The sequence below is a fragment of the Lysobacter sp. CCNWLW3 genome, from assembly GCF_036697405.1.
Classification (GTDB): Bacteria; Pseudomonadota; Gammaproteobacteria; order Xanthomonadales; family Xanthomonadaceae; genus Lysobacter.
Window position 1 is genome coordinate 450,169 of record NZ_JBAHWA010000001.1, and the last position, 108,183, is coordinate 558,351.

At 66.5% G+C, this 108,183-nt stretch carries 110 protein-coding genes and 1 pseudogene (1 of these 111 only partly in view); 37 read left to right on the plus strand and 74 right to left on the minus strand.

Features of this window, described 5'->3' with window-relative positions; genetic code table 11:
* The 5 genes from V1318_RS02005 to V1318_RS02025 all read left to right on the plus strand — a co-directional run.
* Positions 1–823, plus strand: partial view of a helix-turn-helix domain-containing protein gene (locus tag V1318_RS02005; RefSeq protein ID WP_332937265.1) — the 3' portion only. Its footprint begins 83 nt before the window's first position; 823 of the gene's 906 nt are visible here — the last part of the coding sequence; its start codon lies beyond the left edge, outside the window; its stop codon occupies positions 821–823.
* Positions 824–953: 130 nt separating this feature from the next.
* Positions 954–1,700, plus strand: coding sequence for an SDR family oxidoreductase (locus V1318_RS02010; RefSeq protein ID WP_332937268.1), 747 nt, complete (start codon positions 954–956; stop codon positions 1,698–1,700).
* A 19-nt stretch (positions 1,701–1,719) separates the two neighbouring features.
* Positions 1,720–2,058 carry a putative quinol monooxygenase gene (locus tag V1318_RS02015; protein ID WP_332937269.1) on the plus strand — a complete coding sequence of 113 codons (339 nt, stop codon included), beginning with the start codon at positions 1,720–1,722 and terminating at the stop codon, positions 2,056–2,058.
* Positions 2,059–2,244: 186 nt separating this feature from the next.
* Positions 2,245–2,805 (plus strand): flavin reductase family protein, encoded by a 561-nt coding sequence (locus tag V1318_RS02020; RefSeq protein ID WP_332938305.1) that lies wholly within the window; start codon positions 2,245–2,247, stop codon positions 2,803–2,805.
* 378 nt (positions 2,806–3,183) lie between these two features.
* Positions 3,184–3,459, plus strand: a complete 276-nt coding sequence (locus V1318_RS02025) for a hypothetical protein (protein ID WP_332937270.1) — start codon at positions 3,184–3,186, stop codon at positions 3,457–3,459.
* 25 nt (positions 3,460–3,484) lie between these two features.
* On the opposite strand, the gene V1318_RS02030 is transcribed toward V1318_RS02025, so the two are convergent.
* From V1318_RS02030 to V1318_RS02040, 3 genes are all read right to left on the minus strand, one after another.
* Positions 3,485–3,937: a VOC family protein gene (locus V1318_RS02030; RefSeq protein ID WP_332937272.1), complete on the minus strand. Its 453-nt coding sequence runs from the start codon at positions 3,935–3,937 to the stop codon at positions 3,485–3,487.
* A gap of 176 nt (positions 3,938–4,113) precedes the next feature.
* Positions 4,114–5,817: a sulfate permease gene (sulP, locus tag V1318_RS02035; protein ID WP_332937274.1), complete on the minus strand. Its 1,704-nt coding sequence runs from the start codon at positions 5,815–5,817 to the stop codon at positions 4,114–4,116.
* A 30-nt stretch (positions 5,818–5,847) separates the two neighbouring features.
* A complete protein-coding gene (locus V1318_RS02040; protein WP_332937276.1) occupies positions 5,848–6,621 on the minus strand; it encodes a hypothetical protein in 774 nt (257 codons plus the stop codon).
* Positions 6,622–6,871: 250 nt separating this feature from the next.
* On the opposite strand from V1318_RS02040, the gene V1318_RS02045 reads away from it, so the two are divergent.
* From V1318_RS02045 to V1318_RS02065, 5 genes are all read left to right on the plus strand, one after another.
* Positions 6,872–7,129: a helix-turn-helix domain-containing protein gene (locus V1318_RS02045; protein WP_332937278.1), complete on the plus strand. Its 258-nt coding sequence runs from the start codon at positions 6,872–6,874 to the stop codon at positions 7,127–7,129.
* Positions 7,130–7,200: 71 nt separating this feature from the next.
* Positions 7,201–7,389, plus strand: coding sequence for a hypothetical protein (locus V1318_RS02050; protein ID WP_332937279.1), 189 nt, complete (start codon positions 7,201–7,203; stop codon positions 7,387–7,389).
* Positions 7,390–7,481: 92 nt separating this feature from the next.
* Positions 7,482–7,835 carry a YkgJ family cysteine cluster protein gene (locus V1318_RS02055; protein ID WP_332938307.1) on the plus strand — a complete coding sequence of 118 codons (354 nt, stop codon included), beginning with the start codon at positions 7,482–7,484 and terminating at the stop codon, positions 7,833–7,835.
* 134 nt (positions 7,836–7,969) lie between these two features.
* Positions 7,970–8,173 (plus strand): hypothetical protein, encoded by a 204-nt coding sequence (locus tag V1318_RS02060; RefSeq protein WP_332937282.1) that lies wholly within the window; start codon positions 7,970–7,972, stop codon positions 8,171–8,173.
* A 455-nt stretch (positions 8,174–8,628) separates the two neighbouring features.
* Complete coding sequence (locus V1318_RS02065) at positions 8,629–9,039, plus strand: SRPBCC family protein (protein WP_332937284.1); 411 nt, start codon at positions 8,629–8,631, stop codon at positions 9,037–9,039.
* A gap of 93 nt (positions 9,040–9,132) precedes the next feature.
* Here V1318_RS02065 and lnt read toward each other — a convergent pair whose 3' ends face one another.
* From lnt to V1318_RS02080, 3 genes are read right to left on the minus strand one after another with little or no spacing between them, the layout of a single operon-like run.
* Positions 9,133–11,595 carry an apolipoprotein N-acyltransferase gene (gene lnt / locus V1318_RS02070; protein ID WP_332937286.1) on the minus strand — a complete coding sequence of 821 codons (2,463 nt, stop codon included), beginning with the start codon at positions 11,593–11,595 and terminating at the stop codon, positions 9,133–9,135.
* Between the two features lie 24 nt (positions 11,596–11,619).
* A complete protein-coding gene (locus V1318_RS02075; RefSeq protein ID WP_332937288.1) occupies positions 11,620–12,294 on the minus strand; it encodes a hypothetical protein in 675 nt (224 codons plus the stop codon).
* Positions 12,295–12,321: 27 nt separating this feature from the next.
* On the minus strand, positions 12,322–13,410 hold the full coding sequence (locus tag V1318_RS02080) for a hypothetical protein (protein ID WP_332937290.1): 1,089 nt from the start codon (positions 13,408–13,410) through the stop codon (positions 12,322–12,324).
* 379 nt (positions 13,411–13,789) lie between these two features.
* Between V1318_RS02080 and V1318_RS02085 the strand changes: the two genes are divergently transcribed.
* Complete coding sequence (locus tag V1318_RS02085) at positions 13,790–14,341, plus strand: GNAT family N-acetyltransferase (protein WP_332937292.1); 552 nt, start codon at positions 13,790–13,792, stop codon at positions 14,339–14,341.
* Positions 14,342–14,350: 9 nt separating this feature from the next.
* A complete protein-coding gene (locus V1318_RS02090) occupies positions 14,351–14,593 on the plus strand; it encodes a DUF6868 family protein (RefSeq protein WP_332937294.1) in 243 nt (80 codons plus the stop codon).
* A gap of 446 nt (positions 14,594–15,039) precedes the next feature.
* Here V1318_RS02090 and V1318_RS02095 read toward each other — a convergent pair whose 3' ends face one another.
* The 7 genes from V1318_RS02095 to V1318_RS02125 are packed head-to-tail and all read right to left on the minus strand — an operon-like array spanning position 15,040 to position 19,502.
* The gene (locus tag V1318_RS02095) at positions 15,040–15,504 is read right to left on the minus strand and encodes a universal stress protein (RefSeq protein WP_332937296.1); all 465 of its coding nucleotides are present in this window, start codon (positions 15,502–15,504) and stop codon (positions 15,040–15,042) included.
* 48 nt (positions 15,505–15,552) lie between these two features.
* Positions 15,553–15,807, minus strand: a complete 255-nt coding sequence (locus V1318_RS02100; RefSeq protein ID WP_332937297.1) for a cyd operon YbgE family protein — start codon at positions 15,805–15,807, stop codon at positions 15,553–15,555.
* Positions 15,807–15,932 carry a cytochrome bd-I oxidase subunit CydX gene (gene cydX, locus V1318_RS02105; RefSeq protein WP_332937298.1) on the minus strand — a complete coding sequence of 42 codons (126 nt, stop codon included), beginning with the start codon at positions 15,930–15,932 and terminating at the stop codon, positions 15,807–15,809. Before cydX ends, V1318_RS02100 begins: the two co-directional genes overlap by 1 nt.
* Positions 15,932–17,062, minus strand: a complete 1,131-nt coding sequence (gene cydB, locus V1318_RS02110; protein WP_332937299.1) for a cytochrome d ubiquinol oxidase subunit II — start codon at positions 17,060–17,062, stop codon at positions 15,932–15,934. The genes cydX and cydB overlap by 1 nt, the downstream gene beginning before the upstream one ends.
* Positions 17,059–18,642: a cytochrome ubiquinol oxidase subunit I gene (locus V1318_RS02115; RefSeq protein WP_332937300.1), complete on the minus strand. Its 1,584-nt coding sequence runs from the start codon at positions 18,640–18,642 to the stop codon at positions 17,059–17,061. Before V1318_RS02115 ends, cydB begins: the two co-directional genes overlap by 4 nt.
* 6 nt (positions 18,643–18,648) lie before the next feature.
* Positions 18,649–18,855 carry a cytochrome oxidase putative small subunit CydP gene (gene cydP / locus V1318_RS02120; RefSeq protein WP_332937302.1) on the minus strand — a complete coding sequence of 69 codons (207 nt, stop codon included), beginning with the start codon at positions 18,853–18,855 and terminating at the stop codon, positions 18,649–18,651.
* Complete coding sequence (locus V1318_RS02125; RefSeq protein ID WP_332937303.1) at positions 18,852–19,502, minus strand: BON domain-containing protein; 651 nt, start codon at positions 19,500–19,502, stop codon at positions 18,852–18,854. Before V1318_RS02125 ends, cydP begins: the two co-directional genes overlap by 4 nt.
* A gap of 192 nt (positions 19,503–19,694) precedes the next feature.
* Between V1318_RS02125 and V1318_RS02130 the strand changes: the two genes are divergently transcribed.
* Positions 19,695–20,528, plus strand: a complete 834-nt coding sequence (locus tag V1318_RS02130; RefSeq protein ID WP_332937304.1) for a universal stress protein — start codon at positions 19,695–19,697, stop codon at positions 20,526–20,528.
* Position 20,529: 1 nt separating this feature from the next.
* A complete protein-coding gene (locus tag V1318_RS02135; RefSeq protein WP_332937305.1) occupies positions 20,530–20,883 on the plus strand; it encodes a hypothetical protein in 354 nt (117 codons plus the stop codon).
* 128 nt (positions 20,884–21,011) lie between these two features.
* Here the strand turns inward: V1318_RS02135 and V1318_RS02140 are convergent, their stop codons facing one another.
* Positions 21,012–21,914 carry a hypothetical protein gene (locus V1318_RS02140; protein ID WP_332937307.1) on the minus strand — a complete coding sequence of 301 codons (903 nt, stop codon included), beginning with the start codon at positions 21,912–21,914 and terminating at the stop codon, positions 21,012–21,014.
* Positions 21,915–22,131: 217 nt separating this feature from the next.
* On the opposite strand from V1318_RS02140, the gene V1318_RS02145 reads away from it, so the two are divergent.
* Positions 22,132–22,854, plus strand: coding sequence for a helix-turn-helix domain-containing protein (locus tag V1318_RS02145; RefSeq protein WP_332937310.1), 723 nt, complete (start codon positions 22,132–22,134; stop codon positions 22,852–22,854).
* A gap of 4 nt (positions 22,855–22,858) precedes the next feature.
* On the opposite strand, the gene V1318_RS02150 is transcribed toward V1318_RS02145, so the two are convergent.
* Positions 22,859–24,871, minus strand: a complete 2,013-nt coding sequence (locus V1318_RS02150; protein ID WP_332937312.1) for a PAS domain S-box protein — start codon at positions 24,869–24,871, stop codon at positions 22,859–22,861.
* Entirely contained in the window at positions 24,868–25,560 is a 693-nt protein-coding gene (locus V1318_RS02155; protein ID WP_332937313.1) for a response regulator transcription factor, read from the minus strand. Before V1318_RS02155 ends, V1318_RS02150 begins: the two co-directional genes overlap by 4 nt.
* 222 nt (positions 25,561–25,782) lie before the next feature.
* On the opposite strand from V1318_RS02155, the gene V1318_RS02160 reads away from it, so the two are divergent.
* The gene (locus V1318_RS02160) at positions 25,783–26,820 is read left to right on the plus strand and encodes a zinc-dependent alcohol dehydrogenase (RefSeq protein ID WP_332937315.1); all 1,038 of its coding nucleotides are present in this window, start codon (positions 25,783–25,785) and stop codon (positions 26,818–26,820) included.
* 87 nt (positions 26,821–26,907) lie between these two features.
* Positions 26,908–27,729 (plus strand): universal stress protein, encoded by an 822-nt coding sequence (locus V1318_RS02165; protein ID WP_332937316.1) that lies wholly within the window; start codon positions 26,908–26,910, stop codon positions 27,727–27,729.
* Between the two features lie 49 nt (positions 27,730–27,778).
* Here the strand turns inward: V1318_RS02165 and V1318_RS02170 are convergent, their stop codons facing one another.
* The 3 genes from V1318_RS02170 to V1318_RS02180 form a co-directional block, all read right to left on the minus strand.
* Positions 27,779–28,684, minus strand: a complete 906-nt coding sequence (locus V1318_RS02170; protein WP_332937317.1) for a type II CAAX endopeptidase family protein — start codon at positions 28,682–28,684, stop codon at positions 27,779–27,781.
* Between the two features lie 326 nt (positions 28,685–29,010).
* Positions 29,011–29,814, minus strand: a complete 804-nt coding sequence (locus V1318_RS02175) for an arginase family protein (protein WP_332937320.1) — start codon at positions 29,812–29,814, stop codon at positions 29,011–29,013.
* Positions 29,815–29,900: 86 nt separating this feature from the next.
* The gene (locus V1318_RS02180; RefSeq protein ID WP_332937321.1) at positions 29,901–30,293 is read right to left on the minus strand and encodes a DUF4124 domain-containing protein; all 393 of its coding nucleotides are present in this window, start codon (positions 30,291–30,293) and stop codon (positions 29,901–29,903) included.
* 191 nt (positions 30,294–30,484) lie between these two features.
* Between V1318_RS02180 and V1318_RS02185 the strand changes: the two genes are divergently transcribed.
* On the plus strand, positions 30,485–30,985 hold the full coding sequence (locus V1318_RS02185) for a hypothetical protein (RefSeq protein ID WP_332937323.1): 501 nt from the start codon (positions 30,485–30,487) through the stop codon (positions 30,983–30,985).
* A gap of 39 nt (positions 30,986–31,024) precedes the next feature.
* Here the strand turns inward: V1318_RS02185 and V1318_RS02190 are convergent, their stop codons facing one another.
* A complete protein-coding gene (locus V1318_RS02190; protein WP_332937324.1) occupies positions 31,025–31,642 on the minus strand; it encodes a hypothetical protein in 618 nt (205 codons plus the stop codon).
* 257 nt (positions 31,643–31,899) lie between these two features.
* Between V1318_RS02190 and V1318_RS02195 the strand changes: the two genes are divergently transcribed.
* Positions 31,900–32,814 (plus strand): DUF2268 domain-containing putative Zn-dependent protease, encoded by a 915-nt coding sequence (locus tag V1318_RS02195; protein ID WP_332937326.1) that lies wholly within the window; start codon positions 31,900–31,902, stop codon positions 32,812–32,814.
* 219 nt (positions 32,815–33,033) lie between these two features.
* Here the strand turns inward: V1318_RS02195 and V1318_RS02200 are convergent, their stop codons facing one another.
* A complete protein-coding gene (locus V1318_RS02200; protein WP_332937327.1) occupies positions 33,034–33,429 on the minus strand; it encodes a type II toxin-antitoxin system PemK/MazF family toxin in 396 nt (131 codons plus the stop codon).
* 201 nt (positions 33,430–33,630) lie between these two features.
* On the opposite strand from V1318_RS02200, the gene V1318_RS02205 reads away from it, so the two are divergent.
* Positions 33,631–34,647: a transporter gene (locus V1318_RS02205; RefSeq protein ID WP_332937328.1), complete on the plus strand. Its 1,017-nt coding sequence runs from the start codon at positions 33,631–33,633 to the stop codon at positions 34,645–34,647.
* Between the two features lie 21 nt (positions 34,648–34,668).
* Here V1318_RS02205 and V1318_RS02210 read toward each other — a convergent pair whose 3' ends face one another.
* The 7 genes from V1318_RS02210 to V1318_RS02240 form a co-directional block, all read right to left on the minus strand.
* A complete protein-coding gene (locus tag V1318_RS02210; protein WP_332937330.1) occupies positions 34,669–35,409 on the minus strand; it encodes a M15 family metallopeptidase in 741 nt (246 codons plus the stop codon).
* A gap of 70 nt (positions 35,410–35,479) precedes the next feature.
* Entirely contained in the window at positions 35,480–36,082 is a 603-nt protein-coding gene (locus tag V1318_RS02215; protein ID WP_332937331.1) for a DUF3011 domain-containing protein, read from the minus strand.
* Positions 36,083–36,093: 11 nt separating this feature from the next.
* The gene (locus tag V1318_RS02220) at positions 36,094–36,495 is read right to left on the minus strand and encodes an EF-hand domain-containing protein (protein ID WP_332937332.1); all 402 of its coding nucleotides are present in this window, start codon (positions 36,493–36,495) and stop codon (positions 36,094–36,096) included.
* A 467-nt stretch (positions 36,496–36,962) separates the two neighbouring features.
* Positions 36,963–37,379, minus strand: a complete 417-nt coding sequence (locus tag V1318_RS02225; protein ID WP_332937333.1) for a hypothetical protein — start codon at positions 37,377–37,379, stop codon at positions 36,963–36,965.
* Between the two features lie 274 nt (positions 37,380–37,653).
* The gene (locus tag V1318_RS02230) at positions 37,654–38,118 is read right to left on the minus strand and encodes a nuclear transport factor 2 family protein (protein WP_332937334.1); all 465 of its coding nucleotides are present in this window, start codon (positions 38,116–38,118) and stop codon (positions 37,654–37,656) included.
* A 108-nt stretch (positions 38,119–38,226) separates the two neighbouring features.
* On the minus strand, positions 38,227–38,433 hold the full coding sequence (locus tag V1318_RS02235) for a twin transmembrane helix small protein (protein ID WP_332937336.1): 207 nt from the start codon (positions 38,431–38,433) through the stop codon (positions 38,227–38,229).
* 66 nt (positions 38,434–38,499) lie between these two features.
* Entirely contained in the window at positions 38,500–38,844 is a 345-nt protein-coding gene (locus tag V1318_RS02240; protein WP_332937338.1) for a hypothetical protein, read from the minus strand.
* Between the two features lie 129 nt (positions 38,845–38,973).
* Here V1318_RS02240 and V1318_RS02245 point away from each other — a divergent pair, with 129 nt between their 5' ends.
* Entirely contained in the window at positions 38,974–40,389 is a 1,416-nt protein-coding gene (locus tag V1318_RS02245; protein ID WP_332937339.1) for a PLP-dependent aminotransferase family protein, read from the plus strand.
* A gap of 153 nt (positions 40,390–40,542) precedes the next feature.
* Here V1318_RS02245 and V1318_RS02250 read toward each other — a convergent pair whose 3' ends face one another.
* The 3 genes from V1318_RS02250 to V1318_RS02260 all read right to left on the minus strand — a co-directional run bounded on the left by V1318_RS02250 (position 40,543) and on the right by V1318_RS02260 (position 43,103).
* Entirely contained in the window at positions 40,543–41,577 is a 1,035-nt protein-coding gene (locus tag V1318_RS02250; protein WP_332937341.1) for an NADP-dependent oxidoreductase, read from the minus strand.
* A gap of 146 nt (positions 41,578–41,723) precedes the next feature.
* Positions 41,724–42,329: a TetR family transcriptional regulator C-terminal domain-containing protein gene (locus V1318_RS02255; protein ID WP_332937343.1), complete on the minus strand. Its 606-nt coding sequence runs from the start codon at positions 42,327–42,329 to the stop codon at positions 41,724–41,726.
* Between the two features lie 177 nt (positions 42,330–42,506).
* Positions 42,507–43,103 (minus strand): NAD(P)H-dependent oxidoreductase, encoded by a 597-nt coding sequence (locus V1318_RS02260; protein ID WP_332937345.1) that lies wholly within the window; start codon positions 43,101–43,103, stop codon positions 42,507–42,509.
* 299 nt (positions 43,104–43,402) lie between these two features.
* On the opposite strand from V1318_RS02260, the gene V1318_RS02265 reads away from it, so the two are divergent.
* Entirely contained in the window at positions 43,403–43,648 is a 246-nt protein-coding gene (locus tag V1318_RS02265; RefSeq protein WP_332937347.1) for a hypothetical protein, read from the plus strand.
* A 78-nt stretch (positions 43,649–43,726) separates the two neighbouring features.
* Here the strand turns inward: V1318_RS02265 and V1318_RS02270 are convergent, their stop codons facing one another.
* The 10 genes from V1318_RS02270 to V1318_RS02315 all read right to left on the minus strand — a co-directional run bounded on the left by V1318_RS02270 (position 43,727) and on the right by V1318_RS02315 (position 65,935).
* Positions 43,727–44,302 carry a hypothetical protein gene (locus V1318_RS02270; protein ID WP_332937349.1) on the minus strand — a complete coding sequence of 192 codons (576 nt, stop codon included), beginning with the start codon at positions 44,300–44,302 and terminating at the stop codon, positions 43,727–43,729.
* Positions 44,303–44,809: 507 nt separating this feature from the next.
* Positions 44,810–45,622 (minus strand): sulfotransferase, encoded by an 813-nt coding sequence (locus tag V1318_RS02275; RefSeq protein ID WP_332937350.1) that lies wholly within the window; start codon positions 45,620–45,622, stop codon positions 44,810–44,812.
* A 310-nt stretch (positions 45,623–45,932) separates the two neighbouring features.
* Positions 45,933–58,670, minus strand: coding sequence for an autotransporter-associated beta strand repeat-containing protein (locus tag V1318_RS02280; protein WP_332937351.1), 12,738 nt, complete (start codon positions 58,668–58,670; stop codon positions 45,933–45,935).
* Between the two features lie 833 nt (positions 58,671–59,503).
* Positions 59,504–60,892, minus strand: a complete 1,389-nt coding sequence (locus tag V1318_RS02285; RefSeq protein ID WP_332937353.1) for an acetate kinase — start codon at positions 60,890–60,892, stop codon at positions 59,504–59,506.
* 24 nt (positions 60,893–60,916) lie between these two features.
* Positions 60,917–61,459, minus strand: coding sequence for a hypothetical protein (locus tag V1318_RS02290; protein WP_332937354.1), 543 nt, complete (start codon positions 61,457–61,459; stop codon positions 60,917–60,919).
* Between the two features lie 2 nt (positions 61,460–61,461).
* Positions 61,462–62,172 carry a C39 family peptidase gene (locus V1318_RS02295; protein WP_332937356.1) on the minus strand — a complete coding sequence of 237 codons (711 nt, stop codon included), beginning with the start codon at positions 62,170–62,172 and terminating at the stop codon, positions 61,462–61,464.
* 10 nt (positions 62,173–62,182) lie between these two features.
* Entirely contained in the window at positions 62,183–62,629 is a 447-nt protein-coding gene (locus V1318_RS02300) for a hypothetical protein (protein ID WP_332937358.1), read from the minus strand.
* 141 nt (positions 62,630–62,770) lie between these two features.
* On the minus strand, positions 62,771–63,733 hold the full coding sequence (locus tag V1318_RS02305; protein ID WP_332937359.1) for a hypothetical protein: 963 nt from the start codon (positions 63,731–63,733) through the stop codon (positions 62,771–62,773).
* A 428-nt stretch (positions 63,734–64,161) separates the two neighbouring features.
* Complete coding sequence (gene crcB / locus V1318_RS02310; protein ID WP_332937360.1) at positions 64,162–64,548, minus strand: fluoride efflux transporter CrcB; 387 nt, start codon at positions 64,546–64,548, stop codon at positions 64,162–64,164.
* Positions 64,549–64,576: 28 nt separating this feature from the next.
* On the minus strand, positions 64,577–65,935 hold the full coding sequence (locus V1318_RS02315; RefSeq protein WP_332937362.1) for a replication-associated recombination protein A: 1,359 nt from the start codon (positions 65,933–65,935) through the stop codon (positions 64,577–64,579).
* A 203-nt stretch (positions 65,936–66,138) separates the two neighbouring features.
* Between V1318_RS02315 and V1318_RS02320 the strand changes: the two genes are divergently transcribed.
* Both V1318_RS02320 and V1318_RS02325 read left to right on the plus strand, forming a co-directional pair.
* Positions 66,139–66,666, plus strand: coding sequence for a glycosyl hydrolase 108 family protein (locus tag V1318_RS02320; RefSeq protein ID WP_332937364.1), 528 nt, complete (start codon positions 66,139–66,141; stop codon positions 66,664–66,666).
* Positions 66,667–66,773: 107 nt separating this feature from the next.
* Positions 66,774–67,250 carry a GNAT family N-acetyltransferase gene (locus V1318_RS02325; protein ID WP_332937366.1) on the plus strand — a complete coding sequence of 159 codons (477 nt, stop codon included), beginning with the start codon at positions 66,774–66,776 and terminating at the stop codon, positions 67,248–67,250.
* A 120-nt stretch (positions 67,251–67,370) separates the two neighbouring features.
* On the opposite strand, the gene lolA is transcribed toward V1318_RS02325, so the two are convergent.
* The 4 genes from lolA to V1318_RS02345 form a co-directional block, all read right to left on the minus strand.
* A complete protein-coding gene (gene lolA, locus V1318_RS02330; RefSeq protein ID WP_332937368.1) occupies positions 67,371–68,036 on the minus strand; it encodes an outer membrane lipoprotein chaperone LolA in 666 nt (221 codons plus the stop codon).
* A gap of 150 nt (positions 68,037–68,186) precedes the next feature.
* On the minus strand, positions 68,187–68,999 hold the full coding sequence (locus V1318_RS02335) for a hypothetical protein (protein WP_332937369.1): 813 nt from the start codon (positions 68,997–68,999) through the stop codon (positions 68,187–68,189).
* 126 nt (positions 69,000–69,125) lie between these two features.
* Positions 69,126–71,483, minus strand: coding sequence for a DNA translocase FtsK 4TM domain-containing protein (locus tag V1318_RS02340; protein ID WP_332937370.1), 2,358 nt, complete (start codon positions 71,481–71,483; stop codon positions 69,126–69,128).
* 188 nt (positions 71,484–71,671) lie between these two features.
* Positions 71,672–72,745: an alanine dehydrogenase gene (locus V1318_RS02345; protein ID WP_332937372.1), complete on the minus strand. Its 1,074-nt coding sequence runs from the start codon at positions 72,743–72,745 to the stop codon at positions 71,672–71,674.
* Between the two features lie 245 nt (positions 72,746–72,990).
* Between V1318_RS02345 and trxB the strand changes: the two genes are divergently transcribed.
* The 7 genes from trxB (at position 72,991) to V1318_RS02380 (ending at position 78,803) form a co-directional block, all read left to right on the plus strand.
* Positions 72,991–73,944 carry a thioredoxin-disulfide reductase gene (gene trxB / locus V1318_RS02350; RefSeq protein WP_332937374.1) on the plus strand — a complete coding sequence of 318 codons (954 nt, stop codon included), beginning with the start codon at positions 72,991–72,993 and terminating at the stop codon, positions 73,942–73,944.
* Between the two features lie 2 nt (positions 73,945–73,946).
* Positions 73,947–74,756, plus strand: a complete 810-nt coding sequence (locus V1318_RS02355; protein WP_332937376.1) for a hypothetical protein — start codon at positions 73,947–73,949, stop codon at positions 74,754–74,756.
* On the plus strand, positions 74,756–75,205 hold the full coding sequence (locus V1318_RS02360; RefSeq protein ID WP_332937378.1) for a GNAT family N-acetyltransferase: 450 nt from the start codon (positions 74,756–74,758) through the stop codon (positions 75,203–75,205). The genes V1318_RS02355 and V1318_RS02360 overlap by 1 nt, the downstream gene beginning before the upstream one ends.
* The gene (locus V1318_RS02365) at positions 75,183–76,349 is read left to right on the plus strand and encodes a GNAT family N-acetyltransferase (protein WP_332937380.1); all 1,167 of its coding nucleotides are present in this window, start codon (positions 75,183–75,185) and stop codon (positions 76,347–76,349) included. The genes V1318_RS02360 and V1318_RS02365 overlap by 23 nt, the downstream gene beginning before the upstream one ends.
* Before the next feature lie 58 nt (positions 76,350–76,407).
* Positions 76,408–77,187, plus strand: coding sequence for a leucyl/phenylalanyl-tRNA--protein transferase (gene aat, locus V1318_RS02370; RefSeq protein WP_332937381.1), 780 nt, complete (start codon positions 76,408–76,410; stop codon positions 77,185–77,187).
* 87 nt (positions 77,188–77,274) lie between these two features.
* Positions 77,275–77,493: a translation initiation factor IF-1 gene (gene infA / locus V1318_RS02375; RefSeq protein WP_031372296.1), complete on the plus strand. Its 219-nt coding sequence runs from the start codon at positions 77,275–77,277 to the stop codon at positions 77,491–77,493.
* A gap of 950 nt (positions 77,494–78,443) precedes the next feature.
* Entirely contained in the window at positions 78,444–78,803 is a 360-nt protein-coding gene (locus V1318_RS02380) for a hypothetical protein (protein WP_332937390.1), read from the plus strand.
* Between the two features lie 367 nt (positions 78,804–79,170).
* Here the strand turns inward: V1318_RS02380 and clpA are convergent, their stop codons facing one another.
* On the minus strand, positions 79,171–81,453 hold the full coding sequence (clpA, locus tag V1318_RS02385) for an ATP-dependent Clp protease ATP-binding subunit ClpA (protein ID WP_332937391.1): 2,283 nt from the start codon (positions 81,451–81,453) through the stop codon (positions 79,171–79,173).
* Between the two features lie 89 nt (positions 81,454–81,542).
* Entirely contained in the window at positions 81,543–81,863 is a 321-nt protein-coding gene (clpS, locus tag V1318_RS02390) for an ATP-dependent Clp protease adapter ClpS (protein ID WP_115858042.1), read from the minus strand.
* Positions 81,864–81,970: 107 nt separating this feature from the next.
* Between clpS and V1318_RS02395 the strand changes: the two genes are divergently transcribed.
* Genes V1318_RS02395 through hflD form a run of 4 tightly spaced genes read left to right on the plus strand, consistent with a single transcriptional unit; the run spans position 81,971 to position 84,745 of the window.
* Positions 81,971–82,492 carry a YbjN domain-containing protein gene (locus V1318_RS02395; RefSeq protein WP_332937394.1) on the plus strand — a complete coding sequence of 174 codons (522 nt, stop codon included), beginning with the start codon at positions 81,971–81,973 and terminating at the stop codon, positions 82,490–82,492.
* Entirely contained in the window at positions 82,492–82,971 is a 480-nt protein-coding gene (locus V1318_RS02400) for an NUDIX hydrolase (RefSeq protein ID WP_332937395.1), read from the plus strand. Before V1318_RS02395 ends, V1318_RS02400 begins: the two co-directional genes overlap by 1 nt.
* Before the next feature lie 5 nt (positions 82,972–82,976).
* The gene (mnmA, locus tag V1318_RS02405; RefSeq protein WP_332937396.1) at positions 82,977–84,110 is read left to right on the plus strand and encodes a tRNA 2-thiouridine(34) synthase MnmA; all 1,134 of its coding nucleotides are present in this window, start codon (positions 82,977–82,979) and stop codon (positions 84,108–84,110) included.
* Positions 84,107–84,745: a high frequency lysogenization protein HflD gene (gene hflD / locus V1318_RS02410; protein ID WP_332937398.1), complete on the plus strand. Its 639-nt coding sequence runs from the start codon at positions 84,107–84,109 to the stop codon at positions 84,743–84,745. The genes mnmA and hflD overlap by 4 nt, the downstream gene beginning before the upstream one ends.
* Positions 84,746–84,836: 91 nt before the next feature.
* Here hflD and V1318_RS02415 read toward each other — a convergent pair whose 3' ends face one another.
* The 26 genes from V1318_RS02415 to V1318_RS02540 all read right to left on the minus strand — a co-directional run bounded on the left by V1318_RS02415 (position 84,837) and on the right by V1318_RS02540 (position 100,888).
* On the minus strand, positions 84,837–84,959 hold the full coding sequence (locus V1318_RS02415) for a hypothetical protein (RefSeq protein WP_332937400.1): 123 nt from the start codon (positions 84,957–84,959) through the stop codon (positions 84,837–84,839).
* Positions 84,960–85,286: 327 nt separating this feature from the next.
* Positions 85,287–85,916, minus strand: coding sequence for an HAD family hydrolase (locus tag V1318_RS02420; protein ID WP_332937402.1), 630 nt, complete (start codon positions 85,914–85,916; stop codon positions 85,287–85,289).
* Positions 85,917–85,948: 32 nt separating this feature from the next.
* Positions 85,949–86,284, minus strand: a complete 336-nt coding sequence (locus V1318_RS02425) for a hypothetical protein (protein WP_332937405.1) — start codon at positions 86,282–86,284, stop codon at positions 85,949–85,951.
* Between the two features lie 184 nt (positions 86,285–86,468).
* On the minus strand, positions 86,469–86,816 hold the full coding sequence (locus V1318_RS02430; protein ID WP_332937406.1) for a hypothetical protein: 348 nt from the start codon (positions 86,814–86,816) through the stop codon (positions 86,469–86,471).
* Between the two features lie 90 nt (positions 86,817–86,906).
* Positions 86,907–87,167, minus strand: coding sequence for a hypothetical protein (locus V1318_RS02435; protein ID WP_332937407.1), 261 nt, complete (start codon positions 87,165–87,167; stop codon positions 86,907–86,909).
* 99 nt (positions 87,168–87,266) lie between these two features.
* Complete coding sequence (locus tag V1318_RS02440; protein WP_332937408.1) at positions 87,267–87,539, minus strand: hypothetical protein; 273 nt, start codon at positions 87,537–87,539, stop codon at positions 87,267–87,269.
* 52 nt (positions 87,540–87,591) lie between these two features.
* On the minus strand, positions 87,592–88,101 hold the full coding sequence (locus tag V1318_RS02445; protein ID WP_332937409.1) for a DUF6714 family protein: 510 nt from the start codon (positions 88,099–88,101) through the stop codon (positions 87,592–87,594).
* A gap of 384 nt (positions 88,102–88,485) precedes the next feature.
* The gene (locus V1318_RS02450) at positions 88,486–88,737 is read right to left on the minus strand and encodes a hypothetical protein (RefSeq protein ID WP_332937410.1); all 252 of its coding nucleotides are present in this window, start codon (positions 88,735–88,737) and stop codon (positions 88,486–88,488) included.
* Positions 88,738–88,803: 66 nt separating this feature from the next.
* A complete protein-coding gene (locus tag V1318_RS02455) occupies positions 88,804–89,130 on the minus strand; it encodes a barstar family protein (protein WP_332937411.1) in 327 nt (108 codons plus the stop codon).
* Positions 89,131–89,436: 306 nt separating this feature from the next.
* A complete protein-coding gene (locus V1318_RS02460; protein WP_332937412.1) occupies positions 89,437–89,775 on the minus strand; it encodes a hypothetical protein in 339 nt (112 codons plus the stop codon).
* Between the two features lie 43 nt (positions 89,776–89,818).
* The gene (locus V1318_RS02465; protein WP_332937413.1) at positions 89,819–90,268 is read right to left on the minus strand and encodes a hypothetical protein; all 450 of its coding nucleotides are present in this window, start codon (positions 90,266–90,268) and stop codon (positions 89,819–89,821) included.
* A gap of 66 nt (positions 90,269–90,334) precedes the next feature.
* Complete coding sequence (locus V1318_RS02470; protein WP_332937414.1) at positions 90,335–90,676, minus strand: DUF6572 domain-containing protein; 342 nt, start codon at positions 90,674–90,676, stop codon at positions 90,335–90,337.
* Positions 90,677–90,732: 56 nt separating this feature from the next.
* Positions 90,733–91,161 (minus strand): hypothetical protein, encoded by a 429-nt coding sequence (locus tag V1318_RS02475; RefSeq protein WP_332937415.1) that lies wholly within the window; start codon positions 91,159–91,161, stop codon positions 90,733–90,735.
* A 90-nt stretch (positions 91,162–91,251) separates the two neighbouring features.
* Positions 91,252–91,557 carry a hypothetical protein gene (locus V1318_RS02480; RefSeq protein WP_332937416.1) on the minus strand — a complete coding sequence of 102 codons (306 nt, stop codon included), beginning with the start codon at positions 91,555–91,557 and terminating at the stop codon, positions 91,252–91,254.
* A 77-nt stretch (positions 91,558–91,634) separates the two neighbouring features.
* Complete coding sequence (locus V1318_RS02485) at positions 91,635–92,039, minus strand: GFA family protein (protein WP_332937417.1); 405 nt, start codon at positions 92,037–92,039, stop codon at positions 91,635–91,637.
* A gap of 80 nt (positions 92,040–92,119) precedes the next feature.
* Positions 92,120–92,680, minus strand: a complete 561-nt coding sequence (locus tag V1318_RS02490; protein WP_332937418.1) for a hypothetical protein — start codon at positions 92,678–92,680, stop codon at positions 92,120–92,122.
* A gap of 143 nt (positions 92,681–92,823) precedes the next feature.
* Positions 92,824–93,288 (minus strand): hypothetical protein, encoded by a 465-nt coding sequence (locus V1318_RS02495; RefSeq protein WP_332937419.1) that lies wholly within the window; start codon positions 93,286–93,288, stop codon positions 92,824–92,826.
* A gap of 58 nt (positions 93,289–93,346) precedes the next feature.
* Positions 93,347–93,649: a hypothetical protein gene (locus V1318_RS02500; RefSeq protein WP_332937421.1), complete on the minus strand. Its 303-nt coding sequence runs from the start codon at positions 93,647–93,649 to the stop codon at positions 93,347–93,349.
* Positions 93,650–94,203: 554 nt separating this feature from the next.
* Positions 94,204–94,425, minus strand: coding sequence for a hypothetical protein (locus V1318_RS02505; protein ID WP_332937426.1), 222 nt, complete (start codon positions 94,423–94,425; stop codon positions 94,204–94,206).
* 947 nt (positions 94,426–95,372) lie between these two features.
* On the minus strand, positions 95,373–95,837 hold the full coding sequence (locus tag V1318_RS02510) for a hypothetical protein (protein WP_332937427.1): 465 nt from the start codon (positions 95,835–95,837) through the stop codon (positions 95,373–95,375).
* A 1,889-nt stretch (positions 95,838–97,726) separates the two neighbouring features.
* Complete coding sequence (locus tag V1318_RS02515; protein ID WP_332937429.1) at positions 97,727–98,386, minus strand: hypothetical protein; 660 nt, start codon at positions 98,384–98,386, stop codon at positions 97,727–97,729.
* Between the two features lie 57 nt (positions 98,387–98,443).
* Positions 98,444–98,902 carry a DUF4262 domain-containing protein gene (locus V1318_RS02520; protein WP_332937431.1) on the minus strand — a complete coding sequence of 153 codons (459 nt, stop codon included), beginning with the start codon at positions 98,900–98,902 and terminating at the stop codon, positions 98,444–98,446.
* A gap of 55 nt (positions 98,903–98,957) precedes the next feature.
* Entirely contained in the window at positions 98,958–99,482 is a 525-nt protein-coding gene (locus V1318_RS02525; RefSeq protein WP_332937433.1) for a hypothetical protein, read from the minus strand.
* 73 nt (positions 99,483–99,555) lie between these two features.
* Positions 99,556–99,900: a hypothetical protein gene (locus tag V1318_RS02530; protein ID WP_332937435.1), complete on the minus strand. Its 345-nt coding sequence runs from the start codon at positions 99,898–99,900 to the stop codon at positions 99,556–99,558.
* A 79-nt stretch (positions 99,901–99,979) separates the two neighbouring features.
* Positions 99,980–100,261 carry a hypothetical protein gene (locus V1318_RS02535; protein WP_332937437.1) on the minus strand — a complete coding sequence of 94 codons (282 nt, stop codon included), beginning with the start codon at positions 100,259–100,261 and terminating at the stop codon, positions 99,980–99,982.
* Positions 100,262–100,339: 78 nt separating this feature from the next.
* Complete coding sequence (locus tag V1318_RS02540; protein WP_332937438.1) at positions 100,340–100,888, minus strand: hypothetical protein; 549 nt, start codon at positions 100,886–100,888, stop codon at positions 100,340–100,342.
* A gap of 175 nt (positions 100,889–101,063) precedes the next feature.
* Here V1318_RS02540 and V1318_RS02545 point away from each other — a divergent pair.
* Positions 101,064–102,072: pseudogene (locus tag V1318_RS02545) on the plus strand (integron integrase).
* A gap of 209 nt (positions 102,073–102,281) precedes the next feature.
* Here V1318_RS02545 and acnB read toward each other — a convergent pair.
* Positions 102,282–104,879, minus strand: a complete 2,598-nt coding sequence (gene acnB / locus V1318_RS02550; RefSeq protein WP_332937440.1) for a bifunctional aconitate hydratase 2/2-methylisocitrate dehydratase — start codon at positions 104,877–104,879, stop codon at positions 102,282–102,284.
* Between the two features lie 350 nt (positions 104,880–105,229).
* Here acnB and acnA point away from each other — a divergent pair, with 350 nt between their 5' ends.
* Positions 105,230–108,013: an aconitate hydratase AcnA gene (acnA, locus tag V1318_RS02555; protein WP_332937442.1), complete on the plus strand. Its 2,784-nt coding sequence runs from the start codon at positions 105,230–105,232 to the stop codon at positions 108,011–108,013.
* Positions 108,014–108,183 lie beyond the last annotated feature (170 nt).

Here is a 108,183-nt window from a genome sequence, read left to right on the forward strand (position 1 = left end):
CTGGAAAGACCTGCTGGTGCAAGTCTTCGAGCGCAGCCCGCAGCAGGACGTGCTGCTGATCCCGGCGGTACCCGAGCCCTTGGTGGTCTGGATACTGTCGGGATCGGCGAGCGTGGAGGAACGCGAGCTCGGCGGCCCCTGGCAGGCGAATCGCGTGCGCGCTGGCGACTTCTTCCTGACCAACGCACCCGACCCCTACGAGCTGCGCTGGACCGCCGACGGCGACGAGCCCTTCGAGGTCATGCATCTGCATCTGGGTTTGTCTCTGATCCAGCGCGCCACGCAGGAGATATTCGGGGAGGCGCAGGAGCTGGAACTACGCGACGTGTCGGGCGAGCGCGATGCCGTGCTGTCGGCGCTGCTGGAGCCGCTGCGCACGGAACTGATGTCGGCGCACGGCCCGAGCGCCCTGTTCGTGCAAGGACTCGCGCAAAGCCTGGCCGTGCATCTGGTTCGAGCCTACGGTGCGGCCGCCCGGAACAAGCCACGTCCGCGCGGCGGATTACCCGCCTTCAAGCTGCGACGCGTGATGGATCTGATGGAGAGCCGCTTGGACCAGGAGTTCCAGCTGGAACGCTTGGCACGCCAGGCCGGGCTCAGCGAGTTCCACTTCTGCAGGGCGTTCAAGCAAAGCACCGGCTACGCGCCATCGCGCTACTTCATCCGTCTGCGCATGGACGCGGCGCGGCGCCTGCTGCGCGAAACCTCGCGCCCCATCATCGAGATCGGCCTGGAAGTGGGCTATTCCAGCGCCAGTCACTTCTCGCAGATCTTCCGCCGCGAAACCGGCGTCAGCCCCAGCGATTACCGCGGCGACAGCTGACCGCAATATCCCGACAGGCCCGGCAAGAGCCCAAGAGAGACACCTCCCGGAGCGGCGCAACCTACGCCCCGTGCCCGAACCGACGCGATGCGCATCGGCGGCACCGACTCCCAACCCCAAGGTGAATCTCATGAACCTCAACGGAAAAATCGCCCTCGTCACGGGCGCGTCCAGCGGCATCGGCGCGGCGACCGCGCTCAAGCTCGCCGCCCAAGGCGTCAAGGTCGGCCTGGCCGCGCGCCGGGTCGATCGTCTGCAAGCGCTGGTGAGCCAGATCGAGGCCGCGGGCGGCACGGCCCTGGCCATCGAGATGGACGTGGTCGAGCCGGCCTCGGTCCAGGCCGGCGTCCGGCAATTGGTCGACGCCTACGGCCGCATCGATATCCTGTTCAACAACGCCGGCCTGATGCCGATCTCCGACATCGACTCGTTCAAGACCGACGAGTGGCACCGCATGGTCGACGTCAACATCAAGGGCCTGCTCAACAGCACGGCGGCGGTGCTGCCGCATATGCAGAAGCAGCACGCCGGTCATATCTTCAACACTTCGTCGATCGCTGGCCGCAAGGTCTTCCCGGGCCTGTCGGTGTACTGCGCCACCAAGCATGCGGTCACCGCGTTCTCCGAGGGCCTGCGCCTGGAGGTCGCCAAGAAGCACAACATCCGCGTGACCTGCATCCAACCCGGCGCGGTCGATACCGAACTGTTCGAACACGTCTCGGACCCGGGCTATCGCGAGCAGATGGAAGGCCTGCGCGAACAGATGGCGTTCCTGAAGGCGTCCGACATCGCCGACACGATCCTGTTCGCGCTGCAGGCGCCGGACTATGTGAACGTCGCCGAGTTGTTCGTGCTGCCGACCGATCAGCCCTGGTGAAGCGTCGCGGGCGCAATGGATGGCCGGCTTCGCTGCCGGCCGTCCTTTTGAGGACCTGTTCATGATTCCGATCAGCAAGCTCGCCTTCTTCGCGGCCAGGCGTGGTGAAGAGGAGGCGCTAGGCCGGCTCCTGCTGGCCCTGGTGGACCCAAGCCGGCGCGAACCCGGCAACCGCCGCTACGAAATCCTCCAGGATGCTGGTGATGAGGGCCTGTGGATCGTATTGGAGGACTGGCGTAGCGCCGCCGATTTCGACCTCCACATGGCGACGGATCACGTGCAGGCGTTCCTGCGCCGGGTTTCCTCGCTCTGCGACGGCGAGCCCGACATCCGCACGTACTCCAAGCGCTCCGCGTAGCGACCGTCGCGACGGCGCTGAAACGAGTCCTGAGCGGACGCTGCCGGGACATGTGCCCTTCGGATAGCTCCCGACGAGACGATCCAATGGCAAAGTCGCGGTCGTCGGCGATGCCGATCCGGAACCGTGTCTTCTTCCGCTCTTGAAGCGACGGCCGGTATCGCCGGCGCTCCCCTGGAGACAGAAATGCCTACCCGTAAGAAACAAGACTTCCCCCTGACCGAGATCCGTCGCTATCTGGAACCCGGCCCGATCGTCCTGGTCAGCTCTCGCTGGGAAGACCGGACCAACATCATGACGATGGGCTGGCACATGATGCTCGGGTTCTCGCCCGCCTTGTTCGCCTGCTACATCTGGGAAGGGAACTACAGTTTCGACCTGATCCGCCGAAGTCGCGAATGCGTGATCAATCTGCCGACCTCGGACATGGTCGATACCGTTACCGCAATCGGCAACTGCAGCGGCGCCGACGGCATCGACAAGTTCGAAAAATTCGGGCTAACGGCGCAAGCGGCTCAGAAGGTCCAGGCGCCGTTGATAGCGCAGTGCCATGCCAACTTCGAATGCAAGTTGGTAGACGACCGCCAGATCGACGAGTACGGCATGTTCATCTGGGAGGTCGTGAAAGCCCATCTGGCCACCACGCCCAAACGCCCGAAGACCCTTCACTACCGGGGCGAAGCCGAGTTCATGGTGTCCGGCAGTCACGTCAGTCGACGCAGCAAGTTCAAGCCTCAGAATCTCTAGTCGGAAAACGCTCCTGACGACTCGGAAAGCTGTTGAACAGCCACCGAAATTATAAGCAAGCAACTGATTTAATTGCTTTTGTAACGCCTTGCCGATCCCGCGGCGTCGCATGGGGCCCTTTGCGATGCGCCCACCGTGCTGGGTGCAGCCGCGCCCTGTCCGAACGCATGCCTCCGTCCGCGCCAGCGCATCGTCCACAACCACGCGCCGCTCCGGAGGCCATGGGAGCGCTGGCATGGCCGGCGGACGCCTGGTATCGCCGCATGGCGACTGGATCGGACCGGGCTTGCTGGACCGCTGGCTGTGGCGGCACATGCGCATGTTTGAACCCCGAATCCCGAGTAGTACGCTAGATCATCGCCGCCATGGAGACTGCAAATGCCCATCGTCTCCCTGGATTTGGTCACCCTGGATCTCGTCCGCGAATGCGGCACGATCTATGTCGAAGACAGGCTCACCTGTCAGATCCTCCGCAAGGACAAGCGCCTGTCACTCAGCGAAGCGCCCAGCGAGGAAGCCCGACTTCTGCTCGGGGACCTGCGGATACAGGTCGATGAGCTGACGCCCGAAGCCTTCGATGCGGTCCGCGCGGAACTGATCGCCCTGGGAGTCAAGGGCCCTTGGCAATCGTTCTGGTCGAGCGGCGAGGCTTAGCGCTGCGATTCGGCACCCGCTGCGATCACTGCGGCATCTGCTTACCGAGCTCTTGCGCCAGTCCGATCAGAATGCCTTCGGGGCCCCGGATGTAGCAGAGCCGGTAGCTGTCCTGGTACCGGACCAGTTTGCCGACGAGCTTGGCGCCGTGCTTTTCAAGCCGGGCCAACGTGTCGTCGATGTCCTCCACGGTGAACATGACGCGCAAGTACCCGAGGGCGTTCACCGGCGCGTCGCGGTGGTCGGCGACCACGGGTGGCGCGAGGAAGCGGGAAATCTCGAGCCGGCTGTGGCCGTCCGGCGTACGCATCATGGCTATCTCGACGCGCAGGTCGCGCAAGCCGGTCACGCCATCGGCCCACTCCCCTGCTATCGGGGCGCGCCCTTCCAGCTCCAGGCCGAGTTCGGTGAAGAACGCGATGGCGGCCTCGAGGTCTGCGACCACGATGCCTACGTTGTCCATGCGCTTGATCGTCATGATGTCTCCTGGCGTCCAATACCCGTTTGAGCATCGTAGCGAAGCGGCCGGCGCACGGACTGGGAATCTCGCGCACTCGCGGCCGGCTTCGCCGAGCCCGCTGGTCGGCTGGCGAGCCTACGGCTTAAGGCAGGTCTGCATCGCTGCCCGATCCCGCAATGTCGGCTGCCCCCCGATCAGACCGGAACATCGGGTGTATCCCCAACGAGCCTGCGCGCAAGGCCTAGCGCGGACTCGAAGTCGGGAACGAAATGAAGTTCGCCATGCTTGGGGCGAAGGTGCATGCCTTCCACGACCTTGCTCGGTTGCGACTGAAGGCCGGAAACGATCAACACGATCCCGCGACGCCGGCAACGCTCAAGCAAGGCCTTGAGCGCATGTACGCCACTGGCATCGATGATCGGTACCAGTCGCATCCTCAGGATGAACACCTTCGGCGGATCCTGGAACTGGTCGAGGAGATTGTCGAGCCGATTGGCGGCCCCAAAGAACAGCGGCCCGTTGATCATGAAGGCCTCGACGCCAGCGGGCAGATGATCGCGCTGGCTCAAATCGGCGGACGTCTCGCCGTTCTCATCAATGAGCCGGATGCCCGAGGTCACTTCCACGGCCTCGGCCATGCGGAACATGAAAACGAAGGCCGCCACAACGAGGCCGACCTCGATCGCGAGCGTCAGGTCGAACAGCACGGTCAAGAAGAAGGTAAGCAGCAAAACCAATCGATCCCCTTTCGGGGCCGACAGGGTGTGTCGAAAGTGCTCGTACTCGCAGATGTTCCAGGCCACGACCAGGAGCACGGCGGCCAGCACGGTCAAAGGCACATAGCGCATCAGCGGGGCGAGCGACACGAGGAACACGAGCAGGAAAAGCGCGTGCAGTATGCCGGCGATCGGCGTGCGTCCGCCTGCGCGGATGTTGGTGGCTGTCCGCGCTATGGCGCCGGTGGCAGGAATCCCCCCAAACAGCGCTGCGCCAACGTTCGCGATGCCCTGCGCGACGAGTTCGCCGTTGGACCTGTGACGGCCGCCAGTCATGCCATCCGCCACGACCGCCGACAACAACGACTCCACTCCGGCGAGAAACGCGATGGTGAATGAACTAGGCAGGAGCTCGCCGGTCCGCTCGAACGGGATGTGCGGAAACTCGAACCTCGGCAACGTGGTGGGAAGGCTGCCGAAACGACTGCCGATGGTCTCGACCGGGAGCATGAACGCGCTGGAAGCGAGCGTGCAGACGATCAGCGCGATAAGGAATGCCGGCCAATGCGGCCAGCCCCGGCGCAGCGTGACGATTATGGCGACAGCCACCAAGGCCAGAGATGCCGCGGCCGGGTTGGCCGTCGTCGCGTGCTCCGCGTAGGCCGCCCAGCGGGCCAGGAACTCGGCTGGAACGGCGTCCATCTTCAGACCGAGCAGGTCCTTGATCTGGCTGGAAACAATGCTCACCGCGATACCCGCGGTGAATCCGGTGATGACGGGCTGCGGCATGTACTTCATCAGCGTGCCCAGACGCATCAAACCCGCGGCGATCAACATCAGGCCCGCCAGCAGCGTGCACAGCACCAGCCCGCCGACCCCGAACTTCTGGATCACCACGAACACGACCGGGATGAACGCCGCCGTAGGCCCGCCGATCTGCACGCGCGAACCGCCGAATGCCGAGATCAGGAAGCCCGACACGATCGCCGTGTACAAGCCCATCTGCGGAGCCGCCCCGCTGGCGATGGCGAGCGCCATGGCCAGCGGCAGGGCGACGATGGCGACGGTCAGTCCGGCGATCGCGTCTCCACGCAGGTCGGAAAGAGAGTATCCCTCCCGCAATACCGTCAGAAGTTTGGGTTCGTACTGGTGCGCGTACTGCTTGAGGGTGTGGGATGCCATGGCTCCCCCGGTCAGTGGGCAACGCGTCGGTCAACGGCGCTTGTGGGCAGAGCGCCGTCGCTGAATCGGGTTGTGCGTCAACTTCGTCAGTATCGCTTCAAAGATCGAATCGTTGCCGGTGTCTTCGGCTAGCGCATGTCTGGCAGCGGCGGCGGCCACTATCTGGGCCAGCTCCAGAGGTAACGGTTCGGGCGTCTCGTTCCAGAACTGCAACTGCAGATCGCGCAGCCAGGGCGCCTCCGGCATCAGCGTCCGGCAACGGCCGAGTTCCTCCAGGCACTGTTTGTCGACCGCTTCCGTCTGGCCGCGGGACACGAGCAGGGTGCAGGGTTGCTGCAGAGGCGTCTGGAGGAACCGGTCATAGGCCGACAGGCACTGAGACAGCGCCTGCTGCGACATACCCTGGGTCGATTTCCGGTCGCGGGAGTCGAAGACCGCGATGGCGGCCCGCATCGGTGTGCGCGCCAGCAGGGTGGCAATCGAGGTTTCTTCCGCCGCTGCGGTGCCGGCGAAGGGTGCGGCCAGTTGCGGGGCACAGCTCCTCACCCACGACGGTGCCCGGTCGACGCCCGGCACATGCGGGCTGGGATTGCCTCGCCCCGCCCACAAGGCATGCAACGCGTGCGTGAGGTCGATCCAGGCCGTGGGCAGGGCGGGCCAGCACAGCGACTGCACCAGGACGGTCTCGCCGGCCTCGGTCGAAAGCTGTGCGGAGCCCAGGAACGCGATGCGCGAGACCTGCGGCTTCTCCGCCTTGGCCGTGCGGCGGGATCGGGACGCGTGCTGTACTGGCGAGTGCTTCATGTGCCTGGCGGCCTCCAATTTGGAAGGGGCTTGAAAAGCGGTGCGAGGTGATGTTTCATATGCTTCAAATGATGTTTTATACATCAAAATGAATGTTCAAACGTTAACAGGAGTGGCTTTTTCCGCGGCGCTTCAAGATGATGCGCGTCCAGACCGGCTGTGCCGGTGGCAAACGGAAGAAGGTGATGCTCCACGCATCAAAAGAAATGTTCCGCGCCTCGTTGCTGAAGGGTTTGCCCGGGTGTCGGCCATGATCACCGCAGCGCAGCTCCGGGCGGCCCGTGCCTTGGCCGGGATGGACCAGAAGACGCTGGCGGAGAAGGCGGGCGTGTCGTTGCCGACCATCCAACGCATGGAGGCCAGCACCGGCAACGTTCGCGGGGTGGTCGAGACGCTGACGAAGATCATCGCAGCACTCGACGCGGCCGGGATTGAGTTGATCGGCGAGAACGCGCCGAGTCAGGGCACGGGACGGGGGGTTCGGCTCAAGACCCCCAGCGCCCTCTGACCCCGGCGCGGATCTCGCCTTGGAAACCCAGGGCGATGTGGATGGAGGGCGGCGTGGCGACGGATACGGATATGGACGAGCTCAAGCGGATGTGCGCGGTGCTGTTCCTGGAGCTTCAGGAGATCCGCCGCAAGCTGGAAATCGAGCCGATTGGGTCGCGGGACAGTGACGAGTATCGAAATGCGGTCCCCAGCTATCTGACACAGTTCGACAACAAGATGCGGATCCTCGCCAAGGAACGCTCGAACCGCGATCAATAGCACAGGATCGCTGCCAGCGGTTCGTCTTGGCCGGCCGGTTGAAAACCGGTGGTCGCCGTGGATGGTTCCCATGCGGAGAAAATGCAATGCCGATGACCTCCAACGATCGCAAAATCGAAGAACTGCGTCGGCGCATTCCCTCATTCACGTGCATCGTGGGTTGCCATGACTGTTGCGGGCCGATCACCGCCTCCTCGGAAGAAGTGGCCAGGCTGCCGGTCAAGTCCGAGGCCGATCACGAGGCGGCCCTCGCCGAGTTCAATTGCACCTACCTGGGCGCGCACGGCTGCGAGGTCTACAGCGAGCGCCCTTTGATATGCCGTCTGTTCGGTACAACACCGCGCCTGTTGTGTCCCAATGGTCAGCGCCCCGTGTACATGGTGGATGCGAAGACCGAGAACGAAGTGTTTCGGTTCCTTGGACAGACGCGGCAAGTGCTCGTTTGATGCGCGAACCGACCCACGTGGAACCGTTGCAGGTCCGCGTGGTCGGCTTGGGCTGCCGCGTTTCCATGAACTCGAATTGAACCGCAACGTGCCTCTTTGGGGCATCGTCGAGCCGATCTACGAGGCCAAGCGCCATGCATAGACTTTCGCTCTCTCCGATTGAACGGGCCGCATTACATCTGCTGATGCAGCGGCGACCGCTGTTCAAGTGGGAGCAGAATGCGCTGACCGACGGCACGATGCGCAGCCTCGAAGCGAAGGGCTTGATTGCCCGCGATGGAGCCCAGTGGCAGGTGACAGAAAAAGTGGGGGCAAGGTCGACTGCACACGTCCGCTAGCGCAGGAAAAAAGCAGATTCAGCACCATCGAAAGCGCTGGTCGATGTCCGTTTATGGGATTGGGTTATGGCCCTGGCCGTCTGATTGAAGCGTAAGTAAGCCACGCCGTCAGCGATCCATTCGGTCTCGGCCACGCTCTGCCGCCCGATCTGCGCGAGCGTCGCGGCTGGTCGGCGCCCTGCCCCGCTGGCTTCGTCCGCGGTGGAAGCCACGACGCGGCGCGGGCCAGCAGGCGCCGGGCGATTCGGCTCGATCGGCGCAGAGTCCCTCGCGGTCCGGAGATCGTGTGCGGCCGAATCGTCGCAAGGCGATGCCGCACCGACTCGATCGGCCCGTCCCCTCGCCTGCGCCCGTCCGGGCGCCGCGCGCAAAAAAATTCGCGATCATGTCGATCCGGCGCCTCCCCGTTCGACGCCATGATTGAAGGCCCATGCCGGGCCCCACAGGAGCAGACCATGAAGATCACCATCGAGACCGTAGTGCGCGCCGACCTGGACCAGGTCTGGCAGGCATGGAACACCCCGGAAGACATCAAGCAATGGAACACCGCACAGGAGGACTGGCACACCACGCACAGCAGCGTCGATCTGCGCGAAGGCGGCAAGTTCCTGTCGCGCATGGAGGCCAAGGACGGCAGCTTCGGCTTCGACTTCGAAGGCACCTACACCCGCGTGGTTCCCAAGCAGGTAATCGAATACCGGATGGGCGACGGCCGCGAGGTCCAGTCCGAGTTCGTCGAGCGCGCCGACGGCGTGCTGGTGAAATCCACCTTCGACGCGGAATCGGAGAACCCGCCCGAGCTGCAGCGCGCAGGTTGGCAGGCCATCCTCGACAACTTCGGCCGCTACGTCGAAGCCAAGGCCTGAGGCCAAGCCGGGTACGGATGCGCCTGGGCCCATGGCCCGGGCGCATCGCCTGCGACGCCGCGCACCGCCCTGCCCTCACGACGGGCAGGTCTTTCACCCCATGGACAGCAGGCGCGAGGCCAACCAAACCGGAACGCCGACGTAGTACGCCAGGCGGCCCAGCCATTCCAGGGCGTTGCGCACGGCGGCCGCATGCGCGGATCGCAGCGCGACGGCCGCGGCGACCACGATCTCGATCGCGATCCGCAGCACGGCGGCGAACAGCATCAGGCCGATCGACCAGGACGCCCACCAGATCAGCAATCCGCTCAGGTAGGCCGCAAGCCCGTAGCTGTAGTACTCGCCGAAGCTGCCGCCGAAGGCGATCGTCTGGTGCAGACGGAACGCCACCAGCGCCGGCAGCAACGGGAACAGGACGAACTTCAACGCGGCGTGATCCAGGCGCGGCCGGCGAGCGTCCGCGCGCGTCTGCGCCAGATCGGCCAGCGCGTTCGCGAAGCCGCCTTCCCAGCCGATCGCCATGCCGGTCGCGGCGAGCATGCGCTGCAAGGCCCGCGGACGCGTCAGCGCCAGGCTGCGCGTCCAGAGGGGGCCGGCCGCCAGGCGCAGGTCGACGCCGCTGTGCGGCAGCGGAACCCGCCAGGGCCTCAGCGCGGCGATCGACGCCAGCGGAAGCTCGATCCGTTGCCGGCGTTGCTCCAGCACCAACAGCGCTCCCTCGACACTGGCCTGGGCGACGAAGGCCCGCTCGATCGCCCAGGCCGCGACGGCCGGCGCCACCACGGCGCCGGCGAACAACCGAAGCTGCGACAGGGACTGGACCTGCAGGCCCATGCGCAACAGCATGTCGACCGCCAGCCACAGCAGGCCCAGGCCCGCGCACAGCCTCAACGCGCCGGTCAACGCACGCCACAACGGCGTGAGCACGACCAGCTCGATCGGCAGCGCCTCCGGCCTGGCGCCCGCGCGGCGGCGCAATGCCTGCCATGCCGCCAGCACGGCCAAGGCGAGCAGGAATGCCGTGGCCGCGCGCCCCACCCAATCGCCCCAGCGCACCATCAGCGTGGGCGCGGGATCGCGGGCGCTGACGAAGGCCGTCAGCACGGCCTGGTCGCCCATCGAGGTGCTCGCGAGCACCTCGCCGGTGTCGTCGATGATCGCGCTGAGTCCGTTGCTGGTGACGCGCACCTGCGGCAGCCGCGTTTCGATGCTGCGAAACGCCGCGACCGCCAGATGCAGGCGCGCGCCGACCGGATAAGCGGTGAACCAGGAGTCGTTGGACATGCCGATGATGGCCTGCGCCCCCAGCCGCGCGCCGTCGATGGCGAGCTCGGTATGCACGTCGTCAAGGCAGATCAACGGCAGCACGTTGACCTCGCGCCCGTCCGCGCTGCGCAAGGGCAGCACGCGCGCGCCCTCGCCCGGCCGCCAGCCGCCGGCCCAGGGCAGCCAGCGGCGCAGCCAAGGGCCGTCCAGCCACCTCGGCACGTATTCGGTCAGCGGGAACGGGTGCGTCTTGCGGTAGGTGCCCAACAAGCCCTTGCCGGGTTCGAGGAAGGCGGCCGCGTTGTACTCGCCGTCCGCGTCGAGGTCGTAGGTGCCGAACACCAGGGGCACGCCCGCGGCGTCTACGAAGCCCTGGATCTCGCGATCCAGCGCCGCGCCGTCCTCGCTGCGTGGGTGGCCGAAGGTGGTGGGGTATACGGTTTCCGACCACAGCAGCACGTCCGCGTCGTGGTCGCGGATCGCCGACCAGGACAGGGCGTAGTGCGTGTCGAGCACGTGCCGGACCACGGCGTAGGCGCCCATTTCCTCGCGCAGCCGCTCGTAGTCGGTGATGCTGGCCTGGACCATGGCGACGCGCAGCGTCGGCGCGTCGTCGACGGGCGGCGCCTGCAGAGCGGCGCGCCGGACCAGGCCGTAGCCGGCCATGGCCGTGACGACGGCCGCGGCCAGCAGCAGCGGCCGAAACAACGCACGCGCGCCGCGCTTGCGCTGTTCGACGGCCAGGGCCAGCGCTTCGTTGACCAGCAACAGCAACAAGGTGATGCCCGCGGCGCCGCCGAGATCGGCGACCTGGCGCAGCACGGCGGACGGGAGCAGGCCGTGCCCCAGGGTGTCGCCCAGCAGTTTGGGCAGCAAGCACTCGCAGGCCAGCCAGGCCGAAGCCGCGGCCAGGGCGCGCAGCAATGGCCCATAGCGGCGCCCAGCCCATTGCCGCACCAGCGCGTAGGCGATGAACTGCGGTTGCAGCAACGGCGCCAGCACCAGCAATGCCAGCGTCGCCGTCGCCGCGCCCACGCCGGTGTAGGCGCCGATCGCCGCACCGAACCAATGGAACGCGGCCGCCATGAAGGCGATGCTCATCAGCGCGGCATTGGCCAGCACGCCGCGCGCCGTCCTGTCGGTGTTCAGCACCAGCAACCACGGCACCAGCGCGACGAAGCCCAAGCCCCAGGCGGGGCCGCCGCGGGCGTACAGGCCGAGCAAGGCGGCGGTGGCGAGGATACCGGCGAGGCTGCGCCAGCGGGACGGGGACAACCGTTCCTTGGTCAAGTCGAAAAACTCCGTGTCGCGGTCTTAGCGCGGGGGAATCCGGATCTGCCGCAAGGGCATACCGGGCGGCGCGAGCTCGGGCGGCACGACCCGATCGGCCGGCAACGCGATGGGCCGGCCCTGGGCGTCGTACAAAACGAAGTCGGGCGCGAACATCAGGATGGGCTCGATCGCGACGCCTTCGTCGGTCACCTGGTGATGACGGACATAACCCGCAGGCAGCTTGTAACCCTCCGGTACGGCCAGCCCGAGCAGCGGCGGACTGGTGCCGGGCGGATTGAATGCTCCCAATCCCGTGCGCACCCCGGCCTGCTGCAGGGCCTCGATCACCTGCGCTCCGGTCGGCTCCGGATCGCCGGGCTGGAAGTAAGCGGCCAGATCGTCGGGGTCCTTGCTGGGCATGGCCTGCGGTTCCTGCAGCGCGGCGTCTTGCAATGTGGGGCGCGCGGGCGACGACCGGCCATCCAAGGGGCCGGCCGCCGTATCGCCCTGCTTGCTTGCCTGTGCGATGCCGCTAGCCGCCGCTTGCGCCGGCTCGGGCATGCGCAGCCACCACAGACAGGCCACGGCGATCGCGACGACGGCGCAGACCGCCCACGGCAGCATCCTGCTGCGGGCGGCGCGCGTCTTCGCAATCACGCGCATACCCTCGCCGTCCGCACGGGACGACGGGATATGCCGATGGCGACGCGGGGTCACGGTGGCTTACTCCGCCAGGCTCGTCGGTCAGGGCGTGGCCGGCTGATAGACCGACAGCGCCCAGCCCATGCGCTCATGGCCGTACTGATTCCAGATCGGGCTGCGGCCGTTGCTGAAGCTCGAGTAGCGCGGCGCACCGCTGCCCGTGCTGCCGCCCCAGAGACCGGCCGACACCGTGCCGCCGGTGTAGGTCGGATGGGTGTCGTCGGACTGGATGTAGTCGAACGAACTGGAGGATGAGACGAACTTGGTGTTGGCGTCGCGCAGGGTCGCACGCAAGGTGACCGCTGTGCGGGTGATGTAGCTGGCCTCGCTTTCGCCGGATACGTAGCGCAGCGCGTCGGCATCGACCTGGCCGTCGCCGTTGCTGTCGTAGTCCGCGCCCATGTACTGGGCGAAGCTGTCCGCGCACTTGAAGCCCTTCTGGCGGGCGTATTCGCACATCCAGTAGTTCATCTTGGCGATCGCGGGCAGGAAGCGGTCGCGCAGGTTCACGGTCTGGCCGGTGCCGGCGTCCCGGCAGGAGCTCTGCACGTTGTCGGCGTTGTAGCCGGGGTAGTACAGGTTGGAAATCACCTTGAGCCTGGTGTTGGCGTGCGCGTTGACGTTGATGTAGTCCATCGCCGCCGCCACGTAGGTCTTGCAGGAGTTGACCGCCGCGTCGAGCCCGCTGTAATCGCAGGTGCCGGTCTGCGACTTGAAGCTGGACCGCGCCTGCAGGCCGTCGTTGCCGCACATCTCGAAGCTCACCACGCGAGTGGACGCGGCCTGCATGTAGGAGCGCTCGGCCACGATCTTGTTCTCGTAGACGTCGCGGGCGACGGCGCCGGACTTGGCGCGGCGCACGCTCTCGATGTCGGCGTTCCAGCGCGCCGACAGGTACTCGGCGTCCACGGTCGGCGCCGAGTAGCGCGCCGCATTGCTGATCGAGCCGTTATAGCCGGCGAAGATCGAATCGCCGTAGGCGACGACGCGGTACTTGGCGCTGGTCCCGGCCCGGTCGATGGTCCACGACACGTTCTGGTTGAGGGTGCTGGCCATGGCCGGGGCCGATAGCGCGAGCAGCGCCACGGCCGAGAGCCACCGCCCCGCTCTATTGCGGAACAGAGTCTTCATCCTTAATTCCCCTTCGAGATGGTGTGCGCCACGGACGCCGGCTGGCGCCCGATGAGAAAACGCGAAACCCGCTTCGGCCAACCTCGCCTCAGCAAGCCGATCCACGATGGGGACGCCCGGACTTCGGGGCATCCCTCCCCCTGTCATCGCCCCCGGACGCTAGCGTATGGTCGATAGGCGCGCAATGTGCGCTGCAACAGCGATGGCGGGCAGCGTCACGTTTTCGCATACGACAAGCAGGCGGCTGCGGCCGCTCCACCGGCCGCCGAGCATCCGCTCCATCGCGTCGGTCGGCCGCGTGCGCCTGGGTTGATCTGGGTCAAGGACGGCCGCTGCAAGCGTCCTAGCCTGCGGAGGAAGCCAAACGCCGGAGCATGCGATGAACCCCGAATCCCAATCTTCCCCGTCCGCAACCGCCGCTGGCGGCGCGCTCTGGTCGGAAACCTTGCGCGATGGCAGCCGGTTGACCATTCGGGCCATCTCTCCGCAGGACGCGACCGCCGAGCGCGCGTTCATCGAGGGGTTGTCGGACCAGGCCCGGCGCTTTCGCTTCCTCGGCCAGACCCGCCGCCCCAGCGAGGAGTTCGTCCGCAAACTGACGGACATCGACTACGTGCACGACTACGCGCTGGTCGCCGAAACCGTCGGCGACGATCGCCGGATCGTCGGCGTCAGCCGCTACGGCAGCGGCCAGGGCGGTTCCAGCTGCGAGTGCGCGGTGGCCGTCACCGACGAATGGCAGAACAAGGGACTGGGAACGATGTTGATGGATCATCTGATGCAGGTCGCGCGGGACCGCGGCATTCGATCGATGTATTCGATCGACTCGGCCGAGAATGGGCGGATGCGCGCCCTCGCCGGCGACCTGGGATTCCGCACCAGATCCGACCCGAACGATGCCAGCCAGGTCATACACGAACTGAATCTGTGAGCCAAGGCCATGGACGCGAGCTTTTGGTCGCCCTTCCTGCTGTGGTGCGCCGCGCTCAATTACAGGCTTCTGCTGTTGGGCTTCGCGGCATACGCGGCGTTCCGCGAACCGATACAGCGGCTGCACGGACGCTGGTTCGCGCTGTCGCCGTCGGCGTTCGACGCCACCGCCTACCTGATCTTCGGGCTGTACAAGATCGCGATCTGGATGTTCCTGATCGTCCCCTATCTCGTCCTGGCCCTTATCCGATAGCCTCGCCCGCCGATGCGGGCTCTTCGGCGGCAACGGCCCGCCCGGCCGTTCGCGCATGCGGGCGTGATCCGACGTAAAGCCCCGACAGACCGATCAATCGGGTTCTACGCGGCCGACGACCGGCGGCCGCCGGTCGCGCGGGCCTGGTGCGCAGCGGCTATTGCTTGTTACCGCACTGCGGCGGCCGCGGGGGCCTGGACTCCTGGTCCGGACACGCCTCGCTGGGGGCTGCACGAACCCGCGCGGGTACCGCATCGCCGGCGATATGGGGCGTACCGGCCGGCTGCCCGTCCAAGAGTATCTGTGACATGCAGCCGCTGAGCAGCAGGGCCGCCGTGGCGAGAACGAGCCGCTTCATGATCCATGCTCCTTGGTCGTTGACGCGGATCCGCTCGAAATACGGTCCGCCGACCGAGTTCCGCCGCAGGACGGAACCCGGGCCTTGTTCATCGCACGATCGTGAGCGGAATCTGCGCGCTGCCCAGCACCTTGCTGGTCACCGAGCCCAGGAACAGGCTCTTCAGGGCCGATCGCCCATGCGACCCCATCACGATCAGGTCGCAGCGGTTGGCCTTCACGAACTTCAAAATGGTGGGCGCCGGATCTCCCACCAGCACATGTTCCTCGAAGCCCACCTTGGCCCGCTTGAGCAGGGCCCTGGCCTTCTGCGTGGCCGCCTTTCCGTTCTCGGCGTGGTAGCGCTTCGTCCCTTCCAGGCCCAGGCTCATGGCGACGCTGCGCAGCAGCGGCTCGTCGGCATACAGCAGATGCAGCTCCGCCGGAGTCTTCAGGTCGCCGGCCAGCCGTATCGCGTGACGAACGGCACGCAGGGCCGCATCGCTGCCGTCGATCGCAATCAAGATACGCATCTTCTTCTCCTCGACGCAGGGGCGTCCTTTGGCCGACAGCATCGCCCCGGCGCCTCCGCGGGGCCTTGACCGAGATCAATCCGGACGCGCTCAGAAGCAGCGTGCCCAGGCCAGGGCCAAGCCCAGCATCGCCGGCCACAGCAGGACCGGATGCAGCGCGACGCGCAGCCACGGCCGCAGCGGCCGATAGCCCACGGCGTGAACGAAGCCGGCGCAAATGGCGAGCATCAACGGCGACAGCAAGCCATGCCCCGCCGGCGTCATCTCGCCGCCACGCATGGCCGGCAGGAACAACAGGGCCAGGCTCAGGCCCGAGGCCATCAGCAGCGAAACGACACGGGCCATCACGCGTCCTCCAGAACCTCGCGCCTGTCGTTTTCCTCATCGCTGCGCAGTTCGTACCACATGGCGTTGAGCACGCCGAAGCTGCAAGCCAGCGCCAATCCCAGGACCCAGGCGAAGTACCACATCAGTAACCTCCTTCGGAGTCTTGCGACTCCACGTGGGCGCGCGTCACCGTGCCGCGCATGACCCGGAAGGCCCAGCCCGTGTAGGCCAGGATCAGGGGCAGGAATATCGCCGTGGCGACCAGCATGATGCCGAGGGTGCGCTTGCTCGAGGAGGCGTCCCAGATCGTCAAACCATGACCAGGATGGGTGGACGACGGCATCAGGAAGGGAAACATCGCCAGGCCCGCGGTCAGCACGATGCCCGCGACGGCACCGCCGCTCGCCAGGAAGGCGAGCCCGCGCGAGCGGACGGTCGCGACGGCGATCAACAGCACGATGACGGCCACCGGCACCGCGATCATCCACGGCGTGAGGGCATAGTTGGCGAACCACCCTCCTTCGATCATCAGTACATGCTTCGTCAACGGGTCGGAGGAGCCGTCCGCATGCACGCCGGAGACGATCGCCGGAGCCGGAATGGACCTCAGCCAGACGCCCGCCGCGACGAACGCGGCGGCCGTGACGGCGGCGGCGATGCGGGCGATGCGCTTGGCGCGTTGGCCCACGGGGTCCTCCACGCGCATGGCCGCGAACGACGCCCCGTGCATCACCAGCATGGAAAGGCTGACGACGCCGGCGAGCAACGCGAAGGGCTTGAACAGCCCGATGAAGCTGCCGTCGTAAACGGGAAGAAGCTCCGGCGTGAAATGGAACGGAACGCCGAGCAGCAGGTTACCGAACGCCACGCCGAAGACCAGCGCCGGCACGGCGCCGGCGATCGTCAATGCCCAGTCCCAGGCGCCACGCCAGTTCGCGTGCGGCAGGCGGTTACGGAAGGCGAAGCCCACGGGCCTCAGGATCAGCGCCACCAACAGCAGGAACATGGCGAAATAGAACGAGGAGAACGAGGCGGAATACAGCAAGGGCCAGGCCGCGAACACGGCGCCGCCGCCGAGAATGAACCAAACCTGGTTGCCCTCCCAGTTGGGCTCGATCGACTCGATCGCCATACGCCGCTCGACGTCGTCGCGGCCGATCAGCCGCAGGATCGCGCCCAGGCCCAGGTCGTAGCCGTCGGTCAGAGCGAAGCCGATCAGGAGCACGCCCAGCAGCACCCACCAGATCATGCGCAACAGCGAATAGTCGATCATCGGTCCAGCCTCGCTTCGGATGCTTCGTATGCGGCAGAGGGGGATTTCGTCGAAGGCCAGAACCCCAGCCGGTCCGGCCCGGAGCGGATCGCGCGCAGCATCAGCGTCACGTCGATCACCGCCAGCCCGGTGTAGAGCACAACGAAGCCGATCAGGCTGGCCAGCACCTGGCCGGAACTGGTCGACGACACCCCCAGAAAGGTCGGCAGAACCCCGTCGATGGCCCAGGGCTGCCGCCCGTACTCGGCCACGATCCAGCCCAGCTCGGATGCGATCCAGGGCAGCGGCAGGCTCCACAGCGCGATGCGCAGGAACCAGGGCCGTTGCAAGCGCCCGCGCGTGGCCAGATAGAACGCCCAGCCGAACAGCACGATGAAGTAGCACCCCAGGCCCACCATGATCCGGAACGACCAGAACAGCACGGGCACATTGGGCACCGTGCTCCATGCCGCCTTGTCTATGACGGCCTCGTCGGCCAGCGAGGGGTCGCTGACATAGCGCAGCGTCAAAAGCCCGAAGCCCAGATCCTCACGCAGCGCGAGAAAGGCCGCGGCCTTGTCGGGGTCGTCGCGATCGGCGCGCAGTTCGCGCAAGGCCGCGTGCGCGGCGATGCCGCGGCGAATGCGCCCGCGGTTCTCCTCCACCAGTTCGTGGATCCCGGCCACCTCCTTGTCCAGCGACCGCGTGGCCACCAGGCCCAGCGCCCACGGGATGCGCACGGCGTGCGAGGTCTCGCGGCGCTCCATATCCGGCAGGCCGACCAGGGTGAACGAGGCCGGAGCCGGATGGGTCCGCCACTCCGCCTCGATCGCGGCCACCTTCATTTTCTGGTTCTCAGAAGCGGTGTAGCCGCTCTCGTCGCCCAGCACCGCCACCGACAGGGCCGAGGCCAGACCGAAGCTGGCCGCCACCACCAACGAGCGTCGCGCCACCTCGATGTTGCGCCCGCGCAGCAGGTACCAGGCGCTGATCGAAAGCACGAACATGGCGCCTGTCACATACCCGGCGCTCACGGTATGCACGAATTTCGACTGCGCAACGGGATTGAACACCACCGCGGCGAAGTCGGTGATCTCCATGCGCATGGTCTGGAAGTTGAATTCCGCCCCGACCGGGTTCTGCATCCATCCGTTGGCGATCAATATCCACAATGCCGACAGATTGGCGCCGATGGCCGTCAGCCACGTGACCGTCAAGTGCTGGAGCCTGCTCAATCGTTCCCAGCCGAAGAAGAACAGCCCCACGAAGGTGCTTTCCAGGAAGAACGCCATCAGCCCCTCGATGGCCAAGGGCGCGCCGAAGATGTCCCCTACGTAGTGGGAGTAGTAGGCCCAATTGGTGCCGAACTGGAACTCCATGGTGATGCCGGTGGCCACGCCCATGGCGAAGTTGATTCCGAACAGCACGCCCCAGAACCGCGTCGTCTGCTTCCAGACGACCCGCCCGGTCATGACGTACACGCTTTCCATGATCGCCATCATCACGGCCAGGCCTATCGTCAGCGGGACGAACAGGAAGTGATACAGCGCGGTCAGCGCGAACTGAAGTCTCGATAGATCCACGACGTGCAAATCGGGCATGGCGACTCACCTGGGAGGCAGTAGAAACCGATCGACCTGCGCATCGTCGATGCGCGGCCTGTGCGGCGGAGAGAAGAAGATCAGGTACAGCGCGGCGATGAGCGCGAGCTTGGCGGCGATGGCGATGACGACGCGCCGGCGCAGCGAGCGGAGAAACTCGGCCGGCGTTTCCGCGCCGGCGTCGCGGCCGCCCGGTGCGGGCCGGCGGCTCACCGTATGCGCACCCGGTTCTCGACCGCCCTCACGCCGGCGACCAGCCAGGCGGCGTCCTCCACCGCGTTGCGCGATTGCCAGTCCTCGACCTTTCCTTTCAGGGTCACCTGCCCCGACTCGTCCACGCCCACCCGGATGTTCGAGGCCTGCACATCGGCGCGACGCTGCAAAGCGTCCTTGATCGAACGTTTGACATCCTGCTTCCGGGTGATCTTCCGGATCGCGATCCGGTTGTCGATGTCGATCACCCCGGCCAGACGGCGCAGGTCGCTCTCTATCCCGCTGCGCTGGAACTGCCAGTCGACGGTACCGGTCAGGGTCAGGCAACCCCGTTCGACGCTGACCATCACGGATCCGGCCGGCAACGACGCGTTCCAGGCCAGGACTTCGGTCGCGCGCTTGGCGATAACCTCGTCCGTGACCGACGAATCGGGCGGACAACGGACCTCGATATCGATCACCGCGCCGCGCACGCCCTTGACGCGTTCCACCGCTTCGGCCGCGGCGATCTTGTCGGCGAGGCTGTGGACGTGCCCCGTCAACTTGACGATGCGCTCGTCGACGGCGACGCCGATGCCGGAAGCGTCGATACGCGGGTCGAAAGCCAGTTCTTCCAGTACGTGTTTGCGCAGACGCTCGCTGTTCATGGCCTAGTCCATCGGGAACCGCCGCCATTACCTCAGCCGTCCTCCGCCCCCGTCTTGATCCAGATCAATCGGCGCGCTTGCGGAGGACCAGGTCATCCCGACCCGACCCGTGTTTGACGCAGATCAGTGTCCGGCGGCGCTCGCGCGCCTGGAATGAAACGCATCGGCCGAGTCCGGCCCGGGAGAGAGCCCATGTACAAAGATCTGATGATTCCGATGACCGGGACCAGCGCCGATGCCGACGCCCTGGCCCTGGCGATGGCGCTTGCGAAATCGCATGGGGCGCATCTGTCGGCCCTGGAAATAGTCGACCTGCCGATGCCGATGCTGCAGCCGTGGGGAATGATGCCCGACGCGGCCACCTACGCCGCGCATGCCAGCCTGCGCGAGCACGGCGCGGCGAACTTGGCTCGCCTGCAATCCCGGCTCTCCGCCGAGCCCGTGTCGTCGGAAGCCAAGCTGATCGAAGCCCTGTATTCGGAGGCTCCGCGAGTCGCGGCGAGGCAGGCCTACGACGCGGACCTGACCGTCGTCGCCGGCGCGATCGGCGACACTGCCGAATCCGTCGTACCGCACGCCTACTTCGTGAGTCTGCTGCTCGAATCGGGACGGCCGGTGATCGTGGTCCCGCCGCGCTGGGCGCCCACTGCCTTGGCGCGTTTCACCATCGCATGGCAGCCGACGCAGGAGGCCAGCCGCGCCATACACGATGCGCTGCCTTTGCTGCGCAATGCCGAACGCGTGGACGTCCTGACGATCGGCGAGGAATCCGCGCCGGAAGTGGAAGCATCGGGGCAGCGCATCGTGCGGCACCTCGGCCGCCATGGAATCGACGCTCACCGTGTCGTGCGTCCACGGCAAGGGCTGACGGTGGCCGCGGCGATCCTGCGGTGCGCCGGCGAAGTCCGTTCGCAGGCGTTGATCGCGGGCGGCTACGGCCATTCCCGACTGCGCGAATGGGTGCTGGGCGGCGTCACCAGGGAACTGCTGATCGGTGCCGACATTCCCCTCTTCTTCGGACACTGACATGACCGGCCATGTCGTCTATCCGCAGGGCCATCCCCTGATGCGCGATCCCATGCGCGTGAGGGGTCACGCACGCTGCGCGCTCGCCCGTGCCGCCACCGGCGTCCAGTCCCTGCGCCGCCAGCCGAGTCCCGGCGAAGGGTCGGCTTCGCGATCGCAGCAAGCGCTGATGCATGAGATCGTGCGCAGCCTGGAAATGCGTTTGCGCGACCTGGAGGCGGCTTACGCTGAACTCGAGCCCGGCCGCTGCGACGACCTGGCGGGCGCTTGGCAACGGTTCTTCGGCCGTTACGACGAGTTCCTGGACGCCTTGCGGCGGTGCCGAACCGAGATCGCCGGCGCACGGACCGCCTAGGCCGCCGCATGCGGCCAGCGCCCTTGCCCGCGATCGGCGCCCGCGCGTACCGCGGCAACCACTGGGGTCGGCGATCCGAGAGCTAGAAGCGCGCTGGGAGTGCGGGCGGTTACCGGCCGGCCATCCGTTCAGGCTCCGCCCTGGACCATCGCGCAAGGCGCGTTGGAGGTTTCCAACAAGCTGTCCACCCAGGGCTGCACCGCATTGCGGATCATGCGCCTGGCCGCCTCCAAGCAAAGCGAATGCGGGCTGACCGGCGACGGGGCCGAACCGGTGGCGGGCTCCAGCGCGTCGCTCGCCCCGTTCGCCAGGCACACCAGCTCGGGTTGCCGCTCGATGCGCGTCAGGCAGGCGTGCCGATGATTGCGCAGCACCGCCTCGGCCATCGCGCCGGGCAGCGCCCGGTGCTTCCACAGGTCGGACAAACCGAACTCGGCTTGCTGCGGTCCGTTCCCGCGTTCGTCGGCCAAGTGTAGCGACCCCTGCAGGCAGCCCATGGCCAGGCTCTGCGCGATCGTCTGGGCAACGACGGGCGAACGCGGGGACCCATACGCCAAGCCGAGGCCGTTCAAGGCATCGCCCAGGCCGATCAGCCCCACCCCGAGGCGCATGGGCAAGGCGTCGTCCGGCCCGAACCTCATGACGGCGTCGTCCAGCATCCTTACCGCGACGGCGGCCGCCGCGCTGAAACGCTGATGATCGAAGCGCGCCGCGCGGGTCCACGGATCGATCACGAATACACCCGCATTCACCACCGCGACGGGGTCGTGCATCGGCGGCACGGGCATGTCGGTTCCCGCGTATCGCAGCAGGCGGGGGTCCGGAAGTACTTGCCATTGCCCGAACGAGAAGGCGTATCGGCTGCGCCAGTACAAGCGCTCCTCCCCTTCCGACGCGGTCAGTGCCGCCGCGACCCGTTGCCAGGTCTCGTCGACCGTACGATCGTGCAAGCGGCCGGGGCTCCGCCAGCGAAAGCAGGTGTCCCACAGATCGACGGATCGCGGGTCGCTGAAGCGCGTTGCACGGCTCAAGGTGGATTCCTCGCGGCAGCTGCCGCCTTGCGTCCATGCCACTGTGTCCGCTGCCGCCCCGGCCCGTGTTGACGCGGATCAAGGCCAGGTCCGCGGCCCACCCCGCCTCCCCATCCCAGCCGCTCGTTACAAACCGTTACCGGCGGTTACCGCCATAGCATCATCCGGCCGGCCGATGCCTCTAGGCTCGAACTCACCTAGTCGCTGGAACGCCGCCATGTTGCTCGACCGCCTCTCCGCCTCGGACCTGACCGCAGCCACCAGCGAATGCGTGTTCCCGCCGCCGTATGCCAGCCAGGCACGGAGCCTCGAACAGCTGTTGCAGACCTGGCCGCTGCAGCGCCGCTGCGTGCACGCCAAGCAGCACGTGTTCCGCGCCGGCCAATCGCGGCATGCCCTGTATCTGGTCCACTCCGGTTTCTTCAAGACCGCCTTGATCAGCGAGGACGGCCGGGAAAAAATCACCGGTTTCCGGATGCGCGGCGACCTGCTGGGCCTGGACTCCCTGGACGTTCCGGCCTATGCCTGCGATGCCATCGCCCTGGATACCGGCGAGGTCTGGGAACTTCCGTACGCGCAACTGCGCGACCAGTTGCCGCAGTTCCAGGAACGGATCACCGCCCAATTGGCCGGCGAAATCCGCCGCGATTGGAACTGGATGCTGGTCTTGGGCACGCTCGGCGCGGATCAGCGCGTGATCACGTTCCTGTTCGATCTGGCATCGCGCCTGGAACGGCTGGGTTTCAGCCCCAGCCGCCTGCAGTTGCGCATGACGCGTGCCGAGCTCGGGAACTTCCTCTCCCTGACCCTGGAAACGGTGACGCGAGTGCTGTCGCGCCTGCAGACGCGCGGATTGATCGCCGTGTCCGGCCGCGAGATCCGCCTTCAGGACCGCGAAGGCCTGCGCAGCGTCCTGAATGGAAGCGCTGCCTGTCATTGAAACGCTAGCCGCCGGACAAGGCGCGCTCCACCGCCGCGTCCAGTTCCTCGCGCCGATAGGGCTTGCGCAACAGCTCGAAGGCGGCCGTCGCATCGGCCGGGCCGGCGACGTCCGTCTCGTATCCCGAGGTCAGCAGCACCGGCATATCCGGCCGCATGCGCCGCACGGCCATCGCCAACTCCTTGCCGTTCATCCCCGCGCCGAGCATGACGTCGCTGAACAGCAAGGCGATGGGTTCGCCCGCCGACAATCGCAACAAGGCCGCTTCGGCCGAGCCGACCGAGATCACCCTATAGCCCGAAGCGCGCAGGAACGCGACGGCGATGTCGCACACGGCCTCATCGTCCTCTACGACGAGCACGGTCTCGCCCTTGCCCGTCGGCCGCCCTGCGTCGGCCGGCGCCGGTGCGGCGGCGGCCGCTTGCGCCGCGGGCAGGAACAGTTCGACCCGTGTGCCGTACCCCAGGGTGCTGTCGATACGCAGGTGACCGCCGCTCTGCTTGGCGAAGCCGTACACCATGCTCAGGCCCAATCCGCTGCCGCGTCCGGCTTCCTTCGTCGTGTAAAACGGCTCCATCGCCCGAGCCAGCGTCTCGGGGGCCATGCCGCGGCCGGTGTCCGTGACGCTGATGCCGACATAGCGGCCCGCGGCCAGGTCGCCGGAGCTCGACGGGGCTTCCACCCGATGCGCGCGAGCCTCGATGGTGATCTCGCCGCCGTGAGGCATCGCATCGCGGGCGTTGAGCGCCAGGTTGACCAGCGCCGCGTCCAGTTGGGTCGGATCGACATAGGCCGGCGGCAGATCTTCGTCGAACAGCACCTGCAGACGGACGCTTTCGCCGAGAGTGCGCTTGAGCATCGACTCCACGTCCCGCAGCATGGCCGGTGCGTCGACCGCACGCGGCAGCAGGCGCTGCCGGCGCGCGAACGCCAGCAGCTTGCCGGTGAGCTCGGCGCCGCGGCCCACCGAACGCAGGGCGCTGGCGATGAGCTCGCTGGCCTCCGCCCTGTCTTCGCACTCCATTTCCAGCAACTGCAGACTGCCGGACATGACGGTCAGCAGGTTGTTGAAATCGTGAGCGATACCGCCGGTCAGTTGGCCGATCGCGTCCAGGCGCTGGGAATGGGCCAGCTGCTCTTCGGTCCTGCGCCGCTGAACGAAGGCCGCGATCAGATTGGCCACGGATTGCAACAGGTGCAAGGCGTCGTGATCGAAGTGCCGCGACTTCGACGACACCACCAGCAACGCACCCATCGGCCGGCCGCGATCCGACAGCGGCAGCAGCACCCCGCTACCCGACAGCGGCGCATGGACGGGGAAGCGGCCGCCGCCGGGATCGCGCTCCAGGTCGTCCGCGACCAAGGTCTCGCCCGCCTCTATTCGCTCCAACAGCGCCGCTTCGTCGATCCGTATCGGCGATCGCGAACCCGCGGTCATGGCGTCCAGGCCGGTCGAGGCCCGGGTTTCCACGGTCTGCCGATCGCTGGACACGAACACGATCGCGACCACCGGCGCATCCAGCGCGCCCGCAAGCAGCGCGGGCACGTGATCGACCACGCCCGACTCGTCCTGGGCTTCCAGCGCGAGTTGGCCGATCCTCGCGGCCAACGCGTCGTATCGCGCGCGCACCAGGGCCTGGCGCGCGCGCTGCGATTCGGAGATGTCGCGCACCGAGGCCAGATAGCGCAGGCCCTGGTCGTCCTCGAGCGGGCTCAAGGCGATCTCGACCGGAAACTGCCGCCCGTCCAGCCGTTGGCCGATCAGGCTTTGCCCGGTCACGCCCATCGGCCGGATGTGGGGGCGGTCCATATAGTGGGCGCGATGCTCCCGATGACGCTCGCGGGCCGATTCGGGAATGAGCTGCTCGATCGCGACTTGATTCAGGCCGTGGTGCGGATAGCCGAACAGGCGCTCGGCTTGCCGATTGGCCTGGACGATCCGGCCGCTGCGGTCGACCACGACCAGCGCGTCCGGAACGGCTTCGAACAGCCCCGGGAACAGGCTTTCCTCGCTCATGCGCTGCGCACCTGCGCCGCGAACAGGTAGCCCGCGCCCCGGACCGATTTGATCAGCTTCGGTTCGGCCGGGTTGCGCTCGATCTTCCGCCGCAGCCGGCCTATGGCGACATCGATGGTGCGGTCGAACGGACCGGCTTCGCGGCCATGCACGCTGGTCATCAAGCGATCGCGGCTGAGAACCTGGTGCGGATGTTCCAGCAACGCCTTGAGCAGTTCGAACTCGCCGGTGGTCAGCGGCACTTCTTCGCCGGCGACGTCGATCAGCCGTCGCGACGGCACATCGAGCTGGAAACCCTCGAACACCCAACCCTTCGCCGCGGGCGCGGGCGCCGACGCGGGCGCCGGCGCGCGGCGCATGACGGATCTGGCCCGCGCCAACAGCTCGCGCAAATCGAAGGGTTTGGCCACGTAGTCGTCGGCGCCCAGTTCCAGGCCGACGATGCGCTCCACCGCTTCTCCACGCCCGCTGACCACGATGACCGGCCCGCGCCATTGCGCTTGCAGGTGGCGCAACAGCAACAGACCGTCCTCGTCCGGCAGCCCAAGGTCCAGCAGGACGAGGTCCGGCGCTTGCGAGGCGATCAGTTCGCGGGCTTGCGCGGCGCTGGACGCCGCGATCACCCGGTAACCGTTCGCGCCGAAATAGCGCGACAGCAGCGCGACGATTTCGGCGTCGTCGTCGATCACCAGTAATCGCGGTGCTGAACCCGTCGAGGACGTCGCGTCGATGGCTTGGGGTGGCATGGCCGTCGCTGCACTCGAATTTTGCTGGGACAAGCATGGTCCGATCACGCTCTCCCCGCAAGCGTCCGCACCCGTTCGTCGGCGGGCGCGGACGCCTTTGATCTGGGTCAAAGCGCGCGATGGAGCCTGACCTAAAGTCCCGCCATCCCCCACCGAGGACGGACCATGAAGGGCAGCATGAGAGCGGCAGTGGCACGGCGCCTGGGCGAGCCTTTGATCATCGAACGTCGGCCCATCCCCGCACCGGGCCCGGGCGAGGTACTGGTCAGGATCCACGCCAGCGGCATCTGCCACACCGACCTGCATGCGGTGGACGGGGACTGGCCGATCAAGCCCACGCTGCCTTTCATTCCCGGGCACGAGGGCGCCGGCGTGGTCGCGGAGGTCGGCCCTGGCGTCGACCGACTGCGCGTCGGAGATGCGGTCGGCATCGCTTGGCTGCACGACGCTTGCGGCCAATGCGAGTACTGCATCACCGGCTGGGAGACCTTGTGCGAGCGGCAGCGCAACAGCGGGTACAACGTCAACGGCACCTTCAGCGAGTACGCGGTCGCTGCCGCGGCCTATGCCGTGCGCCTGCCGCAGAACTGCGATTTCGTCGCCCTCGCGCCGATCCTCTGCGCCGGCGTCACCAGCTACAAGGGCATTCGGGAAACCGAAGCGCGGCCGGGCGAGTGGCTCGTCGTCTCCGGCATCGGCGGCCTGGGCCATCTCGCGATCCAGTACGCGCAGGCCATGGGCCTGCGCGTGGCCGCCATCGACGTCAGCGATCGCAAGCTGGAATTGGCGCGCGCGCTAGGCGCGGAGATCGCCGTCAACGCCGACGACCCCGGCGCCTTGGAGGATATTCGCCGGGGTACCGGCGGCGGCGCCCACGGCGTCCTGGTCACCGCCGTCTCGGTCGCCGCGTTCGGCCAGGCGCTGGCAATGGTGCGCCGCAAGGGCACGATCAGCCTGGTGGGTCTGCCTCCCGGTGATTTTCCAACCCCCATCTTCGATGTCGTCCTCAAGCGGATCACGCTGCGCGGCTCGATCGTCGGCAATCGCCAGGATTTGAACGAGGCCGTGGCGATGGCCGCCGTCGGAAAAATTCAAGCGACGACCGAGCCTCATGCCTTGAGCCAGATCAACACGGTGCTGGACCGGCTGCGCGCGGGGACGGTGGAAGGGCGCGCGGTACTCGACATGAGCCTGCTGGCCTAGGTCGTCCGTGCCGTCCTATTGATCCGGGTCAATACCGCCGATGTTCGCGATGCCAGCCTACCGACATGCCCCTTCCGAGCCGCCGCCGTGTTTAAGGACTTCCTGCTGCCCCTGCTGATGGGCGATGTCCCGTCGCCGGTCGTCGAGACCGCCTGTGCGATCGCCAAGGCCTGGGAAGGACGGGTGATCGCATTGGTGGGCGTCAGCCAGATATCGCCCGTCGCGCAAGCTTGGGACTACTATCCGGAGGGGGTTTACGAAAGCATGCGCGACTGCGCGCTGGCGACCACCCAGCGGATCGCCGAAGCCGCCGATGCGCGCTTGCGCGGCGAAGGCGTGCCCTACGACATCCGCATGTCCGAGAACTATTGGGGCACTCCCTCGGAGATCGCCAACGAACACGCCCGCTACGCCGACGTCACCGTGCTGGGCATGGACGCTTCCGAACTGGAGACGCGCCATCGCATGTTCGCCGCGGTTTCGGCCGGTTCCGGGCGCCCGGTCCTCAGCGTGCAGACGTCCACGCCCCCCACCGCCTTCGGCCATGCGGTGATCGCTTGGAAGGCGTCGAAAGAATCGGCGCGCGCTTTGCACGACGCCCTGCCGTGGCTGCGTCGCATGGCGACGGTCGATCTGCTGACCGTCGAGGAGTCCTCGTCCAAGGTGCATCCGCTCGATGCCTTCCTGGGCAACCATCTGGAACGGCACGGCGTCCGAATCAGGCCGGTGCGCCGTTCGGCCGTCCATTCCAGCCCCGGATCCGAGATCGTCCATCACGCCGCCGAGAGCCGCGCCGACCTGATCGTTGCGGGCGCCTACAGCCATTCGCGGCTGGTCGAGCAGGTATTGGGCGGCACCACGCGCGACCTGTTGCGCAAGGCCCCGTGCCCGGTGCTGTTCGCTCACTGATACCGTTTCGCATCGATGCGCCCGGCCGATCGGCCGCGGACCACGGTTCTCATTCCGACTTGAACACGATGCGCGATGCGTCCGGCCGAACATCCGCTGCAAGCGCGCATGCCGGGCGCATCGAGCCCTTCCACTTCCACAGGATCGCGATCAAGAGCGCGTCGACGACGACCGCGAAGACGCTGGCCTCCGGGCCGAAGGCGCCGCCGGTCACCCATTGCGGGCGGTCCAGCAACTGCGGCTGGAACCAACCCGCATGCGCAAAGCCGCTGACGTCGAAACCCAAGAGGTAGCCCTGCGTCCAGTTCCAGCCCAGGTGGATGCCGATCGGCAGGGCCAGGCTGCGCGTGCGCAGATAGGCCAGGCCCAACAGGATCGCACCCAGGAACAGCTCGATCGTGGCCCAGACCAGGGTGGCGCCCTGCATGTCCGGATTGCCCCAATGACTGCTGGCGAACAGCAACCCCAAGCTCAGCTGCGCGATCCACACACCGACGCCGGCGACCATGCGCTGGAACACGAAGCCGCGGAACAGCGTTTCCTCGAACAAGGCCACGAACAGGAAGACGTAAACGCCGTAGGCGAGCAGGCCCAGGCTGCGCGCCGGATCCAGTTGCAAGCGCACGCCGCCGGCCGCCCAGATCATCGCGACCGCCAGCGCGGCCGTGGCCAGGCCGAGAAAGCAGCCCAGGCCCAGCTCCCGCAGCCAACGCCCGTTCAGGACGTAGCCGATGCTGGACAGGGGCTCCTTGCGCAGGCGCACGCAGATCCAGGTCACCAGCAGCAGGAAGAGCAGGCGCAAGGGTTCCAGGGCCTCCAGCGGCGCACCCCAGGCCTGCAGGGCGCGGCTCAGCGGCGTGTAGGCGAAACGGCTGGCCAGCATCAGGGCGAGGAAGATCAGGATCCACCAGCCGTTGCGCACGCGTCCGTTCGAATCGAGGAATAGGCGTTTCATGGTGGCCTCAGGGCGGTTGGCGGCGGCACGCGCATGCGGTCGAGCGCCGTGCGATTAGGCGCTTATGCATATATCTTCATATGAAGATACTCGATGTAAACATTATCCATCTGGACGCGCAACTGGCAGCCGTCACGGGCCAAAGATCGCCGATATCCCGCGCAATCGATGCGTCAACGGCCGACGCAAGGCCAGGGCTCAAACGCAAGCAGGCCGACCGCGGATCGCCCAGGCGACCGCGGCGCAAGGAGTAATGCCGACCGGCGGCCCGCGCAGCGGCGAACCGCCGCGCTAGCGCCACGTCCCGATCCGGGCCTCGGGGCCGCTCAGCGGCCGGCGGCGGCCTCGCACAGACGCGCGATCACCGCGGCGCCCTCCTCCGCTGCCCGGTCGTCGGCCGGCGAGAACTCGGTCAGGGTCAGGCCGACCAATTCGCCGGCCTCGGCGATGCGGCGCACCAGGGCGACCGCGTCGTCGATGCGGAGATCGCCGTCGGTGTAGGCCAGGTACGGAAACTCGCTCGGCTCCAGCACGTCCAGGTCGAAATGGATGTGCACCGGCCCGCTCGGCAGCCGCCGCGGATCGAGGGTCCGCAGATCCAGTTCGCGCTGCAGGGCCCAATCGCCCTCGTCGCCGACGTGGATGCCGAAGTAGCGCAAACGCGCCGGCTCTATCGGCGCGCCCAGGAGCGCGCGCATCGGGGCGGGCGCGCGACCGAGGACGGCCGCGACCGGCATGCCGTGGAAGCTGCCGCTGGGCGAGGTCTCGGGCGTGTTGCCGTCCAGGTGGGCATCGATCCAGATCACGTCGAGCCCGGGATGGATACGATTCAAATAGTCGATCACGGCGATGTCGACCGCGCAGTCGCCACCGGCGGTCAGCACGCGTTTGGCGCCCGAACCTGCGAGCACTGCCTGGGCGGCGCGGAACTGATCGAGGATCGCGTTCCAGCGCCGGACGCCGTGGGCGTCGCCCTCGGCGTCGCTCAAGGGCACTTGCGCCAGGGGCGCGTAACGGCCGCAGACCGCGGCGGCGGCCGCGGCGCCGCGCGCGAGGTTGTGGTGCCGCCCTGAACCCTGCCATTGCGGATAGGCCAGGGCCAGGTCGAACGCTTCGGGGGTGACTTGCATCGGTTTCGCTCCTTCCGGATCCGTGGTCGCACACCGGCCGCGGCCGGATCCTCCCGCCACCGTGTCCCTTGGGTTGCCGCAGCCGCCTACTTGCAGGCGTCGTACACCATGTCGTTCAGGGCCCGGCGCGCGTCGTAGCCCACGTCGTCGTTGTTCTGGCGCAGGACCGACTCCCGCCGCGCCTTGGCCGCCGCGCAAGCGTCGATCGGCGTCGGCGATGGGCCGTAGGCGCTGCCGGCCCGGGGCCGGTCGGTGCCGGCCAAGCGCGATAGATACCGGGAATCGGCTTCGCCTTGTTTACGCCGATAGTGGCGCCGCCACAACTCGTCGGTGCCGGGCGGCGGCGCCGGCGTGGCGTCCCAGGATTTCAGCGCTTTCTGCGTCGCCGCGCAAGGCTGGCTCTGGTAGCTGACCGCCCCGCCCTTGCCCACGCACTTGTGCACGCTCTGGCCCTGGACCGCGCCGGCGAACGCCAGCAACAGGCATGCGAGTCCGATTCGCATACATCCCCCCGGTTGACGGGTAGAGGCTAGCAAACCGGCGGCTTGCGGACAGCGGCGCACGCACCAGCGGCCGGCGCCGCAACGCCGGGCGGGCGCCGGACGTGGTGCGGTGGCCGTTCGCCCGGGACGACGCGATACTGCGTCCGACGCCATACCCGGAGCTATGCATGCGCTGCCTCTTGTTATCGATCTTGCTGCTGCCTGTGTGCGCCGGCGCCGCCGAAGCCACGCCGGACCAGGTGGTCTCGACGCTATGGCGCGCCTCCTCCAACGAGGCCGGGGGCAGCGCGGACCTGGCGGCGCTGCAACGGCTGTTCCATGAGGACGCGGTGGTGTTCGGCGGCCGTTACAAGGACGGGGCCGCGAGCGTCCGGCGCTGGTCGGGAGCCGACTTCCTGAAGCACTACCAGGGCATACGCGAGCAAGGCTTCCATGAATGCGAAGTCGCGCGCGTGCTGCATGCCTACGATCGCTTCGCGGTCGCCTATAGCGTGGTCGAATCCAGGGCCGACAAGAGCGCGGTGAAGCCGGATTTCGTTGGCGTCAACAGCGTCCAACTCTACAAGACGGGTTCGCAGTGGCAGGTGCTGTCCCTGTACTACCACGTCGAGAAGCCGGGGCTGCCGATTCCGCTGGACGGCGGCCGCTCGGGAAAGTGCATCGACTGAGGCGCCAGCGCGTGGCCCCAGGCGTATCGACCTGCCGCTTCAGTCCGGCAGCAAGGACCAAGCCGACCCCAGCAGGGCGAAGCGCATCGGCTTGAAACCCTTGCCGCTGGCGGATGTGTGGAACGCTCCGTCGCATTCGACCGCGCCGCTGTCGCGGTCCAGGTCGCACGACGCCAGTTCATCCAGGACCAGGCCCGTCGCGAACTCGCGATACTCCGCGGCGCGCTTCGCATCCGCCTGCCGTTCGGCCAGACCGAGCAGGTGCTCGCGTACCAGTTCCTGGGCCTGTGCCAGGCCCGGTTGCGGCGCCGCGATGTCGGCTTGCTTGACCAGTCGCCAATGCGGGCCGTCCAGACGGAAGCGCAGGGCCTGGTAGCCGTCGCGCATCAAGCTCTCGAGCTTGACGATGCAGGTGGTCTGCTCAGGGTCCACCGGCTGACAGCCCTGCACGGCCGAGAGCGTTATCGACTCCTGCAAGGCCCCGATCAAGGGCGACGCCGATTCCCTGCCGGCGCCGGCCGTCTCCGCAGCGAGCGCGAGACGCAGGGCCGCATTGGCCTGATCCAAAGTCGGCGCCGGCTCAACAGCGAAAACCTGGGCCGAGGCCATCAGCAGAAGGCAGCAGGCGTAACGGTACGGGTAAGCGACGGACGACATCCGAGCAGCCGATGGCGGACGAAGCCCGCGGGCTGGGTAGTCTAAGGTTTGCGCCGTTCGCGGACGAAGGCCGCCGTCGCATCGCCTTGCGTTGCAAAGTTCCGGTCGGCCGCCAGCCTGTCAAGCCTCATGAGTTCACCGCCGTCCGGCCTAGCCGGTGCGGCATCGCCGTATCTTGGCGACGCTACTATGCAGGCGCAGTACGGCCCGCGGATTCCCGCGGACTCCCCAATGCCCGACCCACCATGGACTGTGCCATGCGAGCCACGCTCCTGCTCCTGACGACCGCCTCCGCGCTTCTGCTCACTGCCGCCACGCCGGCCCGGCGCGCGCCGGAGATACGCCTCGGCGACGTCGACCGCTTTTATGCGATCTACGACCAGGCCGGCGGCAAACCCAGCGCCGAGCAATTGCAGCGCTATCTGGATCAGGGCAGCCCTGGCCTGATCGAGTTCGCGCGGATGCGCCGGACCACCGGCGAGCGCATCGCCGCCGCGATCGCCGAGCGCCCCGCGCTGTACGCCAATGCCAAGCGCTGCGTGGCCGTGTTGCCGGCGGTGGAAGCCCGTCTGGACAAGGCCCTGACCAAGCTGGGCGAGTTCTATCCGCCGGAGCGCTTTCCGCCGGTGACGCTGGCGATCGGACGCGGCAAACCGGTCGGCACGGCGAATGCCAACGGCGTGATGATCGGGCTGGAATCGCTGTGCGCGGTCGACTTCCTCAATCCGAATCCCGAGGACCGCTTCGTGTACGTGATCGCGCACGAGTACGCGCACGTGTTGCAGCCGGCGGCGCAGGAGGAGCACCCCGACACCACGGTGCTCAAGGCCTCGCTGATCGAAGGCGGCGCGGAGTTCGTGGGCGAGCTGATCTCCGGCTCGGTCAGCTACGGGCATCTGCAAACCGCCACCCGCGGCCGCGAACTGGAGCTGGAAACCGCGTTTCTCGCCGACCTGGATCAAAAAGCCGAAGGTTCGGCCTGGCTGTACAACGGCATGGGCACGCCCGAGCGTCCCGGCGATCTGGGCTATTGGGTCGGCTATCGCATCGCCAAGGCCTACTACCGGCAGGCCAAGGACAAGAAGGCCGCGGTGCGCGAAATCATCGAAATCGACGATGCGAAAGGCTTCCTGGCCAAGAGCGGATGGAAGCCGGGGATGAAGCTCGATTGAAGCATCGAGGGGCGTTCGCGCGCAGCCCGTCGTCACGGCCCGGGCCGGCTGTGACAGCCGGCCTGCCGCGCTCCGGCGACAGCATAGGATTCACGCAGATCGTGTGCGCTCCCTGGCCCAAGCCCGGAGGGCGATGAGGCCTGTCGCCGGGAAGCGCGCGTCGACGCAGGCGCAGGCGCATCCGCGACCGGCGACCGGCGAACGGCGGGCGTTCTCGCCTCAGCGCCGGAAAAACGAGGCCTGCAGGAAACGCATGCCGGCCAGGATCTGGGCGACGCGCTCGCCGGACAGACTGCCGATGCGTTCGCCCAGGCGGCTCTTGTAGATCGTCGAGACTTGCGAAACCACCACCACGCTCCGCTTGCCCAGATCGCCCTCGCCCGGATCGAGCAGGACGTTGCCCGGCTCGCTTGCGCGCTTCAGGTTGGAGCTCAGGGCGCAGACGACCACGGTGCCGATGCGCGAGTGATTGAAGACGTCGTCCTGTACGACGACGTGCGGATGCGGCGAACCCGGGATCGCGCCCTTGCTGGGATCGGGCGGCAGCCAGAACAGATCGCCCTGGCTGACCACGCCCAGGTAGGGCTCGCGATTGGCGTCGGGGTCTCGATCCATGTGCTGCATTACCGGTGCGGGCTGCGTGAGGAAGCGCCGGCCGCCGATGGGGCGCGCCCGACGCCGAAGGATACAAGGGCGAGGCGGTGCCGGTGGAAGCGACCGCCGCCCCGCCCTGCCCCGCGGGCTCGCTGCGCGATGGCGAGGCATCGCGCGCCATGAACTTCCGCTAGGCTCTGCGCAAACCCAGGAAGGCGCACGATGCGGGCGATCGACAGCACTTACGGCTCCAACGAGGACGGGCTGATCTGGGGCTACCGGTTTCCGCCCGGCCAGGCCGCGCAGGCCATCGGCACCGACGCGGTGCCCGCGTTCCTCTCCGCCCAGGGCGAGACGCCGACCGGCGAGTTCCTGTGGCTGCATTTCTCGCTCTCCAACCAGGGCGCGGAACGCTACCTGCGACGCGTGCTGGACCTGCCCGAGGCTTTCTTCGAGTCGCTGGGCAGCCAGGTCGGCTCGACCCGGCTGGAGCAGGACGACGACGCCCTGATCGCGGTGATCCACGACGTCCTGTTCGAATCCAGCTTCGACGCCTCCGAGGTCGGCACCACCAGCCTGTGCATCAATCCGCGCCTGATCGTCAGCGCGCGCCTGCGCCCGCTGCGTTCGGTCGACCGGCTGCGCGCGGCGGTGCGTGCGGGCCAGCCCTTCCGGTCGCCGGTGGAATTGCTCGCCCACCTGCTGCGCGACCAGGCCAATGTGCTCAGCGATATCCTGCGCAAATCGACCTTGCGCGTGGACGGGATCGAGGACCGCCTGCTCGCCAATCGCATCGCCAGCGACCGCACCGAGCTGGGTTCTCTGAGGCGATCGCTGGTGCGTCTGCAGCGCCTGATGGCGCCGGAGCCGACGGCGCTGTTCCGGTTGTTGAACCGCCCGCCGGCCTGGGTCGGCCGCGACGATGTGCAGGACCTGCAGCAGGCGGCCGAAGAATTCTCCACCGCGATCGGCGACTCGGCCGCGCTGGTCGAACGCGTGAAGCTGATCCAGGAAGAGCTGGCGGCGCTGGTCAACGAGCAAACCGGCCGTAGCCTGTTCGTGTTGACCGTGGTCACGGTGCTGGCGCTGCCGGTGAATCTGGTCGCCGGCCTGTTCGGCATGAACGTCGGCGGCGTTCCGCTGTCGGAGCACGGCCACGGCTTCGCGATCGTGGTGACGGCCCTGGTGGTGCTGACGGCGGTGCTGGCCTATCTGGCGTTCGGCCGCAATCGGGATTGAAGCGGCGGCCTGCCGCGCCGCTCAGCGGATCGGGAAATCGTAGGCCGTGTCGGGCGCGGGTTCGGGCTTGTAGGTGTAGTGCCACCACTCCAGGGGATAGTTGACGAAACCCTCGCGCGCCATCGCGGCCAGCAGGCGTTGGCGGTTCTCGCGCTGGGCGGGGCTGGCGCCGGGCCAGTCGGTGTGGGCGGAGATGTCGAAGTAGTCGAAGGGCGTGCCCATATCCAAGGGCGCGCAGGCCGCCGGATCGCCCACGGGCGCGCAACGCATCAGGGTGATATCCAAAGTGGCGCCGCGGCTGTGGCCGGAGGTCGGCGAGATGTAGTCGCCGAGCAAGGCGCTCTTGTCGAGCCTGGGGTAGTAGGCGGCTTTGGTTGATTGGTCGCCCAGGTCGCCGGCCCAGGCGACGAAATCGCCGACCGCGCGCGCCGGCCGGTAGCAATCGAAGACCTTCAGGCGCAGGCCCTCGCGGCGCAGCGCCCGCTCGACCCGCTGCAACGCCTGCGCGACCGGACGCAACAGGTAGCAACGCGCGGCGCCGTAACCCAGCACCGGGCGGCCGACGAAGTTGTCGGAAGTGGCGTAGCGGATTTCCTGGGCCAGATCGGGCACCAGTTCGCGCATGTCGACCATGCCGGCCGCGTCCGGATCGGCCGCGGGCGAGAGCCGCGGCGCGACCGCGGATGCCGGAGGAGGAGGCGGCGGCGAAGACACGCAGGCCGACAGGGCCAGTGTCAGCAACAGGACCGGTGCGATGCGCATGGACGCCAACATAGCCGACCAGGCCCGCGACCGCAGCGGCGGCGTCGCGGGCATGGCCGGCCGGCCTGGCTCAGTACACCGCGAAGTCGGCGCGGCAGCCGTTGTCGACCCAGATCGTGTTGCGCTCCACGCCCCAGTTCTGGCCGTATTGGCAATAGGTCTTGCTGAGCTGGCGCTGCACCTCGACGTGGCCGCGGCCATAGAACGGGCAGCGCACGTAGTTGTTGTCGTTGGACTCGCAACGCACGGTATTGCTGGGCTGGTAGTAGTTGCCGCCGTTGTAGCGATCGTCGTCGTAATAGCGGTCGCGATCGCGGTCCTTCTTGTTCTTGTTGGCCAGGATCGCCGCGCCGATCAGGCCGACCACCACCGCGCCGGCGATGGCGTTGGAATTGCCGCTGCCGGAGGACTGGTAGTCGCCGACGTTGAATTCGGCGCGGCAACCGTTGGTCACCCAGACCCGATTGCGGTCGTAGCCCCAGGTGTCGTTCTGCCAGCAGCCCGAGGAGCTGAGCTGGCGCGACAAGGTGACGCCGCCGCGGGTGTCGACCGGGCAGCTCTTGTACTGGCCGTTGCTGGATTCGCAGCGCAGGGTTTGGCCCGCGTGGGCGCTCTGGCCCAACGAGGGCAGGACCAGGGCGAGGACGAGGACGCTGCTGACGATTCGTTTCATGCTCGTCTCCTTCACTTCGCGGCCCGGCGGGCCTGGGCCAGGGCGTCGAGTTCGGCACCGGCCAGATGGCCGTCGCGATCGGTATCGAAGCCGTCGAATACCGGCCGCAGCGCGTCGCCGTAGGCGTCCATGGTGATCTCGTGCTGCGGGTTCTCGGCGCGCGCGGTGGGCACCAGATGCGCGGGGATCTCGGCGCCGCGCAGCACGCCGTCGCGGTCCGCGTCGGCCTGGGCGAAGCGGCGGATCATGGCATTGCGATATTCCTCGAACGAGAGCTTGCCGTCGCCGTCGCGGTCCATGCGCTTGAGCAGGCCCTCGGGGGTGACGGCGACCGGCTCGCCCTGGTTCTGCGCCGGCGCCAAGGGACTGGCGCACAGCAGCGCGACAGCGGCCAGCGATATGCATCGTTTCATGCGGTTCTCCTGGGGAACGGACGAAAACGCCGCCGGCCGCGTGGGCCGCGCGGTTGACGATGGAACGACGATGGCTGGGCGGTTTTCCTTCTCCTCATGAACGGCATCCTGGCGGTTCGGCGGACGATGGGCTCAGCGTTTGCCCGGTATCGACAAGCTGGGTGGATGAGCGACATGCGACATCGAAGCCCGGGCCGGCGCCAGTCCGATCGGCGCGGCCAGCTGCCCGGCCCGACCGGCAGCGAATGCGCGGACCAATCCCCTGGCCCTGGCGGGCCCGATGCGGCGGCCTTGCGACGTTGCAGTACGGACCATGGATCGCCCCTGCCGCTGCGATCCCCGAACTAATAGTGCATCAACCGTTAGCAAAGCATATACGCGCCGCCGCTACCGATCGGCGGAGGTGGCCACGCCCGCGCGAGGCGTGAACGTCGTCACGTCCGGCCGCGGCCGGCCTGCCGCGGCGACTATTTACAGGCCTCGAAGACCGCGTCGTTGAGCGCGCTGACCAGTTCGTAGTCGCGTTCCAGGCCGACCGCGGCCAGCTTGCGCTCGCGACGCTCGCGCGCGGCGTCGCAGTCGCGCCCGCCGCCCAACCGGATCGCGTAGGCGCGCGCGCGGCTCGGGCGGTCGGTACGGGCCAGGCGCGACAGATAGCGCGACTCGGCTCGTCCGCGTTGATGGTCCTGCCGGCGGCGGGCCAGTTCGGCCGCATCCGGGGGCGGCTCCGGAGTGACCTCCCAGACGCGGGCGGTGGCGGCTGCGCCGCAGGGTTCGGATTGGTAGCTGACGGGGGCGGAACGGGCGACGCATTTGTACAGGCTGGCCGCGTCGACAGCGGTCGGCAGGAGCAGCAATAGCGAGCACAGGGCGTAAACGGGCATGGCGATCGTCCTTGATCCATGCGGCATGGGCCGCGCGGTGGGGCGATCAGATTGATCGGCGGGGATCGCCGGCGCCATGGGACTGACGCGCGAATCGGATTCGGAACAAGGGCCTTCGCGGCGTAGGAAACGCCCTATCCGAACCGCCCTGTCCCGCGATCGTTTCCTCGCCTTGACGGGCACGCCTCAATCAGGTTTCCGATGCCGCCTGCGCCCCGCTTTCGACGCATGGCCGTCAGCCCTCAGCGAAGCCGACGCCCCCTTGCCACCCGCCTCAAGGCGTGGCCGCAGCCTTGGCCGGCAAGCGCGAGGCATGGCTGGCCACCATCACCCAGCCTTGCGGGCCGCGCACATAGGTGTCGGTGAACTGGAAGTCGGCCGCGAAGGCCTGACCTTCGGACACGCCCTTGACGGTGGTGATGCCCAGCGCGATCGCGGTGTCGTTGCCGTAGTAGCGCAGGCGGGTGCCGTGGTTGCGGAACACCTCGTAGGTGGTCACGCCCTTGGCGAGTTCGGCGACCTCGTCGTCGCGGCTGGTGATCTTGCCGTTGGACGCGACCAGGGTGAAGGCCGGGTCCAGGTGCTTTCCGATCCAGTCCGCATCCTCGGCTTCGTAGGCGGCGCAGATATCGCGTTCCAGCTGCAGGATGGCGCGCTCGTCGGCGCTGCGGTCGGCGGCGGCGACGGGCGCGGACAGGCCCAGGGCGATGGACAGCGGCAGCAGCGAGTACAGGCGCATTGCGGGTTCCTTGCAGGATCGGTGGCGAGGGGCGCGGACGGCGCCCGTCGCGCAGCATGCCCCGTAGGCGCTGCGCAGGCTGCGCCTATCTTGCGGATTCGCGCGCGCTCAGCGGCCGATGCCGTGCGGTTCGATCACGCCGGTGGCGATGCCGGCCGCGACCAGGGCGATCAGGGCCACCGACAGCACGATGCGGCGGGTGAGCGCATTGACGGTGCGCTTGCTCTCGCCGTGGTCGACCAGCATGTAGTACAGGCCTGCGCCGAGGTTCCAGACGATCAGGCTCAGGAAGGCGACGATGAACAGCGTTTTCATTCGGGTTCCATGCCGGCGCGGCCGGCGACGTGGCGGGCCCGCGAGACGCCGCGGGCGGCGGCGGGCTCAGGCGTCCGCGGCGGCCGCACGCCAGCGCGGCAACAGCCGCAGGCGCAGCAGCAGGGCCGCGGTCATGACCAACAGGAACAGGCCGTAAGCGACCGAGGTCGCCAGCACCTGCTTCCAGATCGCGCCCGCGTTGGGATCGGCGTTGTGCATCGACCAATGCATGCCCCAGCCGGCCAGCAAGGTCGCCAGCAGCAGCGCGCCGCTGTCGAACAGAGTGCGTGCGGCCAGACGCGGCTGCTTCGGGTAGGCCCAGTACAACCAGGCCAGGATCGAGAACCAGGGCACGAACAGGATCAGCGCGAGGTTGAGTTCGACCTGCGGGTTCATGGCGGCGGCGAGCATCGACGGCGACTCTGAGGGGTGGAGGCCATGCTGCGCCGACCATATCAGTTTCGCCAGAATCAGAAATGAGATAAAAAACCATATCAGTTGAGCCTGCGCGGCCCGCCCCACCGCGCCCGGAGCCCCGCCGTGAAGCGCTACCAAGCCCTGGCCGACGACATCGCGGCCTCGATCCGCGATGGCCTGCTGCGCCCCGGTCAGCGCCTGCCCTCGGTGCGCCAGGCCAGCGCGGCGCGCGGGATCAGCCCGGCGACGGTGTTCCAGGCCTATTACCTGTTGGAGGCGCGCGGCCTGGTCAGGTCGCGCGCGCGCTCGGGCTATTACGTGAGCCGCCCGAGTTCGGTGCTGCCGCCGGAGCCGGATGCGGCCTCGCAGCCCGATGGCGAGTCGCGCGCGGTCGACGTCTCCGAGCTGGTGTTCGAAGTGCTGGAATCGGCGATGGCGCACGACGTGGTGCCGCTGGGCTCGGCCTTCCCGAGCCCGCTGCTGTACCCGCTGCAGAAGCTGGGCCGGGCGATGGCCTCGGCGGCGGTGCATCTGGACCCGTGGAGCACGGTCGACGATCTGACCCCGGGCCAGGCGGCGCTGCGGCGCCAGATCGCGCTGCGCTATCGGATCGACGGCCTGCAGATCGGCGCCGACGAGATCGTGGTCACCAACGGCGCGCTGGAAGCGCTGAACCTGTGCGTGGCGGCGGTGACCCGCCCCGGCGATGCGGTGCTGGTGGAGTCGCCCTGCTTCTACGCGGCGCTGCAATCGCTGGAGCGCCACGGCCTGCATGCGATCGAAGTGCCCACGCACCCGCGCGACGGCATCGATCTGGAAGCGATGGCCGTGGCGATCGAGCGCCACCGTCCGCGCGCGTGCTGGCTGATGACCAATTTCCAGAACCCGCTGGGCAGCGCCATGCCCGACACGAAGAAACGCGCCCTGGTCGAACTGCTGACCCGCCACGGCGTGCCGTTGATCGAGGACGACGTCTACGGCGAGCTCTACTTCGGCGAGCGCCGGCCGACCCCGGCCAAGGCCTACGATCGCGAGGGGCTGGTGATGCACTGCGGTTCCTTTTCCAAGAGCCTGGCGCCGGGCTATCGGGTCGGTTGGGTCGCGCCCGGGCGCTACGCGCGCGAGATCGCGCGACGCAAATTGACCGCGACGCTGAGCACCTGCGTGCCGGCGCAGTTGGCGATCGCGCATTACCTGGAAAAAGGCGGCTACGACCGGCACCTGCGGCGCCTGCGCGCGGCGCTGTCGGCGCAGCAGGCGCAGTATCTGGCGGCGGTGGCGCGGCACTTCCCCGAAGGCACGCGCGTGACCCGCCCAGCCGGCGGCTACTTCCTCTGGATCGAACTGCCCGAGGGCGGCGACGCGTTGCGCGTCTACCAGCGCGCTTCGGCCCTGGACATCAGCATCGCGCCGGGGCCGATGTTCTCGGTGCGGCGCGGTTTCGGCCATTGCCTGCGCCTCAACTGCGGGCATCCGCTGGATGCGCGCGTGGATGCGGCGCTGGCGACGCTGGGGCGGTTGGCGGGCGACGATGCCTAAATCGTTGTTTGCGGCCGATCGCGGGGTGGAGCCGGCATTCGCCCAGCCCCCACGGCTCGCCGTCGATTCGTGCAGCTGCGGCTGCGGCAGCGCGCGGCGGAACCCGATGCCGATGTTCCGCTACGCACTGCCGTTCGTGCCCCGCTTAGGCGATCAAGCCTCGGCGACCCGCACTACCAGCTTGCCGAAGTTGCGGCCCTCGAGCAGGCCGGCGAATGCGGCCGGCGCCTGCTCCAGCCCCTCCACGCGATCCTCGCGCAGCTTGACCAGGCCGGCGGCATACCACTGGTCCATGTCGCGACGGAAGGCCTGGTAGCGATCGGCATAGTGGTCGAGGATCACGAAGCCCTGCATGCGGATGCGCTTTTGCACCAGCATCGTGCTCAGCTGCGGCAGGCGGTTCGGACCCGGCGGCGGCTCTGCTTCGTTGTAGTGCGCGATCACCCCGCAGACCGGCACGCGCGCGCCGATGTTGAGCAGCGGCAGCACGGCTTCGAACACATCGCCGCCGACGTTTTCGAAGTAGACGTCGATGCCGTCCGGGCAGGCGTCGACCAGGCGCTGCGCCAGCTCCGGCTCGCGGCGGTCCAGGCAGAGGTCGAAGCCGAGTTCCTCCACCGCGTAGCGGCACTTGTCGGCACCGCCGGCGATGCCGACCACGCGTGCGCCCTTGAGCTTGGCGATCTGTCCGACCATGGCGCCGACCGCGCCGGTGGCCGCGGCCACGACCACGGTTTCGCCAGGCTTGGGCTGGCCGATGTCGAGCAGGCCGACGTAGGCGGTGAAGGCCGGCATACCCAGGCCGCCCAACGCCAGCGAGGGTTGCGCCATGTCGCCCAGCGCGACCAGGTCGCTGCCGTCCGACAACGCGTAGTCCTGCCAACCGGCGTTGCCCAGCACCAGGTCGCCGGCTCGGAATTGCGGATGCCGCGAAGCGACCACGCGATTGACGGTGCCGCCGGCCATGGGCTCGCCCAGCCCGACCGAAGGCGCGTAGGTCGGGCCGATCTCGTTCATGAGCTGGCGCATGTAGGGATCCAGCGACAAGTACAGGGTGCGCAGCAACAACTGGCCTTCATCGGGCGCAGGCACTGGCGCTTGGTCGAGACGGAAGTCCTGCGGCGTCGGGACGCCGCGCGGACGGGCGGCCAGGACGATACGGCGGTTGACGGTGGCGCTGGAGGACATGGTCTTACTCCGGGGTGGGGTTGAGGGACGGCTCGCGGGGAAAGGCCCCTGCACGGCAGGCATCGCGGGCCGGAAGCGCAATCAACTAGACCGGTCGTCTAGATGGCGGGCGTGAAAAAAGCGGGATCGCATGCGCGGCTCCCGCCTCAGATGTACAGCTTGAGACCGAGCAGCTGGCGGGTGCCGACCAGGGCCATGTCCAGGGGCGCGCGGTCGCGGGTGATCTTGGCCAGCAGGCTGGCGCCCAGCCAGTTCTGATAGAGCGCGGCCGCGGCGGCCTGCGGATCCGTCGGCGCTGCCGGCAGCGAGCCGTCCGCCCTGCCCGCGTCGATGCAGGCGGCCAGGCGCGCGATGATCGCGCCGGTCCCCTGCGCCAGCGCCGCGCGCATGCTTTCGGACAGGTCGCAGACTTCGGCGCCCAGCTTGACCACCAGGCAGCGGCTTTGCGCCTGCTCGCCGGTCTGCGAATCCAGCCAGTCGTGGAAGTAGGCCTGCAACCGCTGCGCTGCCGTGCCGGGGGCGTTCAACAAGGCGTCGATATGCGCCAGATACTCGTTGAAATAGTTCTCCAGCAAGGCCTCGCCGAAGGCCTCCTTGGAGCTGAAGTAGTGATAGAACGACCCCTTCGGCACGCGCGCGGCGGCCAGGACTTCGGCCAATCCCACCGCGGTGAAACCCTTGCTCAGCAGCAGGGGATGGGCGACATCGAGGATGTGTTGGCGGACGTCGGCGACGGCGGAGACAGGGTTCATAGGGCAGGATCCTAGATCCAATTAGACCGGTCGTCTAGTGCCGACCGCGGGATCGCTGCGTTGCATCAATGCGGCGCATCGACCGACGCTCTGCCCGCTGCAAACCTGCGCAAAGCTTCCAATTCACCATCGAGACGGTGCGCCGCAAGCCGGGGGCTGCGCCCAGCCGTGCCGCGCTCAGCGCAAACCGCGCAGCCGGGCCAGGATGCGGCGCTCGAAACGGTCCAGACGGCTGCGTTCCACACTCTCCGCACGGTACAGCGACAACAGATCCAGACGGCAGCGCGGCGCGCAGGTGCCCAGCAGAGCGCGCGCCAGCACGCGTCGCACCGGTCTGCGCAGCAACAGCCAGTCCACCCACCACGGCGAGCCCAACGTGGTGATCGCGATGGTGCGGCGCAGCCCATGCAACGCCGGCTTGATCGCGCTCAGATCCGCCGCGTGGTGATAGGCATGCCCCGGCGCCCAGACCCGGTCGAACCAGCCCTTGAGCATGGCCGGAAAACCGAACCACCAGGTCGGAAACACCAGCACCAGGGCTTCCGCCGCGCTCAAGCGCGCCAGTTGCGCGCGCACCGCGCTGTCGTCGTAGGCGCCGACGTCGTAATAGGAACCGCGCTCGCGCGCACTCAGTGCGGGTTGGAAACCTTCCGCGTACAGCGATTCGGTCTCGACCTCATGGCCGTCGGCGATCAGGGCGTCGATCACCAAACGCGACAAAGAGGCGCACAGGCTGTCCTGCAGCGGATGCGCGACGACGACCAGACATTTCACGGCTGCGTTCCTTGCGTTGCGCGATGCGTACAGCGTCCAGGCTAACCAAGCGCAGGCGGGATGCCGATCCGTCTATGGTCGTAGATCGCGCATAATTTATGCGCATATCGTATGTAGTTTGCGTGCTGTCCGAAACGGCACGGATGTGAAGGTCGCGTCGATAAGCTGAACGCTTTGTCAAAACGCCTCACACGCGCAACGCGACGTTGCGCACGGTTAACGCGTCCGCTCCTAGATTCGCCCGGCACAGGAACGGGGGGATTACGGTGTTCAAAGTGTCGTTGAGGGAGCACGCGCTGATGAGCGTGCTGGTGGGTCTGCAGCGGGGCGTGCAGCCCGAGACCAGCCATCTGAAACATTGCCTGGTCGAAGAAGGCCTGGCCCTGAATCGCGAGGGCCGCCTGTGCCTGTCCGATGCCGGCAGTACCTTGCTGCAGGGCCTGCAGCACATGCTCTGGGCGGAAGTCGAAGCGCTGCAGCAAGTACTGGCCAATCGCAGCGCGGCGGCGGCGCAGGGACAGGCTCGCCCCCTATCCCAGGACTAGGCGGCGAACCGGGATTGCTCGAATCCTGCCGCGCCGAAGCGATGGCGCGCCGACGGCTAACCGTCGGCGCGCCACCGATCATGCCGTGGCGCGTTCCTTGCGGCCCAGCCACCAGGCCATCGCGGCGCCGGCCAGCAGCCAACCGATCACCTGCTCGGCCAGGGCCGCCAGGGTGAAATCGAGCGGGAACAGATACCAGTTCCAATACGGCACGCTGAGCGCGAACCAGGCGAACAAGGCCATGGCGCCGGCGATCAGCACGCGCCGGCCGAAACTGCGCGCGGCCAGCGCCATCACCCAGGCGGCCAGCAGCGCGCCCAGCAGGCAGCTCAGGAGCTGCTTGCCCAGGTTCGGCCCCATGCTCATCAGCGCCGGATTGCCGCCGGGCTGATAGATCACGAAGGCGTAGGCCTTGCCCTGGTTCTCGGCGATGAAACTCTTCATCGCGGCTTCGTTGCCCCACTTCTCCGGCGCCATGCTCGGGTACATGTACACGCCCTCGCCCGCCGCGGACTGGCTGAGCGCGCTCAGCACCGCGTCCTGCTGGGCGGGCAACTTCATGCCCGCCTCGCCGATCGGCAGCACCATGTGCGCGACGGCGCCCCAGATGAACATCACGATCGCGCCGATGATGCCGGTTACCAGTATCCGCATGGCAGTAATCCTCCCCAAATAGGTCAGTGGGTTCCCCGAACCCGTAGCGCGAGCTTGCGCCCAGGCGAGCGCGCCGGCAATCCGCGTCGGCGATCCGCGCCGGTACGCGCCGATGAACGGCGGCCGACGCGGGCCGGCGTGGCCGTTCCGGGTCATGGCTTACGTCTGCCTCGACGAGGAATTGAGCCCGACGGATGAAGCTGTCATGGGTTCGGCCGAGATACGCGTACAGGGAGCTGGACGCGGCCATCGAAGAATCGGCGACGAGCTTGGCGGTCGTGTTTGGGACTTGGCATTGCCGGTGCGGGACTGGTGGCCGCATGCGCTGACCCCGCACCGCACACGCCTATTCCCGCGCCACCGGCACGCGTGCGGCGCTGGAGCGCATCGGCCGGAAGTCCAAAGCCCATGGGGGCGCAACGCCTCGATCGATCGGCGTGACGCGGCTTCGTCGGAACCCAACACCTGCGCCGGAACCCAGTAGATCCTGGTTCTGGCGCACAGGGCTCACACCACACGCACGCCACGGATGTTCGCTCGCGCGTTGAGCCAGAACGCTTCGTTCTCGAAGCGGCGAAAGATGTCCGGCGGCAGTATCGTCGCCCGTTCCGGCGCGGCCACTTTCCTGCCGACCGCATGCAAGCCCGGCATGCCTATGTGCTCGTCGAATTGGCTGACATCGAAATGCACGTCGCTGAAATCGTGCTGAAACGGGGATTCCCCGACGAAATCGTAGACAGCCGCCATGGCCTTGGCGGGATCGCGCACCAGAGTTTCGTACTGCAACAGCATCAGATGATGCGCATGCTCACCGTAGAACGCTTCCTTCAATGCGTTGTAGGAGTACCCCACTATGCCCTCGCCGAAGGTGAAGCCTTCGACCCGGTTATAGACCGTGCCCCCAGCCTGGAAATTGAACATGAAAGACGGGCGCAAGGCGTTTCTCTGAACTGCCCTCTCCAGGCTGTCGACGATCCACGACACGTGGCGCACACAGGCGATGATCTTGAAGTCTGGAAACAGCTCACGCAGTACCGGCAGCTTCGAGCACCATTTTCGGCTGGTATCGAAGATGATGTCTGCCGCGAATCCGGCACCGTAATAGTTCGCGAAAAGGCCATGCAGCACGCGCTGGCGCTGCTCATCCGAGATGAAGGAGGCAAGCTCGTTTCTATCGCTCATCTCGCTCAACATCGCGTCGACCATGCCTGCGAGCGGACTGCTCATGTGCGCGTGGAATCGCGGATTCTGGCGCAGCACGGCCGCTAGCAGGGTGGAACCAGATCTTGGCAGGCCTGAGATGAAGTGAACGGGTTGCATCCTATCGCCTTCGTTTTCTCGAACTTGAGGGTGGCCATCAGGCAGTATGACGAAGATACCTGATCGGTGTTTGGCCTGTCGAAGACTCGGGTGGCGCTGGCTCTGCCGGCACCGACCGCCGCGACGCCCACAGAGAGCGCCGTGCCAACGCTGCCGTTTCTGCTGTTGGATAGATCGCCCCACAGACGACGCTGCGCCTTGGAGATGGCGGAACGCCTGCTCAACGCCTTCCATCCTGTAGCGAAGCCCGGCCCAGTCCGACACCTTCCCATTTGTCCGGGAAGGTGTCGCCAGGTCTGGGGCTTGAGCTTTACCAGCGCACCCGAACGCCCAGGTTAGCCGCGCGCTGCTCGTAATCCGTGCCATCGAGTTCCTTGCCGATCGACAGCACGCCGAACAGGCTCACGCGCTCGCCCACCGTTGCCTCCAGCCCCACGTCCAGCGTGGCCGAAGCGCCCAGGTCGTGATTCGGGAACATCTGGGCGTCGGCCGTTGAGCCCGGGGTCATCAGGCTCACACTGTTCTCGCCGTCGCCCACCACCTTTTGCGCGCCCAGCGTCGCCCACGGCCGGATCACGCTACCGCCATCGCGGATGATCTCTTTCTCCACGCGCAGGGCAGCGCGTGCCGTACCGATCAGACCGTCGTCGAACATGACCTGCTTGCCGGACGCATCGATCAGATTGCCCCAACTCACCGCACTGGCGTCCAGCTGCAGCTGCGGCTCCAGCGACCAGCCGCCGTTGAGGCGGAACTTCTGCCCGACGCGGGCGCTGAAGGTCAGCGAGCTGCCCGTGAGGCTCTCCTTGAAACCTTTGGCACCGATGTCGGCTCCCGTGACCTGGCCGGTCAGGACCAAATTGACGTAGCCCCCCGTATCCCAGGTGTGACTCATGTACATGCCGCCGATCGCCGCGTCGATTTCGGCATTGGCGACGCCCGAACCTGGAAGGTTGGTGGAGTTGACGCCTGTGGTCCAGTAATTGCCATGGCGGTAGCCGAGGAAGAGTCCCGCGCGTAGCGCCCTGCCCTTGCGATCGAAGGCGCTGTCGACTCCGACGTAGAGGCCGACGTCGTCGCCGGAGACTTCGAAGCCGGGGTTCGCACCCAGTTCCAGTTCGCTGGCCGTCGCGGCCACCCAGACGCCGCGGCAATCGTCGATCACCCCGGTGCCGGCCTGCTCGACCGGCCACTCGGGCTGGATGCCGCATCGTGGGAGTTCGCGGCCGCGGACACCCGCCAGGCGCTGGTGGATCAGCCTGTCGCTGTTCTGCGCAGCCAACAGCGCCACGCTCGGCAGCACGCCGTAGGCGGGAACCTCCGGCAACACGCCAGCCTCGGCGCTCAGGTACCAGTTGTTGTCGTCCTGCCGTCCGAAGCTCCAGGGCAGGATGCTGCCGTCCAGCCGGATCACGTCGTCGGCGACGAAGCCCCCCTGTGTGCCTCTGTTGTCGTTCGGGCTGGAGACGACCAGGATGTCGACCTTGCCGCCCTGGGTGAAGTCGCTGCCGTCGCCGGCAAACGCGACCCGCGTGGTCCCGGTCACGTCGCCGGCGACGTCCAGCCCGCCGGCACTGAGGATGCCGGGCGAGATCGTCAGCCGCAGCGCGCCGTCGTTGCCGATGTAGTCGCCGCCGATCGCCAGACGGTTGGCGCCGACACCGATCAGCCCCGCGTTCTCGACGCTGCCGGTAATCGCAGCCCCCCCATTGGCGAACAACCGCGACGTCGGGTCGATCGCCAGCAGGCCGCCGCCCAGGTCCAGCCGACTGGCCAGCGTCAACTCGCTGTCGTCCAACAGCTCGACGCGCTCCCAGGCCGTCAGTGCGGGCAACGCCTCGCCGCTCAGGGTCAGACCACTGAAGCCCAGCCGATCGGTGCCGCTGCCGCCGTCCAGCGCGGTGACGCCGCTCGGATCGCCGCCGACGAAATCGACCTGGTCGTTGCCATCGCCAAAAGCGAACGCGCCGCGCACGGCACCCCTGGAGGTAAAGCTGTCGTCGCCGTCGGTGCCGGTATAGCTGCCATCGACGTTCAGGGTCGCGCCGGCAGCCACAGTCGTGATCTGCGCCATGACGCTGCCGCCGGCGGTCACGTCCAAGGTGCCGCCCAGCACGTTGACGGTGGTGAAGTCCGAACTCATGGGGCCATTGACGTTCAGCTCGCCTTCGCCGGTCTTGCTCAAGGTCTCGAAGGCCTGCACCGCGCCCAGATCGGCGACGGTAGCGATGTCGGCGTTGAAGGTGTCGTTGCCCGCGCCCGCCACCACCGTACCGACGATATTGGTGTCGTCGTGGATGGTCAGGGTGTCGTCGCCGTCACCGAGCACGAACGCCCCGCCATCGGTGTCGAGCGTACCGGCCACGTCGAGTACGTCGTTGCCGTCGCCCAGGTCGGCCGTCGCCAGCAGGGTGCCGCCCTCGCCCACCGTCACCGTGTTGGCTCCTGCACTGCCGGTGATCGCCACCGCTAAGCCACTGCCAGCATCCAGCGCACCGTCGACCTTGAGGTCGGTATCGTCGGCCATCGCCACGGTCGGCGTCTCCAGCCGTCCGGCCACAATCAGGGTGCCGCCGTGGACGGCGGTGCCGCCGGTGAAGCGCTGCGTGCCGACCAGGGTCGCCTCGCCCGCGTTGTCCTTCTGCAGGTACTCGAAGTTGATGGTATTGGCCGCATCGAACGTGAAGGCAGCGGCAGTGTCGAGCACGACCGTGTCGCCGCTGCCATGGCTGCCGCCGCTGATGACGGCAGTCAGCACCGCACCATCCTGCAGCGTCAGTACGTCCTCGCCATCGCACAGGTCGATGGTGCCGCTGCCGGACACGGTACCGGCCACGGTCATCGCGTCGTCGCTGGCGCCGCAGCCGAAGCTGCCGTCGACTTTCAGCGTTGCGCCGCTGCCGACCAGCGTGTCGAGCGTGCTGCCGGCGGTCGCCACCACGCTGCTGGCCGGCCCGATGTTCAGGGTGCCGCCGAGCACGCTGACCTCCTGCAGGTCGGTCGCGCCCGGGCCGTTGATGTTGAGCACGCCGGTGCCGGTCTTGGTCACTCCCTCGAAGTTCACCAGCGCACCAAGGTCGGCGGTCAGGTTGATGTCGTAGACGCGCGTGTCCAGGCCGACGCCGCCGTCGACGGTGCCCAGCACCACGGTGCCGTCGTGCACGACGAAGGCGTCGTCGCCGTCGCCCAGCGCGAAGCCGCCGCCGAGCGTGTCGAGCGTGCCGGCCACATCGAGCACGTCCTCGCCCGCGCCGAGGTCGCCGCTGGCGAACGCGCTGCCGTTGATGGTTACGGTATTGGCGCCGCCGCTACCGGTGATCGCGGCCGCAATACCGCCTCCCGCATTCAGAGTGCCATCGACGGTCAGCGCGGTATCGTCGCCCATCGCCACGGTGGGCGTGGACAGAGCGCCCGCAACCACGAGTTCGCCTCCGCCGATATCGGTGCCGCCGCTGAAAGCCTGCGTTCCGGTCAGCGTCGCGGTGCCGGTGTTGGTCTTGCTCAGGAACTCAAAGTTGATCGTATTGGCCGCGTCGAAGCTCAGCGCACCGGCATTGTTCAGCACCACCGTGTCGCCGTTGCCGTGCCCGCCCCCATCGATCACTGCAGCCAGCGCCGCGCCGTCGTTGAGGGTCAGGATATCGTCGCCGGCATCCAAGTCGATCGTGCCGCTGCCGCTGACCGTGCCGGACACGGTCATCGTGTCGTCGCTGGCCGAACCGGCGTAGTTGCCGTCGACGTTCAAGGTGGCGCCACTGGCGATCGTGGTCGTGACCACGCCACCGACGTCGCCATCCACGCCGATATCGACCGTGCCGCCCTCGACATTCACCGTGGTGAAATCCGACGACGCCGGGCCGTCGATATGCAGGGTACCGACGTTGGTCTTGTCCAGCGTCTGGAAGTTCGTCACGCCCCCCAGGGTGGCGGTGGCGGCGATATCGGTGACCAGTGTGTTGCTGCCGGTGCCGCCGTCCACCGGACCGGCCAGTCCGGACAGGTCCGCGCCATCCTGGATGACCAGGGTGTCGTCGCCGTCGAGCATGTCGATGGTGCTGAGACCGGTCACGGTGCCGGCCACGGTAAACAGATCGTCGCCGGGTGTGAACAGCAGGTCGCCATCCACGTTGAGGGTGGCGCCGCTGGCAACGGTCGCGTTCTGCACACCCGCGATTTGACCGTCGACGCCGATGTCGAGCGTACCGCCGAGCACATTGACGGTGGAGAAGGCCGACAGCGCAAGTCCGTCGACATTGAGCGTGCCGACGTTGGTCTTGGTCAGCGTCTCGAAGTCGACGGCGCCGCCGAGGACGGCGCTACCGGCCAGATCGGCGACGAAGGTGTCGCTCCCCACGCCGCCGCTCACCGGCGTGGACAGACCGGACAGGTCCGCACCGTCCTGGATGGTGAACGTATCGTCGCCATCGCCCATGTCGAGGGTGCCGCCGCCGGTCACGTTGCCGGCCACGGTCAAGGTGTCGTCGCCCGTCGTGAACGACAGGTTGCCATCCAGGTTCAAAGTGGCGCCGTTGGCTACGGTGGCATCCTGCACGCCGCCGATCCCGCCGGCCGCACCGATATTCAGCATGCCTTGCAGCACGTTGACCTCGACGAAGTCCGACTGTCCCGGACCGTTGACGTTGAGCACGCCCACGCCGGTTTTGGTCAGGACCTCGAAGTTGGTCAGGGCACCCAGATCGGCGCTGGTGTCGATGTCGGTATTGAAGGTATCCAATCCCGCGCCGCCATCCACCGTGCCCAGCGCCACGGTGCCGTCGTGGATGGTGAAGCTGTCGCTGCCGTCGCCGAGCGAGAAGACGCCGGCGCCGCTGTCCAGTGTGCCCGCCACGTCCAACACATCGTCGCCGCCGCCCAGATCGCCGCTGGCGATCAGCAGCCCACCCTGCCCCACGTTGACCGTGTTGACGCCGGCGCTGCCGGTGATGCTTGCAGCGGCGCCGCCGGCCGCCTGCAACGCACCGTCGACGTTGAGTACGGTGCCGTCGCCCATCGCCACGGTAGGCGTCTGTAGCGCGCCGTCCACGGTCAGGATGCCGCCGTTCAATAAGGTGCCGCCGAGGAAATCGTGTGCGCCCGTCAGGGTGGCTTCGCCCGTGTTGTCCTTGCGCAGCACTTCGAAGTTGGCGACGTCGCCGCCGTCCAGCGTCATGGCACCGGCGTTGTTGAGCACCACCGTGTCGTCGCCCGCGTCGCCGTCGATCGGGTTGAGCAAACCCGCGATGTCGGCGCCATCGTTGAGCGTCAGCGTGTCGTCGCCGCCGCACAGGTTGACGGTACCGCTGCCGCTCACGGTGCCGGACACGTCCATCGTGTCGGCATTGCCGCCGCAGCCATAGTTGCCATCCACATTCAACGTGGCGCCGCTGGCCACGGTCGTGGCCAGCGCGCTGCCGGGGGTCGCGACGATACTGGCGCCAGCGCGCACATCCAGCGTGCCTTCGAGCACCTGCACTTGCTGCAGGTCGGTGGCGCCCGGACCGGTGATGTTGAGCACCCCCGTGCCCGTCTTGGTCACTCCCTCGAAATTCTGCAGAGCGCCGAGATTCGCATTGGTGTCGATGTCGTAGGTGCGCGTATCCAGACCGGCGCCGCCATCGATGGTGCCGATCACCACACTGCCGTCGTGCACGACGAAGTTGTCGTTGCCGTCGCCGAGTGCGAAGACGCCGCCGCCGGTATCGAGCGTACCCGCGATGTCCAGGGCGTCGACGCCCGCGCCGAGGTCGCCGTTAGCCAGCAGACTACCGCCGGCGCCCACGGAAACCGTATTGCTGCCGGCGCTGCCGCTGATGAGGGTCGGGCTCGCGAGGCCGGCATTGGCGACGCCGTCCGCGTTGAACGTGGTGCCGTCGGCCAGGGAGATGGTCGGCGTCTCCAGCGCGCCGTCCACGTCCAGCGTGCCGCCGGTGATGGCAGTGCCGCCGGTGAAGCTTTGGCTGCCGATCAGGGTGGCGGTGCCGGTATTGTTCTTCCTCAGCAGTTCGAAGTTCGTCGTATTACCGGCATCGAACGTGAAAGCGCCGGCGTTGTCGAGCACCAAGGTGTCGCTGGTGCCCGTGCCGCCGCTGATCGCATTGTTCAGCACGGCTCCATCCTGCAGCGTCAACGTGTCGTCGCCAGCGCACAGGTCGATGGTGCCGGTGCCCGAGACGGTGCCGGCGACGGTCATCGTGTCGCTTTCGGCACTGCAGCCGTAGCTGCCGTCTACGTTCAAGGTGGCGCCGGCCGCAACGTTCGTGGTCAGCGGAATGCCCGGGCTTCCCACCACGCTGCCGCCAGCGGTCACGTCCAAGGTGCCCGACAGCACGTTCACTGTGTTGAAGTCCGAGTTCAGCGAACCGTTGATATTCAGCACGCCGCCGCCGGTCTTGGTGAGCGTTTCGAAGCCCTGCACGGCGCCGAGATTGGCCACCGTGTCGATGTGGGTGTCGAAAGTGTCGTTACCCGCGCCCGCGGACACCGTGCCGACGATGTTGGTGTTGTCGTGGATGGTCAGCCTGTCGTCGCCGTCGCCCAATGCGAACACGCCGCCGCCGGTGTCGAGCGTGCCGGCCACATCCAGCACATCGTTGCCCGTGCCCAGGTCGCCGTTGGCCAGCAGCGTGCCGCCTGCGCCGACGCTGACCGTGTTGTCGCCAGCGCTGCCGGTGATCAGGGCCGTGGGGCCGGGGCCGCCCTCGACCATGCCGTCCACATTGAGCGCAGTGCCGTCGGCCAGGTCGATGGTCGGCGTTTGCAAGGTGCCGTCCACATCCAATGTACCGCCCGCGATAGTCGTGCCGTTGCCGAAAACCTGGCTGCCGGTCATGGTGGCTGTGCCGGCGTTCTGCTTGAGCAGCGTCTCAAACCCCGCGGTCTGGCTGCCGTTGAAACTCAGCGCCAGAGCATTGTTCAGCACTAGTTGGTCGTTGCTGCCGGCGGCGGCATCGATGCCGCCGCCGCCGATAACGGCACCATCCTGCAGGGTCAAGCTGTCATCGCCGCTACCCAAGCCCAGGGTGCCGGCACCTGTATTCAGCAGGCTGGCCAGGGTCACCGTATCGGCGCCGTCACCCAGGTCGCCGTTGGCAGCGAGGCCGCCGTTGCTGTTGACGTTGATGGTCTGGTTGCCGGCGCTACCAGTGATAGTGGTAGGACTGCCACCGCTGGCTTCCACGCTGCCGTCCACATTCAGGGTAGTGCCATCGGCCATGGACAAGGTCGGCGTCTCCAGGACGCCATCCACGTCGAGGGTGCCGCCGTCGATATTGGTACCGGTGCCATACTGGTGACCGCCGGTCAGCGTGAGCGTGCCGGTGTTCTCCTTAGTTAGGATATCGAAGGTATCGATGGCGCCGCCGTCCAGGGTGTAGCCCAGGACCGTGTCGACCACCAAGGTGTCGGTACCGTCGCCGCCGGAAGCATTGATTCCTGCTCCCAACATCTGCGAACCGTCGTGGAGCATCAAGGTGTCGTCGCCGTCGCCGAGGCCCAGCGCACCGGCGCCGGTGTCCAACGTGCCGGTGAGATCCACGGTGTCGTTGCCGGCGCCCAGATCGCCGTTGGCCAGCAAGGTGCCGCCGCTGCCCACGGTGACGGTCTGGTTGCCGGCGTCGCCGGTAAGCGTGGTCTGCGTGGCGCCGGTGGCCTGCACCGTACCGTTGACGGTCAGGGCCGAAACGCCGGTCATTCCGACGGTGGTCGTGGTCAGACCACCATTGATCTGCAGCGTGCCGCCGCTGATCGTGGTGGCGCCGATCTGGTTGTTCGCGGACGTCAGCACGCTGGTGCCGGAGCCGACCTGCGCCAGGGTGCCCGGACCGCTCAGCGTGCCGCTGAAGGTAAAGGTGTCGCTGCGGTTGAGCGACAGCGTGGAGGTGGGCGAATCCACGATCACGTTGCCCGCACCCGCATTGCCGGTGGTGCCGCCGTTGCCGATCATCAGATTGCCGTTGTTGATGACGGTATTGCCGGTGTAGGTGTTGTTGCCGGTCAGGATCCAGGTGCCGCTGTCGTTCTTGGCCAGCGTGGTGGCGCCGGTGCCGTTATTGCCGATGGCGCCGCCCATCGTGTTGTTGCCGGTATTGGTTCCGCCCAAGGCGATGGTGCGCGCGGTGTTCGTGCCGGTGAGCGCCACCGCGCCGGTGTTGGTGAACTGCAGCGCGCCGGTGCCGGAGGACTCGATGAAGGTGACGCCGGTGTCCAAGGTGAACTGGCGGTCGGTGGTGTCGCCGGCGCCGGTGTAGCGCAACGTGGAGCCGTTGCCGATTACGAGGTTGCCTGCCGCATTCGACGAGGCGCCGATGCTGCTGGCCTGGCCGCCGTTGGCCATCTGGTCAACGCTGAGCACGCCGCCGTTGATACGAGTGACGCCGGTGTAGGTGCTGTTGGCGTTGGTCAGGCGCCAGGTGCCCGTGCCGGTCTTGGTCAGCGAGGTGACGCCTGTGCCGTTGTTGTCCAGTTGCGCGGCCAGCAGGTTGTAGCCGGTGTTGGTGCCGGTGAGAGTCAGCGTGCGGGAGGTATTCGCTCCGGCCAGCGTCACCGCGGCGGTGCTGGTGAACTCGACGATGCCGGTGCCGGCGGCCGCCAGCGTAGCGCCGCCGGTGCCCATGGTGAACCTTCGATCGGTGCTGTCACCGTCGCCGACGTAATTCAGCGTGCCGTTGATCACCAGGTTGGCCGGGTCGGAGGTCGAGGCGCCGATCGAGCTGTTGAGACCGCCGTCCGCCAGGCAATCGACCGACAGGATTCCGGCGTTGATGGTGGTGACGCCGGTATAGCTGCTATTGCAGCCGGCGAGCCTCTGGTTGCCGCCGCCATTCTTCACCAGGTTGCCGGTGCCGGTGATCGCGCCGTTGTATGTCTGATTCAGGCCATCCCTGATCGTCAGCGTGCCCGTGCCCAATGCGATGTTGCCGCCCAAGCTGCCGCCACCAATCAGAGCGCCCGCGTTGGCGTTGAAGTTGTTCAGATCCAGCAATACCCCAGCGGTATTGTCCAGCCAGAACGAGTTGGTCGTACCGAAGGCCGTGGCCGAGCCGGCGCGCAGGATGCCGCCTCTTACGCGGGTATTGTTGGTGTAGGTATTGTTGCCGGACAACACCATCGTGCCGGGGCCGTCCTTGTACAACTCGCCCCCGCCGATGACCTGGCCGCTGAAACCGAGCGTGGTGGCGGCGTTGGTCACATCGATGACGCCGTAGCCCGAAACGGTGAACCCGCGATCGATGCTGACCGTCCCGCCGGTGTAGTTCAAGTTGCCGTTGCTGAACACCAGGTTGGCCGACGCGCTGCCGGAGGCGCCGATGCCGCTGGCCTGCCCGCCGTCGGCCAGGCAGTCGATAGTGATGCTGGCGCCTTGCAGGGTGGTGGCGCCGGTATAGGTGTTGTTGCAGCCGTTGAAAGTCTGGATGCCGCCATCGGTGCGCCAGACGCCGCCGGTGCCGCTGATGACGCCCGAGTAGTTGCCATTGCCGGCAGCGATGCGCAGCGTGCCGGAGCCGAGCGTCACGTTGCCGCCATTGGCGCCGCCGCCGTTGAGCGGGCCAATGACGTTGTTGAAGTTGTTGAGGTCGAGCACCACACCGGCCGTATTGGCCAGATTGGTTGTCGAACCGGTCAACGCCCCGAATACGTTCGCAGCGCCCGCGCGCAGGACGCCGTTATTGACGGTGTTACCGCCGGTATACGTGTTGGCGCCAGTCAGTACCAGCGTGCCGGCGCCGTTCTTGGTCAGGCGACCGCCGCCCGCCACGATGCCGCTGTCGGCCAGGGTGGTGGTAGCAGCGGTCACATCGACAATGCCCCCGCTGGCCCCGAGGGTAAAGCCACGGTTGGTGCTGACGGTGCCGCCGGTATACTGCAGGCCGCCGCCATTGAGGACGAGATTGGCCGAGCCGGCGCCGCCCGCACCGATACTGCTCGCCTGCCCGCCATTGGCGAGGGTCGTCGCTCCCAGCAGCCCGCCGTTGACCGTGACGGTGCCGGTAAAGTCGTTGGCCGCATTGGCCAGCGTCAGCGTGCCTGGCCCGCTCTTGAGGAAATTGGCGCCGTCCGGGCTGGTCACCAGCCCGCTGAAGGTGAGGTTGGCGGCGGCGTTGGTCACTTCCACGCCGCTTTCCGCGATGGCGCCCGATTTTCCGAAGGTGAATCCGCGGTCGCTGGTGTTGCCGGTACCGGTGTAGCGCAGCGTGGCGCCTTGCAGCACCAGATTGGACGATGCGGCGGACGAAGCGCCGATGCCGCTGGCCATGCCACCGTTGCCGATGTTGCCCACCGACAGCGTGCCTTGCGACACCAGGGTCGCCCCGGTGTAGCTGTTGTTGGCATTGCCCAGGGTGACCAGCCCGGTGCCGGCCTTGGTGAAACCCATGCCCGGACCATTGTCGACAATCTGAGAGTTGATAGTGAAGTTGCCTGTACTGTTCTGCTGGACGCCCAGCCCCCCCCCGTTGGAGCCAGTCATCATGCCGCCGGTGATCACCTGGTTCGTGTTCAACACCGAAGGTGCCACGATGATCGTGCCGTCCACGCCTAAGGTCTGCCCGGCGGCGACCGTGACAGTGGTGGAAACCGGCCGGGTATAGCGCAGGCCGCCGAGCTGCACGCTGCTGCCCACCGTGCCGAAGAAACCGGTCGTATCGGTGATGAACTCGTTGCCGAGCCAGTTGGCGGCGTTGTCCTTGTTGGTATAGTCGGCCGCGGTGAAGGCGGTGATGTTGCCGCCGACCACCTTGGCGTAGTCGGTGCCGTTGACCGTGGCCCATCCACCCAACGTGGTGTTGGTGGTGGTGATGTTGCCGCTGCTTGGCAGATTGAAGTTCATCAGGCCGCCGGTGCGGGTGACGGCGCCAAGGTTGACGGTGAGGCTGCCGCCAGAACCGGAGGTGGCAGCGATGGTGTTGTTGCCGGCGGTGATAACGAGACCGTTAAAGGTCTGCGTGTTGCTTTCGCCCGTCGCGCCGGTGATGTTAAGCCGGCCGCCGGCCATGTTGAGCGTGGAACTGCTATTGATGATGTTGCTGGCCGGACCGCCGACGGGGCTGAAATCCAGGGCGAGGACGCCGCCGCCGATGGTGGTGTTGCCGGTGTAGGTGTTGGCGCCGGTCAGTGTCTGCGTGCTGGCGCCCAGCTTGGTGAGCCCGCCGCTGCCGGTGATGTTGCCGGCGTAGCTCGCAGTGGCGCCTGTCGCCGCCTGCAGGGTAAGCGTGGCGGTACCCAAGTCCACGGTGCCGCCCGTGCCGGACAGCGTGCCGAAGGTCTTGTCGAAATCGTTGAGGTCCAGCGTGCCGCCATTGACTTGCGCGGACGTGGACGCGCCGAAGGCGGTAGCGGTGCCGGCGCGCAGTACGCCGGAGTTGACGATGGTGCTGCCGGTGTAGGTATTGGCGCCGGTCAAGGTCCAGGTGGCATTGCCCGCGCTGCGCAGATTGCCTGTGCCGGAGATGACGCCGGAAATGACATTGTCCGCTCCGGTAAAACTGCCGCCAAGCGTGGCGGTGCCACCGATGGCAACCGTCTCGCTCAGCGACAACGCACCAGTGCCGTTGCTGTTGAGTGAACCGTTGGAGATAGTCCAGAGTTTGTTGGTCGCCTCACCGGCGCCGACATAGGAGAGATTGCCGCCGGAAATGGAGAGCAAGCCCGCGCCCAGGGATCCGGCCACGCCGGCATTGGCGATCACCGACGCCTCGACCGTGCCGGCGCCTTGGATCGACGCCGCACCTGTGAACGTATTGGCGGTGCCCAGCCGGATCGTACGCCCGCTGCCGGCATTGAACACGGCGGTGCGGCCACTGTTGCTGCTGATCACGCCCAGCACATTGATATCCGCGGTCGAGGCGACGAAACCGAAGGGTTGCGAGCCGCCAACGGCGGCAACGTCGCCGGTCAGCGTCAGCGTCCCACTGCCGCTGTTGTACAGATAGGCGCCGCCAGCGTAGTTGCCCGGCCTGAACTGCCAGTTGCGGTTGGAACTGTGGCCGGTGCCGGTGTAGTGAAGGGCCGACTGACCGAGGGCCTGGCAACAAGCCGGTCCGAACACGATGGTGCCGTTGGCGACGGTCGTGGGCGCGCCGAGTGCGCTCGCCACACCCAGATCCGCGATCGAGCTGAAGGAGCTGGAACTGCCGCCCCAACCCGGCGCGCTCGTGATGAATTGGGTTTGTCCCTGATAGTTGTTCGCGTTGTTGGTAAGCGCTACGCCGTCGGCAACGTTCAGGCCGCCGGCACCGGTATAGAACAAACCACCGACGGCCCCGCTGATGGAGGTGATGCCGCCGACGAGGTTGACGGTGCGATTCGAGAGCGTGCCCGTCGACGAAAATCCTCCCCCGCCGGCCAGATAGATCTGGTTGGCGGTATTGCCTAACGCCGCATTGCCGATCGCGCCGATGCTGAGCGAGCCGGCATTGATACGGACATCGCCAACGAAGGTGTTGGCGCCGTTCAGCACCAGAGTGCCGGTGCCCGTCTTGGTGAGACCGGCGTTACCGGCGATGATCGAATTGATGGTCTGCGAGACCGCGCCATTGCCCGTGTTGATGGTCGGCGTAGTGCCGGCCAGGGTCAGGGTACTGCCGGTGAGCGTGTAGCCGTTCACCAGGAAAGTGAGGTTGTGTACGGCGATCGGCGAGCCCAGGGTCACGGTGCCGGCGGTGCCACCGAAGAAGGCGTCGTCGAGAGCGCCGTTGTTCCAGGCGCTGTAGGGCCCGCTGACACCGTCGCTGTTCGGGCTCCAGAACGGATTGGTCGTATTCCAGATCCCGTTGCCGCCAAGACTGATGGCGGTACCGTTGGGGTCCCACCAGCGATCGGCCGCCCAGGCCGGCGCCTGAGTCGCCAGTAGCGCCGCCAGGATGAAGGCCCGCAACGGCCAGGCCGTCACCGCTGACGAGTCTTCGAGCGCCTCGAAATCGGGCGCGCCCTCCGCCACCGTGGCCCGCTGCTCGACCGTGCGCCCGCCCTTGCCGCTCCGCGTCGCCAGTTCCGATACGACCACCCACGCGCACAGCGCTTGGGACCAGATGATCCGGTACACGTGATTCATGACGTCCCCTCGTGGACGCGGCAATGGCGACCTTGCCGCTAGTGACAATCCTTGTTTTCCCCCATGAGAGTGCCGCACCGTCAAGTGGAGGCATTGTGACGAACCAGTGAGACGTTAATCACATTTCAAAGCCGCCCAGCAAAGCCCACAAGCGAGACCGATGCGCGATGCGATGCTAAGACCTGTAATGCGGGGACGATATAGGGAAAAAACCTCATCCGACCCGGGCGCATACGGCCTGTGCGTACTCCCCGTCCAGCCTGGCGCTCGATCGCGACGGCACGCCGCTCCTCATGTTCGTTTTCTCGGCGCAGCCTCCCGCCCAGCGACCCATCGGCGTGCGTGGAGATCTATGCCCCATGCCTGCAGCGGAAACCTCCTGCGAGGCCTGAACGACGTGGGCGTGCCTGAGGCCCCGCTATTTCCCAAGAGACCGACCCGGCCAAGGTGCCCGCGGCAACCGGCAACACCAGTACGACGATCAGCAGACCGACCGAGAGCGGGCCGCCCTCCGGCGTCTAGGCTCGGGAATTCGAACAGCAACTATCGCAACGGTCGGTTTCGTCCGTCCCCGGCGTTTCCCTGGCTGCTGCGAACGCCTTATCCATTGGTCGTTGCAACTGACCGCCAGCGACAAGACCGGCGCCTGCTGCATCCATGGCAAGGGCAGTAACAACCCCGAGAACCTGGGCGCCTGCCGCTTCCAGATGCCCGACGTCGCCAGCGGCAGCGCCGCCAGCGAGAACTTCGCCGATCGGAGCGTGGCCAAAGGCGTGAAGCAGGAGGTCCACGCAGCGCCGCGCAGGCGGCAGTGCACGACTGCCATCCACGACTCAGAACGAAATCGGCACGCGCGCGGTCAGGGTCACGTCGGGCGTGTCGCGGGTCACGCCCACGCCCAGCGCGACGTTCAAGGAAACCTTGTCGTTGAAGCGATAGGACCCGCCCAGCAGCAACGTGCCCAGCACCACGCGCACCGAGCCCGCCGCGTCCTGGCCGTTCTGCTTGGTGCGGTCGACGATGCTCTGGTCGTAGCCCAGGCTGATCGCGGCCTTCTCGTTCAAGGCCAGGCCCAGGCCGACGTTGAAGCCGAGGATGTCGCCGGCCTCGACCTCGCCCAGGGATTCGGTGGCCCCGCCCAGCACGGTGCGCGAGACGTTCTTGCGCTTGAAGTTGTGCAGGTAGCTGAAGCTGCCGAAGAACACGATCGGGTCGGACGGATACAGCCAGGTGATGCCGGGCTGGATCGACTCGAAGCCGGTGCCGGTCGGCAGTTCCAGCGGCAGGCCGGTACCGGTGGTGTTGGCCACGCAACGGGTCACGCAGTCGGTGACCACTTCGAACAGATCCTTGCCGGTGCGGCTCTTGTAGCGCAGCCAGCCGATGTAGAACGGCTTGTCGGGCCCACCGCGGTTGAGCTGGTAGCGCGCGGTGACTTCGACGTCGCCCAGGCCGCTGCCGTGGGCGTTGAACACCTTGTCGACCGCGCTGCCGGTGAAGATCTCGCGGCTGACGGTGTCGCCGTTGACGTAGACGTAGGGCAGCTTGGCCTCGATCTCGAAGCGGTCGCTCAGGCCGTAGCGGCCGGTCAGGGCCGCGGTGGCGGTGGTGGTCTTGACCTGGCGCACGTCGATCAGGCCGATCAACAGCGCCGGGATGATGGTGTAGCCGACCAGGGCGACGCGGTCGTTGGAGGAATAGCCGAACTGCAGCGAGGGCTCGAGGATGAACTGGCCGTGCGGAGTCAGCACGCCGGGCTGGTCGAAGATCTGGGCGATCTCGGGCGGACGCGAATCCGACTCCGGCGCCTGGCCCACCGGCTGCTCCAGCGGCGCCTGCGCCATCGCCAGTTGCGACAGCGGGGGCTGCGTGGCCGAAGGTTGCGAAGGCGGCGCTTGCGACAGCGGCACCTGCGCGCCTTGCGCCAGCGCCGGCAGGGCCAGGTTGGCCGGCGGAGTCGCGCCGCGCGCGCGCGCGGCCTCCAGGCGCTCCTCGTTCAAGGCCTGTCGCAGCAGCGCGATGTCGCGTTCCTGGTCCTGCAAGTTCGTGCGCATTTCGTCGATGCGCCGGTTCTGCGCCGCGATCTGCCGCTGCAGCGTTTCCAGGCTGACTTCGTCGCCGGCCGGCGCGGCGTCCTGCGCGCGCGCCCAGCCCGCCAGCGCCAGCGACAGGGCCGGCACCAGCGCGAGACGGATCAGGTTCGATGCGGTGGGCGTGGTCATGGGCGGTCCTCGATGAGGGCGGCCTTACGGCGCGCCGGTGGCGCCGATCAGCGCGTTATGCAGCGCGGCCTGGCCGTTGAGGTCCTGGAACACGCCCAGCGTATTGACGCCGACGTTGAGCGTGGTCAGCGAGCGGATGTCCTGACCGTCGAGGCTATTCTGGATCGCCACGCCGTTGAAGCCGGCCGGGTCGAAGCGATTGCCCGGCCCGATCTGGACCACGATCGAGTCGCCGATCGCGCTCAGCGCCTGCGCCTGTTCGGCGCTCATGCGCGCGACGTCGGGAATGTTCACGCGCGTGGTCGCGACCAGGTCGCCGTTGACGTAGACCGCGCGCTCGATCCCGAACGACAGCAGCAGGCCCGACGGCGCCTCGTACCCGCCGCGCAGCGCGTCCAGGCGTTGCGGCGGCAAGGCGATCCATTCCGATCCCAGCCCGCCGTCGCTCTGGCCGCCGTGCACGCGCGCCGGCCAGGCGATCGCGAGCGAAGCCAGGACCGCGCCTGCGAGCAGCGCGCGCGCGGACACGCATGAAGCCGCGCGATCGAGGCAATGGCTTGCGTTCATGGCTAGATGTCTCCCGGTCCGCGCCGCGGCATGACCGTGTTCTGCAGGCCTTCGCGCGAAATCGCCAGTTCCAGCGGCGCCGGCGGCGCGGTGCGCCAGTCGCGCGGCTGGTTGAACAGCGCCAGCTCGCGCCGGTTGTGGACCACGAACAGGACACGGTTGTCCCAGAGCTTTTCGAACCGCGCGCGCGACATCGCGCGCGTGCCGCGGGCGGGGTCGCCGACCAGTACCCGGCCCTTGCGCAAGCCCTTGACCACGACGAAGTGGCGGTAGCCGCGGTCGTTGAGCAGCACGATCGCCGGCAAGCCTTCCTCGAACAGCTTGTCCAGGGGCAGCTCGAATCCGTCGGCCTGGTAGCCCAGGCCCTGCAGGTAACGGCGGATGTCCAGCAGCGAGAAGCCCTCGCGGCGGATCTTGTCCCGGTCGCCGTCCTGGTACATGCGCAGGAAGACCTCGCCTTCGCTGACCGGATGGCCGTACTGGAAGGTCAGCAGGGTCGCCGCCGCCGCCGAGCCGCAACTGAAGTCGTACTGCTGCGGCACGGTGGTGCGGAAGCGCGCTTCCTTCAGGCTGGTCAGGCGGATGCCGTAGCTGCCGCCGTAGGGCGTGCGCAGCTCGACCCGCGCCGCCGCGGCGCTGCCGATACCGGCGAACGCGCACAGCAACACGCACGCGGCCGCGCGCAGCCTGGCCCCGGATGCCGACGGGCTCATCGCCCTCACCTCACGGGCTCGGATCGGTGAACTGCAGGTTCACGATCATCGCGTTCTGGATCAGCACGTTGGAGCCGGTGTTCTGGATCACGGTGTTGATGCCGGTGGCGTTGCCGAACGCGCCGCCGTCGACGGCATTGGCGCCGCTGACGATCCTATCGGCGACGTTGTCGCTGACCCGACCGTCGACCAGGATGCGGTTGTCGACGCTCTGGTCGCCGCCGCGCAGGGCGGACAAGCGCTGCGCGTCCACGGTCGCGCCGATGCCGTCGACGCCGCGCGGAATCGCGTCGCGATCGGAGGCGCCGACGTATACCGGCTCCGAGGGCGCGCTGCGCGCCGTGACCGGTCGCGGATCGACGTCGATCCCCAAGTCGGACGCCGCTGCGGACGAAATCGCCAGCCACGCGATCGCGGCCAGGGCGGTATTGCGCATTGCGGGGCAGTACGGGCGCATGGTCTTCTCCTTCGCCATGCGTTCCGCCAAAGCGGAGCCGGGGCGCCGTCGTCGTAAGGCGGCGCCCCGGACCCGCGTGATGCGCCGGGCTACGGGGGAGAGATGGGGCAGGAACGTCCGCGGCGCATCATGGAGGAGCGCTTAGGGGCCCACGGTCAGGTTGGCTTGCACGGTGATGCCCTGCTGGATCAGCGACGCGAAGCCGCTGTTCTGGGCCGCCACCATGATCCCGGCCGCCGACTGTCCGACGCTGGTCATGTTGTTGGACATGTCGAACGCACCGGCATCGTTGGCGATCGCGCCGCCGGCGGCACCCGCACCGCCCGCGCCGCCCGTCGCCGAACCGCCCGTGCCGCTGCCGCCGCTGCCGCTGCCGCCGGCGCCGCCGTTGGAGGCGACCGAACCGGCGTTGCCCGCGGTCGAACTGCTGGAACCGCTGCTCGAGGTCGCCGCGCCCGAACTGCCGGCACCGCCGGTGCCGTCGCCGTTGCCCGCCGTGGCCGTGCCGCCGGCACCGCCGGCGGCGCTGCCTTCGCCCCGGTCGCGCGCGTTGCCGCCGTTGGCGTTGGCATTGCCGCCATCGCCGCCGCCGTCGCCGCCGGCCGATGCGCTCAGCGATCCGGCATCGCCGCTGTCGCTGCCGGCATCGCCGCCACGGCCGTTGTTGCCGTCGGCCCAACCGCCTTCGCCGCCGGCGCCGTCGCCGCCGGAGCCGTCGGCGCCCGAGGCGCTGCCGGCGCTGCCGCCATCGCCGCCATTGGCATTGCCCCAGTTCTGGGCGACGTTGCCGATGTCGCGCACGCGGATATCGGTAACGTAGCCATCGAGCCGGGTCGTGGCGATGGCCCTGTTGCTGTTGAAGGAGTTGGAGAAGCTGGAGGTGGCGGTGCCGCCGTTGTTGGCCGCGGCGGTGCCGTAGCCGCTGGCGCGCGCACGGCCGTCGTTGTCGCGGTTGTCGCCGGTGCTGTTGTCGGAATTGTCGGTCGCGCTCAGGCTGTCGTCGCCGTCGCCGCTTTCGTTGTTGGTCTGCTGGGCCCAAGTCTGGCCCGCGAAACCAAGACCCAGTATTACCGCTGCTGCCATCAGGCTGTTACGAATGCGCATAGTGGTTCTCCTTTCACGCCGACGGATGCCAGGGGGAGGCATCGGATCACGACGCATCCCACTACACGCAACAGCGGTGCCAGGATCGGTTCAGACGGCGCGATCGCCCGCTGGGCGGGGCTCGGAGATCGGCGCATCGCATGCACAGAAATTGCGCAGCTACCTTCAAGCGGCGTAGGCACACGAAAGCTTGCAGCGATGCAACACACACCAGCGCGTGGCGACCCGACGCGATTGCGCCTGGCTTACGCAGGCGATTGATTGGCCTGAAGATCTCCACGCATGCGCGATGGTTCAGCTTGTCGTTTCAGTGTCGAAACGCTGCTAATTTCCCGACGGGCATTCTTCTTAATTTATTATTTATATTTCAATGTCTTATTAGACATAATTAAAGTTATTTCGCAATATCATTTGCGACACTCCAACGCTCAGCTCCCCCCACCCCAGGCGCGCACCGTCGCCATCCCCAGCGCCGTCATCGCCAGCGAGCCGAACAGATGCAGCGCCGCGGTCGCCGCGGCCCAGCCGTACTGCTGGCGCAGCAATTGCTGGGTGACTTCGGCCGAGAAGGTCGAGAAGGTGGTCAGCCCGCCGAGCAGCCCGGTGATCGCGAACAATCGCCACTCCGGCGCGATCGGGGCATGCGCGTCGAACCAGGCCACCGCCAGGCCCACGCCGTAGCCGCCGATCAGGTTGGCCGCGAGCGTGCCCAGCGGCAGCGAGGCGGCGAGCGGATTGAGCCACAGCGACAGGCCCCAGCGCGCCCAGGCGCCGAGCGCGGCGCCCAGGCCGATGGCGAGAAAAGCGTAAGGCATGCGGCGGTTCTCCCTGCGTACGATCGCGCTAGCCGTCGCCGCGCGCCTTGGCGCGCGCCGCGCGCAGGCGGTCGAGTTTGTCCTTGAGCTTGATCTCCAGCCCGCGCTCCACCGGCCGGTAGTAGACCCGCTCGCCCATCTCGTCCGGGAAGCCGGTCTGGTCCAGCGCGATCCCGCCTTCGGCGTCGTGGTCGTACTCGTAGCCCCGGGCGTAGCCGAGCTGCTTCATCAGCTTGGTCGGCGCGTTGCGCAGGTGCAGCGGCACCGCCTGGGTGCCGAACTCGGCGACGTCGCTGCGGGCAGCGTTGTAGGCCGCGTAGGCGGCATTGGATTTAGCGGTGCTGGCCAGGTAGATCGCCAGCTGCGCGAACGCCAGTTCGCCTTCCGGGCTGCCGAGGCGGTCGTAGGTGTCCCAGGCTTCCAGCGCCATCTGCAGGGCGCGCGGATCGGCCAGGCCGATGTCCTCGACCGCCATCCGGGTCAGGCGCCGTGCCAGATAGGCCGGGTCGCAGCCGCCGTCGAGCATGCGCGCGAGCCAGTACACGGCGGCATCGGGATTGGAGCTGCGCACGGATTTGTGCAGCGCCGAGATCTGGTCGTAGAACTGCTCGCCGCCCTTGTCGAAGCGGCGGGTGCGGTCGGCCAACACCTGGGCCAGACTGGCCTCGGTGATGCGGCCGCCTTCGTCGGCGGCCAGTTCGGCGGCGATTTCCAGCAGGGTCAGGCCGCGGCGCACGTCGCCGTCGGCGGCGCCGGCGATCTGCATCAGCAGCCCGTCGTCGACCGCGATGCCCTGCCCGCCCAGGCCGCGCTCCTCGTCGTCCAGCGCATGCCGCAGCGCCAGCGCGATGTCGTCGGCCGACACCGCCTCCATCACGTGCACGCGGCAGCGCGAGAGCAGCGCCGAGTTGAGTTCGAACGAGGGGTTTTCGGTGGTGGCGCCGACGAACAGGATGGTGCCGCGCTCGATATGCGGCAGGAAGGCGTCCTGCTGGGCCTTGTTGAAGCGGTGGACCTCGTCGACGAACAGCACCGTGCGGCGCCCCTCGGCGAAGCGGTGCGCGGCCTCGGCCAGGACTTGGCGCACCTCCGGCAGGCCGGACAGCACCGCCGAGATGGCGCGGAACTCGGCGTCGGAATAGCGCGCCAGCAACAGGGCCAGGGTGGTCTTGCCGCAACCCGGCGGGCCCCACAGGATCATCGAATGCACGTGCCCGGACTCGACCGCGCGACGCAGCGCGGTGCCGGGCGCGACCAGCCGACGCTGGCCGACCATGTCGTCCAGGCTGCGCGGGCGCATGCGTTCGGCCAGCGGGCGCAGGCCCTCGCGGTCGACGCTGAGCAGGTCGGGTTCGTCCTCGGAACGGCGGGAGTTTCGGCGGGCCACGTGTGGGTCGGTTCGTACGGCGGTGTCGACCGACACGATAGCAAGTTCGTGTCGATGCGGCCTCCAAAGCGCTCCCAAGGCCTTGATGCGCAAGGCCTTGCCCGGCGCCCCTCACAGCCGCCGCGCCCGCGCGTTGGCATTACCGGGCCGGCAACCGCGCCGCCCGGCGCGAGTGCGCGCCCAACCGGACCGGATCCCTGCGCATGGCCAACTTCGATCTGTATTTTCCGCAACTGCTGCGCTTCGAAGGCGGCTACGTCGACGACCCCAACGACCCCGGCGGCGCGACCAACAAGGGCATCACCCTGCGCACCTTCCAGACCTACGCCGAGCGGGTGTTGAACCTGGCCCCGACCCTGGCCAACCTGCAGGCGCTCAGCGACGAGCAGGCCGGCGTCCTCTACCGCGCCTTGTACTGGGACGCGCTGCGCTGCGACCAAATCCAGCTGCAATGCCTGGCCGAGGACCTGTTCGACTTCTACGTCAACGCCGGCGTGCACGCGGTGTTCCTGATCCAGCGCCTGCTCGGCGCGCCGGTGGCGGTGGACGGCGTGTTCGGCCACGACTCGCTGGCCGCGCTGGAGGCCGCCGACCAGCGCACGCTGTACGCGCGCTACCGCCAGGGCCGGATCGACTATTACCGTCTGCTGGCGGCGCAGCATCCGGTGCTCACGCGCTTCCTCGCCGGCTGGCTGCGCCGCGCGCAGTGGTTCCCGGTCAACGCGCCCTGAGCGATTCCGTGAGCCGGTCCGGGCCCATCGTGTTCGCGCGCATGCGCGCAGCCGAGGCGGCCGCGCGCGACCAGATGCACGATGCGGCCCCGCGAACGGACCCGGCGATGGACGCCCCTGCCCTGCGCGCCTGGCGGCCCGACGACCGCGCCGCCGCGCTGGCGCTGCTGGAGGAAACCTTCCTGCACACCTGGCAGCCGCAGCTCAGCGCGGCCGCGATCCGGCGCTACCGCCGCGACCGCGTCGCCGAAGGCTACGTCGACGCGCATGGCGCGGCCTTCCTGATCGCCGAATGCGACGGCCGCGTCGCCGGCCTGCTGCACGCGAGCGCGGGCTCCGTCGAAGCCCTGCACGTGACGCGGCGCCATCGCCGCCGCGGCATCGCGCGCCGCCTGGTGCTGGCCGCCGAAGCCGGCATGCGCGCACAGGGCATCGCGCTGGCGGGCCTGGAGACGGATACCTTCAACCTCGAGAGCCAGGCCCTGTTCCTGGCCCTGGGCTATCGCGAGGTCGCGCGCTACCCCGATCGGAAATGGAACTGCGGCCTGACCACGATCCGCTACGAGAAGCCGCTGACACCTTGAGCGCGGGCGCGCGGCGAGCAGCCGCTCACCGCCCGTTCGTTGCGCAAGCAAAGCCTTGCGCGGCAGGCGCCCTGAGTTGCTGCGCGGCCGCGGCGTGCCGCAACCGCGCCGCGCGACGGCTTAGCGCTCGCCGATCACGTCGGTGCCGGCCGGCGGCACGAACTTGAACTTGCCGGCGGCGAAGGCGGGATTGCGCTTCCAGCCGCTGAAGACGATCTCGGTGCGCTGGCCCAGGCTGTCGACCACCTGCATCTGGGCCAGGCCGCTGGCGTCGAAGCCGAGCTTGGCGGTGCGGAAGTTGGCTTCGGCATTGCCCTTGGGCGCCAGCGACAACCAGCTCAGGCCGCCGGCCTTGCCGGCGTCCTTGACCACGAACTGGGCGTCGAGCTTGGCCGGATCGATCAGGGCCGACAGCGGGCTGTTCTGTTCCTCGGCGCCCTGCGGACGCACGGTGACCTGCTGCAGGTCGGGATCGTGCACCCAGACCTTGTTGCCGTCGGCGACGATCAGCTGCGGGTACGGCTTCACGTACTCCCAGCGGAACAGGCGCGGCGCCGACAGCGCGAGCTTGCCGCTGGAGGTTTCCTTGCGCTTGCCGTTGGCGTCGAACACCTGCTGGGTGAACTGCCCTTCCAGGCCCTTGAGGCCGCGGGTGAAGCTGTTGAGATCGTCCCGCGCAGCGGCGGTGGCGGCGCCGGCGGCGAACAAGGTGCCGGCGAACAGCGTGGCGGCGACCAGGACGGCGCGCGCGGCATGCCGGGCGGCGGGGAGAACGGACTGGCTCATGCGATCGATCGCTCCGGAAAGACGTGCTGCGGCGAGTCTGCCGCGAGCAAACTGAATAGGTGCTGCGCAATGCGCCAGTATCGCGCGAAAGCACACGCGGGGTTCAGTCCCGCGATGGCGGCGTGAGCGCCGCGCACAGGTCGGCAGCGCTCAGAACCCGCGCAGCGTGCTGCGCTTGATCTCCGGCTCGATCTGGCGATGCGGCGCGTTCTCGACGCCGGGCCCGGTCTGCAGGCCGACGCTGGGCAGCTCGCTCTCCAGGTGTTCGCAGCGTCCGGACTCGTCGCAGGAATACACCTGCGGCGCGGCCGCGACCAGGGTGGCGTCGCTGTCGCTGCCCACGGTCACGTAGGCGCCGCTCGCGCGCGGCGCGGCCCTTGCGGGTTCGAGCCGGGCCAAGGCCGGTACGGACGTTATGGGCGCCGCCGATGCCGATGGAGCGCCTGCGCTCGCCGAGGCGAGCGGCGCCTCGTCCACGCCCAAGGGCACGATCTCCAACGCGACGGCGTCGGCCGCCGCGGGCACGGTGATGGCGGGCGCGCCATGCTTGGGTGCGACCGCGGACATCGGCACCGGCGCGACGACCGCAACGGCGACCGGCGCTGGGGAAGTCCGCGCGAGCCCGGCGACGGTAGGCGAAAGCGGAGCGGAACCGGCGCTGGGCGCGACCGCTGCGGCGGGCACCGGCGCGCCCGCGACGGGAATCGGATCCGCACTCGGATCCGCACGCGGCACGCGCGGCGGCACCGCCTGGGATTCGGCCACCGGCTCCGGCGCCCGCTCGGTCTCGCGCGCCTGCGGCGCCTGCGCCTGCGGCGGCAGCCGCTTGGCCGGATCCTGGTCCAACAGCGAAGGCGTATTGCGCCAACGCACCCATTCCTGGGCCGGCGACGATGGCGAAACACAGACGATCACCCAGAACGCCGCGATCGCGACGCCCGTCCTGCTCGAATTCCAGGCCATGCGGCCATCCCCCGAGTCCGAACCGCGTATCCCCCCCTGCGGTCCAGCTTAGGGCGTCGTTGTGACAGCCGCCAGTCCGGCGCCTGCCGCCCGTCGGCCCGCGGCCGGCTTCGGCGCGGCGCGGCCCTACTTCGGCGGCGGCGGCGCCAGCACGCTGCGGTCGCCGTTGTGCTCGGGGGCGGTGACGATGCCGGCCGCCTCCATCGCCTCGATCAGGCGGGCGGCGCGGTTGTAGCCGATCTTGAGCCGGCGCTGCACGCCGGAGATCGAGGCACGGCGGGTCTCGGTGACGATGCGCACGGCCTCGTCGTAGAGCGGATCGGACTCGTCGCCGCCGCCGCCGCTCTCGGGCAGGCCGGTGGCGCCGACCACGATGCCGTCGCCCAGGGTCTGGACCTCGTCCAGCACGCCCTCGATGTAGTCCGGGCCGCCGCCGATCTGCTTGAGATGCTCGACCACGCGGTGCACTTCCTCGTCGGAGACGAAGGCGCCGTGCACGCGCTCGGGCATGGCCGTGCCCGGCGGCAGATAGAGCATGTCGCCGTGGCCCAGCAGGGTCTCGGCGCCGGACTGGTCGAGGATGGTGCGCGAGTCGATCTTGCTGGAAACCTGGAACGCGATGCGGGTCGGGATGTTGGCCTTGATCAGGCCGGTGATCACGTCCACCGACGGCCGCTGGGTGGCCAGGATCAGGTGGATGCCGGCCGCGCGCGCCTTCTGCGCCAGGCGCGCGATCAGTTCTTCGACCTTCTTGCCGACGATCATCATCATGTCGGCGAATTCGTCGATGAAGATGACGATGAAGGGCAGCGTCTCCAGCGGACGCGGGGCCTCGCCGAGCTCGGCATTGGGCTTGAACAGCGGGTCCATCATCGGCTGGCCCGCTTCCTCGGCGTCGCGGACCTTCTTGTTGAAGCCGGCCAGGTTGCGCACGCCGACCATCGACATCAGCTTGTAGCGGCGCTCCATCTCGGCCACGCACCAGCGCAGGCCGTTGGCGGCCTCCTTCATGTCGGTGACCACCGGCGCCAGCAGGTGCGGGATGCCCTGATAGACCGACAGCTCCAGCATCTTGGGGTCGATCATCAGCATCCGCAGTTCCTTCGCGGAAGCCTTGTACAGCAGGCTCAGCACCATCGCGTTGACCGCGACCGACTTGCCCGAACCGGTGGTGCCGGCGACCAGCAGGTGCGGCATGCGCGCCAGATCGGCCACGGTCGGGCGGCCGGCGATGTCCTTGCCCAGGGCCAGGGTCAGCGGGCTGCCGGACTTGTCGTATTCCTTGGAGCGCAGCAGCTCGGACAGGAAGATCATCTCGCGGGTGGTGTTCGGCGTTTCCAGGCCGATCACCGACTTGCCGGGAATCACGTCGACCACGCGCACCGATTTCACCGACAGACCACGCGCGATGTCCTTGTCCAGCGAGCTGATCTGGCTGACCTTGACGCCGGGCGCGGGCTGGACCTCGAAACGGGTGATGACCGGGCCCGGATAGGCGCCGACCACCTGGGCGTCGATGCGGAAGTCCTTGAGCTTGAATTCGATCTGCCGCGACAGGGTTTCCAGGGTCTCTTCGCTGTAGCCCTTGGGCTGCGGCTTGGGATCGTCCAGCAGGGCCAGCGGCGGAATACCGGTGCCGTCGCCGACGTGGAACAGCGGGATCTGCTGCTCGCGCTTGGCGCGCTCGCTCTTCTCCACCACCGGGGCCGGCGGCGGTTCGATCCGGACCTTCTCGCGCTTGGCGCGCAGTTCGGTGTCGACCTTGCGCGCTTCCTCGCGCTCCTCGCGCATGACCTGGGTCTGGCGCCACTCGGTCGCCTGCTGGCTGCCGCGCCGGAACAGCTTGCTCAGCAACGGGCCCAGGGCCATCGCCCACTGGCCGATCTTGTCCATCACCGCCAGCCAGGAAATGCCGGTGGCCAGGGTCAGCGAGATCAGCAGCAGCGCCAGCAGGAACAGGTTGCCGCCGACCGGGCCGAAGCCGGAGTACAGCGAACGCCCGACCAGTTGGCCGAGGATGCCGCCGCTGCCGGCGGAGAAATCGACGGCCGGGCCGAAACGCAGCTGCAGCAGGCCGGTGGCCGAGACCAGGAAGCCGACGATGCCGACCAGGCGCAGCGCCGGGCCGAGGTCGGCGTCGCCATCGCCGTCGCTGTCCATGCCGAACAGGGCGATCCAGGCGATCGCGCCCAGCATCAGCGGCAGCAGGAAGGCGACGTAACCGCACAGGTACAGCAGCACGTCGGCGGTCCAGGCGCCGACGCGCCCGCCCAGGTTGTGCAGCGGCGCGGTGATCGAGCCCGAATGCGACCAGCCCGGGTCCTGCGGCGAGAACGACAGCAGGCTGGCCAACAGGTACAGCAGCAGCGGCGCGATCAGGATCAGCGCGATATCGCGCACCAGCCGCTGCCGACGCGGCGAAGGCGGCGCCTTTTCCTTGGCCGGGGCGGCCTTCTTGCGGCTTGCGGAGGGAGCTTGCGCCACCGTGATGTTCTGCCTGAGCTAGATTCCGTTAGTTATTGAATATACGGCGGAACAGACCGAAATAACAGCCAATTCACAGCAAGATCCCCGCCGTAGCGGGGATCCGCGGGCGCCGCGGGGCGCCTCGCCGTCGTCCCGGCGGGACGACGGCCGGGCCGGCCTCCCTCGCGGAAGGCCCGGACGCCACGTTACAGCTTCATGCCCTGCAGCGCAGGATGCACCAACCGGCCGCCTTCGACATTGATGCCGCGCACCAGCGCCTGGTTGCCGCGCCAGTCGCCGCCGGCCAGCTTGTTGACCCAGGGCAGGATCGCCGCGCAGATCGCCTGCGACGAGGTCTGCGGCACCGCGCCGGGCATGTTGGTCACGCAGAAGTGGGTCACGCCCTCCTCCACATAGGTCGGCTCCTTCCAGGTGGTCGGGCGCGAGGTCTCGAAGCAACCGCCCTGGTCGATCGAGATGTCGACCACCACGCTGCCGTCTTCCATGCCCTTGAGCATGTCGCGGGTCAGCACGTGCGGCGCGCGCGCGCCGGTCACCAGCACCGCGCCGATCACCAGGTCGGCGGAGGCGACTTCGCGCGTCACCACGTCGTCGTAGGGGAACAGCGCGGTGACGTTATTGCCCAGGCGCATCATCTGGTCCATGCGGTCCTGGCGCATTTCGAACACGGTCACGTTGGAGCCGCCGGCCGCGGCCAGGGCCGCCGAAGCGCCGCCGGCCTGGCCCGCGCCGAACACCACGACCTTGCCGCGCTCGGTGGACGGCAGGCCGCCCAGCAGCTTGCCCTTGCCGTTCATGGGCTGGTGCAACAGGTGGGTGCCGACCTGGACGCCGATCTTGCCGGCGATGATCGACATCGGCGCCAGCAGCGGCAGGTCGCCGTTGGGCAGCTCCACGGTCTCGAAGGCGACGCCGGTCAGGCCGATGTCCAGCAACTGCCTGGTCAGCACCGGCTCGGCGGCCAGGTGCAGGTAGCAGAACAGCAGGTGGTCCTTGCGCAGGTGCCGCAGATCGCCGGCGATCGGCTCCTTGACCTTCACGATCAGCTCGCCCTGCTCGTACAGGGCGGCGGCGTCCGGCGCGATCCTGACGCCCAGGCGGGTGTAGTCGAGGTCCTTGAAGCCGCTTTTGACGCCGGCCTGCGTTTCCAGCCAGACCTCGTGGCCGCGCTTGACCAGGTCGCCGGCGGCGGCCGGGACCAGGGCCACGCGCCCTTCCAGGGTCTTGGTTTCCTTGGGTACGCCGATGCGCATCGCCATGCTCTCCGGTGGGATCGGAACCGGTGGATCGGAAAACGCCGCATGCGCTGCGCGCCCAGCCATGTGCTGCGGCGGAGGGGCCGGATCGCGAGCCGTGCAACATTGCGTCCGCGGCGCGCGCCTTGTGTTGCCGAGACGTCGCCGCCAAGCTATGGCGTCAACCGCATCTTCAACACGCTGGCGTACGGCTCGCGTGCCGGAGACACATCGCGCGAACGCGCGTCCCATAGCCCGCGATTATATACATGACCCCTTCGAAGCACTCCCGCGTCGTCATCCTCGGTTCCGGCCCCGCCGGCTGGACCGCCGCCGTCTACGCCGCCCGCGCCAACCTCAAACCGCTGGTCATCACCGGCCTGCAGCAGGGCGGCCAGCTGATGACCACGACCGAGGTCGACAACTGGCCCGGCGACGCCCACGGCCTGATGGGGCCGGACCTGATGGCGCGCATGCAATCGCATGCCGAACGCTTCGACACCGAGGTGGTGTTCGACCACATCCACAGCGCCGATCTGTCCAAGCGTCCGTTCCGCCTCACCGGCGACAGCGGCGAGTACACCGCCGACGCCCTGATCATCGCCACCGGCGCCACCGCCAAGTACCTGGGCCTGCCCTCGGAAGAGGAATACAAGGGCCGCGGCGTGTCCGCCTGCGCGACCTGCGACGGTTTCTTCTACAAGGACCAGGACGTGGCGGTGATCGGCGGCGGCAACACCGCGGTCGAGGAAGCGCTGTACCTGTCCAACATCGCGCGCAAGGTCTACCTGGTCCACCGCCGCGACACCCTGCGCGCCGAGAAGATCATGCAGGACAAGCTGCACGCCAAGATCCAGGCCGGCAAGATCGAGCCGGTGTGGCACCACGTGGTCGAGGAAGTGCTGGGCAACGACGCCGGCGTGACCGGCCTGCGGGTGAAGTCGGTGCAGGACGATTCGGTGCGCGAGCTGGCGATCCACGGCTTCTTCGTCGCCATCGGCCATACCCCGAACACCACCCTGTTCGAGGGCCAACTCGAGATGAAGAACGGCTACCTGACCATCAAGACCGGCCTGGACGGCAACGCCACCCAGACCTCGGTCGAGGGCGTGTTCGCCGCCGGCGACGTCGCCGACCAGGTCTACCGCCAGGCGATCACCTCGGCCGGCTTCGGCTGCATGGCGGCGCTGGACGCAGAGAAGTTCCTCGACAAGGACGCCTGAGCGTGCGCGGCGCGCTCGCGGCGGTGGGGTGGCTGCTGGCGCTGGCGATCGCGCCCGACGCAATCGCGCGCGAACCGGGCTTGTTCTGCCTGGATCGCGCCGAGCTCGCGCAGCGGCGCAAGAACGCCGGCGACGCGGCGCGGCAATACATCTACAGCGACAAGAGCAGCTTCGGCTCGTTGATCGCCGGCTACGAAAGCACGCTCGCGGCCGCCGAACGCGGCGACAAAGTTTCTCAGCGCAAGATCGGCGGCTTCTGGGCCGCCTGCGTGCTCGACGGCGACGGCATGAGCGCGCCCAAGCAGGCCACGGCCGCGGCCTATCTGAGCGCCGCGGCCAAGCGCGGCGATAGCCAGGCCGCGCGCTATCTGGCGCTGTTCTACGCGCTGGGCAGCGGGGTGCCGGCCGACTACGCGCAGGCCTACCGCCAGCTGGTCGCCTCCGGTTATCCGGAGACGAACCTGGCCCAGTCCGTCGCCACGCTTAAAGTCGCCCAGGCATCGCCGGCAGAGCAGCAGGCGATCGTGGCCTTCGGGCAAGCGCTGCGGGCACTGCTCCAGCAACGCCTGCAGCCGCTGGCGGAGCAGATCGTGCGCAAGGAAGCGGCGGGTCGCCCGCTGTCGGTGCGCGCGGGGGTCTACACCTGCCCCAACCGCGTCGAGATCGTGCAGGCCGACGAGGGCATCGAGCGCGAAGCGCTGCTGCCGCAATTGCAGTCCCTGGTCCAGCGCCTGCCGTCGGCCGGCCTTCCCTGCAACGCCGACGACGGCCGGCCGGTGGGCATGCTCATACCGTTCACGATCAAACGCTGATGACGACAACTCCCGCACTGCAGATCCGCGACGACCGCGACGGCCCCTGCTCGGACCAGGACTTCGCGCGCATCCACGAATTCATCGGGCAGTCCTATTGGGCCGCCGGCATTCCCGCGCAAACCCTGCGCCGCGCCCTGGAGCACTCGCTGTGCTACCGCGGCTACCTCGACGGCGAACTGGTCGCGTTCGCGCGCGCGGTCAGCGACCGGGCCACCTTCGCCTACCTCGCCGACGTGTTCGTACTGGAGTCGCAACGCGGCCGCGGCTACGGCCGTGCGATCGTGCGCGCAGCGATGGACGACGCGCGCCTGCAGGGCCTGCGCCGCTGGCACCTGGTCACGCGCGACATGCACCGTCTGTATGCGGGCCTGGGCTTCGACGCCCTGAGCCAGCCCGAGCTCCACATGCAGCGCCACGACCCCGATGTCTACCGACGCGGCGGCTGAGCCGATCCGCGCGCGCCTGCTGGGCGATCTGTCCGAGCTGGCGCCCGCGCAGTGGGACGCGCTCCACGACGGTCGCAACCCCTTCCTCGCCCACGCCTTCCTGTCCGGGCTGGAGCGGCATGGCTGCCTGCGCGAAGACTGGGGCTGGACCCCACAGCACCTGAGCCTATGGCGCGGCGAGCAACTGATCGCGGCGGCGCCGGCCTACCTCAAGGACAACTCCCACGGCGAGTTCGTGTTCGACCACGCCTGGGCCCATGCCTACGCGCAGCACGGCCTGGACTACTTTCCGAAGTGGCTGTGCGCGGTGCCCTACTCGCCAGTGACCGGTCCGCGCCTGCTCGCGCGCGATCCGGCCGAGCGCGGTCTGCTGGTCGAGGCCATGCGCGCGCTGGCCGAACGCCAGGGGCTGTCCTCGGCGCACGTGAACTTCCATACCGAAGACGAGGACACGCTGTTCGACGCGGACTGGCTGCAACGCAGCGACGTCCAATACCACTGGCGCAATCCGATCGGCGCCGACGGCCCGGCCTGGCGCGACTTCGACGGCTTCCTGGCCGCGTTCGACCACAAGCACCGCAAGAACATCCGCCAGGAGCGCGCCAAGGTCGCGCGCGCCGGGGTGCGCTTCCGCGTCGTCGAGGGCGCCGACGCCGGCGAGGCCGAGCTGGCGCTGATGCACGGCTTCTACCTGCGCACCTTCGCCGACTACGGCAACCATCCGGCCCTGACCCTGGACTTCCTGCGCCATCTGGCGCACGAGATGCCGCGCGCGCTGGTGATCTTCCTGGCCGAACTGGACGGCCGCGCGATCGCCGGCGCGCTGTGCCTGCGCGGCGGCGACACCCTGTACGGCCGCTACTGGGGCGCCGAGCGGGCGCTGCCCGGGCTGCACTTCGAGACCTGTTACTACCAGGGCATCGACTATTGCCTGCGCGAAGGCTTGCACTGCTTCGAACCCGGCGCCCAGGGCGAGCACAAACTCGCGCGCGGCTTCCTGCCCCGCTTCGTGCGCAGCCGCCACTGGATCGCCCACGAAGGCTTCCGCGCCGCGCTGGCCCCGTGGTGCCGCGACGAGCGCGCTTCGATCCGCGACTACGCGCGCACCCTGGCCGCGCATGGCCCGTTCAAGCAGAACGATTGATCCGCATCGTCGCCGGCGGCGGCTGCAGCCGCGGCCGAACTCGGCGATCATCCCGGCGATGAATCCCCTGCCCGCGCTGCTGCCCGCCGATCCCGACGCGCCGTTCCCGCCCGCCGAGCGCGCCCTGCGCCGTCCGGACGGCCTGCTCGCGGTCGGCGGCGATCTGTCGCCGGCGCGGCTGCTCAATGCCTACCGGCACGGCGTGTTTCCCTGGTACTCCGAGGGCCAGCCGATCCTGTGGTGGAGCCCGGATCCGCGCACCGTGTTCCGCAGCGACGGCGTGCGCCTGTCCTCGAAGTTCCGCCGCCGATTGCGGCGCAGCGGCTGGCGCGTGCGCGCCGACACCGCCTTCGACCAGGTCGTCGAGGCCTGCGCATGCATGCCGCGCCCGGGCCAGGACGGCACCTGGATCACCGACGAGATGCGCGCGGCCTATCTGCAGCTCCACCATCTGGGCCACGCCCATTCGGTCGAGGTCTACGACGGCGCGCGCCTGGCCGGCGGCATCTACGGCGTCGCGATCGGGCGCATGTTCTATGGCGAGAGCATGGTCTCGCTGCAATCGGGCGGCTCCAAGGTCGCCCTGGCGGCTCTGGCGCGGCGCCTGCACGCCTGGGGCTGGCCGCTGCTGGACGCCCAGGTGGAGAACGAGCACCTGCTCAGCCTGGGCGCCGAACTCTGGCCTCGCGCGCGCTTCCTGGCGGCGGTGGCCGAACTCAGCGCCGCCGACGTGGCGCCCGGCCCCTGGACCGCCGCGTTCGGCGATCGACCCGCCAGCGAACTGGCCGACCTCCCTGAGGCCGCAGCGCCCGCCACGGCGCATCGGGACGCCGATTAACATTATTTTTGCGCCGCCGCCCCCGGCGTGGCACAATGCCGGGCTTCGCGGGCGCGAAACGCCCGTTCTTCCTCATCCAGGAAACACATGGCAAAAGACGACGTGATCGAATTCGAGGGCACGGTGGCGGAAACCCTTCCGAACACCATGTTCCGCGTGCGCCTCGAAAACGGGCACGAGATCATCGCCCACATTTCGGGGCGGATGCGCAAGAACTACATCCGCATCCTCACCGGCGACAAGGTCAAGGTCGAAATGACGCCCTACGACCTGACCAAGGGACGCATCACCTACCGCATGAAGTAATTGCGGTAACCGATTGAAAAAAGCGGCCATTGGCCGCTTTTTTCGTTCTGAGGGTCCGAGCCGGCCGAGGCGGCATTGCGCCCGCTCTTATCGCGGCGCGGCCGTAACTGGCCGCCCCCTGCCGATGGCGGCAGCGCGTCGCACTATGGATCCCGTAGCGGCCAGGCGAGCGATGCCGATCCAGCCAGGCGAGCCCCAGCAGGCTCTGCCGGTCCGACGGCAGCCCTGGCACCCGCAAGGCAAGCGCGCATACGAGCTTGGCGTGCGCGTCGCCCTGGCTGCCGACGGCAGCCGACGACCGACCTCCCGCCATGCGCCCCATCCGCGATGCGATGCGTGCCATGCCGGATACGCACGCAGCGGCCGCATGCCGTCCAGCTCCGGTCGGCGCGCCGGAGCGCGCCCATCGTCCGCCGCTCGCCCCGCACGCGTCGCTGCTGTCGATGCGACGAGGGCGCGCGCAGCGGCACGACGCGCACCAGCCTGCGGACGGATATCTCAACGCGTAAACGCTTGGGCCTGGGATCGGCACCGTCGATCGCCGCGCACGCAAGCAGCGGACCGACGGCGCGCCCGCCTGCAACCCAATCGCGCGTCCGTGCATCCATACCCGCATGCCGCACCTGAGCAGGTGCGCGGCGATGGCCGAACTCCCATGCGGGCGCTCGTCGCGATCGCTTGCGCCTTGCGCAGCTGGGCTCGCTGCGCAAACCGCCGCTGCGGATTCGTCGGCGTCTGCGCCGATTCGCGCCGGCCAGGCCGCGGACCGTCGCAAACGCCTTGCGTCGCAAGACGCGGGACGCAGCGTGGGCAGCGCAGCATGCGCTTCGTTCGGAATCGGGCATGGGCCAAGGCCCATGGTGCCGGAGGTCATGGCGACTTCCTCCAGATTCGGTACGAGCCGCGCACCACTAGCTTAATCACGCCCCGTTCCCATCAGGAGAGATGCCATGCGCCACCCCCACCGACTTGCCCTGTCGCTCGCGTTCGGCCTGTGCGCCCTGAGCGCGCAAGCCCTGGCCGGCGAAGCCGTGCAGGACTGCGTGGAGCTCAGCGGCTCCCAGCAGGTATCGCGCTTCGGCAGTCAGTACGTGCTGGTCGCCGACGGCGGCAGCTACTACCGCCTCAGCGTCTCCAGTTCCTGCGACGGGCTGCAGATGGCGACCCGCTTCGACGTCGCCGCCGACGGCCAGAGCGGCCGGATCTGCCCCAGCGGCACCCGCGTCAAGCTCAACAAGGACGATTGCAAGGTGACCGCGGTCGAGCGCATCGACGAGGCCGCCTACGCGCGCTACAACAAGCGCCGCTGAGCGGAGGCGTAAGCGTTCGCCGCGATCGCGGAAGCGGCGCCCGTCACGAATCCGCGCCGGCCCGAAAGGCTGGCGCAGATGGGCCCGCGCCGACACGCTGAGCTGCGCAGGCGCTCCGCCCGGGCTGGAACGATGCATACCGCCGTTTCTCCCCCTGCCTGACGCTAGCCGCCGGTCCTTCCCCTTTGAAAAAGGGGATCGAGGGGGATTTGCCCTCCCTCAGCAGGCAACCCATCCATGGCTCGTCAGGCTCACCACGAACGGGCCCTGACCTAGCGCGGCAATCCAACCCCTCAACGAAAACAGGCGGCCCGAGGGCCGCCTGTTTCGTATCGCTTAGCGTCGCCGATCGACGCGACGCCGGCGCTCACACCGTAACCGGCAACAGCTTCTCCGGCTCGGCCTGGGCCTCGACCACCAGCTCGTCGTTCTTGACGTCGATGCTGACGCGGCCGCCGCCGACCAGCTTGCCGAACAGCAGCTCGTCCGCGAGCGGGCGCTTGATCTTGTCCTGGATCACGCGCGCCATCGGGCGGGCGCCCATCAGCGGATCGAAGCCGTGCTGAGCCAGCCAGTCGCGCGCGGTCGGGGTCGCGCTCAGGCTGACGTTCTTCTCGTGCAGCTGGGCTTCCAGTTCGATCAGGAACTTGTCGACCACGCGCAGGATGTGATCGAAGCCCAGCGCCTGGAACTGCACCACCGCGTCGAGGCGGTTGCGGAATTCCGGGGTGAAGCTGCGCCGGATCACTTCCATGGCGTCGGTCGAATGGTCCTGCTGGGTGAAGCCGATCGTGCGCCGCGCCGCCTGCGCCGCGCCGGCGTTGGTGGTCATCACCAGGATCACGTTCTTGAAGTTGGCCTCGCGACCGTTGGTGTCGGTCAGGGTGCCGCGGTCCATGACCTGCAACAGGATGTTGAAGATGTCCGGATGCGCCTTCTCGACCTCGTCCAGCAGCAGCACGCAGTGCGGGGTCTTGACGATCTTCTCGGTCAGCAGGCCGCCCTGGTCGAAACCGACGTAGCCCGGAGGCGCGCCGATCAGGCGGCTGACCGAATGCGGCTCCATGTATTCGGACATGTCGAAGCGCACCAGCTCGATGCCCAGCTGCAGGGCGAGCTGCTTGGTGACCTCGGTCTTGCCCACGCCGGTGGGGCCGGCGAACAGGAAATTGCCGATCGGCTTGTCCGGATTGCCCAGGCCCGAGCGCGCGAGCTTGATCGCCGCGGTCAGGGTATCGATGGCCGGATCCTGGCCGAAGATCACCATCTTGAGGTTGCGCTCGAGGTTGCGCAGCACGTCCTTGTCGCTGGCCGACACCTGCTTGGTCGGGATGCGCGCCATCTTGGCCACGATGGTCTCGATCTCTTCGATGTCGATCAGGCTCTTGCGCACGTTCTCCGGCAGCAGGCGCTGGCGCGCGCCGGCCTCGTCGATCACGTCGATGGCCTTGTCCGGCAGCAAACGATCGCCGATGTGCTTGACCGACAGGTCGACCGCGGCCTGCAGCGCCTCGTCGGCGTAGGTCACGCCGTGATGCGCTTCGTACTTGGGCTTGAGGCCCTGCAGGATCTCGAAGGTCTCGCCCACGGTCGGCTCGACGATGTCGATCTTCTGGAAGCGCCGCGCCAGCGCGCGGTCCTTCTCGAAGATGCCGCGGTATTCCTGGAAGGTGGTCGAGCCGATGCAGCGCAGCTCGCCCGAGGACAGCGCCGGCTTGATCAGGTTGCTGGCGTCCATGGTGCCGCCGCTGGCCGAGCCGGCGCCGATGATGGTGTGGATCTCATCGATGAACAGCACCGCGTCGGGCAGCTTCTTGAGCTGCGCCAGCACCGCCTTGAGGCGCTTTTCGAAGTCGCCGCGGTACTTGGTGCCGGCCACCAGCGCGCCCAGGTCCAGCGCATAGATGGTGGCGTTCTCCAGCACCATCGGCACATCGCCGTCGACGATGCGCTTGGCCAGGCCTTCGGCGATCGCGGTCTTGCCCACGCCGGCCTCGCCGACGTAGAGCGGGTTGTTCTTGCGCCGGCGGCACAGCACCTGGATGGTGCGCTCGACCTCGTCGGCGCGCCCGACCAGGGGGTCGATGCGGCCGTCGCGGGCGAGCTGGTTGAGGTTGACCGCGAACTCGGCCAGGGCGTCGGACTTGCCCTCGCCCTCGCCGCCCTCGGCCGGCTTGGCCTCGCCGTCCTCGTGCTGGCCGCCCGCGTCCTCGGCGCCGTGCTTGGCGATGCCGTGCGACAGGTAATTGACCACGTCCAGGCGGGCCACGTCCTGCTGGTTGAGGAAGTAGACCGCGTGCGAGTCCTTCTCGCCGAAGATCGCCACCAGCACATTGGCGCCGGTGACCTCCTTCTTGCCCGAGGACTGGACGTGGTAGACCGCGCGCTGCAGCACGCGCTGGAAGCCCAGGGTGGGCTGGGTGTCGCGATCGACGTCCTCTGGCAGCACCGACACCGAGGTCGCGATGGCCTGTTCGAGGTCGCTGCGCAGTCGCGCGAAGTCGGCGCCGCAGGCCTTGAGCACGCCCTCGGCGGAGGGGTTGTCCAAGAGCGCCAGCAGCAGGTGTTCGACCGTCATGTACTCGTGGCGCGCCTCGCGGGCGCGCTTATAGCACTGGCCGATGCTGTATTCGAGATCCTTGCTGAACATGGGAGGGGGCCTCCAGTACGTATGCACCCTTGATTGGGGCCGGCCGGCGGTTTTTCCATCCCCGTCGTCGCGGAGCTACAGCACCTGTTCTAAGCCTTTTCCATCGTGCACAGCAAGGGGTGCTGGTGCAGCCTTGAAAATTCGTTCACCTGCGCCACCTTGGACTCGGCGACCTCGCGGGTGAACACCCCGCAGACGCCGCGGCCGCGGGTGTGCACGTGGAGCATGATCTGGGTCGCTTTCTCGGCGTTCATGGGGAAAAAGCGCATCAGCACCTCCACCACGAAGTCCATCGGAGTGTAATCGTCGTTCAGCAACAGCACGGAATACAGCGGCGGCCGGGCGACTTCCGGCTTCCCCGTCTCCACCAGTACGCCATGGCTGTGTTCGTGATCGGTTTGTTTGGGCATACGGAAATTATACGGCCGACAGGCCGTGGGCCGTGGACGCCCGAGTGCGTGACAAGCAAAATGGCGGCGATGTTCCCAATCCCAACCTCTCCGTGAAAGGAATCCCGATGCGCCTTACCACCCTGGCCCTATCCGCCGCGCTCGCCGCCGCCCTGCTGCTGCCCGCCGCCGCCCAGGCCGCCAGCAACAAGGCCCAGGCCGACGAGGCCAAGCACTCGACCGCCGCCGACCCGCGCATCGCCAAGCAGCTGGACGGCTTGGGTTACAAGTACGAGGTGGACGAGGATGGCGATTACAAGTTGACGTTCGAGATGGACGACGACCGCAGCCAGCTGGGTTTCGTGATCTCGCGCACCGAAAGCTACGGCAAGCACAAGGTCCGCGAAGTCTGGGCCCCGGCCTATCGCTCCGAAGGCGACGCTTTCCCGGCCGAACTGGCCAACAAGCTGCTCGAGGACAGCCAGTCCAGCAAGATGGGCGGCTGGGTCAAGCAGGGCAACATGGCCGTGTTCGTGGTCAAGCTGCGCGCCGACGCGCCGGCCGAGGAGCTCGACGACGCCCTCGACTACGCCCTGCGCGCGGCCGACCTGATGGAATCCGAGCTGACCCCGGGCAAGGACGAGTTCTGATGAGCTACCGCGAGGGCCGCTTCTGGCAGCCGGACATCACCGTGGCCACGGTGGTGGTCGACGGCGGGCGGCTGCTGGTGGTCGAGGAAACGGTCGGCGGGCGCCTGGTGATCAACCAGCCCGCCGGCCACCTCGAGCCCGACGAGAGCCTGGCCGACGCCGCCCTGCGCGAGACCCGCGAGGAAACCGGCTGGGACGTGCGCCTGACCGGCTTCGTGGGTGCCTACCAGTGGAAAGCACCGTTGCAGCCCGATGGCAGCGGCGGCCGTCACTACCTGCGCTTCGCCTTCGCCGCGGTACCGGTCGCGCACGACCCCGGCCGGCGCCTGGACGAAGGCATCGTGCGCGCGGTCTGGCTGACCCCGGACGAGCTCCAGTCCGAGTCCGCGCGCCATCGCAGCCCCCTGGTCTGGCGCACCGCCAGCGACTTCCTGGCCGGTCGCCGTCACCCGCTGGACCTGATGCAGCACCTGGATTGAACGCCGTGGCTTCGGTACGCACCGTGGTGGGCATGTCGGGCGGGGTCGATTCCTCGGTCGCGGCCCTGATCCTGCGCGACGCCGGCGAGCCGATCGCGGGCTTGTTCATGCAGAACTGGGCCGACGACGGCAGCGGCGACTGCCGCGCCGAGGACGACCGCCGCGACGCGGTCGCGGTCTGCGGCCGGCTCGGCGTGCCGATCCATTTTCGCGACTTCTCGCGCGAGTACTGGGACGGCGTGTTCGCCCACTTCCTGGCCGAGTACGCGGCCGGACGCACGCCCAACCCGGACGTGCTGTGCAACCGCGAGATCAAGTTCAAGCACTTCCTCGACGCCGCCCACGAGCTGGGCGCCGAGTTCATCGCCACCGGCCACTACGCCCGGGTCGACCGCAGCGGCGGCCGCCACCGGCTGCTGCGCGCGGCCGACCGCGGCAAGGACCAGAGCTATTTCCTGCACCAGCTCGGCCAGGCCCAGCTGGCCGCAACCCGGTTCCCGCTGGGCGAGCTGATCAAGACCGACGTGCGCGCGATGGCCCAGGCCGCCGGCCTGCCGACCGCGGCCAAGAAGGACTCGACCGGGATCTGCTTCATCGGCGAGCGCGATTTCCGCGAATTCCTGTCGCGCTACCTGCCCGCGCGCGCCGGCGAGATCCGCGCCGTCGACGGCGATCGCGCCGACGGGCGGGTGATCGGCAGCCACGCCGGCGTGTTCTATTTCACCCTGGGCCAGCGCGAAGGCCTGAACATCGGCGGCGTGCGCGGCTACGAGGCGGCGCCCTGGTACGTGGTCGGCAAGGACGTGGCGCGCAACGTGCTGTACGTGGACCAGGGCAGCGACAGCCGCTGGCTGCGCTCGCAGGCGCTATGGTCGGAAACCGCCCACTGGATCGCCGGCGCGCCGCCGGCGCGGCGTTTCGCCTGCAGCGCCCAGACCCGCTACCGCCAGCCCGACGAGGCCTGCGAGGTCGAAGTGCTGGACGACGGCCGCCTGCAGCTGCGCTTCGCGCGCCCGCAGCGCGCGGTCACCCCCGGTCAATCGCTGGTGCTGTACGACGGTGAGGTCTGCCTGGGCGGCGCCGTGATCGCCGCCACCGACGCACCGCTGGAACACTATTTGAAGGTCAATGCCGCATGAGTTCCACCCGTAGCGCCTCCCCCGCTTCCCCGGCGATTGCCGAGCGCGTGCTCGCCCTCGCCGGCCTGGTCCAGGCCCTGGCCCAGGTCCGCCGCATCGCCGACACCGGCCAGGCCAATGCCGCGGTGCTGGGCACGGCGCTGGATTCGGTATTCCGCATCGACGCCGCCTCGCCGGCGCAGGTCTACGGCGGCACCGAGGCCCTGCGCCCGGGGCTGGTGCTGCTGCGCGACTATTTCGTGCGCGACACCAAGGACGAGCAGCTGCCGCGTCTGGCGATGGCGGTGATGCAGCTGGAGCGCCGTTTCGTGCGCGACTCGGCCATGGCCGAGCGCGTGCAGGCCGGCATCCGCGCCCAGGCCGGCGCCGCCGAACGCCTGGGCAGCGCCCATCCGGACGTGCTGGCCGCGCTGGGCGGGCTGTACGCGGAAACCCTGAGCCACCTGCGCCCGCGCGTGCTGGTGCAGGGCAACCCGCACTACCTGGGCCAGGCCAACGTGGTCGCGGAAGTGCGCGCGGTGCTGCTGGCGGCCGTGCGTTCGGCGGTGCTGTGGCGCCAGCTGGGCGGCAGCTTGTGGGACTTCCTGCTGCGGCGGCGCGACATGATCGCCGCGCTCAACGCCTATCTCGACTAGGGCGGATTCGCGGGCGATCGCGAGGACGCGTGGTCGGCGCTAGCGAGCCGGGGGCGGAGCGGTGGAACGACCGGCATGGGCCGGCCCGGCGCTAGAGGCCGGCGGCGCCGCCTTGGGCCCAGGCCCAGGCCACGGCTGCGATCAGGGTCAGTCCCAGGGTCCAGCGCAAGGCGCGGTCGAGCCTATCGGCCCGGACGGATTTGACGGTCTTCATGGCATTCCCCCTGTGCGTGCAAATCACACACCAGCACGCGTTTTGCATCTGCGAATGCCGTCACGTCGCCGTGCGGCGCAACGCCGCGGAATGCGACGTGCTTCGCGTCTTCGCATCGCGGTCCTGCGGCGATGCGTCCTACTTATGAAGAGTACGCGGCGCAACTGAAACGCCGGCCAAATCGGCCTGCATGGCGGTACGGGTTCGCAGGTGCGGCGAGTCGAGCTTCCATCGCGATGCGCATGGGGTTCGTGCGCATCCCAGGGCCGCCTACGGCGGCCTTGGCCCTCCCGTATGCCCTGCCCCAGCGCGCAGCCCCTACCCCACTCAATCCGCGTCCAGCGCCGCCAGCACGCCGCCCAGGTCGGCGATCGTGTCGAGCGCCGCATCGCCGGCCTTGAGGCCCTCCCGACGCAGCAGCAGGCTGCGCATGCCGTAGCGGCGCGGCCCGTGCAGGTCGGCCTCGAGGGTGTCGCCGACCATCAGCACCTGCCCGGGCTCGCAACCCAGCTGACGGCAGACGTACGCGTAGATCGCCGGCTCGGGCTTGATCGCGCCGACCTCGAAGCTCCAGGCGTAGGCGTCCAGCGCCGGCAGCAGGCGCAGCACCGGTGCGGCATAGGGCGCGGCCAGGTTGGAGCACAGGCCGAGCTTGAGGCCGCGCGCCGCCAGGGCCTGCAGCACCGCCAGGGTATCCGGGAATAGGCACACCGACGCCAGTTCGTCCTGTAGGTCGCGCTCCAGCGCGGCCAGCTCGGGCGCGGCCAGCTCGGCGCCCAGCAGCGCAGCGGCGCCGGCCAAGTCGAGCTCGCAGCTCATGATGGCAGCGGCGTCGCCGGCCTGACGCGCCCGCCCCGCCGCCTCCATCCGCGTCAGCAGCGCCCGGAACGGCGCCCGCCGCTCGCCTATGCGCACCAGGGTGCCGTACACGTCGAACACCACCGCCCGTATCGTCATCGCCAACCCGCCTGGAACCGGACGCCAGCCTACTAGGCTTCTTCGACCACCAGCACGATCTCCGGGCCGATGACCCGCAGCGCCTGGAGCTGCTGATTGGATAGCGAGGCACCGGACAGAACCAGAGACTCCAGGCCTGGAATGCGCGCGATCGCCTCTATGGCAGGGAACGAGAGCCTCGAAACATTGAGCGCGATCTGATTCACACCACGAAGCCCCGCGAGAGATGCGAGCTCACTGTCGGTGGCGGGCGTGTCGATCAGACTCACGGCAAAAAACTCCGACTCCCACACATAGCCGCCACCGATCGCCTCGATGTGCGCGAGGATGGTTTCGTTCGCTGCTGCGGCGGAATCGGATGTTTTCATGGGACCTGATGCCTGAACCAAGCCGAGCCGCGAGTTGGCTTGGGCTGGAATGGATTATTAGCGATCATCCGGCGTGCGCCCAGCCTTCCCCGCCACGCGATCCGCGCGAAGCGCCTCGGCCCGGCACCGCTACCCCACCGAATTGCCACCCGCCCGCGAGGTCCGGCCCGGCTCGAACGAATCGTCAGCGCCGGTCCGCTGGATCCGGTCGCCGCGCAAGCAGCTTGACCAGCAGAAATGCCGCCAGCAGCACCAGGACGAGACAGCCCAGGCCGAGCCCGGTGTGACGCGGGAACAGCGAGAGCGTGATCCATCCCAAATACGCCAGCGCCGGAACGAAGATCGATGCGGTAACCGCCTTCCAGGTCCAAGCGACTGGCAGGCGGAAACTCAAGCCGAGAAGCGCGCAAACGACGAGCAGGCCCGGGATCAGATAAAACAGAACCCCTATGACCGTAAAGTCCGACGCCCCCACCGGCAGCGAGGTGGCAGCCAGTGACAGCGCCAAAGCAGATCTGCGGATAGCCAGCATAAACGCTAACGCCTAGAGTTAAGCCGAGCCGCTACAGCGGCTCCGGTTTGGATGAATTCCTGGCCCTCGCTGACGTCAGCGTCGAGCCGCCTACGAGCCTGAAAAGAACACCTGCCACAGGATCAACAGCACGCCGCCCAGCACAAGGCCGCCTACGCCAATGGCTATGAGCGCCCCCTTGCGAAAAGCGCCGGACGATTCGCCTAGCAGGTCTTCGTCGGGGTCGTCCAGGGTCATGGCCAAGATGAAAAAAGGCGCAACGGCCAGCACCACGCCCCACTTGGGCGCGTCGAGCTTCACGGCCACCCAGGGCGGAATGGCCAGGATCAACAGCCAGACGTACTTGCGCATATCGGATCCACGACAACTTGGCGATAGTCCGGACTTTCCGCGTGAGATCTAACGCCTGAATCAAGCCGCTCTGCAAAGCGGTTTCGGCTTGAATGAACCTCATGCGTCAGTCCTGCCATCAGTGTAGTGATCGTGCGGTTGTGCCGCCGAAGTAAAAGACTGCTTGAACTGCGCCGTGGCATGGTTGGGCTTTGTGGGCCGGAAGGAGCCTTGCTGGATCGACCAATCCAAAACGGAAACGTCGACCGGGTACTGGGTAAGAGTGCCGCTGAGCGCATTCTGCCTTATCCAGGAATCGGCGAGATCGCGAGACGAAAACACGGCCGCCGGAAACTGCGCGCCATAGCCATTGAATATCCAGACATGGGTCATGTGACGTCTCGAATCTTAAGACAAGTACAACCGCGCACCGGTTTCGGCCGAGCTATTCCGCGCCCCGTCCCCAGAACGCGAGGGCCCGCTTCGCCCCTGCACGATCATAGCCATCGGCACTGTTGGCCATGCAAGCAAGAAATGCCGTCACCGCCCTCCTCTTGGGCAAATCGAGCAGGCTGTACTGGCCGATCGAGTATGACGGGTGATCCTTGCTTGGCGCGAGCCCGAAAACGACCGAAGCGCAAATGTCGCTCTCCAGGAACGAACCCTGCGCATGGCCTAACGAATACACCATGTAGGCGGGGAGATAGTAGCGAAACTCATCGGCCTGCATATGAGCCAACTGGCAGCCGCAGCGCTCGATCTCCAAGGCGGAAATGTCTTGCCACTTCGCATCGGTTCGCGTGGTGCCCGCCAAGCGCCACTCTTCGTCGGTGATGGTGCCGGACATCCCCTTCTGGTCGGTGAGAACCAATTGCTGAAGTGAAATCTCCGGCCGCGGCACGCCATCGAACGCGGACTCGATGATCTTGCGGGCTTCTTGCCCGGTGAAATCCATGCGGCCTCCAGAGCCTGCGTAAGCCGAACCGAAGCGGCGCCGGCTTGAATGAACTGCTGAAGCGTTCAACAGGGAAAGCCCCACAAGCAGTTGCGCACCGAATCCGAGTCGCCCGACGCGATGAGATCAATCGGCCGTGCGCCGCCGAGTGAAGGAACCTGCCGATGGAGCCAAGGAAGACTGTCGTCTCCCAGATGGTAGAAGGCAGCCCAGGCAATGTCAGGGTTGTCACCGCACTCTCGGACAAGCCGATCCTGGAACCGGCACTCTCCAAAGGCCTCCTTACAGAGGTCCGCAAACGTGGACCAGCCGGTCATGTCTATGCGCGCTCCGACACCTGAACCAAGTCGCGTCGCGAAGCAACGCCCCACTTGCAATGAACCCTTAGGCAGCAGCCGTGCCTGCCGGAACCCAAAGATCATCACCCTCAAGGTCATAGGTACGATGCTCGCACCCTCCGCCCATGCAGCGAACATAAGCAAGCATCCGCGTAACGCCATCGCTCTGCGCTACCAGCCAGTAGTAGTTGCACCCGTCGCTCGAGAATTCGGCATCCGGCCAAATTTCGATGTCGGGGTGAGTTACACGGAGGCGTGAGAAAACCTCCGTCGCTTCGATCAAAGAGATGTCGGACATGCTCTCTCCTGCGGCCCAACGCCCGAACCGGGTTGATCCACGACGCTGCTTCGGCTCTTAAGCCACTCACGCATGAAGCGCAAGCGCGAGAACCGGAGTCCGCCCCATCTCCATGCGCCGCCAGTTGACGAAGGCCGCGCCCTCGACCAAGGCGGAGAACAGCGCAGGACAGCGAACCTTGAAGGCTTGCGCGTGCTCGATGACCAGCGGCAGCACCTGCCCAGGGCCGACGTGCACTATGGTCATGCCCGAGTCTGGATCGTCCAGGTCAGAAAGACAGTCGATCCAAGCGTTCATGTTTCGGCCGTAAAAGGACGGAAAGCCGAACGCCGCAGCAAATACGGAGTGGAACGATTCGGCGTCTACGATGCTGTTGCTGTCAATTCTGATCATGTCTCCAGGCCAAAAATTTCTTGAATTGTCCAAGTTCGACGACCCACTGGGCGAACCATCGAGTTCAAGCCGAGTCGAAAAACAACTTCGGCCTGTCAGGAGCTATGAGGCGTTGAGTTCGGAAAGCTCAACTGCGTAAGAGATGATTGATGCCGTAATCGTCGCCCCAGTAGTTCAGTGTGCTCGCGAACTGATGGCAGACGTTGTGAGCCACGGACTTCAGTGGTTTTAGCGACGGCACTGCCAAAGCCTCCCAAACGCTTGAACTAAATCGAGCCGTGAAGCGGACTCTGCTTCCATGAGCTTCTAGTTCCGCACCGTGCCGCATGAAGCGCAGAAACTGGCCCTCGGTGTCCGCAACGGTTTGCCGCAAGAAACGCAAGGCGGCCCATAGAGGCTGACGTAATGGTGCCAAATGGCATTGACATTGATCTCGCTGAATCCGGTCAACTCACGATACTTGTCCAGCGCGGCCCGGCCGAACACCCGGTCTTTAGCCTCGGCGAGAGAGAGCCCGTGCTCGTGCCGGTATCGCTGTAGCTCGGAAATGCTGTCCCGCAACAATGGCGCGACCATGCCCCACTCGTCGTCCTCCAGCATGGGAATAACCATGTTGCAACGCCAGCAGAAGAGGTCACGTGCCATGGGCCAACACCTGAAGCCGAGCCGCGAGCGATCTTGGCTCTTACTAGACCGTAGCCTTTAGCGCCCGTAGGCACAGCCCTGCCCACTGAGCAAAGCCTCCTGCACAAAGACTTAAGAACAACCAGCCAGACGAAAAAATCCGCAAATAGACCACCCGGCCGAGGTCCATGCCGCGAGGATAGTAGTTGATCGCGCCAACGAACACCGCAAGGAACCAAACGAAAGAAATGACCACAGCCAGCCAGTAGGCACGAGGGAATGAAACCCTTGGAAAAGCAAAGTCACGGCGCCCAAGGACGCTGAAACCGCATTTGGCTAGCTGGAAAAGAACGCAGAGCAACACGGCCATGACAACTAGGTGCATGGGGAACAACGTCCACGTAGCGTGTTGCGCAAGCGGGTGCCATGCATAGACGCCAATGGCAAAACTCATCAACGCTACGAGCAAGCATAGACGAGCAAGCGGCAACAACGTTTTGACGAACTGATTCATGCAATTGCCGCCTGGACTATGTCAAACCACGAAGCTGCGCCAGTTTGACCGAACTGTTAGCGCCCATCACTCGAAGCACGCCACGAACTGGATAGCGGATACATAAGGAGAACTATCCAGGGCCGCTTTGTAATCCGGCAATTCCAGCACAGCAGTGCTAAACCTATCAAAGAACTCCCGGGCTTCCGGCATGGGCAAGTTGTAACCGTCTAGCCGAATCAGCACGTTCGCGCCGGCGGAATCCGGATAGCGCTCAGCCAACTCGCCCTCGATCGCAGCGTCAATGCATGCATACAGGCGGTCCTGCAGCCTTCGAAGACTGGAACGCACATCATCCCAAGGGCCTTCCTCCACGAGGACCATCTGCCATGGGTCCTTTGTTATGAAATCTACAACAAGGTCGGACATGGGCGCTAATGCCTGAACTAAGCCAATCCGCGAAGCGGCTCAGATGGAATGAATTGCTAGACCGCCCCCGACGACAGCTGAGCCCAGGCCTGACGAACCCCGGTCAGATGGACAAGACCAATGGTGAGGCAAATCGCGGAGCTCCACCACCAGAATGCCGAACCCGAACTGGCCGCAATGGGAAAGCCCGCTAGGCCACGCAGCATGTAAATGCCGGTGATGATGCACAAGGCGGTGCGAACGAGAGGCAGCCTGGGAACGACACCCGCACCGGAGAGGGCATAGACCGACCAGGCGGCCAGTACCAGCACGATGCCCGAAGTGATGAGAGTGGGACGCCAGCTGCCGGCCGCCGCCAGTTGAGCCATCCGTTCGCCGGCGCCGAAGAAGCGATACCAGGAAGCGCCAAAAACGATGCAACCGACGTGCAAGAGGGCCGCCACCGCGCTCAAAGCCGCGCCGAGGATTAGGAATGGGTTGTTCATATCGTCTTTCCTGAGCGACCTGGCGCCCGAATTAAGCCGAGCCGCGAGCGGCTGCGGTTTGAAAGAATGGTTAGGGCCGGCGTCAGGCGATCAATCGTCGGCATCGCCGCCCCAGTCGCCCAAAGACCTGCCGCGAGTCCGGCCTGCCACCGGAACTCCGACCACGTCGGCTAAGTCAGCCAGGGCGTCGTCTTCCAACGTGCGGTCCAGCCCACGATAGCTCCGCCACGCACGAATGAGCGAAACGACAGCACCGACTATCGGCACAAGCCAGATAAAGGCTAGCCAGCCCGCCCGCTGCCAGTTCCCCAAAAACGGGCTGAGCACTGTTTCCAGGGTTGCGGCGACGTTTAGCAGCGCTGCAAAAGCGATCAGTATTTCCAGCCAGGTTTGCAACGATGTCATATCGGCCCCTAACAGCTAAACCCGGTCGAGCCGTGAAGCGGTGGCTCGACTTGAATGAATTGAAAGCGTCACTCGGGATCCCTTTCAAAAGTCGCAACATCCGACGGCAGCTGCACCCACGAGTGTCTGCGGCAGTTGTAAGTCGAAACCTGAGGCAGCGGGAAACCGGGGTCGGCGAAGGCGCCCACAGCAACGCCAACACCATCAACTTCACCCTCCTCTGTGTGGAAGAGGTTCGTTCCACAGAACGGGCAAAACCTGTAGCGAAACTTCGCCCCCTGCTCGCCCGTGCGAACGAACTCGGTAGCTGAGCCTACTACCTTGTAAGGGGCAGCAAAACTGGCAAGGGTTGCGAAGACGCTTCCAGTTCTCTGCTGGCATGCAAGGCAGTGACAAATACCTACATCTAAAGGCTCACCTTGAAGCTCGATGCTTAGCTGACCGCAAGTGCAGGAAGCTGTGCGTACAGACATTCGCGACCTCGCTGAAATGAAGGGACGCCTAACGCAAGAACCAAGCCGCCCCGCAAAGCGGGTTCGACTCGAATGATCTGTTAAGCCGCACCCAAGGCCTCCGGGGGCAACCGTACGGCAGATGCAAACATCGCATGCAACTCATCCAAACGGCGCGCTGGAGCAACCCAAGGCTCCAACTTGAACGTCGAGGCGATCCTCTCCAGCAGCATCCGTTCGCCTTGACTGGCATCCGGATCGAAGCGGGCGAGCACAAGCTCCTGGAGCGTGGCATGCCTGTCATACACAAGCTGTTCCAGTCCGAAGTAGCCGAACCGGCAGCCCAATGCCAGGAACTCTCTGAGATCGGCGGCGACGATCGTGTTCGGGGTGTCGCACATGGGCACGGTCATTACGACGGGAGACGAATCGGTGAACTCACCGTCCGTCGACAAGAGGCCGTAATGAACACCGTCGCCACCTGTCGTAGCGAAGGTGAGGGAGTTGAGAGGAGTGCACCAGTAACTGTAGTTTCGGGGCGGAGCAAGCAGGATAAGACCAACCGGTGCAAAGGCGTCGTTCCAGTCCGAGCCGGCATCGGTCGGATCGCCGCCCGCGAGACTCCAGAGCTCTTGCAACGTTGAACTACTGATGACACCCATGTGCGACCTAGCACCTGAAGTAGGACAACCCGCGAAGCGGGCTCGGCTTGAATGAGTTGTCAGGCGCGTGCAAATTCACTGCATGGCCCTCTTGGATAGATGCTGGATGTAGTAAGACGACTCTGCAGGCGGCAACCGAGGTTTCATGCCAGTGGGTTCGCCGCAACCCAAGGAACAATTGCCTCAAACTCGAGCTGCACCAGCGGCATCCCCTGGAATGGCTCCGGCACCTGCGACAGGCGCGTGGTGAACCCAATGCTCGTCATGCCGGGAAACGGCTCTGCATCCAGATGATGGGTTGTCTCGCTGGTCTGCCGCCAAGCATCCGCGCCGCCATCAAGGTGGCCAACAAAATGAAACCAGCCTTGCGTTGGCATGGCTTCACCGCTAGTGCCGCAATGGCAAAGCTCTGCCGGCTTGCCGGGATCAATCGCAAGCTGGTGAAGCAAATGCAGGAAAGGTGGCGAAAACGCCCCTTCGCCGGCGGCGCGGAAGTTGGCGCAGTCCCTACACTCGCAAGCCATGACTGAGGCGCGCGCGTAGAGCTGCCTCGTCAGCTCCGGATCGAAGCGGATGCTCCATCGACCGATTTGGCAGGAACTTTCCATTGCCGCCTAACACCTGGATTAAGCCGAGCCGCGAAGCGGCTTCCGCTTGAACTGATCGTCAAACACCGCGCCGCCTAGTTCGCAACGAGAGCGCCAGGCAACAAAACCCAAGCGTAAGGAGCAGTAGCCCGGGGTACATGGCACTTATCAGCAGCGATCTGAGCGGAGTCAGATCGGGACCATGGCCCCCATGTGTGATCAAGAAGTACCCGAGTGCATGCAAACCGGAACCGACCGCGATCAGCATTCCGGCCAGTCTGTAGCCACGCACTGCAATCAGCAACCCGCTGATTGCGATCAGCACGCTGAAGACTTCGATAAGGAAGCCCAGTGATTGGAAGATGCGCGTGATGGTTTCCATAGCTGCCAAGGCCTGAACTAAGCCGTGCCGCGAAGCGGCGTCGGCCTGAATGAATTGTTAGGCGGCAACCGGCAGGACGGCATAGCCTCCCATCGATCTGCCCGCTCAGCCACTTGCTCCGGGATGCCGCGAGAGCAAACATGGAAGCAGCCCCCGGCAATGCCCTCGGCGCATCCACTGCGACCGCAAGAAAGCACACATGCATCCTTCGGCTCGCAACGAGTTGCAGCAGCCTTCAGATATGCCGCCTCCTCCGCGTCTCGGGCCGGAATGCCTTGAGTAGTGCAGTGCCGCGACCAAGGCATTTGTTCGGGAGTAGATTCCGCGCCGTCAGAGCCGCCAAACTTTTCAGGCGTGGAAATCAGCTGAATCGGTGAGACGTTCTCCGGCCCGTCTTGGGCCATGAGCTCGGCACAGAACGTGCCCACTGCGAGAACTGTGAGCAAAGCGAAAACAATCTTCATGACCCCCAACGTCCGAGTTGAGCCGAGCCGCGAGGCGGGTTCGGCTTGATTGAATTGTTAGGCGCTATGCGATGCGCCCGTAGTTGGAGCTTATCCAATACCCCAAAATGCATCTTTGAAAGCGGCCCAGAGAGTCCTAAGCGACTTGCCGGATCCAACCCTCAAAGCAACACGCACAGTTTGCACAAGAACCGCCACCCCGATTAGCAAGAAGACGACGAGCCCAATCGAATCACGAAAGATGACAGAGCCAATCAAAAAGGCGACAAAAAGCGAGAGAAGAACCGCTAGTTGCTTAGCTTGCCCGCTCATGCCTTGTCTCCTGTTTGCCCTAACGCCTGAACCAAGCCATGCCGGAAGCGGGTTCGACTAAATGAGTTTTGGCGCTGCCCGACTCACCGTACAGCTTTCCTGGATAGATGCCGAATGTAGCGAGACGATTCCGCGGCAGGTATCAGGCGAAAGTGCTTGTATGGCTCACGTCCATTACCGTACAGGAGATAAGCGTTCTCATCCGGCAGGCGAACTTCGTAGTTGCATGGCGACGCGGGAAAAGTACGACGAGTGGCGAACCTATCTCCAGATTTCCATGCCCCTTTCCAGCTGAGAAGCACCTCCCATAAAACAGTCTCGCGAAAGCTCTCAGCGTAACGAAGGTCAGCCGCTTGCCTGGGCAGGAACGAAACAGCTACCGGTCGCGCCAATACGACAACCTCACTACGCTCGAACTCGTGATCGGGAGGAAATAGAACTATCGAGCATGCCGCAGCCGGCGCAGAAGCTGTCAGCAAAAGCAGCAAGACGATTATGCGCTTCATGCTGCACCTAATGCCTGAGTCAAGCCGAGCCGCGAAGCAGGTTCGGTTTGAGCGAATGGTTAGGCCCCAACTCATCCTGCAACCAAGCTGCAAGCAATCTCGGCTCTCGTCGATTCACATTGCACATACTGGCCGCCCCACTACATGCGGAAAGGAAGAGTTGACCGGACGAGCCAATTACCGGCAGGCCGATCTGCTCTCGAAGGGCGACACTCTCATTTGCCAGTGAGTAGAGTAGCTCGCTCCGCTCGCTGATTTGATGAGGTCGAATGTATTCCGGATGAAATGCGGAGCTGAAGAAGAGCATGTCACCGCGCTGTGTAGTGTGCGGCAGCGCGTCAAATAGCTGCTCAAGAAGCCCGGCCTCGATCGCCGGGGGCCACCGTCTGAACCAAGTCGAGCCGCGAAGCGACTTCGGCTTGAATGATCTGTTAGGCCGCATCACCGCCTCTCGAAAGTTCTGCAGTAGCGATGAACCTTGCCCTGCCGGTCTGTAAAGGGCGGGTAGATTGCGAGACACCTATCCAAAGCCGCCTTACGGTGCTCAGCGGAGAGCAACTCTGGATTCTCGTAGCTCATTTCTCGCAACAGGCTCATGTAACCCATTGATATTAACCCCGCATCAGGAGTCTTGGCGCGACTGAGTAGAAGTTCAGCCATAGGCAGTGATCGGGTTGTTATGAAGTGATCGCTGAACCCAATACTTGATGGATGTGAAGTGGCCATGTTGCAGGCAGCAAGATCCAACAGCTTCTCGTCACTCAAACGACTCAGCATCGGGGCCAACTCTTTGTCGCTGCGGCCCCAGGTATTAAATTGCCCGTTACACAGCGGCTCTGCCCAACGCGGCGGAGCGCAGCCTGCGCTCAGAACTGAGAGCAAAAAAGCTGGCAGGAGATTACGCATGCGGCCTAACCTGACCAACCGACCCGCGAAACGAGTTCTACTTGGATGAATTGCGAGGCGGCGCGTTGAACTTCCGATCGCCTGATGCGAAGAGCAGCAAGCGCTCAATCCAGGAATGTCCAAGTGTCCGCCCCATCGAAACGCCTAACGACGACCGACTCCAAGAGCGCTGGCTCAAAATTCCGCAGGTTCACTCCGTGACGAGCGGAGGGCGCGGATTCAACCGGCTCCCAATGGGTGAAGATACCGCAGGCCCTGCACCGAAAGTTCCTCAGGGTTCGATCGCCATAGATATAGCTTTCCGTATTCTCGGGATGGCCTTGAATAGAGACCGAGCCAAGTTCGTAGTAGGCCCATATCCCTCCTGTGCGCCGACATAGCGAACAGTTGCAACTCGTCGCCGTTTCAGGGACTGCCGGCAGCGTGAGGCGCACTAAGCCGCAGTGGCAGGAGCCGTGCAGCGATGGCGGATGCTCTTCCTGGCTCATCTGAGTATGCCGCTGGTTGTTGTATCGCCCGCCTACGATTAAACCCCAAGTGGGGCGCGCAGTCACTCTGCCAGTTTGAACATCACCGGCACGGAGTCGAGCACGCGGCAGGTAACGCTTGGCGCCTTTATGACCGCGCCGTCAGCCTTGACTTTTTCATAGACCATGAAGCCCTCCCCGAGGCCTAACCTCTGAACCGACCTGAGCAGCGAAGCGCCTTTGGCTTGAATGAACCGTTAGGCCGCAAGCTGCGATGTGGAGTTACCGCAGCCACTCGACCCCTCGGAACCGTCCAAGTGATGTGCGAAGAATAAACTTGGCGTACTGGCGCCTACCACTATCGGCGGTCTTGTAAATGACGGAAAAATGGGCTTTTGCGTGACCAATGCCGATAAACGTGCATCCATTCCCTCGGCAATACTCCAAACCCACTCGCCTGAGATGATGGCGGACCATGAAATAGTCATAGGTTGGGTAGACAACTATGACGACGAAGGCGAGCGCCAAAACAAGCCCTGGGCTCCGTAGGTCAAGCAGATACTCAAGCGAATCCATCATTGCGGCCCAACGCCTGAATTAAGCCGAGCCGCGAAGCGGCTTCGGCTTGAATGAATTGTTATGCCTCACCACATGAGACTAACGGCGGCGGATCTTCCAAGTCGTGGCTGGCGGGGTATGCGGCGTCATGCAGAACGAGCGCTAAAGCCCGTCGTACGTCAGGCCCAACGACCAGCCCACGATGAATTTCGCCGGTGGGTAAGACATAAGATTGTTGCTTGGCGCCAAGATGCTTTCCGAACTTCGGAGTCTCTAAGCACTGCTCGCCAGAAACAATGTAGAACACTTCCGGACCAGAATGAGTGTGTACGGGAGTAGCGGTTCCAGGTCGCAGCAAGGATGACCCTACCCGCATTGAATAGCGGTCAGCGGCGGGGAGCGAAAGAGGGCCTATCCAGGTGACGTGTTGGCCACCATGATGATCTTCAGCTTGAGCCTCGACAGTCATGAGCCACACAGAGTTGTGTGCCTCCGCTGCAACACCGTCAGGGCCGGCCGCTTTCTTTGCGACCTCCAGAGATTCGAAGCGATCGATGTGCCAATACACAGACTTAGTCGGTGGCCCAGCTAAGAGCCTGCTTGCGAGAATCGTGCAGCCTTCTTCGCCGCGTCGCTCTGGAGAATTTTCGAGGCATTTTACAGGCGGCCGCACTTTTGCATCAGCGATCGTAGTCGCTCCGACCTCGGCATCTTTTGTGCGTACGACTGAAGGGCTGGTGCAGCCAGTTATAGCGACAGCCGCCGTCAATGCAATAGAAAATGCACGCATACGACCTCCTTTCCAGTGGGGCATAACGCCTGAATTAAGCCGCGCCGCGAAGCGGCTTCGACTTGAATGAATTGTTAGACGGCACGCCTGGAATGCCCTGAATGAAGAATTGGCGACAGTTCGAGTCCGCGCCATCCATGAGCTTGAACGAGATCATAAAACTTTCGCGACGCTATGGTGTAGTGCCAAGCGCCAAAGCCGCTGCCAAACCATGTTGTCGTTAAGGATAAATCCGGCGTATCCAACAAGGCTTGCTCCGGAATTACAATCGATGTGGGTGGGTGGTACTTCACTGTTCCGCAGAACGGACTGTTTAGCGGAGCACTATAGCTGTCGGCTTCCTCGTTGAAAGGTTTGCAGGTCACAGTAGGCAACTCCGAAGTGTCGACACCTTCGGTCACGCCGGTTATTACTAATTGGCGTAGGTGCTCCAGCGGTAGTCCGGACTGATGACCCAGTGCGTCGCAAAAATCTATCCCGGTAATTCTATTTTGACGCAGGACTGACTCCACTTCCGGAGTTACAAACCAAGCATCAAATACCCAATTGAGCTGGCGGAAATGAGAGTGGCTTGCGCGGTTCGATTTTCGGAACCTAAATGAAGCTGCCTGAGATTCATATACGCCGCAGCAGTCGCAGTGTCCATTGTATGTTTGGTTGGCCCAGGAGTTCTCTGGCTGAGGGTAGCCATGATGCCCCTTTGCTCCCATATCAAACCACTGGATATTTGACATGCCGTCTAACGCCTGAACTAAGCCGAGCCGCGAAGCGGCTTTGGCTTGAATGAATTGTTAGACGATGACCAAGGACTCATCGGCTGGAATGTAATCGTAGCCTGATTGCCAAGGGAACCTGTGCTCTCTGTCAGGAAGGAACATGACTACTGCTCCGAACGGCCTATCTTGGTAGTACCGCAGGGCGGTTCCTAGGTATTCGCCGAAGCAGGCTGGACGGACGGGCCGAAAGACCACTTTGTAGCCACCCTTAAGGACATTTGGGTCTTCAACGCCATGGAGAATGGTGTGGCCGTCCTGAAGCATCTCGGCGCAGGCATTGAGCAGGGCATGTGCCTTGTCCCTCTCAACTCCGAAGATCATGACCTCAGGAGCTCCATAGGTCTCGGCAAAACCGATGGAGTAAGTGAACTTGTCTTGGCCTTGCTCGGTAGGGAATACATGCAGGCAATGCCAACCGTAATCTCGGATGTTGTTCGAGATTTCCTGGTTCTGAGCGGCGAGATCTCGACCCATCGTCTAACGCCTGAATTAAGCCGAGCCGCGAAGCGGCTTCGGCTTGAATGAATTGTTAGGCGCCACCGCACAAGGCCTTGTCTTCTGAGAACGGCTTGTAGTCACACCACATTCCTTCGAGCGAGCTGAATTCTCTGTAGCGACCGTAGGCCCAACGGTAGGTTACAACCAAGACCTCTTTCCCGCTGCTCCCCCAGAGGGGAGTGAACGTCTGAAAGTCGTACCAGCCAGCCTTGCTATGGCGTAGGCGACGGATTGGATGGTGCGACTGATCAATGACGTCTGAGATTTGGAGCCATTGCCCATGGTTTTGGGCGAAGAGGACAAATTCTCCGCTGCGCGCGCCACCCCCAACGCAGATGAGTAGCTGTTTCGTGCCATCCCCGCGCAGATCAACAGCATCCTCGGGTAGGTAGGCCCAAGGCCAACCGTTAGTGGTCTCTGAAAGCTCCTGATGCCAGGCCCTCACGCTTTCAACCGAGTAGGGCGACGTCGGGTTCTCGATATCGTCGGCCGCCGGTGCGTAGACGGGGAGTGCTAGAAGGACCAACAGGATTCGAAGAGAACGCGATATGTCCATGGCGCCTAACGCCTGAATTGAGCCGAGCCGCGAAGCGGCTTCGGCTTGAATGAATTGTTAGGTGCGCGGCCGATCACGCAAGCCCTGCACCGGTGAAGAACATCAGTGCCCCGACAAAAAGAAAGAATACCGACCAGCAGAGCGTCAGAACAGGGCTAGCCCTAGTTGGAAAGCGGGAGGATAGCCAGGCGAGGCCTTGAAGTAGCAGGGAGCTATCGGGCCAGCGGTAGGCAAGGAAAAGCGCGATGCCCCAAGCAAATACGTTTAGCCCTAAAAGAGCGTTGCCGGCCGATGCTCTCCACTCGTTCTCTGGGGTGCCGCCGGCCGCGATATATGCGATGAAGAGGGTTACAAGCGCGATGGCTAGAACCCCATCAAGGAGCGTCAGTTTCTTTGTCTCCGCTGCATTACTGCCCATGCGCGCACCTAACGCCTGAATTGAGCCGAGCCGCGAAGCGGCTTCGGCTTGAATGAATTGTTAGGCCCCGCGCGACCCATCACAGGATGAGCACGAGTACGAGCCCGACCACCAGAGCCAACGCTATCACCTGCATGAGCCAGGCGCCTTTGGATTGCCGCTGAAAGAGCCGGCCGGCCGCGAAGGACGCAAGCGCGACAGGCGCCAGAAATATGCCGGAGAAAGCCCCAAGCATGCCGCCATGGGAGTCGCCGACCGGAGAATGTAGTGGCATTGAGATGAGGTAGAGACTCCAAGCGCCGATGACGGCAGCCACTAGGAAGTTTGCATAAGCGATAAGGGTGCGGGCTTGAGAGGTCATGGCTCTTACGGGGCCTAACGCCTGAATTAAGCCGAGCCGCGAAGCGGCTTCGGCTTGAATGAATTGTTAGGGCGCGTGCTAGATAGCCGGCGCCTCATCTCGATACAGGTAAGCATGGATCTCACAGATTATTACCTTGAACCGCGCCACCTCGGCTTGGATCTGAGCGAGGTCCCGGACGACATTCTTGGGCTTTTTGCCCGCATCAAACAGGGATGTATCAATGCTCATGAGTTTTTTGGCGGTGGGTGAGTAGCGTCCGCCCTCAAAAGTGAGGCTGTAGCGGCCGTGGGCGTAGCGATTGCGAATGTCAGTGGCTTCCCGAAGCAAGGCCACGAAATGCCTCGCAATGCGTACCGAAGGATCACTTGCATCGCGGCGCTTAGCTAAAGACTCCAATAGCTCTATGCGAGCGCGAAAGTTCATGAAGCTGCCGGAAAAGATAAAAGCGTCTGACTCAGGCGCGCCGGTAAGCTTGCTGATGAGTAGATGGACGTATGACTCCAGCATGGCAAAGCAACTAATCAGGATGCCAATTTGAGCGGCAAACTCCGGAAAGTGTTCAAGCGCGACGTTATAGGTCTCTGCCTCTTGCTCTGCCATGGTCTTGACGTGCTTCTTGGTCACGGATAGCGCCCTAACTACGATTAGACCCCAAAGTGAGGTGTAGTGCGGATTATGAGGACGGCCTGGGAGGCTGGTCAATCAGATTTTTCCTACACAGCACAAGGGGTTAGGGCGATTTCGCACGTTGATCGAGCAATGCAGCATCACGGGTGTTAACCGGCACGGAGGCCGTCTAATGCTCACTGCAGAAGATGTCGCGGTCATAAGCAATCCAGGATCGGTTTCGCCAAGGCCCAGGCTGCTCGATGAAGTTCGGCGCAGATTGCGGGTTAAGCACTACAGTTTGCGAACGGAACAAGCCTATGTGTATTGGATTCGCCGGTATATCCAGATCAATGGCCGCCGACACCCACGCGAATTAGGCGGTAAGGAAATTGAGTACTTCCTGAGCGATCTGGCCCAGCGGCATCGGGTCGCGCCTAGCACCCAGAATCAGGCCTTGGCCGCCCTGCTGTTTTTGTACCGGGAGGTGCTGGCCCTGGATCTGCCATGGATGGAGAACATAATCCGTGCCAAACGGGCGCCGCGTTTGCCTGTGGTGTTGTCGCGCGCCGAAACCATGGCCTTGTTGCGCGCAATGTCGGGTCGTGAAGCCCTGATGGCCGGCCTGCTTTATGGCAGCGGGTTGCGGCTGATGGAATGCTTGCGATTGAGGATGAAGGATGTGGACCTTGCCCGCCACGAGATCACCGTGCGCGACGGCAAGGGCGGCAAGGGCCGCAAGACGATGCTGCCGGAGCGGTTACGTCAGGCGCTACAGGCGCAGATCGACTGCGCGCGAGCACAGCACGCCCTGGATCTGGAAGCCGGCTTCGGGGCGGCATCCCTTCCTTTACGCACTAGCCCGCAAATACCGCAACGCGGAGAAGGAACCTGGTTGGCAATATGTGTTCCCTGCTGCTCGCCGGGCAATGGATCCTGCAGACGGACGCGAGAAGCGCCACCACTTGGACGAAGGCGTGCTGCAACGGGCGGTACGTGCCGCCGCGCGGGCGGCCGGCATCATCAAGCCCGTCAGCCCGCACACCCTTAGGCATTGTTTCGCCACTCATCTGCTGGAAGGCGGCGCCGACATCCGCACGGTGCAGGAGCTCCTAGGCCACAAGGACGTGACCACCACGCAGATTTATACGCACGTTCTCAACCGCGGCACAGTCGGCGTGGGGAGTCCTTTGGACTGCTAGCGTTACGCACGGGCAAACGGCAGCTTCAGTTGCCCAGCCTGTGTGCAAACCTCAGCTTGCGGTAAGGCTCCTCAGGAGCTTGCGCGGAGCCCAGCGGCGCGAGCAGAGAACCGGCAAAGCACTTCCCTCGACTGCGGCGCACACCAACAAAAAACCCGGCCGAAGCCGGGTTTTTCGCGAGCGCCCAGCGCCCGAAACCTGCGATCCGATCAGGCCGCGACGGTGTCCGCCACGGTCTTGTAGTCCTCGATCTGGTCGAAGTTCATGTAGCGGTAGATCTGGTCGCCGCTGGCCTTGAGCACGCCGACGTCCGCCATGTACTCCTCGCGGGTCGGGATGCGGCCCAGACGCGAGCAGATCGCCGCCAGTTCGGCCGAGCCCAGGTAGACGTTGGTGTTGCGGCCCAGGCGGTTGGGGAAGTTGCGGGTGCTGGTGGAGAACACCGTGGCGCCCTCGCGCGCCTGCGCCTGGTTGCCCATGCACAGCGAGCAGCCCGGCATTTCCATGCGCGCGCCGGCGGTGCCGAAGGTGCCGTAGTGGCCTTCCTTGGTGAGCTCGGAGGCGTCCATCTTGGTCGGCGGCGCGACCCACAGACGGGTCGGGATGTCGCGCTTGCCTTCCAGCAGCTTGGCGGCGGCGCGGAAGTGGCCGATGTTGGTCATGCACGAACCGATGAAGACCTCGTCGATGACCGCGCCGGACACGTCCGACAGGGTCTTCACATCGTCCGGGTCGTTCGGGCAGGCCACGATCGGCTCGACGATCTGGCTGAGGTCGATATCGATGACCGCGGCGTACTCGGCGTCGGCGTCGCCTTCCAGCAGCTGCGGGTTGGCCAGCCAGCCTTCCATCGCCTTGATCCGGCGCTGCAGCGAGCGCGAGTCGGCGTAGCCTTCGGCGATCATCCACTTGAGCAGGGTGATGTTGCTGGTCAGGTACTCGATGATCGGTTCCTTATCCAGCTTCACCGTGCAGCCGGCGGCCGAGCGCTCGGCCGAGGCGTCGGACAGTTCGAAGGCCTGTTCGACCTTGAGCTGCGGCAGGCCTTCGATCTCCAGGATGCGGCCGGAGAAGATGTTCTTCTTGCCCTGCTTGGCCACGGTCAGCAGGCCCTGCTGGATCGCGGCCAGCGGGATCGCGTTGACCAGGTCGCGCAGGGTCACGCCGGGCTGCATTTCGCCCTTGAAGCGCACCAGCACCGACTCGGGCATGTCCAGCGGCATCACGCCTGTGGCCGCGGCGAACGCGACCAGGCCGGAGCCGGCCGGGAACGAGATGCCGACCGGGAACCGGGTGTGCGAGTCGCCGCCGGTGCCGACGGTGTCGGGCATCAGCATGCGGTTGAGCCAGGAGTGGATCACGCCGTCGCCCGGACGCAGGGCGATGCCGCCGCGGTTGCTGATGAAGGCCGGCAGGTCGTGGTGGGTCTTGACGTCGACCGGCTTCGGGTAGGCCGCGGTGTGGCAGAACGACTGCATCACCAGGTCGGCCGAGAAGCCCAGGCAGGCCAGGTCCTTGAGTTCGTCGCGGGTCATCGGGCCGGTGGTGTCCTGCGAGCCCACCGAGGTCATCTTCGGCTCGCAGTAGGTGCCCGGGCGGATGCCCGGCTGCACGCCGTCGACTTCCGGCAGGCCGCAGGCGCGGCCGACCATCTTCTGCGCCAGCGAGTAGCCCTTGCCGGTGTCGGCCGGGTTCTGCGGCAGACGGAACAGGGTCGAGGTCGGCAGGCCCAGGGCCTCGCGCGCCTTGGCGGTCAGGCCGCGGCCGACGATCAGCGGGATGCGGCCGCCGGCGCGGACTTCGTCCAGCAGCACTTCGGACTTGAGCGCGAACTCGGCGATCACCTCGCCGTTCTTGAGCGCCTTGCCCTCGTAGGGGCGCAGCTCGACCACGTCGCCCATGTCCATTTGCGACACGTCGAGTTCGATCGGCAGCGCGCCGGCGTCTTCCATGGTGTTGTAGAAGATCGGCGCGATCTTGGACCCCAGGCACACGCCGCCGAAGCGCTTGTTCGGAATGAAGGGGATGTCCTCGCCGGTGAACCACAGCACCGAATTGGTCGCCGACTTGCGGCTGGAGCCGGTGCCGACCACGTCGCCGACGTAGGCGACCAGGTGGCCCTGGTCCTTCAGCGACTCGATGAAGGCGACCGGGCCGCGCTTGCCGTCTTCCTCGGGCTCGATGCCCTCGCGCTTGTTCTTCAGCATCGCCAGCGCGTGCAGCGGGATGTCCGGGCGCGTGGTCGCGTCGGGCGCCGGCGACAGGTCGTCGGTGTTGGTCTCGCCGGTCACCTTGAACACGGTGACGGTCAGGCTTTCCGGCACTTCCGGCTTGCTGGTGAACCATTCGGCGTCGGCCCAGCTCTGCAGCACGGCGCGGGCGTTGGCGTTGCCCTGCTCGGCCTTTTCCTGGACGTCGTGGAAGGCGTCGAACATCAGCAGGGTGTGCTTGAGCGCGTTGGCGGCCACGCCGCCGACCTGGGCGTCGTCCAGCAGCTCGATCAGCGGATGGATGTTGTAGCCGCCCAGCATGGTGCCCAGCAGCTCGGTGGCGCGCTCGCGGCCGATCAGCGCATTGCGCTCGGTGCCGAACGCGACCGCGGCCAGGTAGGAGGCCTTGACCTTGGCCGCGTCGTCGACGCCGGCCGGGACGCGGTGGGTGATCAGGTCGAGCAGGAACTCTCCCTCGCCCGCCGGCGGATTCTTCAGCAGTTCGATGACCTCAGCGGTCTGCTGAGCGGTCAGGGGCAGCGGCGGAATGCCCAGCGCGGCGCGCTCGGCAACGTGTTGGCGGTAGCTGGAGAGCATGGAGAGTCCCGTAGATGGAGCTGGTGTGCACCGCGCCGGCGCCGCATCGGCCATGGCAATGGGATGCGTCGCGGGCTGGCGGGGTTCGGAGCTTGCCCGTTAGGAGCGGGTCTTGCGTGGGCGGCCCCTCAACCGCGTATTTTGCCTGGAATGGCGTTTGGCGGCAACGCGTCGGGGCCTTGCCAGCCATATCCGGCAAGGCTTTGCGCGGTTTTTGCGGAACGCTGTGGCGCGCCTGCGACCATTGTCTGCACGCTACCTGAATCCGATAGGGTGATAATCGCGACGAACGCACGCCACCCTGCCCGCACACACGGGCACGCCAGCCGCACACCAGGAGCCCCACCCCCATGCCCGACTCCTTCTCGACCCGCCGCCAGCTCTCCGTCAACGGCCGCGACTACACCTATTTCAGCCTGCCGGCCCTGGGCGAGCGCTACGACATCGCCCGCCTGCCCTATTCGATGAAGATCCTGCTGGAGAACCTGCTGCGCCACGAGGATGGCGGCATGACCGTGGGCCCGGAGCACATCGAGGCGGTCGCGCAATGGGACGCGACCCGCGAGCCGGACACCGAGATCGCCTTCATGCCCGCGCGCGTGGTCCTGCAGGACTTCACCGGCGTGCCCTGCGTGGTCGACCTGGCGGCGATGCGCGACGCGGTCGGCCGCCTGGGCGGCAAGCCCTCGCAGATCAACCCGCTGATCCCCTCCGAGCTGGTCATCGACCACTCGGTCCAGGTCGACGTCTACGGCAGCCCCGAGGCGCTGGACCTCAACGGCAAGATCGAATTCCAGCGCAACCAGGAGCGCTACAGCTTCCTGCGCTGGGGACAGAAATCCTTCGAGAACTTCAAGGTGGTGCCGCCCAACACCGGCATCGTCCACCAGGTCAACCTGGAAAACCTGGCGCGCGTGGTCATGGGCCGCGAGGTCCAGACCCATGACGGCATGAGCGAACTGCAGGCCTTCCCGGACACCGTGTTCGGCACCGACAGCCACACCACCATGATCAACGGCATCGGCGTGCTGGGCTGGGGCGTGGGCGGCATCGAGGCCGAGGCCGCGATGCTGGGCCAGCCTTCCTCGATGCTGATTCCGCAGGTGGTCGGCTTCAAGCTGACGGGCAAGCTGCCCGAGGGCGCCACCGCCACCGACCTGGTCCTGACCGTGACCCAGATGCTGCGCAAGCACGGGGTGGTCGGCAAGTTCGTCGAGTTCTACGGCGACGGCCTGCAGCACCTGCCGCTGGCCGACCGCGCCACCATCGCCAATATGGCGCCGGAATACGGCGCCACCTGCGGCATCTTCCCGATCGACGCCGAGGCACTGACCTACCTGCGCCTGTCCGGCCGCGACGAGGCCCAGATCGCCCTGGTCGAGGCCTACGCCAAGGCCCAGGGCCTGTGGCACGAGCCCGGCCAGGCCCACGCGACCTACTCGGCCACGCTGGAACTGGAGCTGGGCGAGGTCAAACCCTCGCTGGCCGGTCCCAAGCGCCCGCAGGACCGGGTCCTGCTGGAGAACGTGCACAGCAACTTCCAGGAAAACCTGGTCCCGCTGGTGGCCAACCGCAAGCCGCGCGGGGTCGGCTGCGCCATCGAAGAGCTCAAGGCCGAGGGCGGCGCGCAGCCGCAGGCCGAGCATCTGGCCGCCAAGCCGGTGTCCAAGATCCGGATCAAGGACCAGGACGCCGAGCTGTCCGACGGCTCGGTGGTGATCGCCGCGATCACCTCCTGCACCAACACCTCCAACCCGGCGGTGATGCTGGGCGCCGGCCTGCTGGCGCGCAACGCCGCACGGCTCGGCCTGAAGGCCAAGCCCTGGGTCAAGACCTCGCTGGGCCCGGGCTCGCTGGTGGTCACCGACTACCTCAAGAAGGCCGGTGTGCTGGCCGACCTGGAGCAACTGGGCTTCTACGTGGTCGGCTACGGCTGCACCACCTGCATCGGCAACTCCGGCCCGCTGCCGGACGAAGTCTCCAAGGGCATCGCCGAGAACGAGCTGGTGGTGGCCTCGGTGCTGTCGGGCAACCGCAATTTCGAGGGCCGCGTGCATCCGGAAGTGAAGGCCAACTACCTGGCCTCGCCGCCGCTGGTGGTGGCCTACGCGATCGCCGGCACGGTCAACATCGACCTGACCCGGGAACCCATCGGCAAGGGCAGCGACGGCCAGGACGTCTACCTGCGCGACATCTGGCCCAGCAACAAGGAAATCGGCGACACCATCGCCGCCACCGTCGGCCCGGAGCTGTTCGCGCAGAACTACGCCGACGTGTTCAAGGGCGACTCGCGCTGGAACCAGATCGCCTCGCCCGACGGCGAATCCTTCCGGTGGGACGAGGCCTCGACCTACATCAAGAACCCGCCCTACTTCGACGGCATGACCATGCAGGTCGGCCACATCGCCGATGTGACCGGCGCGCGCGTGATGGGCCTGTTCGGCGATTCCATCACCACCGACCACATCTCGCCGGCCGGCAACATCAAGAAGGATTCGCCCGCCGGCCGCTTCCTGCAGGAACGCGGCGTGCAGCCGGTCGATTTCAACAGCTACGGCAGCCGCCGCGGCAACGACGACGTGATGGTGCGCGGCACCTTCGCCAACATCCGCATCAAGAACCTGATGTTCGGCGGCGAGGAAGGCGGCAACACCTTGTACTTCGGCAAGGACGGCGGCGCCGGCGAGAAGCTGGCTATTTACGACGCGGCGATGAAGTACAAGGCCGACGGCGTGCCGCTGGTGGTGTTCGCCGGCAAGGAATACGGCACCGGCTCCTCGCGCGACTGGGCGGCCAAGGGCACCAACCTGCTGGGCGTCAAGGCGGTGATCGCCGAGAGCTTCGAGCGCATCCACCGCTCCAACCTGGTCGGCATGGGCGTGCTGCCGCTGCAGTTCAAGGACGGCGAGAACGCCCAGACCCACGGCCTGGACGGTTCGGAAGTGGTCGACGTGACCGGTCTGCAGGACGGCGCCGCCAAGACCGCCACCCTGACCGCGACCAAGCCCGACGGCCGCCGCGTCCAGTTCGAGGTCAAGGTGCTGCTGCTGACGCCTAAGGAAGTCGAGTACTTCCGTCATGGCGGCATCCTGCATTACGTGCTGCGGCAGCTGGCGGCGCGCAAGGCGGCGTAAGCGGCTTCGTGGGGGCGGAAGCCCCGCCCGCCGCAGCGCGGCGGGCGTTCGGTCGGGCTGCGCGGCCATGCCGCGCAAGCAGCCCGCCCTCACCCGTCATGGCGGCATCCTGCATTACGTGCTGCGGCAGCTGGCGGCGCGCAAGGCGGCGTAAGCGGCTTCGTGGGGGC

What these genes read in the sequence shown, in the direction of transcription:
- V1318_RS02010 (WP_332937268.1), top strand. Translation starts at nt 954, where the DNA reads ATGAACCTCAACGGAAAAATCGCCCTCGTCACGGGCGCGTCCAGCGGC.
- V1318_RS02015 (WP_332937269.1), top strand. Translation starts at nt 1,720, where the DNA reads ATGGCCGGCTTCGCTGCCGGCCGTCCTTTTGAGGACCTGTTCATGATT.
- V1318_RS02020 (WP_332938305.1), top strand. Translation starts at nt 2,245, where the DNA reads ATGCCTACCCGTAAGAAACAAGACTTCCCCCTGACCGAGATCCGTCGC.
- V1318_RS02025 (WP_332937270.1), top strand. Translation starts at nt 3,184, where the DNA reads ATGCCCATCGTCTCCCTGGATTTGGTCACCCTGGATCTCGTCCGCGAA.
- V1318_RS02030 (WP_332937272.1), bottom strand. Translation starts at nt 3,937, where the DNA reads ATGACGATCAAGCGCATGGACAACGTAGGCATCGTGGTCGCAGACCTC.
- sulP (WP_332937274.1), bottom strand. Translation starts at nt 5,817, where the DNA reads ATGGCATCCCACACCCTCAAGCAGTACGCGCACCAGTACGAACCCAAA.
- V1318_RS02040 (WP_332937276.1), bottom strand. Translation starts at nt 6,621, where the DNA reads ATGAAGCACTCGCCAGTACAGCACGCGTCCCGATCCCGCCGCACGGCC.
- V1318_RS02045 (WP_332937278.1), top strand. Translation starts at nt 6,872, where the DNA reads ATGATCACCGCAGCGCAGCTCCGGGCGGCCCGTGCCTTGGCCGGGATG.
- V1318_RS02050 (WP_332937279.1), top strand. Translation starts at nt 7,201, where the DNA reads ATGGACGAGCTCAAGCGGATGTGCGCGGTGCTGTTCCTGGAGCTTCAG.
- V1318_RS02055 (WP_332938307.1), top strand. Translation starts at nt 7,482, where the DNA reads ATGACCTCCAACGATCGCAAAATCGAAGAACTGCGTCGGCGCATTCCC.
- V1318_RS02060 (WP_332937282.1), top strand. Translation starts at nt 7,970, where the DNA reads ATGCATAGACTTTCGCTCTCTCCGATTGAACGGGCCGCATTACATCTG.
- V1318_RS02065 (WP_332937284.1), top strand. Translation starts at nt 8,629, where the DNA reads ATGAAGATCACCATCGAGACCGTAGTGCGCGCCGACCTGGACCAGGTC.
- V1318_RS02080 (WP_332937290.1), bottom strand. Translation starts at nt 13,410, where the DNA reads ATGAAGACTCTGTTCCGCAATAGAGCGGGGCGGTGGCTCTCGGCCGTG.
- V1318_RS02085 (WP_332937292.1), top strand. Translation starts at nt 13,790, where the DNA reads ATGAACCCCGAATCCCAATCTTCCCCGTCCGCAACCGCCGCTGGCGGC.
- V1318_RS02090 (WP_332937294.1), top strand. Translation starts at nt 14,351, where the DNA reads ATGGACGCGAGCTTTTGGTCGCCCTTCCTGCTGTGGTGCGCCGCGCTC.
- V1318_RS02095 (WP_332937296.1), bottom strand. Translation starts at nt 15,504, where the DNA reads ATGCTGTCGGCCAAAGGACGCCCCTGCGTCGAGGAGAAGAAGATGCGT.
- V1318_RS02100 (WP_332937297.1), bottom strand. Translation starts at nt 15,807, where the DNA reads ATGGCCCGTGTCGTTTCGCTGCTGATGGCCTCGGGCCTGAGCCTGGCC.
- cydX (WP_332937298.1), bottom strand. Translation starts at nt 15,932, where the DNA reads ATGTGGTACTTCGCCTGGGTCCTGGGATTGGCGCTGGCTTGCAGCTTC.
- cydB (WP_332937299.1), bottom strand. Translation starts at nt 17,062, where the DNA reads ATGATCGACTATTCGCTGTTGCGCATGATCTGGTGGGTGCTGCTGGGC.
- V1318_RS02115 (WP_332937300.1), bottom strand. Translation starts at nt 18,642, where the DNA reads ATGCCCGATTTGCACGTCGTGGATCTATCGAGACTTCAGTTCGCGCTG.
- V1318_RS02125 (WP_332937303.1), bottom strand. Translation starts at nt 19,502, where the DNA reads ATGAACAGCGAGCGTCTGCGCAAACACGTACTGGAAGAACTGGCTTTC.
- V1318_RS02130 (WP_332937304.1), top strand. Translation starts at nt 19,695, where the DNA reads ATGTACAAAGATCTGATGATTCCGATGACCGGGACCAGCGCCGATGCC.
- V1318_RS02135 (WP_332937305.1), top strand. Translation starts at nt 20,530, where the DNA reads ATGACCGGCCATGTCGTCTATCCGCAGGGCCATCCCCTGATGCGCGAT.
- V1318_RS02145 (WP_332937310.1), top strand. Translation starts at nt 22,132, where the DNA reads ATGTTGCTCGACCGCCTCTCCGCCTCGGACCTGACCGCAGCCACCAGC.
- V1318_RS02150 (WP_332937312.1), bottom strand. Translation starts at nt 24,871, where the DNA reads ATGAGCGAGGAAAGCCTGTTCCCGGGGCTGTTCGAAGCCGTTCCGGAC.
- V1318_RS02160 (WP_332937315.1), top strand. Translation starts at nt 25,783, where the DNA reads ATGAAGGGCAGCATGAGAGCGGCAGTGGCACGGCGCCTGGGCGAGCCT.
- V1318_RS02170 (WP_332937317.1), bottom strand. Translation starts at nt 28,684, where the DNA reads ATGAAACGCCTATTCCTCGATTCGAACGGACGCGTGCGCAACGGCTGG.
- V1318_RS02175 (WP_332937320.1), bottom strand. Translation starts at nt 29,814, where the DNA reads ATGCAAGTCACCCCCGAAGCGTTCGACCTGGCCCTGGCCTATCCGCAA.
- V1318_RS02185 (WP_332937323.1), top strand. Translation starts at nt 30,485, where the DNA reads ATGCGCTGCCTCTTGTTATCGATCTTGCTGCTGCCTGTGTGCGCCGGC.
- V1318_RS02190 (WP_332937324.1), bottom strand. Translation starts at nt 31,642, where the DNA reads ATGTCGTCCGTCGCTTACCCGTACCGTTACGCCTGCTGCCTTCTGCTG.
- V1318_RS02195 (WP_332937326.1), top strand. Translation starts at nt 31,900, where the DNA reads ATGCGAGCCACGCTCCTGCTCCTGACGACCGCCTCCGCGCTTCTGCTC.
- V1318_RS02200 (WP_332937327.1), bottom strand. Translation starts at nt 33,429, where the DNA reads ATGGATCGAGACCCCGACGCCAATCGCGAGCCCTACCTGGGCGTGGTC.
- V1318_RS02205 (WP_332937328.1), top strand. Translation starts at nt 33,631, where the DNA reads ATGCGGGCGATCGACAGCACTTACGGCTCCAACGAGGACGGGCTGATC.
- V1318_RS02210 (WP_332937330.1), bottom strand. Translation starts at nt 35,409, where the DNA reads ATGCGCATCGCACCGGTCCTGTTGCTGACACTGGCCCTGTCGGCCTGC.
- V1318_RS02215 (WP_332937331.1), bottom strand. Translation starts at nt 36,082, where the DNA reads ATGAAACGAATCGTCAGCAGCGTCCTCGTCCTCGCCCTGGTCCTGCCC.
- V1318_RS02220 (WP_332937332.1), bottom strand. Translation starts at nt 36,495, where the DNA reads ATGAAACGATGCATATCGCTGGCCGCTGTCGCGCTGCTGTGCGCCAGT.
- V1318_RS02225 (WP_332937333.1), bottom strand. Translation starts at nt 37,379, where the DNA reads ATGCCCGTTTACGCCCTGTGCTCGCTATTGCTGCTCCTGCCGACCGCT.
- V1318_RS02230 (WP_332937334.1), bottom strand. Translation starts at nt 38,118, where the DNA reads ATGCGCCTGTACTCGCTGCTGCCGCTGTCCATCGCCCTGGGCCTGTCC.
- V1318_RS02235 (WP_332937336.1), bottom strand. Translation starts at nt 38,433, where the DNA reads ATGAAAACGCTGTTCATCGTCGCCTTCCTGAGCCTGATCGTCTGGAAC.
- V1318_RS02240 (WP_332937338.1), bottom strand. Translation starts at nt 38,844, where the DNA reads ATGCTCGCCGCCGCCATGAACCCGCAGGTCGAACTCAACCTCGCGCTG.
- V1318_RS02250 (WP_332937341.1), bottom strand. Translation starts at nt 41,577, where the DNA reads ATGTCCTCCAGCGCCACCGTCAACCGCCGTATCGTCCTGGCCGCCCGT.
- V1318_RS02255 (WP_332937343.1), bottom strand. Translation starts at nt 42,329, where the DNA reads ATGAACCCTGTCTCCGCCGTCGCCGACGTCCGCCAACACATCCTCGAT.
- V1318_RS02265 (WP_332937347.1), top strand. Translation starts at nt 43,403, where the DNA reads ATGAGCGTGCTGGTGGGTCTGCAGCGGGGCGTGCAGCCCGAGACCAGC.
- V1318_RS02270 (WP_332937349.1), bottom strand. Translation starts at nt 44,302, where the DNA reads ATGCGGATACTGGTAACCGGCATCATCGGCGCGATCGTGATGTTCATC.
- V1318_RS02275 (WP_332937350.1), bottom strand. Translation starts at nt 45,622, where the DNA reads ATGCAACCCGTTCACTTCATCTCAGGCCTGCCAAGATCTGGTTCCACC.
- V1318_RS02280 (WP_332937351.1), bottom strand. Translation starts at nt 58,670, where the DNA reads ATGAATCACGTGTACCGGATCATCTGGTCCCAAGCGCTGTGCGCGTGG.
- V1318_RS02285 (WP_332937353.1), bottom strand. Translation starts at nt 60,892, where the DNA reads ATGACCACGCCCACCGCATCGAACCTGATCCGTCTCGCGCTGGTGCCG.
- V1318_RS02290 (WP_332937354.1), bottom strand. Translation starts at nt 61,459, where the DNA reads ATGAACGCAAGCCATTGCCTCGATCGCGCGGCTTCATGCGTGTCCGCG.
- V1318_RS02295 (WP_332937356.1), bottom strand. Translation starts at nt 62,172, where the DNA reads ATGAGCCCGTCGGCATCCGGGGCCAGGCTGCGCGCGGCCGCGTGCGTG.
- V1318_RS02300 (WP_332937358.1), bottom strand. Translation starts at nt 62,629, where the DNA reads ATGCGCCCGTACTGCCCCGCAATGCGCAATACCGCCCTGGCCGCGATC.
- V1318_RS02305 (WP_332937359.1), bottom strand. Translation starts at nt 63,733, where the DNA reads ATGCGCATTCGTAACAGCCTGATGGCAGCAGCGGTAATACTGGGTCTT.
- crcB (WP_332937360.1), bottom strand. Translation starts at nt 64,548, where the DNA reads ATGCCTTACGCTTTTCTCGCCATCGGCCTGGGCGCCGCGCTCGGCGCC.
- V1318_RS02320 (WP_332937364.1), top strand. Translation starts at nt 66,139, where the DNA reads ATGGCCAACTTCGATCTGTATTTTCCGCAACTGCTGCGCTTCGAAGGC.
- V1318_RS02325 (WP_332937366.1), top strand. Translation starts at nt 66,774, where the DNA reads ATGGACGCCCCTGCCCTGCGCGCCTGGCGGCCCGACGACCGCGCCGCC.
- lolA (WP_332937368.1), bottom strand. Translation starts at nt 68,036, where the DNA reads ATGAGCCAGTCCGTTCTCCCCGCCGCCCGGCATGCCGCGCGCGCCGTC.
- V1318_RS02335 (WP_332937369.1), bottom strand. Translation starts at nt 68,999, where the DNA reads ATGGCCTGGAATTCGAGCAGGACGGGCGTCGCGATCGCGGCGTTCTGG.
- V1318_RS02345 (WP_332937372.1), bottom strand. Translation starts at nt 72,745, where the DNA reads ATGGCGATGCGCATCGGCGTACCCAAGGAAACCAAGACCCTGGAAGGG.
- trxB (WP_332937374.1), top strand. Translation starts at nt 72,991, where the DNA reads ATGACCCCTTCGAAGCACTCCCGCGTCGTCATCCTCGGTTCCGGCCCC.
- V1318_RS02360 (WP_332937378.1), top strand. Translation starts at nt 74,756, where the DNA reads ATGACGACAACTCCCGCACTGCAGATCCGCGACGACCGCGACGGCCCC.
- V1318_RS02365 (WP_332937380.1), top strand. Translation starts at nt 75,183, where the DNA reads ATGTCTACCGACGCGGCGGCTGAGCCGATCCGCGCGCGCCTGCTGGGC.
- aat (WP_332937381.1), top strand. Translation starts at nt 76,408, where the DNA reads ATGAATCCCCTGCCCGCGCTGCTGCCCGCCGATCCCGACGCGCCGTTC.
- infA (WP_031372296.1), top strand. Translation starts at nt 77,275, where the DNA reads ATGGCAAAAGACGACGTGATCGAATTCGAGGGCACGGTGGCGGAAACC.
- V1318_RS02380 (WP_332937390.1), top strand. Translation starts at nt 78,444, where the DNA reads ATGCGCCACCCCCACCGACTTGCCCTGTCGCTCGCGTTCGGCCTGTGC.
- clpA (WP_332937391.1), bottom strand. Translation starts at nt 81,453, where the DNA reads ATGTTCAGCAAGGATCTCGAATACAGCATCGGCCAGTGCTATAAGCGC.
- clpS (WP_115858042.1), bottom strand. Translation starts at nt 81,863, where the DNA reads ATGCCCAAACAAACCGATCACGAACACAGCCATGGCGTACTGGTGGAG.
- V1318_RS02395 (WP_332937394.1), top strand. Translation starts at nt 81,971, where the DNA reads ATGCGCCTTACCACCCTGGCCCTATCCGCCGCGCTCGCCGCCGCCCTG.
- V1318_RS02400 (WP_332937395.1), top strand. Translation starts at nt 82,492, where the DNA reads ATGAGCTACCGCGAGGGCCGCTTCTGGCAGCCGGACATCACCGTGGCC.
- hflD (WP_332937398.1), top strand. Translation starts at nt 84,107, where the DNA reads ATGAGTTCCACCCGTAGCGCCTCCCCCGCTTCCCCGGCGATTGCCGAG.
- V1318_RS02415 (WP_332937400.1), bottom strand. Translation starts at nt 84,959, where the DNA reads ATGAAGACCGTCAAATCCGTCCGGGCCGATAGGCTCGACCGCGCCTTG.
- V1318_RS02420 (WP_332937402.1), bottom strand. Translation starts at nt 85,916, where the DNA reads ATGACGATACGGGCGGTGGTGTTCGACGTGTACGGCACCCTGGTGCGC.
- V1318_RS02425 (WP_332937405.1), bottom strand. Translation starts at nt 86,284, where the DNA reads ATGAAAACATCCGATTCCGCCGCAGCAGCGAACGAAACCATCCTCGCG.
- V1318_RS02430 (WP_332937406.1), bottom strand. Translation starts at nt 86,816, where the DNA reads ATGCTGGCTATCCGCAGATCTGCTTTGGCGCTGTCACTGGCTGCCACC.
- V1318_RS02435 (WP_332937407.1), bottom strand. Translation starts at nt 87,167, where the DNA reads ATGCGCAAGTACGTCTGGCTGTTGATCCTGGCCATTCCGCCCTGGGTG.
- V1318_RS02440 (WP_332937408.1), bottom strand. Translation starts at nt 87,539, where the DNA reads ATGACCCATGTCTGGATATTCAATGGCTATGGCGCGCAGTTTCCGGCG.
- V1318_RS02445 (WP_332937409.1), bottom strand. Translation starts at nt 88,101, where the DNA reads ATGGATTTCACCGGGCAAGAAGCCCGCAAGATCATCGAGTCCGCGTTC.
- V1318_RS02450 (WP_332937410.1), bottom strand. Translation starts at nt 88,737, where the DNA reads ATGTCCGACATCTCTTTGATCGAAGCGACGGAGGTTTTCTCACGCCTC.
- V1318_RS02455 (WP_332937411.1), bottom strand. Translation starts at nt 89,130, where the DNA reads ATGATCAGAATTGACAGCAACAGCATCGTAGACGCCGAATCGTTCCAC.
- V1318_RS02460 (WP_332937412.1), bottom strand. Translation starts at nt 89,775, where the DNA reads ATGGCACGTGACCTCTTCTGCTGGCGTTGCAACATGGTTATTCCCATG.
- V1318_RS02465 (WP_332937413.1), bottom strand. Translation starts at nt 90,268, where the DNA reads ATGAATCAGTTCGTCAAAACGTTGTTGCCGCTTGCTCGTCTATGCTTG.
- V1318_RS02470 (WP_332937414.1), bottom strand. Translation starts at nt 90,676, where the DNA reads ATGTCCGACCTTGTTGTAGATTTCATAACAAAGGACCCATGGCAGATG.
- V1318_RS02475 (WP_332937415.1), bottom strand. Translation starts at nt 91,161, where the DNA reads ATGAACAACCCATTCCTAATCCTCGGCGCGGCTTTGAGCGCGGTGGCG.
- V1318_RS02485 (WP_332937417.1), bottom strand. Translation starts at nt 92,039, where the DNA reads ATGTCTGTACGCACAGCTTCCTGCACTTGCGGTCAGCTAAGCATCGAG.
- V1318_RS02490 (WP_332937418.1), bottom strand. Translation starts at nt 92,680, where the DNA reads ATGGGTGTCATCAGTAGTTCAACGTTGCAAGAGCTCTGGAGTCTCGCG.
- V1318_RS02495 (WP_332937419.1), bottom strand. Translation starts at nt 93,288, where the DNA reads ATGGAAAGTTCCTGCCAAATCGGTCGATGGAGCATCCGCTTCGATCCG.
- V1318_RS02500 (WP_332937421.1), bottom strand. Translation starts at nt 93,649, where the DNA reads ATGGAAACCATCACGCGCATCTTCCAATCACTGGGCTTCCTTATCGAA.
- V1318_RS02505 (WP_332937426.1), bottom strand. Translation starts at nt 94,425, where the DNA reads ATGAGCGGGCAAGCTAAGCAACTAGCGGTTCTTCTCTCGCTTTTTGTC.
- V1318_RS02510 (WP_332937427.1), bottom strand. Translation starts at nt 95,837, where the DNA reads ATGCGTAATCTCCTGCCAGCTTTTTTGCTCTCAGTTCTGAGCGCAGGC.
- V1318_RS02515 (WP_332937429.1), bottom strand. Translation starts at nt 98,386, where the DNA reads ATGTCAAATATCCAGTGGTTTGATATGGGAGCAAAGGGGCATCATGGC.
- V1318_RS02520 (WP_332937431.1), bottom strand. Translation starts at nt 98,902, where the DNA reads ATGGGTCGAGATCTCGCCGCTCAGAACCAGGAAATCTCGAACAACATC.
- V1318_RS02525 (WP_332937433.1), bottom strand. Translation starts at nt 99,482, where the DNA reads ATGGACATATCGCGTTCTCTTCGAATCCTGTTGGTCCTTCTAGCACTC.
- V1318_RS02530 (WP_332937435.1), bottom strand. Translation starts at nt 99,900, where the DNA reads ATGGGCAGTAATGCAGCGGAGACAAAGAAACTGACGCTCCTTGATGGG.
- V1318_RS02535 (WP_332937437.1), bottom strand. Translation starts at nt 100,261, where the DNA reads ATGACCTCTCAAGCCCGCACCCTTATCGCTTATGCAAACTTCCTAGTG.
- acnB (WP_332937440.1), bottom strand. Translation starts at nt 104,879, where the DNA reads ATGCTCTCCAGCTACCGCCAACACGTTGCCGAGCGCGCCGCGCTGGGC.
- acnA (WP_332937442.1), top strand. Translation starts at nt 105,230, where the DNA reads ATGCCCGACTCCTTCTCGACCCGCCGCCAGCTCTCCGTCAACGGCCGC.